This window comes from Streptomyces sp. NPDC002958 (assembly GCF_055563255.1).
Genome location: NZ_JBVHDS010000004.1, coordinates 157389 through 272731, shown reverse-complemented (window position 1 = coordinate 272731; position 115343 = coordinate 157389). Strand labels below are relative to the sequence as shown.

Here is a 115343-nt window from a genome sequence, read left to right as displayed (position 1 = left end):
ATCAAGTCCGGTCATGGCAGAGCTTCTTACCTCACTTCTTGACTCATTTCTTGCCTCGCCTCTTGCCTCACCAGCGGACAGGCAGCCTGCGCACCCCGCGGATCAGCATCCCCGGCAGCCAGTCAGGCTCCCCGGCGTCCTTGTCCAGCACGAGACCGGGGCAACGCTCCAGCAGCGTACGGACCGCGATCCGGCCCTCCATCCGGGCCAGCGGCGCACCCAGGCAGAAGTGCACGCCGTGCCCGAAGGCCAGATGCCCCTGGGTGTCGCGGCGGATGTCGAAGCGGTCCGGTGACGGGTAGCGGCCGGGGTCGCGGTCGGCGCCCGCCAGAGAGATCAGAACCGGCTCGCCCGCCGGAATGACCCTCTGCCCGATCGCGACCGGTTCGCGGGGAAAGCGGAACGTGGCGGTCTCCACCGGTCCGTCGTAGCGCAGCATCTCCTCGACCGCGCCGTCGATCAGGCCGATGTCCGCTCGGAGTGCGGCCAGTTGGTCCGGGTGGTGAAGCAATGCCCGTACCCCGTTGGAGATCAGGTTGACCGTGGTCTCATGGCCGGCGACGAGCAGCAGGAAGGCCATGCCCACGAGTTCGTCGGGCGACAGTCCGTCCCCCTCCTCGTCGCGTGCCCTGACCAGGGCGCTCATCAGATCGTCACCGGGCGAGCGCCGTTTGTCCTCGATGAGCACGGCGAGGTACGCGCCCATGGCGGCCGCCGCCTCGCCCTCCTGCTCCGGCGTGGCTGGGGTGACGACGCCGTTCGACAGTTTGCGGAAGGTGTTCCGGTCCAGGTCCGGCACACCGATCAGTTCGCAGATGACGGTCATCGGCAGCGGGAAGGCCAGCGCGTCCACGAGATCGGCGCGCCCGGCGGGCACCATCACATCGAGGAGTTCATCGGTGATCTGCTGGACACGCGGGCGCAGGGCCTCGACCCGGCGTGCGGTGAACTCCCGGGCGACGAGCTTGCGCAGCCGGGTGTGGTGGGGCGCGTCCAGCACCAGCATGTTGGCGTAGATAGGGTCGGCCCCGTCTGGCCGGTCCAGCAGCCCCTGCCCCTCCTTGCCGAACCGCTGGTCCGCGAGGGCCGCGCGGCCCTCGTCGTACCCGACCACGAGCCAGATCCGCTCGAATTCATCGGTACGGACGGTATGCACGGGACCTGCGGCGCGCAGCTTGTCGTAGTACGGATAAGGATTCGCGGTGAAGTCCTTGACCCCGCGCAGATCGACATCGACATGACCACTGGCATCGGACATGGGATCGCCCCTCCCGGTCTGATCGGCTCGATCTCCTGCGATCGACCGGTTCAGCCTATGTCGCCCGGTCCGCACGGTCGTCGTCGAGCAGGTCCGCGCGGTGCTCCAACAGCGTGATCTGGACACGGTTGTTGAAATCGAATGTGGTCAGAATCCGGGACACTGCGTCCTCACTGTCGCCACGCTCAGATGGAGTGTGGCGGCGATCTCGGCGTTGGAACGGCCGTGTGCCACGGCGATCGCGCCCCCGCGTTCCCGTTCGGCGAGCGCGGCGATCCTCTGTCGTGCCCGGTCGGCGCGGTCCATCCGGTCGCCCCGGCCGCTGCCGGGTCCGGTCCCGGCAGCGCGGGCCATGAGGTGACGGGTCGCCGCGGGCGACAGCACCGGATCACCGACCACCACCCGCCGCACCGAGTCGACGATCCGCGCCCAAGGGGTGTGCTTCAGGACAATTCCGGCGGCTCCGGCGCGGATGGCCCGCAGCACCTGTTCGTCGGCGTGGAACGTGGCGGAGCGGCGGCTGGACTTCCTCGGTCCGTACGCGACCTTCGTCAACATCATGCTGACCGTGACGGGTGTGGCGGCGATGGTGGCGGCCGACCGGCTCAAGGAGTGGCCGGAGTCACCGCCCGGCACCCCCAGCCGCTACCCACGAGGACCAGGACCCCACCCACCATGCCGAGGAGGCCGAGCCGTTCACCGCCCGGCACCTCGACGTTGATGATCTCCGGAGTCTCGGCGACGAGATCCGCCATCCGGTCCCATGGGGAACGGTCAGTCACGCCCGTTCGCGGTGGCACGCGGCCAACCGCATGGCGCCCTCCCGCGTCGGTGAGCCGAACAGCCGCAGCCGGGAGATGCCTCCGTCGGGAAAGATGTCGATCCGGATGTGCGTGGCCCGTACCGGCTCCGGCAGGACGAAGCGGTGGTTCGTGTCGGGTTGCAGTCTGGTCCGGGGCAGCACCTCGGTCCAGCCGCCGCCCTCCCCGTCACGGGCCGAAAGGCTCGCCCAGCCTGCCGAGTTGCCCTTCAGGTACGCGGTGTCGATCTCGATGGCACGGATCTCTGCCTGCTCGACGAGCCGGTAGCGGATCCAGTCGTTGCCCCTGTCGCGTCGGCGGCGGGTCTCCCAGCCGTCGTCCATCTTGCGGGACCTGCCCGGCTGGATGGTCTGGGTGGCCGGGGAGTAGAAGCGGTCGGAGGCGTCCTCGACCGTGCCGCCGTTCTCCAGGGCGACCAGGTCGAAGGTGCCGAGAGCGGCCAGCCAGTCGGGGTCGGGGGCGACCTCGCCGTACACGCGGAGTCGGGCGATCCCGCCGTCGGGGTGCTGGTTGACCCGCAGGTGGGTGAAGCGCCGCTCGGTCGCGACGACGAAGCCGTTGGCCGCGTGTCCGCCAACGGCGGTACGCGGTACCAGCGTTGTCCACTTCACCCCGGGTGCGAGGAGTTCCTCGGGCGAGGGGAAGCCTGGGACGCAGGCCGCCTCGACGGAGACCGCCTGCGGGTAGTTGCCGCGGAAGTGGGCGGTGTCGACGACGATGCCGCGCACGACTCCGGGCGCGCCGAGCCGTACGAGTGCCCAGTCATGGTCCTCGTCCGTGGGGTGCGGCCGGTCAGCGCTCACGCCGCGTCGGCGGCGGGTCTCCCAGCCGTCCATGATCTTGCCCTTGTGGCCGAAGCGCTCGGGGTCGAATTCGGCGGGCTCCGGCTTCAGCAGGTTCTCCCGCTCCGCGAAGAACTCGTCGTTGGCGGCGATCACGCCCGCGCCGAGTCGGCGGTCGGCGAGGTCCACGAGGCCGGTGAAGGGAAAGTCGGCGGTGCGGTAGTCGGCGTACGGATCGCCACCGCCGTACGGGTTCGCGTCACCGGTGAAGCGGGCTGTCGCCGTCATGGTCAGTGGTTCCTTTCGAGGAGGCGGCCGGTGGGTTCGGCGACGGTGCCGTACTCCGCGATCCGTACGCCGCGCAGCCAGGTCGATTTCACGACGCCATGCAGGGTTCTGCCGGCGTAGGCGGTGACCTGGTTGCGGTGGAAGAGTGCGGCGGGGTCGACGGTGAAGGTCTCGTCCGGGGCGAGGACGGCGAAGTCGGCGTCGCGGCCCGCCTCGATGGCCCCCTTGCGGCTGAGCCCGGCCAGCTCGGCGGGGGCAGCCGACATCCAGCGGACGACGTCGTCGAGCGAGTGACCGCGCTTGCGGGCCTCGGTCCAGATGACGGGAAGACCCAGCTGGAGGGAGGAGATGCCGCCCCAGGCCGAAGCGAAGTCCGGCGTCTTGAGGTCGGTGGTGCACGGAGAGTGGTCGGAGACGATGCACTCGATCGTGCCCTCGGCCAGCCCTTCCCACAGCGCGTCCTGGTTGGCGGCCTCCCGGATCGGCGGGCAGCACTTGAACTCCGTCGCACCGTCCGGAACTTCCTCAGCGGTGAGGGTGAGGAAGTGCGGACAGGACTCGACGGTGACCCGTACGCCCTCGCGCTTGGCGGCGGCGATCATCGGCAGCGCGTCACCGGAGGAGAGGTGCAGCACATGAACCCGGGCGTTCAGTCGCCTGGCGTGCGCGATCAGCCCCTCGATCGCGGCGTTCTCGGCGTCACGGGGCCTGGAGGCGAGGAAGTCGGCGTACGCGGGCCCACTGCGCTGTGGCGCGGAGGCCAGTTGGCGCGGATCCTCGGCGTGCACGATCAGCAGTCCGCCGAACCCGGCGATCTCGGCCATGGACCGGGCCAACTGCTCCTGGTCGAGCTCCGGGAACTCGTCGACGCCGGAGGGCGAGAGGAAGCACTTGAAGCCGAACACCCCGGCCTCGTGCAGCAACCGCAACTCCTTCACGTTGGACGGGATCGCGCCGCCCCAGAATCCGGTGTCGATGTGCGCCTTGGGGCCGGCCACCCGCTGCTTGGTGCGCAGATGATCGACGGTGGTGGTCGGCGGAAGGGAGTTGAGCGGCATGTCGAGCAGGGTGGTGATGCCGCCCGCCGCCGCGGCGCGGGTGGCGGTGAAGAAGCCTTCCCACTCGGTGCGGCCGGGGTCGTTCACATGGACATGGGTGTCGACGAGTCCGGGCAGCAGGACGTCGGCACCGAAGTCCTCCGCCCGGGCACCGGCCGGCACCTCGGTGTCGTACGGCAGGACGGCGTCGATTCTCCCGCCGACGACGGCGACCGCCGCGGGGCGCGTCCCGTCCGGGGTGACGACACGCGTCGAACGCAGTACCAGTTCCACGTCCGCACCGGACACCCGCACTCCTCACTTCGGACTTTCGACCACTGATGAATCAACGAACTGTTGAAGGAGTCTTCACTCGGGATTCAGGCCCGTCAAGACCCCACTTTCCTCGCCGGGCGACCGACGGACCACCCGCACCCGCATGCCTATAGACTTCCACGAAGTAAAAGGCATATTCCGGAAAGTGGAACGCAACAAAGGATTAATGCGGAACCGCAGAACTGCTCCACCGGCCGCAGACACCGGGACAAGCAGGCCCTGACCGGCCAGGACGCCGTACCTGGAGCAGTGGGCCGATCGGGAACCGCCGGGTAGGCTGCCAGGTGCCCCGCCGGGCGGGGCACCTGCTCTCCGCCTCGAAAGGACCGTTGACGTGCCGCCGTCCCACGCCAGCACATCCAACTCCAAGCCCGCCGGTTCCAGCGGTGGTGTGCAGTCCCTTGAGCGCGCCTTCGATCTGCTGGAGCGGATGGCGGACGCGGGGGGCGAGGTCGGGCTGAGTGAGCTCTCCGCGAGCAGCGGACTTCCGCTGCCGACCATTCACCGTCTGATGCGCACGCTGGTGCTCTGCGGGTACGTGCGCCAGCAGCCGAACCGGCGCTATGCGCTCGGCCCGCGTCTGATCCGGCTCGGCGAGTCCGCGTCCCGGCTCCTCGGCACCTGGGCCCGCCCGTATCTCGCGCGCCTTGTCGAGGAGACCGGCGAGACCGCGAACATGGCGCTGCTCGACGGTGACGAGGTCGTGTACGTGGCGCAGGTGCCGTCCAAGCACGCGATGCGCATGTTCACCGAGGTGGGCCGCAGGGTGCTCCCCCACTCCACGGGGGTCGGCAAGGCGCTGCTGGCCCACACGCCCCCGGAGGAGGTACGGGCACTGCTCGCCCGTACCGGGATGCCGGCCGCCACCGAGAAGACGATCACCACGCCCGACGGCTTCCTCGACGCACTGGAGCAGGTCCGCAGGGTCGGCTACGCGGTGGACGACAACGAGCAGGAGATCGGGGTGCGCTGCCTTGCGGTCTCTGTGCCCAATTCCCCCACCTCCGCCGCGATTTCGATCTCGGGCCCGGCGGGCCGGGTGACGGAGGCGGCGACGGAGCGGATCGTGCCGATTCTGCAGCAGGCCGCCAAGGAGCTGTCCGACGCGCTCGCCAGCAGCGGTTCCACCGGCTGAGATGTGTGGGAGGGGCGGCCGGGGCCGCCCCTCCCACACATCTCAGAGAGCCTGTCGGGTGACCTCCGATCGGATAGCGGACGCGGTCCGGTGCGTGCGATCCCAAGGCGGGGGAGGAAGTCAACGCGCAGGGGTCCCCCATGCCTTCAAGGCCCTTCAAGGAGTTGGTGACCGACGACAACGCGGGAAGCGTGCGTGCCAGGGCGTGGCCGCCCGGTCGGAGGTCACCCGACAAGGCTCTCAGGCCGGTGCGGGCGCCGTCAGACGTCCGTCGTCCATCGTGACGGTGCGGTTCACCCGGTCCAGATGGGCCCGGTCGTGCGTGACCATCACTGTCGCCGTCGACCGCTCCGTCGTCAGCGTGACCAGCAGGTCGAGCACTGCCGCACCCCGCTCGTGGTCGAGTGCGCTGGTCGGTTCGTCGACGAGCAGAACCGCCGGATCGTTCATCAGGGCTCGCGCGATGTTGATCCGCTGACGCTGTCCGCCCGACAGCTGGTGGGGCCTGCGGTCGGCCTTGTCCGCGAGGCCGACCGCGTCCAGCAGCGCCAGCGCCCGGCCGCGGGCTCCGCGTGCGGCGCCGCCCGACAGATGGGTCATCACCTGGAGCTGTTCGGCCGCAGTGAGGGACGGCAGCAGGTTGGGCTGCTGGAAGACGATGCCGATGCGTTCGCGGCGCAGCGCCGCCTTTTCCGCACGACCGAGGCCCGCGGTGTCCGTACCGGCGACGACGACCCGTCCCCCGTCCGGGGTGACCAGGGTCGCGGCCACCGCCAGAAGGCTGGACTTGCCGGAGCCTGACGGTCCGACCACCGCGGTGAGCGAACCGGCGGGCACATCCAGCGAGACCCGGTCCAGGGCGGTGAGCCGGCCGTCGCCGTCGGGGTAGGTGAGGGTGACATCGGCGAGGGTCAGAGTCATCGGGCACTCCCGAGTGCGGTGAGCGGGTCGACGGCGGTGATCCGCCGGATGGACAGGGCCGCCCCGACGGCACCGAGGGTGATCATGACTGCTGCCGGGACCAGGACGGTCGCCGCGTCGAGGACGAACGGCACGCTCCCGCCGCTGACCAGCAGGCCGATGCCCGAGGCGAGTGCGGTGCCCACCCCCGTACCGATGGCGAGCATCACGACGGCCTGCCCGAGCGCGTCGCGCAGCAGATACGGGGTGGAGGCGCCGAGCGCCTTGAGGACGGCGACATCGCCGCTGCGCTGGATCGTCCAGACGGTGAAGAAGGCGCCGATGACGAGGGCGGAGATGGCGAAGAGGAAGCCGCGCATCAGCTGGAGCGAGCCGTTCTCGGCCTGGTAGGAGCCGATGGCGGTGAGGGAGTCCTCGAGGGAGAGCGTGCTGGTGCCCGCCGCTCTGTCGCCCGCGGAGAGGTCCGCGCCGTCGGTGGTGGTCAGCGCGATCACCGTGGCGTGCTGCGCCCCGCCGGAGCCGTCGGACCCGAAGCGCTGCCAGTCGTCGAGCGAGGTCCACACGACCGGCGTATGACTGTACGAGGCATCTGCCGCGACCGCCGCCACGGTCACCTCGCTGCCGCCGAGCAGCAGCCGGTCTCCGGCCCCGGCCCCCAGGTCGTCGGCGGCCTGTTCGGACAGCACCACCTTCCCGGTGCCGACGCGCGCACCGCCGACGGGAGCCAGGCTGCCGTCCGGCTCGACACCGAAGGCCGAGACTGCGGCTGTCCGCTCCCCCTCGGCGGCTGCGGCGTCAAGGGTACGGATACCGAGCGGCTCCGCGTCACTCACACCGGGCTGCTCGGCCCAGCTCCGCCAGGCACTCTCCTCGACGGTCGAATCGGTGAAGGACACCGACCGGCCGTCGGGCGGGGCGGCGAACGCGAGGTACTCGGCGTTCAGCCCCGTGACGGCCGAGGTGTTCTCCCGGGCCAGACCGGCCGTGAGACCGGACAGCAGGCCCACGAGCAGCGTGATCAGCACCACGACCGTGCCCATGAGCGCGAACCGGCCCTTGGCGAACCGGAGATCTCTCCATGCGACGAACATGCCTCAAGCCTCGGACCACGGGCCTCGGAAAACATCGCTCGGCGGTGGGGCCTGACATCAACCTTTCGATTGACCGGCCGCGGGCGGCGCCCGTCTACGCTGGACGAATCATGGATTCCCGTACCCATCCCCCGGTCGCCGCCGCGCTGCGGCTGTGTCTGCACGCGCTGCTGGTGGGGCTGCTCGCGCTCGCGGCGCTACGGGCCGGCGGTGACGGGACACCGCACGCCACCGCCGTCGTCGTGATCACCTGTCTGATGGCCGCCGTGTACGCGGCGGGCGCGCTCGCCCCCGCCGTACAGCCGCACACCGGCGCGGCCGCGGTGTGGCTGGCGCTGCTGGGCGGCGTCTGGCTGGTGCTGCTCGCCCTGTCGCCCGACGCCCTGTGGGTGGCGTTCCCGCTCTACTTCCTGCAGTTGCATCTGCTGCCGACGCGCTGGGCCCTGCCTGCCGTCGCGGTCACCGCGGCCGCCGCCATCGCGAGCTTCGTGCTGCACGGCCGGGCCATCACGCCCGGCTCCTTCATCGGCCCGCTCCTCGGGGCGGCGGTCGCGGTCGCGACGGTCCTCGGTTACGACGCGCTGTTCCGGGAGAGCGAACGGCGCCGCGAGCTCATCGAGGAGCTGATGTCGACCCGTGCGGAGCTGGCCGAGGCCGAACGTACCGCGGGCACACTCGCCGAACGTGAACGGCTGGCCCGCGAGATCCACGACACCCTGGCGCAAGGCCTGTCCAGCATCCAGCTGCTGCTGCGCGCCGCCGAACGCACCCTCCCCGCCGACGCCCCCGCCACCGCGCACGTCCGCCGGGCCCGCGAGGCCGCTCAGGACAATCTCGCCGAGGCCCGCCGCTTCGTACGCGCCCTGACGCCGCCCGATCTGGCGAGCGGCTCCCTGGCGGCCGCCCTGGAGCGCCTCTCGTCCCGCACCACGGGTTCCGGACTCACGGTGCAGTTCGCGGTCAGCGGCTCCCCGGTGGAGCTGCCCACCCCGTACGAGGTGGCGCTGCTGCGTACCGCCCAGTCGGCGCTGGCCAACACGGTGCAGCACGCCGGGGCGCGGCGGGCGGAGATCACTCTCAGCTTCATGGACACCTCGGTGTCACTGGACGTCGTCGACGACGGCCGCGGTTTCGCCCCGGGGTGCGGGCCGGCCGCCGCGGACACCGACACCGGCGGCTTCGGGCTGCCCGCGATGCGTTCGCGGGCCCGTTCGCTGGGCGGCACGCTCAGTGTCGAGTCGGGGCCCGGCCAGGGCACCGCCGTCGCCCTCACCCTTCCGCTTCCCGTTCCGCTCCCTGACGGCCGGCCAGGACAGGACGCCGCATGACCGCTCCCATCAGGCTGCTGCTCGCCGACGACCACCCGGTGGTACGGGCGGGGCTGCGGGCCGTGCTCGACGCCGAACCCGACTTCTGCGTGGTCGCCGAGGCGGCCACCGCCGAGCGGGCCGTCGCGCTCGCCGCGACCGGCGAGTTCGATGTCGTCCTCATGGACCTTCAGTTCGGTGCGGGCATGCACGGCTCACAGGCCACCGCGGCCATCACGGCACAAGCGGACGGGCCCCGGGTCCTGATCCTCACCACATACGACACGGACGCCGACATCCTGGCCGCGGTCGAGGCGGGCGCCGCCGGCTATCTGCTGAAGGACGCCCCGCCGGAGGAACTGGCGGCGGCGGTACGCACCGCGGCGGCCGGCCGGTCGGCGCTCGCCCCGGCCGTCGCCCACCGGCTCATGGACCGCATGCGAACCCCGGCACAGGCCCTGACCAAGCGCGAGCTGGAAGTGCTGCAGCTGGTCGGCGAGGGCCTGTCGAACCTACAGATCAGCAAGAAGCTCTTTCTGAGCCAGGCGACGGTGAAGTCCCATCTGGTGCACATCTACGCCAAGCTCGGCGTGGACTCCCGCACGGCGGCGGTCGCGGCGGCAACGGCCCGCCGACTGATCCGCCGCTGATTCCCGGCCGCGGTGCGTCAGCGGCGCGGCGGCTCGCCGAAGAGATCGACGGCGACCCGTACATCCCTGAGCGCGGAGGCCAGTGCGCTGACCGAGCCGATCGCCCCCGCGATCAGCAGGAGCGAACGGCGCAGCCGCGGAATCTCGGGGGCGCCGCTGACCGCCATCGTATCCAGCTCGGCCAGCTCGTCCTCGGCGACTCCCCGGTCCGGGAACTCCGCGGGATGCCCCGCCAGCTCGCGTCGGAGTCGGGAGACGGCCGTACGCAGCTCCGCCACCCTCGGATCCACCCCACTGCCGGTCACCCGCGTCTGCCCCACGCTTCGCAACAAAGCACTCCCCCTCACACATCTTTGTGCCAGTGTTTCGACCGGGTCCCGGACCGTGGTCAAGTGTCCAGGAATGCACGCAAGTTAACGCCATGAGAGGTGTCGAGCGCCACTCCACCAACAGAATTCGGGGTGCCCCGTAAGGGTGATGTGCATGCGGCTCCCTGGACGGCACCGCCCGTGCGTACGCGCCTGTGCCCGCTTGCGCAAAGAGGGCATATCTGAGGTATCCAGTGCGCATGACTCGGACAACACAGACCCCGGTGGTCGCCGGGCTGCTGCTCGCCGCGGGCGGCGGACGGCGACTGGGCGGCCGGCCCAAGGCACTGCTCGAACATCGCGGCCGGCCTCTGGTGGAGCACGCGGTACGGGTACTGCGGGAGGGCGGCTGCGACCGCGTCCATGTGGTTCTCGGCGCAGCGGCGGACGAGGTGCGAGCGCGCACCGACCTCGCCGGCTGCACGGTGACCGTCAACCGCGCATGGGCCGAGGGCATGGGCCCGTCACTACGGGCGGGCCTCGGATCGCTCACCGGGACGGGGGTGGACGCGGCACTCGTCCTTCTGGTCGACCAGCCGGGCATCGGCGCCGACGCGGTGGCGCGGGTGCGATCGGCGTACCGCTCCCGGACGAGTCTCGTGGCCGCCTCGTACGACGGGGAACGCGGCCATCCGGTGCTGTTCGGTGCCGACCGGTGGGCGGACGTCGCGTCGGGAGCGGTGGGCGACCAGGGCGCCCGGACGTATCTGCGGGCACACCGCGATGCGATCACGCTCGTCGAGTGTTCCGATGTGGCTCAGGCGTACGACATCGACACGGTGGAGGACCTGAAGCACCTTGAATGAACGGGGCGGCACCCGTCGCCCCGCACCACCCCATATCTGCCGACATCTGTCGGCCCCGGAGAATCTCGGCATCAACAAACCATTGAACTTCCACTATGAGGAAACTACTATCCACTGACTCAGAAGCCCTGTGCACCCTGGACAGCGCCCACGGCCGTATCCCGGAGCCTTGGCACGCCGTGCCGTTTCAGGCGAACCGGAGGCCGTGAGAAGCCGCCCGCACCGCCCGCTGAAGGAGTGACAGCTCATGTCCGCACCAGCGCCGTCCCCGCTGGCCATCGTCGATGCCGAGCCCCTGCCCCGGCAGGACGAGATCCTCAGCCACGCGGCCCTCGCGTTCGTGGCCGAGCTGCACCGGCGGTTCACGCCCCGCCGTGACGAGCTGCTCGCCCGTCGGAGCGAGCGTCGCGCCAAGATCGCCCGCACCTCCACGCTGGACTTCCTGCCCGAGACGGCGGCGATCCGCGCGGACGACTCCTGGAGGGTCGCGCCGGCCCCGGCCGCGCTGAACGACCGCCGGGTGGAGATCACCGGCCCGACCGACCGCAAGATGACCATCAACGCCCTGAACTCGGGCGCCAAGGTCTGGCTCGCCGACTTCGAGGACGCGTCCGCCCCCACATGGGAGAACGTCATCCTCGGCCAGCTCAATCTGATCGACGCCTACACCCGGAACATTGATTTCACGGACCCCGCATCCGGCAAGTCGTACGCCCTGAAGCCCGCCGACGAGCTCGCGACGGTCGTCACCCGTCCCCGCGGCTGGCATCTGAACGAGCGTCACCTCCAGCTCGACGGCGTCCCGGTACCGGGCGCACTGGTCGACTTCGGCCTCTACTTCTTCCACAACGCCCAGCGCCTCATCGACCTCGGCAAGGGCCCGTACTTCTACCTCCCGAAGACGGAGTCGCACCTGGAGGCCCGCCTCTGGAACGACATCTTCGTCTTCGCCCAGGACTACGTCGGCATCCCGCAGGGCACGGTCCGCGCGACCGTCCTGATCGAGACGATCACCGCCGCGTACGAGATGGAGGAAATCCTGTACGAGCTCCGCGACCACGCCTCCGGGCTGAACGCGGGCCGTTGGGACTATCTCTTCTCCATCGTCAAGAACTTCCGTGACGGCGGGGCCAAGTTCGTCCTCCCGGACCGCAACGCGGTGACGATGACAGCCCCGTTCATGCGCGCGTACACCGAACTCCTCGTCCGCACCTGCCACAAGCGCGGCGCGCACGCCATCGGCGGCATGGCGGCCTTCATCCCCTCCCGCCGCGACGCGGAGGTCAACAAGGTCGCCTTCGAGAAGGTCAAGGCCGACAAGGACCGCGAGGCCCACGACGGCTTCGACGGCTCCTGGGTCGCCCACCCGGACCTGGTCCCGATCGCCATGGCCTCCTTCGACGCGGTCCTCGGCGAGAAGCCGAACCAGAAGGACCGCCTGCGCGAGGACGTCACGGTGGCGGCGGGCGACCTGATCGCCATCGACACCCTGGACGCCAAGCCCACGTACGACGGCCTGCGCAACGCCGTCGCGGTCGGTATCCGCTACATCGAGGCCTGGCTGCGCGGCATGGGCGCCGTCGCCATCTTCAACCTCATGGAGGACGCGGCCACCGCCGAGATCTCACGCTCGCAGATCTGGCAGTGGATCAACGCGGACGTGGTCTTCGAGAACGGCGAACACGCCACGGCTGACCTGGCCCGCAAGGTCGCGACCGAGGAGCTCGCGTCGATCCGCGAGGAGATCGGCGAGGAGGCGTTCACCTCCGGCAGGTGGCAGCAGGCCCACGACCTCCTGCTCCAGGTCTCCCTGGACCAGGACTACACGGACTTTCTGACGCTGCCGGCGTACGAGCAGCTGGGCTGACCCCGCTTGCGTACATGGCTGCCCCCGATGCCGACGGCGCCGGGGGCAGCGCCATATCGCGATGAACTCGAAGTCAGAAAGGCCTCAGGAAGGTGTCAGGGTGACAAATCTGACCGGCTCCTCCAGGACGGCCTGTGCACCCTCAAGGTCGGCAAACCTCGTCGCCATAGTCGCCTGCGCGAGGCGAGGCGGAAGCGCCTCACCGAACTTCAGCCCCTTTACGGCCCGCTGGTCGACGTCGGGCAGACAGAGCTGGTCCGACACATCGGCCACAGCCTGCTTCCAGTGCTGCCGGTCCACATCCTCCCGAAGCCGAATCCAGCAGTCGTTCACCCGCTGGGCAGGCGCAGCAACGGTGCCGAGCGTCGCCGCGAGCGTGGCGTTGGCTCGGTGACCGGCCCAGGTCTACCAGCGCACCTGTCCGCCGGAAGCGCCAGTGATAATTGTGCCGCCCGGGTGAACGAAATCCATGAAGTGGTCCCGCGCCTCAGCGAGCGCCGTGACCGCGCGCTTCGAAAGGGCTACATCCGGGTCGGCCCCGAGCAGGACCTCACGCATGGCTCGCATGAGTTCGAACGCAATGGCACCCTCGAAACCGAGACCGCTCCACTTGGCTTTCCCTCCGCTGTCGGTCGGCTCGACGAAGCAGCGTCTACGATGCCAGTCGATGTACGTCACAAGCCAGCTCCGACCGGCGAGGAGCAGCTTGCGCGGCCCTTCGATCTCCTCGGTGAGCAAGTCGGGATCGGTTCTGACCCGGTCGAGCACATCGGCGACGATCTTGCGCAGGAATAGCCGCGGTGCCACGCCGACCTTCCCACCGAGGCCACCCGTCACCCCGCTGGCCAGTTCGCCAATGTACGCGTCATCGACCCGCGCCGCGATCCGCTCGGGGTTCCGGGCCGCTCCCACGTACAAGTCGCGCACGTTCCGCTCCAGTTCCCCGAGCCGGGGCAGATCGAATCCCGCCAACCGCAGTTGCACGGCGCGCGGTGAGTCGAATCGCGGGTCGGTCGTGAAGTCGGTGGCGAGTCTCTGGGCAAGCGGGGGGAGCCGTTGCACGCCCTGCTGTCCGTCGTAGAAGGCGGGCGTCCCCGTAATCACCAGGAAGAGGCCCGGAAAGCGGCCCGTGTCGATTTCGTCGAGCAGTTGCCGCAGGGCGTTGAGGCCCTTCTCACGCACGTCTCCGCGTACGCGCTGGAGGGTCTCGATCTCGTCAAGCACTACCAACAGCCCGGGGTGACCGCAGTCCCGCAGCACGGTCAGGAGCCCTTGGAGGAAGCCCAGTGCACCGAAGTGGTCGAGATCGCCGCGCACGCCGGCTGCACGCCGAGCGAAGGACGCGACCGACTTCTGACCGCCCAGCCACGCGATGAGCGCCTCGGCCGTAGCAGCATCCCCGGCAGCCCGCGCTTCGCGGTATCCGCGAAGGGCTGCGGCGAACGCGGGAGTAGTACGGGCGACCTCGGCAAGGCGCTGCTCCAGGAGTGCGTCGACGGCAGTCCCGAGGGCCTTCTCGTCGTCGTCCTCCACTTCGCCCGCGTCGAGGATTTCCTCCTCCAAGGTGTAGAACCAGGAGTCGATCACAGCCCGTAGGGCACTGGGCTGATGGGTGGCGGTGGTGAGTCGCTCAGTCAGCCGTCGGTAGACGGTTTCCAGCCGGTGCAGCGGTGTCTCAAGCCGTAATCACCGCGGATGGCGTGAAAAGCAGATCCACCCCTCGTGCGACGGTCGCGATGTCGTCATTCAGCGCCCCGCTGAAATGGTCGAGGCTGACTGCGAAGAGATCGAGCCCTCCGTGTTCTTCACCTCCGCGTGGGAGGACGGCATCCACGCCAACTACGTCTGCTTCTGCCCGGCTGGAACCCCATTGGAGGAACTCACGCGGATCGCAGGATCCCGATGGATGGTCGAGGAGTGTGGTCAGGAAGGCCAGGGCGAGCATGGCGAGCGTGATGTGCCGGTGCCATGAGGTCCAGTTGCGGACCTGGTAGTGGTCGAGTCCGACTTGGCTCTTCGCAGCCTGGAAGCACTCCTCGACGCTCCAGCGGACGCGAAGGACCTCCTTCCTGCGCCGCAAACAGGCCCAGGAAGAGCACTGGCTCGGCGACACCGAGGGCATCGACTCGACCGTGGCCTTCCTCCGCGCCAAGCAAGCCGAGGCCGCCCACCTCGCCAAGAGGCCCGTCACCGACCTCGGCATCCACGACCCTGTCCCGCAGATACCTAGTGATCCACCACCGGATGGTGTCCCGCCATGGGCGCAGCCGATCTTGCCGGTGACCTTCACCGTCGCTCGGCTGCGACTACGCGGGGGCGGCTACGCCTGCCAGGTCGCCCACTCCGAGTCTTCAAAACGGGGCGGCAGCCGAAGGGCTGCGGATCACGACGCCCCAGGCTGGGGCTCCTCGCCGTCGTAGGCCGCCAGCGCAGCCTGGCGGCATTCCATCAGGTCGCCAAGGTCCTCGTGGGTCACGTGCTCCTGGGTCAGTACCACCATGGCCCTGGCCTCGACTGAGGCCCATGCGTGCCGGGCGCGTTTGTTGGCGCGGCACCTTGTGTCGCTGCGCAGGAAGCCCGCTCCCGCCGCGAACCCGGCAGAGGCCAGAGCGGCGAGGGCGGCGGGAACGCGCACGTCCGCCGAGGCCAGTCCTGCCGCTCCCCCCGTGCCCGCGAGCAGGGCCGCGGGGAAACCGAGGGCGATGTCCGTCTTGGCCCAGAACTCGGCCCGGCGGTGGGCGAGTTTCCTCTGGTGCGTCGCCTCGTCTCTCAGCCGCTCGATCTCGGCACGCAGGCGGTGCGCGAACTCGTCCGGGCTCAGGCGCGTGGTTCCGTCAGCGGAAATGACCATAAAGGCATTCCAACACACCTGCACCAGAAGGTACTTGGCGAGCCCGGACAGCCTTCGGGCGCGGCGGAGGTGAGCTTCCCACAATGGTGTGCCGCCAAGTCGTGTAGCCGATCTTGCCGGTGCGGTGGCAGGCCATCACTGAACGCGGCATCCGTATCCATCACCGCACCTACGACCACGATCTGCTGGGCCCTTACCGGGGCCAGGACTCCAGCGGCGTCCACTGGGACATCACCTTCATCTGCCCCCGCCCGAAGTCGACTGACACCCGCGCCGCCCACGCCCGGCGGGCGGCACCCCATACGGGACGCTGTTGGTAAATCCGGCTGCGGGTTGTGACGTCGGTCCGTTCCGCCTCGTTGAGGCGGAACGGAGCAGGCATGCAGGCGGCTCGATTCTCAGTGCTGGGACATGGATGGTTCGCCGGTAGGGCGGCGGGGCACGGCGGTCACGTAGCGCGTCCTTTGTGCGTGGGGGCGTTCGAGTCTGCGTGGGGGTGTACGAGATCTCGGGGGTGTTCGAGATCCTGGGGCGTCAGGCGTTGGCGGCGGACGTTTTGGTTGCCCGCATGGCCAGTTGGGCACCCCGCCAGCGTCGGCGCAGCCGGCGATCGTGGCTGACGACGACGAGGGCGCCGTCGTAGTCGGCCAGGGCGGTCTCCAGCTCCTCGACGAGAGCGGGCGACAGGTGGTTGGTGGGTTCGTCGAGCAGCAGGACCTCGGACGGCTCGCTCAGCAATCGCGCCAGCGCGAGCCGCTGCGCCTGCCCGGTGGACAGCCGGCTGACGGTCACCGTGAGCTGGTCGCGGTCGAACAGGCCCAGGGACAGCAGCTGTTCGGCGTGCTCGGCGGGGTCCCCGGCCCGGCCGCGGGCGAAGGAAGCCAGCACCGTCTGGTCCGGTTTCCCGGGCTGCGGCTCCTGGGGGAGGTAGCCGATCCTGCCGCGCCGGGTGACGCTCCCGCCGTGGGGAGCGATGTCCCCGGCCAGGACGCGGAGCAGAGTGCTCTTGCCCGCTCCGTTCGGCCCCGTGATCAGCAGGCGTTCGCCCGCTGCAACAGTGAGGCTCGTACGGTCGAGCCGGTCCGTGACGGCGACATCGGCGGCGTCGAGGACGGTTCCCTCCAGGCGGCGGGTCCGCAGTACCGGGGTGAAGTGCAGCGGCTCCGGCGGAGGCGGTACCGGGTCGGCGAGCAGGCGGCGCAGCCGTTCCTCGGCGTTGCGCACCCGGCCGGCCAGGGACTGCTGGACCCGGCCGCCCGCCCGGTCGTAGGCCATCTTGTTGCCGTCCTTCATCGGACGGCCCGGAGCCACCTGGCGGGCGGTGGTCGCGGCGGCCTCGCGGAGCCGGTCGGTGTCGGTCCGCCACTGGTCGTACGCCTGGGCCCAGCGCCGGCGGGCGGCGGCCTTCTCGGCGAGGTAGCCGGGGTAGCCGCTGCCGTACCGGACGACGCGGTGCCGGTCGGCGTCCACCTCCAGCAGGCTGGTCGCGACACGTTCGAGGAAGACCCGGTCGTGGGAGACCGCCACCGTGGTGCCCCGGCGGGCGCGGAGGTGTTCCTCCAGCCAGGTCAGGGCGCCGTCGTCGAGGTGGTTGGTCGGCTCGTCCAGCAGCAACACCTCCGGCGCGGCGGCCAGCAGGGCCGCCAGCCGCAGCCTGACCCGCTCTCCGCCGGACAGGCTGCCCACGACGCGGTCACGGCCCACCAGTCCCAGGCCGAGGCCGTGCAGGGCACGCTCCACCCGGGCTTCGGCGTCGTAGCCGCCGCGCAGTTCGAAGACCGTCATCAGTTCGCCGTACTCGGCCAGGCCCGACGCGTCGCCGTCGGCCATCGCGGTCTCAAGGTGCCGCATGCGCCGCTCGACGGCGCGCAGGTCGCTCAGGGCGCGGTCGATGATGTGCTGGACGGTGGCCCGCGGGTCCGTCCGCTCATCCTGGGCGAGATAGCCGACGCCACCGGTGGCCTGGACCACGACCTCACCCTCATCGGGCTGTTCGCGCCCGGCGAGCAGGCGCAGCAGGGTGGTCTTGCCGGATCCGTTCTCCCCGATGATCCCGGTGCGCTCGCCGGCGGCGAGCGAGCAGGTCACCGCATCAAGGACGGGCCTGCCGTTGAAGGACTTGCTGACGGCGAGCGTGGTGATCTGTGTGGGCATACGAGGTCTCCAGAGCATTCGGGAACGAGGCGGCCGTGAGGGGCCGTGCGGCAGGGCGAATGCTGTGGAAGAGCATCGATCACTCCACTAGTGCGACGGTTGATGCTTTAAGATGTTGCCATATCTTCGTCCCCCCGAGCAATCGGATTCGCCCATGACGCCTCCCACAGCCCCGGAACCGACACCGGAAACGGAAGCGGGAGCGGACGGCGCCCGGCCACCGTCGGCACCCCGACGCCGGCCCGGGGGCCGCACCGCCCGTATCCGCGCGCAGGTGCTCGACGCAGCCCTCGCGGAGCTGGCCGAACACGGCTACGACGGGCTCACCACGGACGCCGTCGCCGCCCGCGCCGGGGTGCACCGCACCACCGTCTACCGGCGCTGGGGGGACGTCGGCGGTCTGCTCGCCGACGTGCTCGACGCCGCGAGCGACGACGACTGGCAGCCGCCGGACACCGGCTCGCTGGAAGGCGACCTGACAGCGCTGAACGAGGAGATCCAGGCGGGCATGAGCGCACAGCCACCGGTCATGGCGGCCCTGATCGCCGCCTCGTTCCGCTCCGAGAAGGCCGCCGAGGCCCAGCAGCGGCTGTGGGAGGACCGGTACGCCCGCTGCGAGATCGTCGTCAGCCGGGCCGTCCGGCGCGGCGAACTCCCGCCGCGTACCGACGCCCGGCAACTACTCATCGCCGCTACCGCGCCGCTCTACCACCAGCTGGTGCTTCTCCGCACGCCGTCCGACCCGCGACTGCCGGGCCAGGCGGCCAGAACCGCCGCCCTCGCCGCAGCCGCCGGAGCCTTTGCCGAGCCCTCGCCGGAGGCCGACGTCTGAGACCCCGTCCGGGCGTGGCTGCCGCGCGGGGCGAGTGCGGCGGGCTCGCGCAGGTGGGCGGCGGCCGTGCGCCACGCGGTGGTCACCGCGGTCCGGGCCCGTGCCGTCCGGGTGGCGCGGTCGCCGGTCAACTCCAGGGGCGCGCCCACGTGCACATGAAGGTCCGGTCGGCGCAGCGGGGCGGTGACCAGGCCGGCGAGCTGCTTGGCGGTGCTGCCCGAGGTGATCCGGCGGGCTCCGGCCTGGCCCACGGGTACGACGGGGGCGCCGGTGCGTTCGGCGAGCCGGGCCAGGCCGCTGCGGAAGGTGCCGGGTGCCGCTTCCCCGGCGTCCCTGCGGCGGGGCAGGCCCCCTTCGGCGTAGATGAGGACCAGCCGCCCCCGCTCCAGGGCCTCCGCCGCGGCGTCCAGCGCGGCCGCGGCGCGCCGGTCTCCGCGGATGACCGGGATATGCCCTTCGCGGGCCAGCGCACGGCCGAGCAGCGGGACGCGCCACAGCCCCGCGGCCGCCATGATGACCGGCTCGGCGCCGAGGCGGTGCAGGGCGGCGGTCACGATCGCGGGGTCCGCCAAGGACGTATGGTTCGCGGCGATGATACTGCCGGGCGCGAGTTCGGCGCCGGGGTCGGTGGTCACCGTCAGGCGGCCGAACGCGGGCACCAGGACGTCGGCGGTGCGGCTGAGCATGAAGGGTCTCCCGGTCTCGGCGGTGTTGGCCCTCATCGTCGGGACCGGATGGCGGCCGGGGCCTGAGTCGTCGTACTCATATTCGAGCCTTGTCGCTTCAGGCGGTACATCGTCCCCGCCTCTCCACCGGTCGGGTGGCACCGTTCCTGGTGAATGCCCAGAGGATGAGGGCGAGGCCGCTGAATCCGGCGCCGAGTACGCACACCGCGCTCCAGCCCGCCGCGGCGTACAGGGTTGTCGCGGCGCGGCCACGCGAACCGGACCACCGGCTTCGGCCTGGCCCTGCTCACCCTCTCGTGGCTGGCGACGGTAGAGGGCGAGAGTGGCGTGGCCCAAGACCTGGAGGGTCGAGCGCCAGCCGCCGTCGCCAAAGTCGGCCGGGTCCTCGGACACGCGCTGGACGCGGTCCAGCATCAGAACGATCGCCCTTCTTCACGAAGCCGGTCTCGTCCACGATCAGCACCGCGCCGTCGGCGCCGAGGTGTTCGACGGCGTAGGCACGGGCATCATCGCGGACGGCGTCGGCGTCCCAGCGCGCGTAGCGCAGCAGCCGCTGCATCGGCCCCGGCCGAGCCAGGCCGGCCTGTTCGGCCAGCTGCCAGCAGTTCTTCCGCTCCGCCTTCGACAACAGCCCGAGCAGATAGGCACGGACACTCGCCCTCGGCTCAACTCGGCCGAAGCGGCCCGCGATCCGGGCCATGGCTTGGTCGAACATCTCCCGCCAGCGGGCAGGGCCTACGCTATGGCCCGCGGCCACCGCACGATCTTCCTTTGCCCACACACCAACCGATGATCACGCGGTGGCCGTACCCGTTCCCGGCCGGGTACGGCCACAAGATCGCAAAGTCAGACTGGAGTACTAAGCACGACCGGTGCAGAAGAGCCGACGGCGTGCGGGAGAAGTATCGGAACGGAGAGAGCGCCATGTTACGAACGCTGCGGACGGCCACCCCGGCGATCGGCCGGAAGGACGGTACCAGGCCCGCGAACCGGGTCCGGGTCCGCCGGTCCCGGTGACCCCGAAGGTTCTGTCGACCGTGCGGACACGGCGGCCTTGCCCAACGAGCCCTTCAACCGCCGGATCGAGGTCCTGGTCGCGGTCGTCGACAGCCCGGACGAGACGAGTCTCGCGGCACAGCTCCTGGAGGGGCGTGGGTGGTCAGTCCGGCCATGGCTTCCTCGCGACGACACCGCGGACGCCTCGGCGCTCGGCCCCGGCCGTGTGGGGCTGCTGGTCGAAGTACGGCTGCACGGTGCGGGTTTCGGCGCAGTGCAGGCTGCGGTCTCCGAGATCGAGAACCTGGCTCGCCGCCACCAGGCGGGCATGTGGGTGGTGGATGCGTTCCTCATCGAGCACGACCTGGCCCACGACTACCGGTCCGTGTTCCACGCCCGCCGCCGGCTCCTGGAGACGTCCGCCCCCTCGGGTTCCCCAAGCCCTCGAGCCTGGGTCGCAGCCCTGCGCACGTCGCCCGGTGTGATCTCCACCGTCCGCATCCTCAGGCAGACCGGCCGCCCTTCCGTCGAAGCGCTCGAACGGCGTCTGGAGCGCGGAACACTCACCGGGCGCCCGTACGACCCACAGCGCCTCCAACTACGCGTCCCCATGGGCATGGAAGGCCGGGACCCCGACGCACCACCGCCGAGCCCGGTGTCGGCATGGCGCCTGGCGGGCCCCCTGTTGGCGGGCCTGGGCCTGACGGTCGCCTGCGGATTCCCTGCCGCGGCCGCGGATGGCGGGTGGCGTTCGCTGCCAGCTCGGCGGCGATCAGGGTCAAGGTCTCGTTGGGGGTGGAGTCGTAGGGATGGCCCCACTCGTCGAGCCGGTGCGAGACGAGGCGCCGAGCGAGCCGGGCGCCGCGTGGAGTGGAAGTGAACCGCATGGCGAATTCGCGTACGGGTGCCGCCGGTTGCCGGACCGGCACCTCTGGGGTAGTCACTCGGCTCATGACGAGGACGATCTCGCCCACGACATGCCGTTGACCAGCGAAGACGCGCAGACGAGGGCGGGCTGTACGTGTGCGTGTGCGCGCTGTACACGCAACGGAGCGTGACGGGCCGCATGGAGGGCGCGCTTCGGCCACTGCCCTGGGTGAATTGCGACCTCCTCTACCGGCAGCGGCACCCTTCGGCCAGCCCCGGCGGGGCGAGTTCCCGCATGGCCGCCTGCTCGGCCTCCGAGATGCACGGCAGCTGACGTGCGAGTACGTCGAAGTGCTGGTGTCCACGCCATGCGTCGTGGTCACCCACGACGAACAGCCGCCGACGAGCGCGACTCACCGCGACGTTCAGCAGGTTCGGGGCAGAAGCCGCCCAGGCTCGCGGGCCTGCTTTGTCCCCGCCCGCGCCGAGGACCAGCAGCACTACGTCGGCTTCCTTCCCCTGGGTCGTATGCACGGTGCCCACCCTGTCGCGCGGGACGACCCGGCACAGGCTGCGACGGAGTCCGGCCACGACATCCCGGAACGGACTGATGACGAAGAGCTCATGCTCAGGATCCAAGCCCTGGTCGACCAGCCGGTGCACGATGACGTTCGCGCAATCCCCCTCGTCCGGCGACCACTTGCCCTGCGACGCCCGCCCTCCGCTCACCGGCCACCACACGCCGCGCCGGGCCACGGCGTACTCGTCGTCCCGGTGCACCCCGTGCACCATGAGCCCGTCGTAGGCGATCTCGTTGCTGATCGTGAACATCGGGTCGTCGCAACGCCGGTGGACGCGCAGAGGCGACCCCACCCACACCCGGTCGTCCTCCGAGCCCTGGGGCGCGGGCAGCCAGGTGCCGTAGCTGTTCAGCCGGTCCGCGACGCGCTGCGCCGAGGTGCGGGACGGTTCCCACTCCTCAGCCACACCGAAGGTGCGTCGAAGAGCCTGCTGCCCCGTGTGCGGCAGCGTGACCACCGGCTCCAGCTGCAGCGGGTCACCCACGATGACGCCTCTGCGCGCCCGCCACAGCGCACCCACCGGCATCTGCGCGGTCGCCTGGCCGGCCTCGTCGATCAACATCCAGCCCAGCGACCGGGGCCCGAGACCCGTGAACATCCGATCCAGCGAGGCGAAGGTGGTGGAGACGACCGGCAGAGCGAGGAAGAGGCTCTGCCAGGCCGCCAGAACCACTTCCGGCTTCAGAGTCTTGGGAGCGTCGCCGCAGAGGACGTCCATCGCGGCGTCGAGATTCTTGCGCATCCGGTCGGCCGCGCCTTCGATGAACGCACGGTGCAGATCCATCGCTGCGAGAAAGAGCCGGGTGCGGGCCCGGGTGAACTCCGGGTCGGACCAGGGTGAGGAGAGCTCCCTCGCATCCTCCTCTGTTCTCTCGCCGCGCTCTTCTTGGCCCGGAATGCAGGTGCCCCAGCGCTCAAGGGCTGCCCCCAGGGTTGCCAGGAGTTGGGCGTGGCGTCCTTCCGCCGCATCGAGGGCGCGCCCGGCTTCATCCAGGGCCCCTCTGCCGGCCGCTTCGGCCCGGTCGTACGCGGCGGCCGCCTGCGTGTGTTCCTCGTACGCGGCCCGAGCTGTCTGCTCCGCCTCGGCCAGCAGCTGGTCCTCCGCCTGCCAGTCGCGCTGCGCCGCGCCGAGGGTGAAGATGCCCGCGGTCAGGCCGGGACGGTGCCGACGGTGCTCCGCCCTCCGGCCCGCAGGGCCTGCAAGGTCCCTCTGCGCCCTGCCACGAGCCGCACGGGCCTCCGCGGCCGGTTGCCGAAGTGCTTCCAGGTCCTGCTCGGCGCTGAGAACCGCCTCCTGGGCGGTGGTGACGGCCGCATGCGAACCGTTGAAGTCCAGGAGTGCCTCGTACGCTCGCTGTCGCTCGTCCTGCAGGGTCTGCACCGTCTGCCGTGCGTCCCGGAAGCGAGCTACAAACTCCCGCCACGACATCAGGTCGCTGCCGCGCGAAGCAGCCGCCTTCAGGAGGTCCCGCATGCCTTCGCCACGCTCGGCCCGCTCCTCGCGCGGAGGGCCGAACCAGTACTTGTTGCGGAAATCCGAACGGTTCCCCTTGTTGCCGAGCTTCGCGGCGAGGGTTCCCCACGCCGGTACGCCGTCGAGGACAAGTCGTCCCTGTTCCGGGAAGAAGGACGCTTCCTCCCGCCACTCCGCAGCGACGGATTCGAGCGCGGGGATCTCGTTGGAGACGTTCTCGACGGCGCCGTTGTTGGCCGACGCGATCACCATCTCGTAACCCGTCAGCTCTGGTTTGAGCGCCGCGACGGACCGCTGGTAGGTGCCGGTGCTCCAGCGGTGCGCCCGGTCGGTGAACGCGTCTTCGGGCCGCCGCAGCTCGGACAGTCGCTCTGCCCGCATGACCAGGACGGAGGCGATGAGGTCCCGCAACTGTGTGGTCTTTCCCGTACCGGGCGGGCCGTTCACCGCGTACAGGCCATCGGTTTCGGCGAGCTGCTCCACGATCCGGTTGACTGCGAACTGCTGGCTCAGCACCAGCGGATGCTCCGTCTTCGCCGGCCAGCGCCCGAGCGGGAAATGGGACGGCTGAACGCCGTCGAGTACCGCTCCGGGTTCGTGCTTGAGGTCGATGCGCGTACGGCCGCGCAGCGCGGTCGAGGCGGTCAGGTAGTCCCGTAGCGCGGGCCCCGGCTCGTCCTTGCTGAGGCTGCCCGCGACGAGGCCGAGGTCCGCCGCGATGAAGCTGTTGAGGAAGTCCGACCCGCCCGACCGGCCGGCCTTCCGCCGGGACACAGATCGGCACTGCACCCGAATCGTCTCCGGCCGCAGGTCGTCGGTGACACCGAACTGTTCTGCGACCCACCGGGTGACGGCCGAAAGATCCCGTACGGTCAGCGGCTTCTCGCCGAGCCGCGGCGGAGCATCGTCGCCGTCCGCCGTATCAGCTGCGTTGCCCTCGTCCAACGGGCTTTCGTCCAGCGACCCGTCGTCCTCGCGCCTGGCCGAGCGCCTTGCACCGCTGTCGGCCACCGCGTCGACGGCGCCGGAGAGGGCACCGACCGCCAGGTCACCGAGCACCGGTCCGAGTACGGCGTTCAAGGCACCGCCGACCGCGCCGACCGTGATCTCGCACAGCAACCCCGCGAAAGGCCGCTGCCGCCGCCCTGGCACGGTGTCCGCGATCGTCACCTTGCCGTCGCCGACGCCCAGCACAACGCCTTCGCACGCGTCGGCTTCCTCCTCGAATCCGTCGAGCCAGCCCTGGGCCCCCGGGCCGGGCTTACGGCTGCGCCCCACCGCCCAGGCACACGCGGAGAAGGTGATGGAGTCCTGGACCAACAGCCCTTCATCCGTGACCTCGAAGGCCAGCAGGGCACTGTCACCATCCACGCGGCCGTCGTGGTCCTCCTCGCTGCCGCCGAAGACATCAAGCAGGACATCGCGGACGGACGCGACCGGGTACACGCCGCAGTAGACGGTGTGCTGCCTGACCATGTTCCGGCCCGGGTTCCGCCGCCGTACGGGATGCCCCTCTTCCCACGGCAGCGGGCTCTCGGATTCCACGGGATACATGCCTTTCGGCGGCGAGGTCTTCTCCACCTTCTGCGGGCTGAACATCTCCACAGCCCGCCAGTAGCGCACGATGTCCGCCCTGCGCCTTCGCTCACTGCTCGCCGCCATACGGCCCGCCCCCTCGTTCCGGTCCGCCAGGAACGATCACCCTAGCCAGCTCCGTGCGCAGTGCGGAGGGGGTAGTGGCGCATATGCGACCTCAGGCCGGTGTCCGCTGTGCTGCTGGCGGCGAACGGAGTGTCGTGCGACTGTCAGGAATCGAGCGCTGGACCAAGCATTGCTTCGAGTCGTCGGGGCCGCTATCTGCATAGGCAACACGCCCTGGATGGCCTGGATTACGCCTCGTCGAGGGACGAGTTGCGCGATGCGCACTTCACCTTCCTCGCCGGGCGGCTGCGGGGTGCGCACGTCTGGGGGAACTGCTCGGTTCGTCCAGTAAACGATCTCGGTGCGTGCCTACCGTTGACCAGGAGAGACGGGCCGACGGGTCCCTGTTGTACGCGTCCGCGCGCGGGCTGTACGCGGTGCGGGGCATGACCGGCCCCAGTGGGCCTCGTTGGCCGATGCGTAAGTGGGGACGGTTCGGGACAGGCAGGGCGACGCGGGACGGTAACGGGAGGCGTGGGACGTGGACGATCAGCGACAGCAGCCGGAGCATGAGTACGAGGTGGGGTCGGGCATTCTGCATGTGTTCGGCCAGCACTTGAAGCTCTTCCGGGTGCGGGCGGGGCTGGAGCGTGCGGAGTTCGAGGCGATGACGGGGTACTCGGCGTCGAGCATCGCCTCGTTCGAGCAGGGGCGGAGGATCCCGCAGCCGAAGTTCATCGACCAGGCGGATGAACTGCTGGACGCGGGCGGTGTGCTGAAGACCAGCAAGGGGGAGGTTGCTCGGGCCCAGTATCCGGCGTTCTTCCGGGATGCGGCGAGGCTGGAGGCGGAGGCGGTTGAGCTGCATGTGTACGCCAACCACGGCGTGCCCGGGTTGCTGCAAACGGAAGAGTACGCGCGGGCGGTGTTCGAGATGTGGCGACCGATGCTGGAAGAGGAGATCGTGGTGCAACGGGTGGCAGCCCGCCTGGCCAGGCAAAAGATCTATTCCCGTCGCCCCAGGCCGATCATCAGCTTCGTGATCGAGGAGTGCATGCTGCGCCGCCCCCTGGGCGGGGACGGAGTGCTGCGTGGTCAGTTGGAGCAGATTCTCCTGATCGGCCAATACCGCAACGTCGAGATCCAGGTGATGCCGACCCGGCGCGAGGATCACGCGGGAATGGCTGGCGCCTTCACCTTGATCGAGACCAAGGAAGAGCGGAGGATCGCGTACGTTGAGGCGCACAAGGACAGTCGTCTCTACACGGAGCGAAGGTCGGTCCGGGAGTTCGAGGAGCAGTATGGCGTCCTCCGGGCCCAGGCAATCACTCCGCGCGAATCGCTGGCCCTCATCGAGAAATCTCTGGGAGAGACATGAACGCCGAAGCGCTTGTGGGGACGCCTGAGTCCGCGTGGTTCAAGAGCAGCTACAGCAGCGGAGCGGGCGGCGAGTGCGTCGAGGTAGCGACCCGCACGAACACCGTCCACGTCCGCGACTCGAAGGATAAGACGGGGCCCATCCTGTCTGTTGCTGCTGGCGGCTGGGCGGCCTTCGTGAAGTTCGCCGCGCAGAGCTGACCCCGGACGAACGGCGGCGCCCCGCCACCGAACTCCGGTAGCGGGGCGGTCACTTGCACGAGACCGTACGCGAGGGTCAGTCGGCCTTCTTTGCCCGGCCGCGAGTCTTCTTCTCCGGCCGCCACGCCATGAGGTCCTCGGCCGAGAGCCCGTGCTTGGCGCGCTGCTTGTCCAGGTACGCCTGATACTCCTCAGCGGGCGTGCCATCCCACTCTTCGTCGTACTCACCATGCCACTGGTGAACCCAGGGCATCAGCTCCTGGATGCCCGCGATGAGCGGGGTAAGTCGCGAGGTCTCCCAACCAGCCTGCTCCGTACGGTCATTGATCACGTTGATCAAAGCCTGCACTTGGTCCTTGTGATCCCAGCCAGCCCAACCGAGCAACAGAGTCGGGTCCGAGTCGGGCGACGCGTCGGGGTAGGAGATGAACCGCTCCTTGGGCATGTCTACCTTTCCGCGATGCGACCAGTAGGACGCTTTAGAGGCCATCTCATTTGGTTTAGGAAATCCAGGTGGGTGTGTGCTTCATCAGATGGTTGTCGTCGAGAGAGAAGTCGAGGGACTCGTAGAACGGGACGACTTCCGGGCTGGCGACCAACAGCGTGTTGCGCGTCCCTTGCTCCTTGGCCCACTCCACAAGCCTCCTGACCATGTCACGCCCGAGACCGTAGCCCTGGTGAGCGGGATGGACTGCAACGTCGACGATCAAGAGATAGAGAGTCTTGTCGCCGACGAGTCGGGCCATGCCGACCGCTTGCTCATCATGACGAGCAACCACTCCGAGCGTTGTTTCCGCCAGGGCGATTTCGCAGTCGGTGGGTGTCGGCGAGCCCCAACCCACCGACGCGCGCAGGCTCTGGTACTCGTCGACACTCGGCAGGGCTTCATCGATCCGATACATGGCTGGAAGATTAAGGGGCGGCCCGAGCGATCATCCGGCGGTAGCAGATGAGGGTGCAGGCGATGCTGGTGAAGGCGAGGAAGTGCTCGGCCTTGCGTTCGTAGCGGCGGTGGAGTCGGCGGCAGCCGGCGAGCCAGGCCACGGACCGCTCGACTACCCAGCGGTGGCGGCCCAAGTGGGTGGAGGACTCGACGCCCCGTCGGGCCAGGCGATGCGTGATGCCCCGGCTGCGGAGCCATTGCCGCAGGTGCCGGTAGTCGTAGCCCTTGTCGCCGTGCAACTTGCCGGGCTTGCGACGCCGCGGTCCCCTGCGGGAACGGATTGGCGGTATGCCCCGCACGAGCGGCTGAAGACCCTGGCTGTCGTGCATGTTTGCACCCGAGATGCCAATGGACAGCGGCAGACCGGTGCGCTCGGTGATCAAGTGGATCTTCGACCCGTACTTGCCGCGATCTACAGGATTCGGACCTGTCAGGTCCCCCTTTTCATCGCCCGCATGTTCACCGAGTCGATCGCGCACCGCGACCAGTCCAGCTGCCCGCGCGAGCCGAGCTCGTCCAGCACCAGGCGATGCAGCTTGGCCCAGACCCGGGCCTTCGACCACTCGCTGAAGCGCCGGTGGGCCGTCGGCCCCGAAGGCCCGAGGCAATTGCTTCCAGGTACAGCCAGAAGTGGCCACGAAGATGATCGCTGCCAGCACCTCCCTGTTGCCGTAGCGCCGTCGGCCACCACCCTGTGGCCGCGCTGGAGCGGGCGGCGCTACCCGTTCGAACAGCTCCCACAACTCATCTGGCACCAACCGCTCAACGATCCCCACAGCCGCAGACTACCGAACTCCCCAAATGAGATGACGTCTTAAGGAAATCGGCGGACGCGTACTTCGGCGGAGTTGGGATGTCGAGCCGCTTCCCTGTCCTGTCCTCTTCGCACTGGAGCTCCCAGACCTGCACCCAGCGCTCATTGCGCGGAGGGCCCGGCTTCGGGGCCGAAGGCGTTCCTGCTGCCGTCACGGTCCGACCTCCGCGGTATCCATCTCGCTCTATGAACGAACGCACAATCCGGCCCGACCCTACCTCGGACCTGACCGGCCACACCCGCCGGTCGATGGGTGATGACGAGCTCGCCTCGGCGCTGGCGGAGGTCACCGGAGTGCTGCGGGAGGTGGGCATCCGGGGCAACCGCGTCACCGTGCTGGCCTGCGACGCCGATGTACAGAGCGTGTCCCGGGTGACGGCCGCCGAGCAGATCACGCTGAGCGGGGGCGGCGGCACCGACATGCGGGTGGGGATCACCGCCGCCCTGGCGGCCCGGGACCGCCCGGACATCGTCGTCGTCCAGCGCGCTGCGAGGGCCGGCTGAGCCCGGCCAACCGAAGTCGAGGCGTCACGTCACCACCGCACCCAAGGCCACGAACCCGCAGATCAGCACGAACAGGACCGCCAGCAGCGGCCAGACGAACCTCAGGTATCTGTCGTAGCCCACCTTCGCCAGCGCCACCCCGCCGATCGTGACCGCAGTCGTCGGCACCCACAGGTTCATCCAGCCGCTCGCCGCCTGCCAGGCCGTGACGACGATTGCGCGCGAGACGCCCGCGAAGTCGGCGAGCGGGGCGAGGATCGGCATGGCAAGGGTGGCGTGGCCGGAGGTGGACGGGATCAGGAACGCCAGGGGCAGGTTGACAATGAAGACGAAGACCGCGAAGACGGCGGAGGACGTACCCGAGACCACGCCCTCGATGGAGTGCAGCACCGTGTCGGTGATCTGCGAGTTGTTCATGATGACCGTGACCCCGCGAGCCAGCACGATGACCAGTGCGGGCGAGATGAAGTCGGCGGCGCCCTGGACGATCGTCGAGCTGAGCTTCTGCTCGCCGAACCCCGCGACGATGCCGACGACGACGCCCGCCACCAGGAAGAGCGCCGCGAGCTCCGGGAAGGACCAGCCGAGCTCGAAGCCGTACGGGGTGGCTTCGGCTTCCCCCGTGAGGGCGCTGGACCAGGGCACCACCGAGAAGATCATGAAGGCGAAGGTCAGCCCGACCAGGACCAGGACGGTCTTGTGAAGGTTCGTGATCTCCGGGGGCTCACCCACGCCGGTGGCCGTGTGTTCGCGGTCGCCGGGGAGGAAGCCGGAGAGTGAACGGTCCGGGTTCCTTCGGACGCGTTTGGCGTACCGGATGACGTAGGCGATCGTCACCGCCGTCAGCACGATCCACATCAGCGCGCGCAGCACGATGCCGTCGCCGAGCGAGATTTCGGCCGCGGACGAGGCAACACCGGTGGCGAACGGGTTGACGGTGGAGCAGAGGACTCCGATACCCGCGCCGAGGATGATCGTGCCGGTTGCGACCATGCGGTCGTAGCCGAGGGCGAGCATCAGCGGGACGATCAGTCCGTAGAAACCGAGAGTCTCCTCGGCGAAGCCCTCGACCGTACCGAGGAGGGAAAAAACCAGCATCACGCCCGCGATGAGCAGGGCGCCACGGTCGCGCAGCCGGTGGGCGAGGCGTCCGATGCCCAGGTCCAGGGCGCCGGTGGCGAAGACGACCGTGATGAAGGCGCCGATCGCGATGACGAAAAGGAACACGCCTGCGCTGCCGTACAGTTCGCCGACCGTGTCCGGGCCGACCCGCCCGGTCCTGGTGTCCTGCACACCGTAGAGGCCGTTGACCGGGGAGAGGAAGAGGTCACCCAGGCGGTCGACGATGGTCTGGCCGGAGGGGACGCGGTGGTACGTCCCCTGGATCGGTGCGCCGTCCTTGTCGCGGTCGTACGCGCCGGGCGGGATCAGGAAAGCCAGCGCCCAGACGGCGAGCGTGACGACGACCAGGACGGTCAGGGCGCTGGGGAAGGTGAATTTCCGTCTGTCCGGCTGCTTCTGCTCCGGTCGGGCATCGGTGCCGGGCGTGCTCATGCGGTGCTTCCGCCCCGGTACGAAACCGCGTACTCGCGCAGGAACGCGGCTTCGGCGACGACCGCCGAGCGCAGCTCCGAGAACAGCACCCGTTCGTTGGGCGCGTGCAGGTTGCCCATGCTTTCCTGGTCCCCGAAGAGCAGCACCTCGGCTCCGGGCACGGCCCTGGACAGGCCGTTGACCAGCGGGATCGAGCCGCCGCCGGCGACAAGGGCGGCGTCCGTGCCACAGCCCTCGCGCAGGGCGCTGAGCGCGGCGCGATAGGCGGGGGCCCCGGTCGCGGGCTCGGAACCGGGGCCAATGTCGCCCGGGGTGACGGTGAGCAGAATTCCGAACGGGCGCAGTAACTCCAGATGGGTGACGAGCAAACCCTGTACCTCCCGGTGGACGTAGAGCAGCACGGTCGGGGCGTCGGGCGGCGGAGGGACCTCGGCAACGATGATCGGCACGGTGTCGGGAAGGACAAGCCGGTCGATGCGCTCGACCCCCGCCTCGCGCAGCAGCTCCACCGGCAGGTCGCGGGCCGGCCGCACGGGTCCGGCGGGGAAGCCAGGGAAGCCAGGGAAGCCGGGGAACGCGATGGACGCGATGGACGCGATGGACGCGATGGACGCGATGGACGCAAAGGTCGTGAGCCGCTCCGGATCCGCCTTGAGTCCGTCCATCAGCGCGTCGGCCCTGGAGCCCATGCCCATTGCTCAACCCCTGTTCCTCGTGGTGCCCGTACGCGAGGTTTCCGGGATCAATGGACCATACGGTTCGATTCCGCGCACGCCGTCTGTGGGCCCGTCAATCGCCGAGGACGACCGTGCGCTGTGCGGAGAAGTTCCCCCACTCCCCGTCAGGCAGCTTGGCGCGGATCGTCATCGAAGCGGTGCGAGGCCGAGGCGGATCACAGGCTGCCCGGGTCAGCTCAGCATGCGCGCCGCCTCGCGTGCCTGTTCGCGCAGTCGTTCGTCAGCAGGGGCCATCCCGGATTCCAGGCCCGAGGCCGTCACCCGGAGGTCCCGCTCGGCCAGGGCCGTCAGGCGGCGGCGATGGTCCTCGGTGAGAGCGCCGGGGCCGAGGACGACGAGCGCGTCCAGTGCGGTCACCGCGTCGGCGTCCTTCTCGGCGGAGTCCAGGAGCAGACCGGCCAGGCGTGGGGCATCGAGGGATTCGGGTGCGATCGCGTGCAGGGCGAGCACCGCGGCCGGGGTCTGCACCGGCTCCGCCAGCAGGCCCGGCCCACGGCTGGGCATCGACTTCGACGAAGAACGGTACGAGTTCCATGAAGCGGATCATGGCACCCGGCACTGACAATGACCCCGGCCGCGTGTGGAGGCCGAGCGCGGCGCACAGTTGCCGGGCCGGTCCGCCGGCAGCCGCAGACCCTTCAGCTGGTGAAGAACTCCGTGATCTGCTGGGCCACCTGGTCGGGGTGGACCTCATGCACTCGGTGACCGCCCCCGATCGTGATCAGCCGGCAGTCCGGGATCAGCGAGGCCATGTCCTGAAGGCGCCCCTGGGGCATGGTGGACTCCGGGCCGCCGGCGATCATCAGCGTCGGCGCGACGATCTCGCCGAGGCCGGCCGCCCACTCGGGGTCGGGGTCGGACACCTCGGCCCGGATGGGAGCGACCGCGGCCCAGTCGTAGTCCACCGGTCCCTCCGGCTCGGCGACCGGCTCGGGCTCGCTCGGGAACGGCGGCGGGGTCTCCACCAGCACCAGCCGCTCCACCCGGTCCGCGTGCTCCTGGGCGAGCAGATGGGCGACGACGCCGCCCATCGAGTGGCCGACCAGGCCCACCCGGTCGAGCTCGCACTCGTCGAGGAAGCCGAGGACGTCGTCCCGCATCAGCTCGAAGGAGTACTCGTCCGGCCAGTCGCTCTCGCCGTGACCGCGCAGGTCGAGGGCATACACCCGCCACTGTTCGCCGAGCAGGCTTCCGGCCGCCTCCCAGCTCGCGGCGGAGCCGCCGAGGCCGTGCAGCAGGACCACGGGCGACCCGAAGGGGTCGCCCCAGGTCCGATACGCCAGCCGTACATCGCCGACATCCACAACAGACTGATCTTCCATACCCATGACGCTACAGCCGAATGGCCGAAGACCTTTCCCCCGCGGCTCCTCCACGGCCTGGCGGGGTTGAGGGGCAGCGATGCGCACGACGGGCTCGGCCGCCCGTTCACCGAGGCGTGAGACAGCGCTGCGGTGGCAGGTGTACGGCGACCGTTACCGGATCGACGCCCGTTAAACCCGTGATCGACGGGCGCGGGAAGCGTCCGCCCGGCTGACTGCGTGCGCCGGTGCACATGCCATATGACCTGCGCTTTCACTCCTGTGTGAAGGGTGATCGTGACCCGTGACCCGACGGTCGGCAGCTCCGTTGAGGCTGACGAACGGCACACGCCGACGTGGGCCGGAACACCGAGGAGAGATCCGCATGATGAAGAAGATGCTGCTGGCCGCGATGGTCACTGCCGGTCTCGGCCTGGCCGTCAGCCCCGCCGCCCAGGCCGTGCAGAGCCCCGCTGCCATGCAGGCCGCGAAGGCACCGGCCGCGGTCTGCACCGTCAACGACAACGGGGTGAACTTCCGCGGCGGGCCGGGCTCCGAGTTCCCGGTCCTGGGCCAGGTGAACAGCGGCCAGAACCTCAACTACCGTGGCAAGCAGGGCAACTGGATCATGGGCGACCTCTGGGGCGGCCCCACGGGCGTCTGGATCCACACGGCCTACCTCAACTGCTGAGCCAACACACTCCGGCCTCGCGCCTCGGCCCCGTACCGCGCCTTCCGCGCGGTGCGGGGCCTTCCCGCGTTCGACAGAAAATCCCCAACTCCCCTGTGCCGAAAGGGTGTACGGCGCTTGCTCGCCTTCCTGGACGCCCGGGTCCGGGCCATGCGGCAGGAGGAGGCAACACTCCGACACCAGCCGGGTGGACACGGCCCAGCGGATCTTCCTGAAGAAGAGGAATCTGAACCTGGATCCGCCGCTCGACTGGAAGGTGTACGGCGACAGCTACCACATCGGCTGACGCAGACCCGGGTCGCGGCTGTGGCGCGCACGGCAGCACCCGTCGGCAAGTGCGCGCCCCCGCACCGGTTGCCGTGGACCCCGCTCGGGTCCACGGCAACCGGTCGACGGCCGTCCCCCTCGGCCGGCCGGTATCGGGATGCCCCGGAGCGTCAGGCTCCGGCGGCGATCCGCGCGAGGCGGCGGGCCTCGTCGCGGGTGGCACGGGCGATGGCGTCCTCGTCCGCGGTGATCAGGTGGTTGCCCTCGACGACGGGCTTGCCGTTGACGAGCGAGAGGGTGACGGGGGCCGCGGCGCCGAAGACGAGTGCGGTCACGGGGTCGGCGATGGAGGCGTGGGCGAGGGTGTCCAGCTTCCAGAGCACCAGGTCGGCGAGCTTGCCGGGCTCCAGGGAGCCGATCTGGTCGGCGCGGCCGAGTACCTGGGCGCCGCCGTACGTTCCCAGGCGCAGGGCCTGACGGGCATTCAGGGCCTTTTCACGGTGGGCGCCGAGGCGGTTGATGAGAAGGGCGTTGCGCAGTTCGGTGTGGAGTTCGCCGGACTCGTTGGAGGCGGTACCGTCGACGCCGAGGCCGACCGGGACGCCCGCGGCGAGCATGTCGGGCACCCGGGCGATGCCCGCGGCGAGCCGGGCGTTGGACGAGGGACAGTGCGCGACGCCCGTTCCGGTGCGGGCGAAGGCGGCGATGTCGGAGTCGTTCATATGGACGCAGTGCGCCATCCATACGTCGTCGCCGAGCCAGCCGGTCGACTCGAAGTAGTCGGTCGGGCCCATCCCGAACAGCTCGTGGCAGAACTTCTCCTCCTCCACGGTCTCCGAACCGTGCGTGTGCATGCGCATTCCCTTGCGGCGGGCCAACTCGGCCCCCTGTCGCAGAAGTTCGGTGGAGATGGAGAACGGGGAGCAGGGTGCGACGGCGATCTGGGTCATCGCGTCGAAGGAGGAGTCGTGGTGTGCGTCTACGGTCGCCTCGGTACCGGCGAGCGCACCGTCGAGGGTCTCCACGGCGAAGTCCGGCGGCAGCCCGCCGTCCTTCACGCTGCGGTCCATGGAGCCGCGGGCGAGGGTGAACCGTACGCCCATGTCACGGGCGGCCCCGATGATGGCACCGGACAGATCGCCGGCCCCCTGCGGGTAGACGTAGTGGTGGTCCATGGCGGTGGTGACGCCACCGCGGGCCATCATGGCGAGGGAGCCCTGCGCGGCGGCGCGGACCATCGGTTCGTCGATGCGCGCCCAGGTCGGGTACAGGGCGACCAGCCAGTCGAACAGGTTGTGGTCGGTGGCGAGACCGCGGGTGATCCACTGGTAGAAGTGGTGGTGCGTGTTGATCAGGCCGGGGGTGGCCAGATGCCCGGTGCCGTCGATGCGGCGCACGACGTTGTCCAGGTCCTCGGGTGCCCGGCCCGCGCCGATGGATTCGATGCGGTTGCCCGCGACGACGACATGGCCCGAGGCGTACTCGGTGTCGTCGGCGTCGACCGTCGCGATCGAGCAGTTCTCGATGACGATGCGTTCCAGGTGATCAGGGGCGGCCGATGCTGCCATGGTGCGTCCTTCTCTCTCCGGCGATGCGGGCACGGCAGGACCCTAGGAGGATTTGAGTGCCACAGCCGGGCGGCTGTGGGTGCCGAGATTGATGGAAGAACAAATTGAGCAGGACCGCGACAAGCGCGCCGGCGCTGATGTGCGGCGGTCTCGGCGTCAGAGGTTCGTCATGTCGACCGGGATCTGCGGCTCGATGCCGTCCCGCAGCACGGTGGCCTCGATGAGGCCGTACGGGCGGTCCGCCGCGAGGTAGACCTCATTGTCATTCTTGAGCCCGAACGGCTCCAGATCCACCAGGAAATGGTGCTTGTTCGGCAGCGAGAAACGGATCTCGTCCACCTCGCTGCGACTGTTGATGACGCGCGAACCCATCTGGTACATGGTCTGCTGCAGGGAGAGGGAGTACGTCTCGGCGAAGGCCTGGAGCATGTGCTTGCGCGTTTGCTCGTAGGACTTCTCCCAGTTCGGCATCCGCGCGTCGTCGCTGGTCCAGTTGTACCGCCACTTGGCGGACACCTCGGTCGCCAGGATGCGGTCGTACGCCTCCTTGAGCGTCGTGTACTTGTCCTTGACGTAGCCCCAGAACTCGGAGTTGGTGGAGTTCATCACCACGAGGTCCTTGAGCCCCGAGATGATCTGCCACTTCTCGCCGTCGAAGGTGATCTGGGTGGTGCGCGTCTCCTGGCCCTTGCGGACGAAGGAGTGCTTGACCTCGTCGGCGCCGATGAACCGTGAGTTGCCGTCGGAGGTGGCGATGCGCTCCCAGGCGTACTCCTCGATCCGTATCCTGGCCGTCCTGATCGATTCCTGCGACGTCACGAAGTGGCGGGCGAGGTGGATGCCGAACTGTTCGGCCGACTCGATGCCGTGTTCCTTGGCGAACGCGTACACCGTGTTCTTGGTGGTGTCGGTCGGCAGGACATGGGCGTTGGAGCCGGAGTAGTGGACGTCCTCCATGTCGCCGGAGAGAGCGACCGAGACGTTCAGGTCCTTGATGTGGTGGGTGTCGCCGTCCCGCGTGATCCTGACGACGCGGTTCTCTGCTTTGCCGTACTGGTTCTGGCCGAGGATCACAGGGCGGGGCCGGTGGGAATTGACTGTCATGTCTGCTAGCTCCCTCGGTATACGGAGTAGCCGAACGGGTTGAGCAGCAGCGGCACGTGATAGTGCTCGCCCGGTACGACGGCGAAGGTGATCGCCACTTCCGGGAAGAACGCACCGCTGTCCCTTACGCGGGGGGCGTCCTGCTGCGCCTCGGCTTGCTTGTCGAAGAAGTACGCCTCGGTCTCGAATTCGAGGCGTACATGGGTGGTGTCCTCCGGCAGCGCCGGCAGGTCCTTGCAGCGCCCGTCCGCGTCGGTCTCGGAGCCGCCGAGCGTCACCCACGGCGCGGCGCTGCCACTGCGGGCGGCGAGTGTGATGGCGACAGCCGCGGCGGGGCGGCCGATGCTGGTGTCCAGGATGTGCGTGGACACCGATGCGGTGGTGTCGGTGCTCAAGGCCGTCACTCTCCTTCCGTGACGAGACGGGTGAGCCTGATGCGGTTGATCTTGCCCAGTTCGGTGCGTACGATCCCGCGCTCCTGCTCGGGCGAGTTCCCGATCCGGGACTTCACCGCGTCGCGCATCTGCTCACCGGTTGCTCCGGTGGCACAGATCAGGAAGACATGTCCGAACCGCTCCTGGTAGGCCAGGTTCAGTTCGAGCATCTCGGCCTTGAGTTCCTCGGTGACGCCCACCATCCCCCGCTGTTCGCGGGAAGAGGTCGGGTCTCCGGGCTTCGGGCGGCCGATCGGCGGGTGACCGGCCATCGCGTCGGCCAGATCTTCCCCGGTCAGCGCGGCCGTGGCGGCGTCGCCGGCGCGGAGAAGGGCTTCCGCGGTGGCGTACGGGCGTCGGGAGAGAATCGCTCTGCCCCATGGCTCACTGGCGCACACCTCGTGCAACGCGGTGGCGGCCTCGTCGTCCGCCAGGGCGTTGAACCGGGCGAGGCCCGGTGTGGAGCTCGAAGTCACGGGAGCCTCCGTGGCTGTTTTCGCTGTGCGTTTTTGCGCTGCGCGTCGGTCGGGCTGCGGATAGCTAACGCCCTCCACAACACCACGTCAACACTTTGTTGAAATTACGCCTCTGTGAAAGGTCGCCGCCCGTTGATCCGGACGACGTCCCCGCGCGCCCTTCCACGGCCTTCGCTCACCTACGGCTCAACTACTCGCCTTTGGCGGCATTTTCTCCCTGTTGAGGTAGTTGTAGACGGTGAACCGGCTGACTCCCAGCGCGCCCGCCACCGTCTCCACACCATGCCGTACGGAGAAGGCACCGCGCGCCTCCAGGGCCCGCACCACCGACTGCTTGGTCCTGCGGTCGAGCTCGGCGAGGGGCCTGCCGTGCCGGCGCTCCATGGTGGCCAGGATGTGGTCGAGCGATTCCGAGAGCTGGGGCAGCCGGACGGCTATGACGTCGTCGCCCTCCCAGGCCAGCACGACGTCGTCGGCCTGCGCCTGCTCGGGCCCGAGCAGCTCGGCACCCATGGCGTCGACCAGCGGCTTGACCGCGGCGACGAGGGGATGGTCCGCCGGTTCGGTCACTTCGAGCCCTCCCCGATGACGTTGACCTGGAGCGATACCCGGGTGGCACCCGATGCCAGGGCGCTGCGCAGCAGGGAGTCCACCGCACCGAGCACCTCGTCCGCGCCGCCCTCCGCCGTATTGCCGAAGGGGCCGACGTCCACGGCGTCCAGGTCGGCCGTCTGGATGACCTCGCGGGCAACGACCGCGTGGGCGGGCGCCTCGTCGAGATCGAAGGGCTCGGTGGTGAACTCCACTCTCAAGCGCACTGTGCCTCCCTCATGCGTTCGCCGCGTCTGTGTGAAACCCGCGGCTCGGGCCCGACCCTAACGGACCGGCACCGAGGCCGTCCGGTGACAGTTCGCCCTCGACCGACGGACGGACTCGTCAGTCGCCGGACGGACTCGTTCCCCGGTACGGGAGCACACAGACGGCCACCGGGGCGGGGAAGGCGTCACCGGTGCGGGTCAGGCCGCCGCTCTTCGCGTCGCCCGGAAGACCGTCACCGTGCTCGGCCTCCGGTGGCGGCGAAGAGCAGCTTCCCGTCGGGCGAGCAGGCGATCTGCCGGGGGAAGTCGCCGCCTACCGGCACGGTGTCGAGCAGCCGCAGTACGGCCCCGTCGTCCTCGACGGCGTAGCGCGTCAGGTTGTTGTGACCCCGGTTGGCGAGGTGGGCGTACCGGCCGTCGCCGGTGACCAGGAACTGCGCGGAGCAGCTGGTGCCGGTTCCGGTTCCGGTGGGCTGCGGAGCGCCCGGGGACAGGGTGTCGGTGGCCGGGTCGTAGCCGCAGACGACGGCGGTGTTGTCGACCTCGCAGGCCAGGTGGGCGAAGCGGCCACCCGGGTGAAGCGTCACAGGCCGGCCCCGGGGCGCAGGGCCGCGTGGGAGACCTGGCCGAGCATGCCGCGGTTCTCGTCGAGCCGGTACGTGTACACGGAGTCGTTGTCCAGGTCCAGGGCGAGGATGTGGTTGCCGTCGGGGCGGTGGTGATCTGCTGGGTGTGCGGCCCGCTCCGGCCCGGGCCGGGCGGCGGTGCGGGAAGGCACCCGGCCCGACACGGGGGCGGCCGTCAGGAGAGCGCGCGAAGCGGCCGAGGCGCGCTCCGGCCCCGAAGTACGCCAAGTCCCTCCCCAGGGCCTCGCTCTTGGTGGACGATGGGGGTACGGAACGGAGTCGGCCCGTATCGGGCGGCGCCGGCGCGCACCGGTGCGCCGAGGTGGCCCGTCGCCGGGGCGTGCGCCCGCGGCCGGAGGGAGATCAGGGGGATCATGGTGGAGTCGGTGCCGGTACGCTGCCCGGCCTGCCGTCGCAACCACGCGTACAGCCCGCCGGTCTATCCCTGCCCGTGCGGTGCGCCGATCGCCCCGCCGGTCCTGCGCGACGCCCCGGCCCTGCCCATCACGCACCGCACCTGGAACGACGACTGGGTGACGGTGCGCTGCCGCATCTGCGGGCGCCACGACCAGTGGCCGCAGCCGGAGCTGTGCTGCCCGTGCGGGGCAGTGCTGCGGATACCGGTCCGGCCGGTGACGGCTCCCGACAGTGCCCCCGAACCCGCCGACGGACCCCGGACCGCCCGGCCGTCCCACATCCCGCTGCCGCATACGGCGCCGCCGCCCCGCCCTGCGTTCCGCCCCCTGCCCATCCGCACCCCGCGCGACGCGGTCGCGAGCGCCGCCCTGTATCTGAAATGGCTGGGCTACCACGATGTCGTACAACCGCCGGAGCGCTCCCCCGCACGGATCGACCTGCGGGCCACCGGGCTGATCGCCCAGGTCGACGCGGCCCCCCGCCCGACCGCCCTGCGCGACGTCGAATGCCTCTGGCTGAACGCACTGAGCACGTCGGTAACGAGCGCCTTCTTCTCGCTCGCTGGGTACGCGCAGAACGCGGCGGAATGCGCGGACGGTCTCGGTATCCCGCTCTTCGTCATGGACCTCACGGGAACGCCCCAGCCGGTCAACAGTCCTGCGGACAAGCTGATCGGCACCGGCGCCTGAGTCCTGCCCGGGGCGCCATACTTGCCCTATGCGTATCCGTACCGCCCGCCGCTCCGATCTGCCTCTGCTTCAGGACATCGAGCGCGCCGCCGGCGAACCGTTCCGCGCGCTCGGCATGTCCACCATCGCGGACGACGATCCCCCGCCGCTCGACCTGCTGGACGACTACCGCCGGTCCGGCCGCGCCTGGGTGGCCGCGGACCCCGACGACCATCCGGTCGGCTATCTGATCGCCGACCCGGTCGACGGCGCGGCCCACATCGAACAGGTCTCCGTCCATCCGTCCGCCGCACGGCGCGGCCTGGGCAGCACACTCATCGACCACCTCGCCGGATGGGCGGCCGACCGGCAGTTGAGCGCGCTCACGCTGACGACCTTCTCCCACGTCCCGTGGAACGCCCCGTACTACGCCCGCCTCGGCTTCCGTACGCTGGGCGACGCCGAACTCACCGACGGACTGCGGAAGATCAGGATGGAGGAGGCTGAACACGGCCTGGACCGCTGGCCGAGGGTCTGCATGCGACGCGAGATCACGCGCGGCAAGCAGGTTCCGTATCTCACCGGAACCAATCGGCAACAGTGAGTGCGATCGGTCACGTTCGGGCCAGGGGCCACAAATGTTCGGTCGGTTGTCAGTGGCGGGCCTTAAGGTGGGGGACATGGTTTTAACTCCACGGCACACACCACTTACCAACCCGCCGCGCACGACCCGACCGACGCCCCCGTCCGCCGCCGAGGCGAACGAGGCGATACGGGCCTTGGTCGACGCGCGAGCCGGACAGGACTGGTCCTCCGTGGAGTCCGCCGCCTATGAGGTGCTGCTGATCGAATGGGCGGCCGCGACCCGGGGCGTTGCCGGCGACATCATCGAGGCCGCCTGACAACGCCCGGGGCGATCCGGCCCTACTGGCCGTAGCACTCCCGCAGTTCGATCTTCCGGACCTTCCCGAGCAGTAGCGGGCCCGGGGGCGGTTCGTTGAGGTTCCTAGTCGCCGCCTCCGTCGCCGCCGTTCTCATCGCCGGTGATTGGGCTCCGGCGCCGGTTCTTCTGGGCATGACGCAGTAGGTGACTTGCGGTAAGCGTCATGGTCGCCACGACGCGGACCCAGCGGGGCGCGCCGCGCTCCGCCCACACCACACACGCGCATCCGCCGACGACGAGCGCCAAAACGCCAATCAGCACCAGAACAACCATGCTCCCCGCCCCTGCATTCGTTCGTACGGTCCCAGTGATCCTTTCAGGCCGGACGGGAGCGCCTCAACGGGGGCCCGGGCACTGTGACGTTGGCGGATGGCGTGGGAGGATCCTCGGGTTGATCACGATGGATCGTCCGTGGGATCTGTGGCGGGCCGTCGACCAGGACGGCAACGTGCTCGACATCCTCGTCCGGAACCGGTGGGACAAGGCCGCAGCCAAGCGCTTCTTCCGCCGCTGGTCCAGACCGGCCTGGCCGAGGCGCACGGGCCGGCTCGTCCGCTGACGCGCCGAATTCGGTGTACGTCCGGCGTCGCCCCGATGGGACGTCGACGAGCGCCTCGCGCGCACCGAAGGCCTCGAGGGCGCGGTCGAGATTACGTCCGCTGGTGTCGCCGAGCAGCGCCGTAGTACCGGTGCCGTGCACGTAAATTCATTGCAGATCCCCCTCGTCGTACTCGGTGCCGGCGCCCTGGGCCGTACGCTCGCGCAGTTCGATGCGGCGGATCTTGCCGGAAACGGTCTTGGGGAGCTCGGCGAACTCCAGTCGGCGGACCCGCTTGTACGGGGCGAGGACCGCCCGGGAGTGCTCGAACAGGACCTTCGCCGTGTCCGGGCCGGGTTCCCAGCCCTCCGCAAGCACGATGTACGCCTTGGGAACAGCGAGCCGCACCGGATCGGGGGCCGGCACGACGGCGGCCTCGGCGACCGCCTCGTGCTCCAGCAGGGCGCTCTCCAGCTCGAACGGCGAGATCTTGTAGTCGGATGCCTTGAAGACGTCGTCGGCGCGGCCGACATAGGTGATGTATCCGTCCTTGTCGCGGGAGCCGATGTCACCGGTGCGGTAGTAGCCGCCCGCCATCGCCTCGGCGGTCCGGTCCGGGTCGCCGTGGTAGCCGGTCATCAGCCCCACCGGGCGGTCCGACAGATCGAGGGAGATCTCGCCCTCTACCGCGCCGGGCTCACCGGTGACCGGGTCGAGCAGCTCGACCTTGAAACCGGGGCTGGGCCGCCCCATCGAACCGGCCTTCAGCAGCTGGCCCGGGGTGTTGGCGACCTGGACTGCGGTCTCGGTCTGGCCGAAGCCGTCCCGGATGGTGACGCCCCAGGTGCGCCGCACCGTCTCGATGACCTCCGGGTTCAGCGGTTCACCGGCCGCGACGACCTCGCGCGGCGGGGTCTTCAGCTGGGAGAGGTCGGCCTGGATCAGCATCCGCCAGACGGTGGGCGGGGCGCAGAAGCTGGTGACGCCCGAGCGGTCCATCTCGGCCATCAGCCGACCCGCGTCGAAGCGGGTGTAGTTGAAAATGAAGACGGTCGCCTCGGCGCTCCAGGGCGCGAAGAGGTTCGACCAGGCGTGCTTGGCCCAGCCGGGCGACGAGATGTTGAGGTGGACGTCCCCGGGCTTGAGGCCGATCCAGTACATCGTCGACAAGTGGCCCACGGGGTACGAGACATGAGTGTGTTCGACGAGCTTGGGCCTGGCCGTCGTACCGGAGGTGAAGTAGAGCATCAGCGGCTCGTCGGCGTCGGTCTCCCGGTCCGCCTCGAAGGTCTCCGGCTGGCCGTCGGCGCCGGTGTACGAGAGCCATCCGGGCGCGTCCGCGCCGACCACGATCCGGGTGTAGTCGCCGGGCACCTCGTCGAACTTGGCGGTGTCGGCGTCCCGTACCAGGACATGCCGGACCCTCCCTCGCTCCACCCGGTCGCGCAGATCGACCGGGCCGAGGAGCGGGGTGGCGGGAATGACGACGGCGCGCAGCTTCATCGCGGCCAGGGCCGTCTCCCACAGTTCGACCTGATTGCCGAGCATGACGAGGATGCGGTCCCCGGCCCGTATCCCCTGGGCGCGCAGCCAGTTCGCGGCCTGGTTGGAGCGGGCGGCCATCCGGGCGAAGGACACCTCGGTGCGGCCGCCGTCCTCCTCCACGATGTGGAGGGCGGTGCGGTCGTTGTTCTCCGCGATGGTGTCGAACCAGTCGAGCGCCCAGTTGAAATGATCGGCCCGGGGCCAGCGGAAGCCTTCGTAGGCCGCGCGGTAGTCCTCGCGGTGCTGCAGCAGAAAATCCCGGGCGGCCCGGAACGTCTCCGTCGCACTGGCTGCCGACATGTGCCCTCCTCATCGTGGACCGGAGCGGTCACCTAACATCATGTAAACAGTGACCCTGGTCTCACCACCCCCGAACGGGGGTGCAGCAAGCGGGGCTGCCGAGCCCCCGGAGCCGGGCAGAGAGGCGTCAGTGTGCCGGAATCCGTCGAGGCGGTCGAGATGCAAGCGGCGCTGCTGCGGCTGCGCCGGACCAGTGGACTTCCCGTGGCCTTCGGCGGGCTGCTCTCTGATGCCCGCCATGCCCGGATCGCCGAGCTGAACGGGGCGCGGACCGCCGCCCTGCGCGGGCTCGTCATCTCGGCGGGCAGCGGGCTCGGCGGTAAGTCGATCGCGCTGTCCCGGCCGTGCGCGGTATCCGACTACCGCTCCTCGCGCCACATCAGCCACGAGTACGACATGGCGGTCGCCGCGGAGGGCCTGCGCTCGGTGGTCGCGGTGCCCGTCGTCGTGCGACGCAAGGTGCGCGGCGTGCTGTACGGGGCGCTGCGTGAGCCGATCACGCTCGGGGACCGTACGTTCGACGCGGCGGTCGCCGCTGCCCGCGATGTGGAACAGGGCCTGGTCGTACGGGACGAGGTGCAGCAGCTCCTGGCCGTGACCCGGGAGCAGGTCAGGGGCCCGAGGGCGACGCCGGAGGCGTGGGAGGACGTCCGCGAGGCTCATCGGGAACTGCGTGCCCTGGTGCCGAAGGTCGTCGACCCGGTTCTGCGCGACGAGCTGCTCTCGGTGTGCGGCCGGCTCGCCTCCGCGGCCGGGACTCGCGCCCCGAGGCCCTGCGGGGTGCACTTGGCACCGCGCGAGGTCGACGTGCTGGCCTGTGTGGCGGCGGGGGCGACGAACGCGGTGGCGGCGGAGCGGCTCGGGCTGCGGCCGGAGACGGTGAAGGGGTATCTGCGTTCCGCGATGCGCAAGCTGGGGGCGCACACACGCCTGGAGGCGGTGGTGACGGCGCGACGGGCGGGACTGCTGCCGTAGCGCGCCATCGGGCGGGGCTGCTGCCGTAACGCGCCTTGGCGGATGCTCACCGTGCGAAGTCTTCGCCCGCCATGCCGCCGCGCCTCAGGACCCCGGATCGTGGGCCCGCCGCCCACATCATGGGTTCGTGATCAGTGTCCTGTTCGCCGTTCTGACCGCACTCAGCGACGGTGCGGCCTCCGTTCTCCAGCGCCGCGCCGCCCGCGACGTCCCCGACAGCAAGGCGATGCGTCTGTCGCTGATCGGGCATCTGCTGCGCCAGCGGGTGTGGCTCGCCGGGATCGGCCTGGTGATCGTCGCGGCCGTGTGCCAGGCCGTGGCGCTGGCCACCGGACCGATCTCGGTGGTCCAGCCGATCTTTGTGATCGAACTGCCGGTCACGCTGCTGATGGCCGGGTTCGCCATGCGGGTCCGGCTGTCCCGGCCGCTCTGGTACGCGGTCGGGGCCGTGACCCTGGGGCTGGCCCTGGGCATGGCATCCGCGGCTCCGGAAGGCGGCAGCACATCCGTGCAGGGAGCAGCCTGGGTGCCGGCTCTGATCCTGACCGGAGTCTTCGAGGCCGCACTGATCGGCGCCGCCCTGAGCACGCGCGGCAACCCCCGGGGCGCACTGCTCGGCCTCGCCGCCGCATGCGGGTACTCGCTCACGGCTGCGCTCATGAAGGACGCCATGGCCCAGCTCGCAGGGGGCGGCGGAGCGGTGGCACTCTTGATGTCCTGGCAGCTGTACGCCACCGCCGCGGCCGGGGTGGGCTCGCTGTTCCTCCTCCAGAACGCCCTCCAGGCGGGCATGCTGGTCGTCGTCCAGCCGCCGCTGACGCTCGGCGACGCGCTGATCAGCGTCCTGTACGGGGTGACATTGTTCGGCGAAAAGCTCCGCACCGGATGGTGGGTGCTGCCCGAACTGGTCGCGCTCGCCCTGATCACGGTGGGCTGCATCGAGCTGGCCCGCTCCCCGCTGGCGTCCGGAACCACACCCCCGCCCGCGCGCAGGCTCAGGTGAGCCGGTCCGGGCGATTCCCCGCGATCGGGTCGCGCCGCCCGGCCGCACAGGGCTATCCTCCGGTCGAGCCATGTGTGGCATACGGGCAAGGGGCCCGGTTCTTTCTTGGGGGTTGGCGTGGTTTCTGGTCGCGTGGTGCGGTTCGACGGCGCACGGGGATATGGCTTCATCTCACCCGATCACGGCGGTGAGGATGTGTTCCTCCATGTGAACGACATGTTGATCCCCGAGTCCTACGTTCATACGGGTACGGCGGTCGAGTTCGAGATCGAGGACGGCGACCGCGGACTGAAGGCATCGTCCGTCCGGCTCGCCGAGGGTCCCGACGGGAAGCCGCTGACCCCTCCGAGGCAGGCTCAGATCGCCGCTTCCGGGTCGGCGGACGACGACACCCTGTGCGATGTGCTCAGTGCGTCTGAGTACACCAAGGAGGTGACCGATGTCCTGCTGGAGTCGGCACCGTCACTGACGGGGGCTCAGATTCTCCAGATCCGGGGTGGTTTGCTGCAGTTCGCCAAGAACCACGGCTGGACCGAGGGCTGACGGAAGCGGCGCGGAACCGATCCGCCTTCCTGTGGTGCCTGGGGCCCGTCCGGTCATGATCCGCCGGACGGGCCCCGGGCTCGTTCAGGCGCTCGGCTCCCGCACCACCAGCGGGGTGCCGAGAACCTGGTGTCCGCCGCTGGCCAGCATGCGCACCTCTCCCCGGTCGCTGATCTCCGCGCGCACGATTCCGGTCTCGTCCTCGTAGATCGGGTATCCGCCCGCCCCCGACTGCGCCGTACGCCGGACGATCACCGTGTCGTCCTCCACGGCGGACGCCTGAAATACCAACTGGTAGCTCTCCGGGTAATCCATGGCGGTTCTCTCGATAGGGATGGGCAGGACATGCACCGCCTGCCCCTTCCATCGTCCCCCGGACGAGCCCACCGCGCCCGGGCAGCGGTCCACGGCTGCGGGCTCATACCCGGGCCACTTATCCTGAACCCATACGGGCGGTTCGATGGCACTCAGGCGTATATCGAAGAAATGCCCCCTTTCCCCCGAGTCGCGTGTGCGGCATGCACGACCGGGATCCCCGAAATCGGGAAGGGACAGACCATGAAGGATGCCGACATGGGAGACGATGTCTACCAGCCCCAACAGCCGGAGGCCTCCGACCTCGTCGAGCAGCTCGACATCGAGGACACCCTGGACAACCGGGGGCTGACCGACCTCCTCGACGAGGGCTACTCCCCGCCCGAGCGACCGTGGGCGGTGGAGGACCAGGGCACCACGGCCGCCGAGCAGCACAGCGGCGAGCCGCTGGAGGGCCGTCTGGCACGGGAACTGCCCGAGATCACCGATGACACCGGCGACGACGTGGGGGATCTGTCCGACGGTGACGGCGAGCTCTGGGACGCGGAAGTCGGTACGGTACGGGCCGGCCGTCTCACCCGGCAGCTGGACATCAATGAGCCGGACACCATGGCAGCCGAGGACGTCGGGATCGACGGAGCGGCGGCATCGGCCGAGGAAGCGGCCATGCATGTCATCCCGGGCAGCCAGGGGTGAGGAGGCTTTCCCTCCCCTTGCACCAAGGCCATCGAGTTGCACCAGGACCATCGAGCCTTCACTTGCGCATTACTGCAATGCGACACCTCACCGGCGACGCTCCAGCCATGACCTCGGCGCCCGTCGCCGGGTCGGACGCGCTCACTCTCGCCGGCGACGGGCGCATCACGTCGGCCAGCGACTTCCTTGACCGGGTACCCGGCGCCTGAGCCGATGGCGGCACACACCCGTCACCGGGTTTCCACCCGTCCGATAGCGAGGCGGACGTCGCCGCGGACCGACAGGCGGCCGGCGTGCCCGGAATGGCGTGAGGCGGTCAAACCGGTGCCCGCACCCCAAACATACGTACAACTGTTGCGTGTTGCCCGCACATTGCGGTGCCGTGGCGGGCGTCCGGCGCCGCTGTGGACTCGGCGCCGGACCGCTCGTCGTCAGGCCGGCTCGTCGAGGAACTTCCCGCCCTCCAGAAGGGTCTTGAGCGTGGAGAGGATCACGACCCAGCCGCTGCTGACGCCCTCCAGCATCTTGCTGTCCGGGCTGTCGAACCCGTCGTGGGTGATCGTCAGCTTGATGCCCATCTCGGGCTCGTCGGCCGGTTCGATGTCGAAGGTGACCTTCGACCGCTCCCGGACGGCCTTCTCCCACTCCTCGTCCGAGGCGAAGTCGAACATCTGGCGGTGCATGGGCTGCAGGGTGTGCCAGGTGTACGAGAGCCGCTTGCCGGGCTCCGCCTCCAGGACCCGCTGGCCGACCTCCTCGAATTCGCCGTCCGGGTCCATCTTCCAGCGGACCGGCGAGCCGACCTCCCAGGTCGACTCGGGGCCGTAACCGCCCATGTAGATCTTGATGAACTCGGAGTCGATCAGCGCCTGATAGAGCTTCTCGGCAGTGGTCTGGATGTAGATGACGTAGACGAACTCGGGCTTGTCCATGGCCGTTCCTTCCAGGGTCTGCTTGAGATGGGACAGCGCGGTCAGGCGGTGGCGTTCATACCGGCCGATCCAGCGGTCGGCGGCCTCCCGGATGGGCACCGGGTTGAGGTAGTGCAGCTTCTCCCGGCCCTGGCGCACGGCGGTGACCAGCAGCGCCGACTCCAGCACCGCCAGGTGCTTGCTCACCGCCTGTCGGCTCATGCCCAGGCCCTCACCCAGCTCGCGCAGCGTCTGGCCACCGCGCGCGTTGAGCCGGTCGAGCAGCTCCCGGCGGCTCGGGTCGGCGAGTGCCTTGAATATCGTGTCCATCGCCGCCATCACGCTCACCATCACCTGTTCGTGTTCTCGGTCCGAAGTCGCCTCCGGGTGCGGCACCGCGATCCCCCACCACCATAGGCAACCTTTTGGTTGCATGTCGAACGGGGATTCGTCCGGAGATACCCCACCGCACCTCCGCACTCTTCGCCCTCCGCACCTCCAGGCCGCCGGAGCGATTACTGGATTTAACTTCTGATGTCTTGTCACGGCTGGTTCTACGCGCATAGTTTTTGCCCTCACCACTCTTCGGGAGCAGCCCACCGTGCACATATCCAGATCCCGTTCCGTCCTGTTGGCCGGCGCCGTCGCCGTGACGCTCTCGGCCACCGCGCTGCCCGCCGCCTTCGCGGCTCCGTCCTCGACCGCCGTGATCTCCGAGGTGTACGGCGGCGGAGGCAACTCGGGTGCGACACTCACCCGCGACTTCATCGAGCTGGCCAACGCCGGTTCCGTCGCGTACGACCTGTCCGGTTTCAGCGTGCAATACCTGCCCGCCGCTCCTTCCGCCGGCTCGCTGTGGCAGGTCTCCGCACTGACCGGGTCCGTCGCCCCCGGCGACCACCACCTCGTCGCCGAGGCCGCGGGCACCGGCGGCACCGTCGCCCTGCCGACACCGGACGCCACCGGCACGGTCGCGATGGCGGCAGGCGGCGGAACCGTCGCGCTCGTCTCCGGCACGACCCCGCTGACCTGCAAGACGGCGGCCGACTGCGCGGCCGACGCACGGATCGTGGACCTCGTCGGCTACGGCTCGGCCGTCGTACGGGAGGGCAGCGGCCCGGTGACAGGGGCGTCGAACGCCTCCTCGGTGGCGCGCGGTGCCTCCCTCTTCGACACCGACGACAACGCCGCCGACCTCACCGCGGGCACCCCGACGCCGGTCAACTCGGCCGGTGAGACGTCAGGCGGTTCCGGTCCGGGGGACCCCGGAGGCCCGACCGAGCCCGGCACCGTCCGTATCCACGACATCCAGGGCACCACCCGTGTGTCACCGCTGGACGGTACGCCGGTGATTGGTGTCCCCGGCATCGTCACCGGCGTACGGACCACGGGTTCGCGCGGCTTCTGGATACAGGACACCGCACCGGACACGGATGCCCGTACCGGCGAGGGCGTGTTCGTCTACACCGGCTCCACCGCGCCGGATGTCGCCGTGGGCGACTCGGTGCTGGTCAGTGGCAAGGTGGACGAGTACTACCCGTCGTCGACCACCCAGTCGATCACCGAGATCACCACCCCGAAGACGACGGTCCTGTCCTCGGGCAACGCACTGCCGGCCCCGGTCGTGCTCGACGCGGCCTCGGTACCGGGCGCTTACGTCCCCTCGGCGGACGGCGGTTCGACCGACCCGCTGACCCTCGACCCGTCGGCGTACGCCCTCGACCTCTACGAGTCGCTCGAAGGCTCCCGGGTCCGGATCTCCGACACCCGGGTGGCGGGTGCGACGACCAAGTACGACGAGGTCTGGGTGACCGTCAAGCCCGACGAGAACCGGACCCCGCGGGGCGGCACGCTGTACTCCTCGTACAACGACCAGAACACCGGCCGCATGAAGGTGATGTCGCTCGACCCGGCCCGGCCCGTCCCCGTCGCCGACGTGGGCGATGTCCTGTCCGGCGCCACCACCGGTGTCATGGACTACGCGTCGTTCGGCGGCTACAACCTCCAGGCCACCGAGGTCGGCACGCTCACCGACAACCACCTGCGGCGCGAAGTCACCCGGAAGCAGAAGGGCAACGAGCTCGCCGTCGCCACATACAACGTGGAGAACCTGGACGCACTGGACGAGCAGGCCAAGTTCGACACCCTCGCCGAGGGCGTCGCGGTCAACCTCTCCTCCCCGGACATCGTGTCGCTGGAAGAGATCCAGGACGACAACGGCGCGGTGAACGACGGCACGGTCGGCTCCGAGGCGACGCTGCAGCGGTTCACCGACGCGATCGTCGCCGCGGGCGGTCCGCGGTACGCATGGCGGTACGTCTCCCCGGAGAACGGCAAGGACGGCGGCGAACCCGGCGGCAACATCCGTAACGTCTTCCTCTTCAATCCCGAGAGGGTCGACTTCGTGGACCGCGCGGGCGGCGACGCGACCACCGCCGTGACCGCCGTGAAGACGAAGAAGGGCGTGACGCTCTCGGCGTCGCCCGGCCGGATCGCCCCAACCGATGAAGCATGGACCGACAGTCGCAAGCCGCTCGTCGGCGAGTTCCGCTTCCACGGGAAGCCGGTCTTCGTCATCGGCAACCACTTCACGTCCAAGGGCGGCGACCAGCCCCTGCACGGCCGGTACCAGGAGCCGCAGCGCCGCTCGGAGACCAAGCGGGTGAAGCAGGCGGCGGAGGTCAACACCTTCGTCAAATCGCTGCTGGCTGCGGACGCCTCGGCCCGGGTCGTCACGCTCGGCGACTTCAATGACTTCGCGTTCTCCCCGACGATGGACGCGCTGACCAACGGCAAGGCACTCAAGCCACTGATCACCACGATCCCTACGAGCGAGCAGTACAGCTACGTGTACGACGGCAACTCGCAGACGCTGGACCACATCCTGACCAGCCCCGGCGTTCGCCGCTTCGACTACGACGTGGTGCACATCAACGCGGAGTTCGCCGACCAGGCAAGCGACCACGACCCACAGATCGTGCGGGTCGACGTCCATGCCCGGAGCCAGGGCAGTCACTGACCCCCGGACCTGCGGCGCGAATGCCGCGGGCCGCGCGTGGGGCCGGCCGGTCGCCGGGCGGCCCCACCGGCGTCTTGGCTCCGACGGGTCACCGCCGCCCTCTCACGCCCTCGGTACCGAATGCGCGCTCGCCGAACCGGCGGGAAAGGGCGGCCGACTGACGGGGCTTCGCCCGTACACTCCGTGATCATGACGACAGATATACCGATGGATGGGGCCGGGGCCGACGGACCCGCGCTTTTTCCGACGATGTCCACCATGCGCGCCATGCGCCGTCTCAAGCCGGAACCGGTGCCCGCCGAGACGCTGGAGCAGCTCGTGCAGGCCGCTGTCTGGGGACCCAGCGGCGGCAATATGCAGTGTTACGAGTATGTGGTGGTGACCGACCGTGAGGTGATGGCCCGCCTGGCGCCGCTGTGGAAGCGGTGCGTGGACGCCTATCTGGCGACGACCGGGAAGTACGCGCCGAAGGGCATGGACGAAGCGGCGTACGGCCGGATGGTCGCCGCGATCGAGTACCAGCGGGACCACTTCGCCGATACGCCCGCGCTGATCGTGCCCTGTTACCGCTTCCCGGAGCCGCGCCTGGACGAGGAGGGGCTGCTGGCCTCCGCACACGCGCTCGGCCCGGCCGGGACCGAGCACATGATGAACACCCAGACACGGTTCCAGGCACTCGCCGAGGGTTCCTGCGTCTACCCGGGCGTGCAGAACATCCTGCTCGCCGCACGGGCGCTGGGGCTCGCGGCGAACATCACCATCTGGCACCTGATGCTGGAGCAGGAGTGGAAGGCGGCCCTCGGTATCCCCGAGGACATGCACACCTTCGCCGCCATTCCGGTCGGATGGCCGCAGGGCAACTTCGGTCCGGTCCGGCGCCGTCCGGTGGCGGACGTCATCCACCGCGACCACTGGTAGACGGCTCCCCGGCCCGGCCCCGGTGTTCAGCGGCGGCCGGGCCGAACAGCGTGTCGGCGGCCCGGCGTTCGGACGCGATCTTCGGAACCTCCTGGGCCCGGCGGGCCGGTCCGTGACTTCGCTGCCGGCCCGTGACGCCGCTGCCGGCCCGGCGGAGCTCTGACCTGCACGTCAACCGCACAGGGGTGAAAGGGAGTCAGACATACGATCAAGTGATTGTCATGCCCTGAACACGTCGATACCCTGAGCGGGCTTCGGCCCCTCGGCCCACCCCACTCGGGCCCGGGGCCGTACTTCTCTCCCCCACAGAGCAGGAGCAGGTATGCCCAGACGAGCCGCCGCCCACACAAAGGGCCGCGCATCCGTCCTAGCGGCCCTCACCGTCACGGCCCTGGCCGCGACCGGCACCCCGGCATTCGCCGCTCCGGCCGCCGACGATCCCATGAACCAGGCGTTCGCGCGGGCGGCCGCGAAGTTCGACGTACCGCGCGATCTGCTCGCCGCCGTCGGTTACGGCGAGACCCGTCTCGACGGCCACGCCGGGCGTCCCAGCCAGGCGAACGGGTACGGCGTGATGCACCTGGTGAGCAACCCCACGAACCGGACGCTGGAGCGGGCGGCCACCCTCACCGGCAAGCCCCTCGTCGACCTCCGCACCGACACCGGGGCCAACATCCTGGGCGGCGCCGCGGTGCTGCGCAGTTACGCGGACAAGCTCGGCCTGGACGACCAAGAGCGCGACGACATCGACGCCTGGTACCCGGCCGTCGCCCGGTACAGCGGCTCGACGGGCCGCGCCGCCGCTCTCTACGCCGACACCGTGTACACGTTCCTGGCCGACGGGCTCGACGCCACCGTCCCCGGGGGCGAGCAAATCTCGGTGCCGGACCGTCCGGTCTCACCGCGGAAGGGTTCGTTCGCCACCACCGACGTACGCACCGACGTACACACCGACAGCGCCGACTACCCCTCGGCGCTGTGGGTGCCGGCCGACGCGAACAACTTCGCCACGGGCCGGTCGGCGAAGATCGACAAGGTGATCGTCCATGTCACGCAGGGCTCGTACGCGGGCTCGATCAGCTGGTTCCAGGACCCGACGGCGGAGGCGAGCGCCCACTATGTGGTGCGTTCCTCCGACGGTCAGATCACCCAGACGGTGCACGACAGCGACACCGCGTACCACGCGCGGGGTGCGAACGCCTCGGCACTCGGCATCGAGCACGAGGGATTCATCGACGACCCGTCCTGGTTCACAGACACGATGTACCGCTCATCGGCGGCCCTGACCAGCTACTTGTGCGACCGGTACGGGATTCCGAAGGACCGGTCGCACATCATCGGGCACAGCGAGGCGCCGGGCAACGATCACACGGACCCGGGCCCGTACTGGGACTGGACGCGCTACATGCAGCTGGTGGGCGCAGACGCCGACGGCGGCAACAGCGGTGACGAGCTGAGCTTCACCGCGTACGCGACCCAGCGAAGCGGCTCGACGGGCGCCCAGGTCAAGGCGGTTCAGCAGCTCCTGGGCGAGCAGGGCTACCCGGTGGGCGCGGTGGACGGCAACTTCGGCTCGGCCACACAGAGTGCGGTGACGGCGTATCAGAAGGCCCATGGACTGAACGCGGACGGCGTCGTGGGAGCCAGGACCTGGACCGCGCTGCTGTCGGCCGGTACGACGGCGACGCTCAAGCAGGGCGACACGGGCGACGGTGTGAAGCGGCTCCAGCGCTCGCTGACCGCCGCGCTCGGCGTGACGGTCGGCGTCGACGGGACCTTCGGCCCGACAACGGTGACGGCGGTGCGCAGCTACCAGACGAGCCGGGGGCTGACGGCCGACGGCATCGTGGGGCCGGGCACCTGGGCGGCACTGCAGGCAGGGCGCTGACGAACACGTCCGCGGGCGGGCGGTGCGGTGCGGTCCGGTGCGGACAGCGCACCGCACCGCCCTTCGCATGTCAATCGACAGCCACCTGCCTCCGCCCTCCGCGAAGAGCAGCACTCCTCTCTCTCCGTGCCGGAAGGACCCGCGTCACGTTTAGGTAACCTGCCGGAAACCCTTGACGTTTCTCCTGACTCGTTCTTAACCTCACTGCGTAGTTCGTACTTTTTTGCAGTTCACGTGCTGCGGCGCTTTCCGCAGTGTTTTGACAGGCACAGACATAGACCACCTGTCGGTGGTTTCGTCGTGCCTGTTTTTTTGTGCTCCCCGTGCCGCCGATGGGTCTTCCTCGAAGGCGGATTCATGGCACAACGTCCGAGCGTCAAAGGCGTCGCCGACGTCGTTGCGCTCATCGATGGGCTGGGAAAGATCACCGGCCGGGCGCAAGTCATCTGGTTTCTCGTGTTCGGCGGGCTGTTTCTCGACGCCTATTCGAATGCCGCGCTGAGCGCCGGACTGGGACCGATGACGTCCCAGATGGAGCTGACCAGCACCCAGGTCTCGATCCTCACGGCCACCGCTCCGGCCCTGGCGATCATCTTCAACCCATTCGGCGGCTGGCTCGCCACCCGGATCGGCCGCGTTCCCCCGCTGCTCATCGCGAAGGTGTTCGCCATCGCGGGCGCGCTGCTCGCCGCCTTCGCCGGTGACTTCACCATCGTCTGGCTCGGCCGGGTCCTGGTGGGGGTCGCGTACGGCATCGACTTCGCGGTCGCCATGGCTCTGCTCGCCGAGTACACGCCCGCGAAGCTGGGCGGTCGGCTGAACCTGTGGCAGGCCGTCTGGTACGTCGCCACCACCAGCAACCTCGCGCTCGCCCTGTTCTTCTTCAACCTGGACGTAGGCGCGGACATCTGGCGCTGGTCGGTCGGATCGGCCGCGGTCGTCGCCGTCGTGCTGCTCCTGGGCCAGTGGCTGATGCTCCGGGAGAGTCCTACCTGGCTGGCCAGCAAGGGCCGTCTGGACGAGGCGGTCGTCAACCTGGACAAGATCTACGCGATCAAGGCCGTCACCGGCACTCCCGATGAGGCGACCCGTGCCGCCACCGAGGCTCCCGCCATCGGATTCCGCCAGGCCGGAATGCTCTTCAAGGGCGACTACCTGCCGCGCACGATCCTCTCCTCGGTGATCTCGCTCGGGCAGTCGATGCAGTACTTCGCGGTCGGCTGGTACCTCCCGCTGATCAGCCTGACGATCTTCGGCGAGAGCTTCGAGAAGGCCACGATCGGCTCGATGGTCTTCAACGCCTTCGGTATCGCGGGTGGGCTCCTGTCCGCTTACTTCGGTCGGCGGCTCGGTCTGCGGCTCAGCTCCGCCGCCGGTTTCGCCGGGGTCTTCGTCGCGCTGCTCGCGATGGGGCTGACCTTCGGGAAGGTCCCCACGGCCGTGGCGTTCCTGCTGCCGGTCCTGTTCATCCTCTGCCACTCCGCGGGCCCCGGAGCCAACGGCAAGTCCATCGCCGCGCTCTCGTACAGCAGTGACGTCCGCGCACTCGGCACCGGTGTCACCGGGATGGTCGGCAGCTTCGGCAGTGTCGCCGGGCTGTATGTCTTCCCACAGATCAAGGACTCGCTCGGACTCGCCGACACGTTCCTGGTGCTCTCCGTCGTGCCGCTGCTCGGCCTGATCACCTGTCTGGCGATCAAGTGGGACCCGACCAAGGCCGCCTCACCCGACGAGGTCGCCGGGCAGGACCGTACCGCCGTCGGCGCCGGGGCCGGGGCCGGGGCCACGGCATCCGTGAAGTCCATGACCGCGCGCTGACCGGCCATCGGACCTGCCGCGTCACACGATGGTCCCCTCCCCTCCGTATCGCTCCGCACAGCTCGCGATGCTCGCAATGAAAGGGCTGCAATGACGCAGACGTTCCCCGGCGCCGCCCCACGGCGCGGTGTGCTGTCCATCGACGAGGGCACCACGGGCACCAGGGCCGGAGTCGTCCTCGACTCGGGCGCCGTCCATGAGGTGTTCTACCGGTCGATCAAGGTCAGTCATCCGGACGACCTCTCGGTCGAGCAGGACCCGATGGAGATCTGGACCGCCACCGTCGAGGTGGCGCGGCTGGCCGTCGGCCGGGCCCGTGAGGAGGGCATCGGGATCACCGCGGTCGCGCTCTCCACCCAGCGGGCCACCGCCATGCTGTGGGACCGGGTCACCGGGCGGCCGTTGCTGCCCGCGGTGGTGTGGCAGGACCGGCGTTACGCGACCGAACTCACCGCGTACGAAGCGGAGTGGGACGCCGCCCTGCTGGCCCGACAGGGCCGGCCGGTCGGCGCCCGAGCCCCGTTCCTCTGGGCCGCCCGGCAGATCGCCGCACACCCTGAGGTGGCCGCCGCGCACCGCGAGGGCCGGCTGCTCTTCGGCACCGTCGACACCTGGCTGATCTGGCGCCTCACCGGCGGCGCCGTGCACGCCACCACGCCGACCAACGCAGCTTCCACCGGTGGCTATCTGCTGGAGCGGCATGCCTGGGACGAGGAGTGGATCAGCCACCTCGGCTTCCCCCTCGACCTGCTGCCGGAACTCCGCTCCGACGACGCCGGATTCGGTACGACCGACCCGGCCGCCCTCGGGATCGCCGTTCCGCTGGCCGCCTCCATGGGCGACCAGCACGCAGCACTCATCGCGCTCGGCGGCCTCGCCGCCGGGCAGGGCATGTGCGTGTACGGGACCGGCGCCTTCGTCGACGCGGCGACCGGCACCACGCCCGCCCTGCCCCGGCCGGACATCTCCGGGGTGCTCGCCCAGCCCGGCCGACGGCAGGGCGACATCAGCCACTACAGCCTGGAGGCCTACACCTCCACGGCGGGTTCGGCGCTGCGCTGGCTCTGTGACGACCTGGGCCTGTTCGCATCGCCGAAGGAGCTCGGTGAGGAGGCGGGCCGGGTCCCCACCCGGCCGGGCCGCACCCCGCGTTTCGTCCCGGCACTCGCCGGGGTCCGTACGCCGGTCTGGCATCCGGAGGCCACCGCATCCCTCACCGGGCTCACCCTCGCCACCACCCGCGCCGATCTCGCACGCGCCGTGCTGGACGGGATCGCGCACTCGGTGTGCGATCTGATCGACGGGGTCGCCACCACCATGGGCACGCCGTTCACCCGGCTCCGGGTCGGCGGCGGCGTCTCGGGCAGCGACCCGCTCATGCAGATCCAGGCCGACCTGACCGGCCTGCCGCTGGAACGGGTCTCCGACTCCGCGACCGCCAGCCTGCGCGGCACCGCCTATCTGGCCGGTGTCGCCCAGGGCCTGTGGTCCTCGCTCGAAGAGGTCGTCGAGGCGCAGCCGCACGGCCGGATCTTCGAGCCCGCGATCACGACGGCCGAGCGCACCGAGCAGCGGGCCGCCTGGCGCGACGTGCTGATCGCCCACCTCGACGACCCCGCACTGCTCCCCCTGAAGGACCCCGCACCCAAACCTCACACCCCCCATTGACGGCCCCTCACCGTCGCACTGGCGCCCCGTACCCGACCACGCGGCCGCCGCACCGAACCACCAGGAGTTGATGTTGTGATCACCATGCCCGCCCGGAAACCGCGGCGCAGCGCCGCGGCGACCCGCCGAACGCCACTGCTGCTCGACCGGGCAGCCCTCAAGCGCCGGCTGGCCAACGAAACGTACGACGTGCTCGTCATCGGCGGCGGCATCACCGGGGCGTACGCCGTGCTCGACGCGGCCTCGCGCGGGCTGCGCGCGGCACTGATCGAGAAGGACGACTTCGCCTCCGGTACGTCGTCGAAGTCGTCGAAGATGGTGCACGGCGGCCTGCGCTACATCGAACAGGGCAACGTCAACCTGGTCCGCCACTCGCTCCTGGAGCGCCACCGCTTCCGCAAGAACGCCCCGCATCTGGTGCACCGGCTGCCGTTCCTCTTCCCGATCCTGGAGAAGGAGGGCATCTTCGACGCCCGCCTCGCCAAGGGCTTCGAGGGTCTGCTGTGGACGTACGACCTGGTCGGCGGCTGGCGGATCGGCAAGCTCCACCAGCGGCTGACCGTCCCCGAGGTCCTCGCGCAGGCGCCGACGCTGCGCGCGGAGAACCTCAAGGGCGGGCTGATGTACTTCGACGCCCGTACGGATGACGCCCGGCTCGTCCTGACCATCGTGCGCACCGCCGCCGCGCTCGGTGCGACGGTCCTCAACGGTGCCAGGGCCGAGGGTCTGCTGATGCAGATGGGCAGGGTGGCCGGTGCCCAAGTCTCGGCGGACGGCGACACCATCGACATCCGCGCACGGGCCGTCGTCAACGCCACCGGTGTGTGGACCGACGAACTCGACGCGAAGGCGGACGACGGTCACAAGCCGCAGGTACGACCCGCCAAGGGCGTCCACATCGTGGTGCCATGGGACAAGGTGCGGATCAACTGCACGGTCACCGTGCCGATCCCCGGCCGGGCCCGCCGCGCGACCTGCACCCGCTGGGGCAACAGCGTCGTGCTCGGCACCACGGACGAGGACTACCAGGGCTCCCCCGACGATGTGCACTGCACCCGTGAGGAGATGGACTTCCTGCTGGAGGGCGCCAACACCGCCTTCGAGGGGAAGCTCACCCCGGACGATGTGGTCGGTTCCATCGGAGGCCTGCGTCCGCTGGTCGGCGGCAAGGAGGGCGCGACGCTCGACATGCGCCGCGACCACCACATCACCGTCGGCCGCACCGGCATGGTGACGGTGACCGGCGGCAAGCTCACCACCAGCCGGCACATGGGCGAACTCGTCATCGACAAGGTGATGACGGTCCTCGGCCGCAAGGGCAGGAGCCGCACCACCGATCTCCCGCTGCTCGGCGGCGCCGGTTACGACGCCGAGGCCGTCGCGGCGTCCGGTGGTATCGCCGCGCACCTCGGCGAACGCTTCGGCACCGAGGCCCGGTTCGTCGGCGACCTGATCCAGGACAACCCCGCGCTGGCCGAGCCGATCGTCGCGGGACTCCCGTACACCAAGGCGGAGGTCGTGTACGCGGCCCGCGCCGAACTGGCCCGCTCGGTCGACGACGTGCTCTCGCGCCGGATGCGCGCCCGGCTGTTCGCCCGGGACGCCTCCGTCGACGCCGCCGAGGCCGTCGGCGCGATCCTCGGCCAGGAACTGAACCTCTCCCAGGCCGAGATCGACCGCTCGGTCGCCGAGTACCTCTCAGCCGTCCGTCACGAAAAGTCCATACTCCTCGAAGGGGCAGCAGCATGATCAGCCGTCAGACCATCACCCACCCGTTCAACCGGGGCAACTACACGATCGGCGCCCCCAGCTTCGCCAAGTGGGCGCAGAACACCCCGATCGGGGACGGTGAGGCAGCCCTCCAGACCGACCCGGTCGAGGTCCCCGAGACCGTGATCGAGACGCTGCGCGAGGCCGCGCACGCGGTGCACACCTCCCGCGACGAGGTCGTCACCCGGACCCGCGACTGGTGGGCCGGCTCGATGATCGGCGAGACCGAGGGCCGGCCGGCGACGCCGAACGCCGTGATCGTCGAGGCGGCCGACGCCGACCAGGTCGCGGCCGTGCTGCGGATCTGCCACGAGGCCGGCATCCCGGTCACCCCGTCCGCGGGCCGCTCCAACGTCACGGGCGCGGCGCTCCCCGTCTTCGGCGGTGTCGTCCTGGACGTCTGCGGGCTGAACCGGATCACCGGTTTCGACGCAGAGTCGAACATCGTGGACGTCCAGGCCGGTATGTTCGGCGACCTCTTCGAGAAGCAGCTCCAGGAGGAGTACGGCGTCACCACCGGCCACTGGCCGTCCGCCTTCGCCGTCTCCACGGTCGGCGGCTGGATCGCCTGCCGCGGCGCCGGTCAGCTCTCCACCCGTTACGGCAAGATCGAGGACATGGTCGTGGGCGTGGACGTCGTGCACGCCGACGGTACGCGTGCCACGTACGGCGACTACGCCCGCGCGGCGGTCGGCCCGGACCTGCGCCAGTTGTTCATCGGTTCCGAGGGCACCCTCGGGGTCATCGTCTCGGCGCGGCTGCGGGTCCACCCCCTGCCGGAGTACGCGAACGCCGTCGCGTTCGGCTTCAAGACCTTCGCGGAGGGCCTGGACGCCTGCCGCAGGATCATGCAGCGCGGTGCGACCCCGGCCGTCCTGCGCCTGTACGACACCCTGGAATCGGGCACCCACTTCGGCCACCCGGAGACCAACCTCCTGCTCATCGCCGACGAGGGCGACCCGGTCATTGTCGACGCCTCGATCAAGGTGGCGAAGGAGGTCTGCGAGGCATACGGCCCCGAACTGGACAGCAGGGCGGTCTTCGAGCGCTGGCTGGACGAGCGCATGCTGGTCGGCAAGTCCGCCGACGGCTTCAAGCCGGGACCGGGCTTCGTCGCCGACACCCTGGAGATGGCCGCGTCCTGGACCGACCTCCCGGTCATCTACGACGAGGTGGTCGCCGCGATCCAGTCGGTGGACGGCACCCTCGCCGCCTCGGCCCACCAGTCCCACGCGTACACCGACGGTGCCTGCGTCTACTTCTCGTTGCGCGGTGATGTGGCGCCCGAGTCGCGGCGCGACTGGTACCGCTCGGTGTGGGACGCGGCCAACGCCGTACTCATCAAGCACGCCGCGGCGCTCAGCCACCACCACGGCTGCGGTCTGCTGCGCGGCCCCTACCTGGAGGAATCCCTCGGGGCGGGCTTCGCGACGTTCGTCGCGGTGAAGAAGGCCCTGGACCCGGCCGGCATTCTCAACCCTGGCAAACTGGGCCTTCCCAGCCGATTCGGTACGTCTCCGCTGAACTGACCTCAGCAGCCACGAACCCTCCTTCCCCAGGCAGGTCCTTGCCATGACCCCTTCCCCATCCCGGTCCGGCGCCGCACTCGACCCCCGGCTCGTCTCGGCCTTCGCCGAGGTGCCGGTCGTCGCGTCGGTCGTCGGCACGCAGCCGCTGCGGCAGTTCCTGACCGCACCGGCGAAGGTGTGCATCGTCGCGTCGCTCGCGGTGGGGCAGCTGCCGCAGGTCGTGCCGGCGCTGGGCCGGGCGGGGAAGACCGTGTTCGTGAACGTGGACAGCAGCCCCGGTCTGGCTCAGGACCGGGGCGCGCTGGAGTTCATCAAGAACATGGGCGCACACGGCGTGGTCAGCACCCGGCTCTCCCTCATAGAGAAGGGCCGTCCGCTCGGCCTGCTGACGATGATGAAGGTGTTCGTCACCGACCGGTCCAATCTTCGCCGCTCCACGGACGCGATTTCGCGCGGGGCACCGGATCTGGTCGAGATCATGCCCGCCCCGATCGTCGCCCGGATGAGCGCGCAGGCACAGCGCGCGATGTCCCCGTCGGTTGCCGCCGGTTTCGTGGAGACCCCCGCGGACGTGGCGCTCGCGCTGGCCCTCGGGTCGGCCGCGGCCGCCACGTCCGACCCCCGCCTCTGGCACCTGCGCCGGGACCAGTTGCCGCCGGTCCCGCCCGCCGCCCTGAAGAGGTCCGCCGCACCCCAGGAGTAATCCCCATGACATACGTAGTCGTTGCCCGCTACCGCACCAGGGCCGGCGAGGAGAACACCGTCCTCTCCCTGCTCAACACGATGGCCGCCGCCTCCCGCAAGGAGCCCGCCAACCTCGCCTACCGGGTCCACCAGGGCATCGAGGACCCGCAAGCGATCGTGCTGTACGAGGAGTACGCCTCCGAGGCCGACTTCACCGCGCACTGCGCCACCCCGCACTTCCAGGAGATCGTGCTCGGCAAGGTCGTCCCGCTGTTGGAGAGCCGCGACGTGCTGCGCTGCGCTCCGCGTGCACAGGTGCAGTCGTGAAAACGCGTGCGGTGGTGCTGCGCGGGATATCGACGGCCCGCCCCTACTCCGAGACCCGCCCGGTCGAGGTGGAGGAACTGGAGCTGGGCGCCCCGCGCGAGGGCGAGGTGCTGGTCCGTATCGCGGCCGCCTCGCTCTGCCACTCGGACCTCTCGGTGGTCAACGGCGACCGGGTCCGCCCGCTGCCGATGGCGCTCGGCCACGAGGCGGTGGGCGTCGTCCAGGAGACCGGACCGGGCGTCCGCCGTGTCTCCCCCGGTGACCACGTGGCCCTGGTCTTCGTGCCCAGCTGCGGTTTCTGCGGCGACTGCGCGGCGGGCCGCCCGGCCCTGTGCGCGCAGGCAGCGGCGGCGAACGGCTCGGGCGCGCTGCTGCACGGCCCGTCGCTGCTGACCGACGCCTCCGGCAACCCGGTCCACCACCAGTTGGGTGTCTCCGCATTCTCCGAACACGCGGTGTTGGCCCAGGAGTCGGTGGTGCCGATCCCCAAGGACATCCCGTTCACCGTCGCGTCGATGTTCGGCTGCGCGGTCCTGACGGGCGCCGGTGCCGTCATCAACACGGCGGCCCTGCGCCCCGGCCAGTCGACGGTGGTCTACGGCCTGGGCGGGGTGGGCCTCTCCGCGGTGCTGGGCGCACGAGCTGCGGGAGCGTACCCGATCATCGCGGTCGACCCGGTCCAGGAGAAGCGCGACCTGGCCCTGCGGCTGGGTGCGACGCATGCCTACGCTCCCGACGAAGCGATCGAGGCGATCCACGAACTCACCTCCGGCGGAGTTGAGTTGGCCGTTGAGGCGGTGGGCAGCCCCAGGGTCATGGCCGAGTGCCTGACGGCCGTGGCCCGGGGCGGCAAGGTCGTATCGGTGGGCCTCCCCGCCCCCGACCGGGTGCTGGAGGTCCCGGCCCTGGCATTCGCGGGCGAGGGCAAGTCCCTGCTGGGCTCGTACATGGGCGACGCGGTCCCGCGCCGTGACATTCCCAGGTTCCTGGACCTGTGGCGGGCGGGCCTGATGCCGGTGGAGCAGATGCACACGGGCACGCTTCCGCTGGCCGACATCAACGCGGCGATGGAGGAACTGGCTTCGGGCCGGGCGATCCGCCAGGTCATCGACACGTCGGGAATGCTGAGCGCCTGACACGACCCGCCGCGGGATTGCCGTGGCCGATACGGCCCAACACGCTGCCGGGCCCGGCCGACGGCGCCCCTTCCGGTTGTGGGAGGGGCGCCGTCGGCGTGGGCCCGAGGCCTGGGCCTGGGCACATGTGACATGTCATGCGGGCCGTTTGTCCGTGCCGGAAGGCGTGCGTCGTGCTGCCATCGTGCGACGGCTGATGCGCCACCCCTTTTCTCCGCGCACGATCAGGTCCTGGTACGTCACGCTTCCGCACGTGCCGTCCGCCTTGACGCCGATCCCCTTGGACCGGGCGCTCACCTGATTGTCACTCACCTCGGTGAGGATGATGTTGGTGACGTGATGGCCCACAGGGCCGTGCTCCGCCATCGCCCGTGCCGCGTCCCGGATGGCCGCGTGCCCGTGCATCGACCCGTGCCCCAGGGCCGAGGCGTCATAGACGACATCGGGCGTGAACAGCTCCTCCAGTCGGTCGAGTTCACCCTCATCAAGCAGGTGCCCGTGCAGGCCGATCAATTCCGTGATGGCCATGCGGTCCTCGGCGCCGAGTGTCATCGCCAGCCCTTCCGTCAGCTCGTCAGTTCTCACGACAGTGCGGCCCGTTATACGGGGAGAGTTCTCCGTATGGCCCGGTGGAGCGGCGGTAACGCCGCCGCGACGGGTGGAGTTCATTCCGTTGGAGCAGCCGTGGGTCGCTCGTGGCGCGGGAGTACGACCCCGTTGCCGAACGTCCGGGTCACGGTCAGGCGGAGGGCCGTCCGGGCGTCCTATGCCGGGAAGAGGGGCTTGCCCCGCCCGATGAGAACCGGATGGACGTGGACGCGATACTCGTCGATCAGGTCGTGCCGCACGAAGGACGCAGCGAGTCGCTCACTTCTCATCGCAGTCCGTTCTCGCCGGAGCCGTCGCGCCATCGAGTGTGTAGCGCCAGAACAGTCGACGCCTGAGCCGCACGCCCGGCAACACCTGACGCGCCTCGCGAACGATGTCGGAGAAGGTCATCTCCGCCGGCCGGGTCCTGGCGGTCATCGAGTCGGGGCGGAGCGCCTTGCGCCCCTTGTTCTTGATCAAGGCCATGGCGGCATTCAGCGGAATGGAGGCGAGACTCAGCAGGTGATCCCCGAGGGTCGCCTCTCGGGAGAGGCCGACCACCACCAGGGTTCCGCCGGGCGCCAGATGCTCGCGGAAGTGGGTGAGAGCGTCGGTGAACGGCAGATGGTGGACGGTGGCGACGCAGGTGATGATGTCGTACGGGCCGGACGGCATCCCGGTCGGCGCGTCCGCGACGGTGAAGGTCACCGGAGCGACCGGGACCGTCAGTTCGCGGGCCCGAGCCACGATGTCGGGGTCGGAGTCGATTCCGTGCACCGCCTTCGCCCGTGTCGCCAGTAGCCGGGCCAGTTCTCCGCTGCCGGAGCCGACGTCCAGGGCGCTGTCGCAGTTGCTGGGGAACTGCCGCAGAATCCACCGGTGGTAGTGGGCGTTGTGGTCCCAGGGGTGGGCGGCGTGGAAGCGTTCGAGGGCGTGGAAGACTCGGTGCAGCAGCTTCGTCATGCCTCATTCCATCAGAACGGCGAGGAGGGCAGGACGGGGCGATGCGCGTCCGTCTCCGACAGCCCCTCGCACTTCCAGCGGGCGGTCGCCTGCTGCGTGTCGAGCCGGCCGACGAGCTGAGTACGCTCGTCCGCTCCGTAGTCGGGGCGCGTGCGGGAGGGGTGCAGGGAGGGCGACATGGGCGTCGAAGTTACCCGAGCCGATGTCACACCTCACAACACTTCTCGGCGGATGCGGCGCTGGACTCCTCCTCCACCCGGGCCTGTCGCCCTGATACCTTGGCCGGCATGTTCCTCTCCCGTGTGTAGGACCCCGTACTGACCGCACCCCCCGTTTCCACCGGGTGCGGCACTTCGGTGTCCCCACATGCCCGCAGCGCCGCATACCGCGCTGCCCTCACGAGGAACGTCCTCATGCCCTCGCCTTCACCCGCGCCCTCGCGCGCCCCTTCGTATGCCACCGTCCTGCGTACCCGCCATGCCTCCCGCACCTTCGGTGCCGCTCTGCTGGGGCGGCTCTCGTACGGGATGGTCTCCCTCTCCCTGATGATGGCGGTGAAGGATGCCACCGGCTCGTACTCCGTCGCGGGCGCCGTCATGGCCCTGTTCGGGGCGACCAGCGTCTTCCTCTCCCCCGCCCGTGCCTCGCTGATCGACCGGTACGGGCCGCGCCGGGCCCTGCCGCCGATGGCCGGCGGCTACGCCGCACTGCTCGCCGCCCTGGCGTACGCCACCTGGCGGCCGGGCGTCTCCTCGCTCCTGCTGGGAGTGCTCGCCGTGACGGCCGGCGCCTGCACACCACCGCTGGGGCCGGTGATGCGGACCCTGTGGAGCGGCCTCGTCGCCGACCGGGAGCTGTTGCGGCGCGCCTACAGCCTGGACGGTGTCGCCGAGGAACTCCTCTTCGTCGCGGGGCCTTTGCTGGTGGGGGTGGTGGTGAAGTTCGCCTCGCCCGCGGCCGGTGTCGCGGTCAGCGCCGCGCTGGTGTTCGTGGGCACGGTGGCACTGGTGTCCTCACCGGCGGTACGCGGTACGGGCGCGGCCCCGTCGGACGACACGGCAGCCGGACCGGATGACACACCGGTCCAGCAGCGGCTGCTCGGCATCGTCGGGCTGCGGCACGCGGTGTTCGTGACAGCGGCCGTGGGGCTGTGCCTGGGGGCCCTGGATCTGCTGGTGGTGGCGTTCACCGAGCAGCGTCACCAGGGCGCGGCGGTGGCATGGGTGCTGGCCGCCCTCTCGGCCGGAAGCGCGGTCGGGGGGCTCGCCTACGGTGCCGTCTCCTGGCGGGCGTCGAACCGGGTGCGGCTGCCGCTGCTGGCCGCGGGCCTGGGTGTGGCGGTGGTCGTGGCCGGGCTGTCGCCCAACGTCTACGTGCTGGTCGCGGTGGTCGCGGCAGCCGGACTGTTCGTCGCCCCGGCCTTGACCACCGCGTATCTCATCGCGGACGAGTCCGTGGGCGCGGGCAACCGCACACAGGCGGGTGCGTGGGTCAACACCGGGATCAACGCCGGGTCCTCGGCGGGCACCGCTGCGGTGGGGCTACTGGTGGACCGCCTGCCGCCCACCGTCTGCTTCGCGGTCGCCGCGGTCCCTGCGCTGCTGTGTGCGGCCGCGGTGGCACGCGGCGCGATCAGTCGCTCCTGACCGTGATCGAACCGTTGGCGGTGACCAGATCGATCTTGTGATCGCCCGCCGGTCCATCCGACTCGATCCGCCCGGCGCGCGTGGTCCCCGGAGTTCGGTGACGATCCGTCAACTTCCTCATGTGGAGCCTCATCAGTTGCCGAAAAAGGTGGCCGCACGCCCCGACCAGGGGTGTGCGGCCACCTCAAGGGCGAACCTCAGAAGGTCACTTCAGGCCGAAAGCCCGGATGATCTCCTGGTCGATGCCGAGACCGTCCTCGCCCTCGGCGTGCGCCTTGATCGAGACAAAGCCACCGGCCTTCTCGGGCGTCTTGAACCGGGCGGTCCAGCTGCCTTCGGAGGTCTTGCGCAGCTCCACGGCGTTCCAGCTCTTGCCGTCGTCGTAGCTGACCGACAGCGCCGCCTTCTTCGCCTTCACCGCACCGTCCAGCCACTCCTGCGTACCGGAGCCGATACCGATCTCGGTCCACCGGCCGGCCTCGACGTCACCGGCGAGGTCGGTGTCGACCTTGTAGTCCAGCTGGAGCATCGGGATGTCGGTCCGGTACGGGCCGTTCTCGTCCGTGGCGCCCGAGACGAAGTTCCACTCGGTGTGCGTGCGGATGGAGGTCTTCCACACATCGGCATCCCGGGCCGAGTCGAGCACCACGCGGTACGGCAGTCTCTCGGGTGAGAGGTTCCCGGCGGCTCCGGACTGGCCCGTGCCCTTCTTGATCAGGGTGTCGCCCTGGTAGAAGGCGTTGGTGGTGGTGGCGGTGAGCTCCTCCCTCGGCATGTTGCCCGAGTGGCCCGCGCCCGAGTCCGTCCACGGGGTGAGGTTGAACTGGATTTGGTTGCTGGGGGTACGGAACGGACCCCAGTAGGCGATGCCCAGACGCGGGCGGGTGATCGGTCCGAACCACTCGGCGGGGTAGGTGCGGCCTGCCGTGTAGTCCATTTCGGCACTGCGCATCGCCTGCGCGAATCCGTTCTGCGCTGCGTTGAAGATCGAGTGCTCCTCGTACCAGTACGACGCGCCGGGAAGCGGGTTGACCCACTCCGTACGGGCACTGGGGAACATCTCGTACTGTTCGAAGCCGAGGGCGGGCCCGTATTCCGGGACGTCCCAGCGGTTGCCGCCGCCGAGCGTGTCCTTGTGGCCGTAGAAGGTGTTCTCCACCTTGGCCAGTTGACCGGTCGAGGGGGCGAACTCCAGCGAGCGGTCCGGAATGACGCCGTCGTGACGGTCGACCAGGTCGTACAGGTAGCTCGAGAACCGTTGCTGATCGATTGTCAGCTTGACGCCCCGTTGGACGGACTTGATCAGGTTCTCGCCCGCCAGGCGCTGGACCGAGGCGACAGGAATGGTGCCCTTGGTTCCTTTGGGGCCGTAACTCTCCATCAGGACGCCGTCACCGTCGTTGACGACGAACAGCGCCTCGGCGCCTGCGGCCACCGCATTGGCGAGCCGGTCGGCGGGAGCGACCGCGTCGCTGCGGCGGATCACGACGGCCTTGCCCTTGGCGTCCAGGCCCTTGTAGTCGGCCGCGGCGCCGTTGCCCGCGAAGACACCGGCCAGCTGCTTCTCGCCGTCTTCGGTGACGGTCGCACCGACCTGCGTAGTAACCGGCACGTCACGTCCCTCGGCCGTGACGTCCATGTGCTTCTCGCCCTGCCGCCAGCGGGTCAGGAAGGAGAAGCTGCCCTGGGTGACCTTCTTGGTGGGGCTCGCCCACAGCTGGTCGTACATCACAGGGATCTGGTACGCGTCGCGCTGGACGGTGCCGTCCGGTGCGGTACGTGCCATGTCGAATCGCAGCTGCTGGTTCTCGGTCTCCTTCGGCGTCCGCACGCTGATCTTGCGGGCCTTGGACGCGTCGAGGGTGACCGTGGTCGACTTGTCGAGGATGGTCTCAGGGGCCGCGAGGAAGGCCAGGGCCTTCGAGTCGGCGCGGTCACCGGCGACTTCGGTGGTCGCCCAGGCGGTGTAGTTGCCCGGCGGCATCCGCAGCGTGGTCTCGCCCGACACCTGGACAACACCCAGGTTCGGGTCGCCGAGCGCGCCGAGGACGACCCGGCCGTTCATCGGCTTGCCGTCGCGGTCACGGAGCCTGAGCGTCAGGTCGTACAGCTCCTGCTCCTTGTTCAGGGCGAAGCCGGTGTGCGCGACGACGGTGCCCGCCTCGTCCTTGGCGACGACCTGACCGGAGAACTGGGTGTCGTTCGCGACCGTCGACGGGTCCAGCGAGAGCACGGCCTCGGCAGTGGAACCGGCCGGGACCGTCAGCTGCTTCGTCGACAGGGTGTAGGCGTCGGCGTCCGTGTCCGTGGCCAGGTCGAGGGTGACGTCCTTCGTACCGGTGTTGCGGTACGTGATGGTCCGCTGGGCGACCGGGTCGGACGCGGAGTGCGGCCAGTTGTAGGAGGCGACCTCGACGGAGCCGGTGGCCTCGATCGTGCTGTCGACCGCCGCCTTCACATCGAGCCGACCGGTGCCCTGCTCGTACGGGGTGTACGCGTCGAGCTTCTTCGACGTGCTCATCAGCGCGTCCTTGATCCGCTGGCCGGACCAGTCGGGGTGACGCTGCTTCAGGATGGCTGCGGCGCCCGCGACATGCGGGGTCGCCATCGATGTGCCGGACTTCGTCGAGTACATCCCGCTGACGCCCGGGACCGACTGCGAGGCGGCCGCGTTGATGTCCACACCCGGTGCGGACAGGTCGGGCTTGAGGCCGAAGGACCTGACGAGCGGGCCCATCGAGGAGAAGCCCGCGCGGTTGTCCCGCTTGTCGACGGCGGCGATGGTGAGCGCCTTCTCCGCCGAGCCGGGTGCGCCGATGGTGCCCGCGTCGTACGTGTTGCCCGCGGCGATCACGAACAGCGGGCCGCCGTCGGCGGAAAGGGCGTCGACGGCCTGGGACATCGGGTCGGAGCCGTCGTCCGGGATGCTGGAGCCGAGGCTCATGGAGACGATGTCGGCGCCTTCGGCCTTCGCCCACTCCATGGCTTCGATGATGCCGGAGTCCGCGCCGGAACCGCCGTCGCCGAGCACCTTGCCGATGATCAGGTCGGAGCCGGGGGCGACGCCCTTGTTGACGCCCTCCGACGCGGCGCCGGAGCCCGCGATCGTGGAAGCGACATGCGTGCCGTGGCCGTTCCTGTCCACGACCTCCTCGCCCGGCACGAAGCTCTTCGTTTCGAGAATGCGGTCCTTGACGTCCGGGTGGGTCGCGTCGATGCCGGTGTCCAGGACGGCGACCTTGGAGCCCTTGCCGTCGTAGCCCTCGGCCCACGCCTGCGGGGCGTTGACCTGCGGCACGGAGTCCTTGAGCGCGGCCTCCACCCGGCCGTCGAGCCAGAGCTTGGCGATGCCGTTGTCCAGCGAACGGGCCGTGGAGGTGCGGGCGATGTCGTTCCAGAAGGCCCGGGTGGTGTCCTTGTCGGCCTTCAGCGCGGCGCCGTGGATGCTCTCCAGGGTGCGGGTCTTCTTCGCGCCGCGAGGGGCGGCGGGCAGCGAACGGCCCTTGCCCGTCGAATAGGTGGCGATCAGCGGGATGCCGCCGGACTTCTTGTCGTCGTACCCCATCTCGGCGAGAGCCGAGACGTTGAACAGCCGACGGTCCAGCTTGCCCGCTGCGATGAGGGAGCCGGCCTCGTCGGGCAGGACGTACAGATCGTCACCGGCCTGCTGGACATGCACGCCGCCGACCGCACCGTCGGGGCGGTCCACGGTGACGGTGTCCTGCTTGCCGGCACCGTCCGAGTAGTGCACGACATCGCCCGTGACCAGGGTGATGTCGTACTCCTTGACGGGGGCGGCGGCCCGGGGGGCGGCGGGCCCGGACTGTCCTGCGGCGGCGGAGGCGGAGCCCGCTGCGGGAAGCAGTGCACCACTCATCAAGGCGACCGAAGTCGCTATGAGCAGAGCCCTGCGTCCCGCGCGTGCGGATCTCGTCCGGCCGGAAGCGGAGGAGGGTGTCAATGTCATGCAGATGTTCTAAAGGCAAAACCACGGATACGGTTGCGTTCAAACCTGGCGTGAAACCGCCGTGGCGGAAATCCGCCTGCGGACCCGCATGGTTCGTGGGACGGTTCAGGCCACGGATGTGATCATCCCAGTCGGCGGCCGACCGGTCTCATGGTGGATCGGGGTGTAGGCGCCCTTGAGCGGTACGCCGCTGCCGCCGCGCCGGTCGGCGACGATTTCGGCGGCGATCGACAGCGCGGTCTCCTCGGGGGTACGGGCGCCGAGGTCGAGGCCGATCGGCGAGTGCAGCCTGGACAGTTCCGGCTCCGTCATACCGACTTCGCGCAGCCGGTCGTTGCGCTCCAGATGGGTGCGGCGCGATCCCATCGCTCCGACGTACGCCACCGGCAGCCTCAACGCCACCTCCAGCAGCGGGACATCGAACTTGGCGTCGTGGGTGAGAACGCACAGGACGGTGCGCGTGTCGACATCGGTCGTCGCGAGATAGCGGTGCGGCCAGTCGACGACCAGTTCGTCGGCTTCGGGAAAACGGGCCTTCGTGGCGAAGACGGGGCGGGCGTCGCACAATGTGACGTGGTATCCGAGGAATTTTCCCACCCGGACCAGCGCCGAAGCGAAGTCGACGGCCCCGAAGACGATCATCCGGGGCGGTGGAACGCTCGATTCGACGAGCAGGGTGAGCGGTTGCCCGCACCGCGATCCCTCGGCGCCGATGGTGACGGAGCCGGTGCGGTCCGCGTCCAGCATGGCGCGGGCATCGGCCGCGGCGGTACGGTCCAGCTCCGGGTGTCCGCCGAGCCCGCCCTCGTACGAGCCGTCGGGGTGGACGAGCAGAGGGCGGCCGAGGAGTTCCGCGGACCCGTCGGTGATCCTGGCGACCGCCGCCGCCTCTCCCCGTGCGGCGGCGGCGAGCGCTGCGGCGAACACCGCCCGTGCGGGGTCGTCCGCACAGACCGGTGTCACCAGGATGTCGATGACGCCGCCGCAGGTCAGTCCGCTCGCGAAGGCGTCCTCGTCGCTGTAGCCGAACCGTTCGCACACGGTGGTGCCGTCGTCCAACGCCTGCCCGCACAGTTCGTAGACCGCACCCTCCACACACCCGCCGGAGACCGAGCCGATCGCCGTGCCGTCGCGGTCGACGGCGAGGGCGGCTCCCGGCTGCCGGGGCGCGCTGCCGCCGACCGCCACGACGGTGGCGACGGCGAAGTCGCGTCCCTGCTCGACCCACCGGTTGAGCTCCTCGGCGATGTCCAGCATGGCGTTTCTCCTTATACGGGGGCGTGGAGGGGCGGAGAGGCCGCACGCACCGCCCGGAGTGTTCAGGAGGAGCCGTGGCTCAGGTGCCGGTGAGGTGCTCGGGGCGTACCGGTGTCCTGTTGAGCTCCAGGCCCGTCGCGTTCCGGATCGCCGCGAGGACAGCCGGGGTGGACGACAGGGTGGGGGCCTCACCGACGCCGCGGAGCCCGTACGGGGCGTGGTCGTCGGCGAGTTCGAGCACATCGACCGGCATGGTCGGGGTGTCGAGGATGGTGGGGATCAGATAGTCGGTGAAGGACGGGTTGCGCACCTTCGCGGTCTTCGGGTCGACGAGGATCTCCTCCATGACGGCGATGCCCAGGCCCTGGGTGGTGCCGCCCTGGATCTGTCCTTCGACGGAGAGCGGGTTGAGCGCTTTGCCGACGTCCTGGGCGCAGGCCAGTTCGACGACCTTGACCAGGCCGAGTTCGGTGTCGACCTCGACGACCGCGCGGTGGGCGGCGAAGGAGTACTGGACATGGCCGTTGCCCTGCCCGGTACGGAGGTCGAATGCCTCGGTGGGCCGGTGGCGCCACTCCAGCTCGATGTCGACCGCCTCGTCCTCCAGTACGTCGGCCAGATCGGCCAGCACCTCGCCGCCGTCGGTGACGATCTTGCCGCCCTCCAGGAGCAGTTCGGCGGTGGCCCAGGCGGGGTGGTACGTGCCGAACTTGCGGCGGCCCATCTCCAGGACCTTTTCGCGGACGGCCTCGCAGGAGTGCTTCACCGCGCCGCCGGTGACATATGTCTGCCGGGAGGCGGAGGTGGAGCCGGCCGAGCCGACCTGGGTGTCGGCCGGGTGGATGGTGACCTGGGCCACACCGAGTTCGGTACGGGCGATCTGGGCGTGGACGGTGACGCCGCCCTGCCCGACCTCGGCCATCGCGGTGTGCACGGTCGCGACAGGTTCGCCACCGACGACCTCCATGCGCACCCGGGCCGTGGAGTAGTCGTCGAAGCCCTCGGAGAAGCCGACGTTCTTGAGGCCGACCGCGTAGCCGATGCCGCGTACGACGCCTTCGCCGTGGGTGGTGTTGGACAGTCCGCCGGGCAGGGCCCGTACATCGGCCTGCTCGCCGGCCACCTCCCACTGGCGCTCGGGCGGCAGCGGCCTGGCCTTGACCCGGCGCAGCAGCTCGGCGACCGGGGCGGGCGAGTCGACGACCTGCCCGGTCGGCAGGAGGGTGCCCTGCTCCATGGCGTTGAGCTGTCTGAACTCGACCGGGTCCATGGAGAGTTCGGCGGCGAGCTTGTCCATCTGGGCCTCGTAGGCGAAGCATGCCTGGACCGCGCCGAAGCCGCGCATGGCGCCGCACGGCGGGTTGTTGGTGTAGAGCGCGATGGCCTCGATGTCGACGTCGTCGATGACGTAGGGGCCGACGCTGAGCGAGGAGGCGTTGCCGACGACGGCCGGAGAGGCGGATGCATAGGCTCCGCCGTCCAGTACGATGCGGCATTTCATATGGGTCAGCTTGCCGTCACGGGTGGCGCCGTGCTCGTACCAGAGCTTGGCGGGGTGACGGTGCACATGCCCGAAGAAGGACTCGAACCGGTTGTAGACGATCTTGACCGGCTTGCCGGTGCGCAGGGCGAGCAGGCAGGCGTGGATCTGCATCGACAGGTCCTCGCGGCCGCCGAAGGCGCCGCCGACTCCGGAGAGCGTCATGCGGACCTTGTCCTCGGGCAGGCCGAGGACGGGAGCGATCTGGCGCAGGTCGGAGTGGAGCCACTGGGTGGCGATGTACAGGTCGACGCCGCCGTCCTCGGCCGGCACGGCCAGACCGGACTCGGGGCCGAGGAAGGCCTGGTCCTGCATGCCGAAGACGTACTCGCCGCTCACGATGACGTCGGCGCGGGCCGCCGCCGCGTCCGCGTCGCCGCGGACGATGGGCTGGCGGTGGACGATGTTGGGATGCGGTACGTGCCCCGCGTGGTGGTCGTTGCGGCCTTCGTGGATGAGGGGTGCGTCGGGAGCGGTCGCGGAGGCCTCGTCGGTGACGACGGGCAGCTCGCGGTAGTCGATCTTGATCTTCGCCGCGGCGCGGCGGGCCGTCTCCGGGTGGTCGGCGGCGACGAGCGCCACCGGTTCGCCGTGGTGGCGGACCTTGCCGTGAGCGAGGACAGGAGTGTCCTGGATCTCCAGCCCGTAGTTCTTCACCGAGGTCGGCAGGTCGTCGTAGGTGAGTACGGCGTAGACGCCGGACGTGGCGAGCGCCTCCGAGGTGTCGATGGAGACGATCTCGGCGTGCGCGAGCGTAGAGCGCAGTGTGTGGCCCCAGAGCATGTCCTCGTGCCACATGTCGGAGGAGTAGGCGAACTCGCCGGTGACCTTCAGGATGCCGTCGGGACGCAGCGTGGACTCGCCGATGCCGCCCTTGGTGTGGGTGCCCTGGTTGATGCTGGTGGGGTTGCCGGTAACGCCCATCGTCAGACCGTTTCTTCCGCGCGGGCGGCCGCGAGACGGACCGCGTCGAGGATCTTCTCGTAGCCGGTGCAGCGGCAGAGGTTGCCGGAGAGCGCCTCGCGGATGTCCGCGTCGGACGGTTCCGGGTTCCGTTCGAGCAACTCGTCGGCGGCGACCAGCAGGCCGGGGGTGCAGAAGCCGCATTGGACGGCTCCGGCGTCGATGAAAGCCTGCTGGATCGGGGAGAGTCCACCGGTGTCCCGGGTCTCCTCGCCGGCCGGCGAAGCCTCCCACTGCCGGGCCTTGTCGAGCGCGGTGCCACAGGCACCGGAGGCACAGCCTCCCCCACTGCGCTCCGCGTGCGGGAGGTGCCCCCTGCCGGGGTGCGCCTGGGAACGGTGGGCGGCGAAGTCGGCGAGGCCCTCTACGGTGACGACCTCACGGCCCTCCGCCTGGCCTGCGGCGACCAGACAGGAGCAGACCGGGACACCGTCCAGACGGACCGTGCAAGACCCGCATTCGCCCTGCTCGCAGGCGTTCTTCGAGCCGGGCAGGCCCATCCGCTCACGCAGCACGTAGAGGAGGGACTCGCCCTCCCAGACGTCGTCAACCTCGTGCCTGCGGCCGTTGACCGTGAAATTGACGCGCATGATCAGGCAGCTCCTTCGGTGCTGCGGCCGTTGCCGCGGTACGACTCCCAGGTCCAGCCGAGGGTGCGGCGGGCCATGATCCCGACTGCGTGCCTGCGATAGCTCGCGGTGCCGCGCACATCGTCGATCGGATTGCAGGCACCGGCGGCGAGCATGGCGAACTGCTTGGCGATGGACGGGGTGATGATCGTGCGGCTGTCCCAGAAGCCGCCCTCCTCGAGCGCGGCGTTCAGGAATTCCTCGGCCTCCTTCGCCCGTACGGGTGTGGGGGCGGCCGAGCCGATGCCGGTGCGGACCGTCCGGGTCTGCGGGTGCAGGGCCAGACCGAAGGCGCAGACCGCGATGACCATCGCGTTGCGGGTTCCGACCTTGGAGAACTGCTGCGGCCCGTCGGCCTTCTTGATGTGCACGGCCCGGATCAGCTCGTCCGGGGCGAGTGCGTTGCGCTTGACGCCGGTGTAGAAGGCGTCGATCGGGATCATCCTGGTCCCGCGTACGGATTCGGCCTCGACCTCGGCGCCCGCGGCGAGCAGCGCCGGGTGGGCGTCCCCGGCGGGCGACGCGGTGCCGAGATTGCCGCCGACGCTGCCGCGGTTGCGGATCTGCGGCGAGGCGACGGTGTGCGAGGCGAGCGCCAGTCCGGGCAGCTCGGCGCGCAGATGCTCCATGATGTGGCTGTAAGGGACACAGGCGCCGAGCCGTACGTTCTCCTGGCCCACCTCCCATTCGGACAGCTCTCCGATGCGGTTCAGGTCCAGGAGGTACTCGGGCCGCCGATGGTCGAAGTTGATCTCGACCATCACATCGGTGCCACCCGCGATGGGCACAGCCGTCGGGTGCTCGGCCTTGGCGGCGAGCGCCTCCTCCCAGCTGGCGGGGCGAAGGAAGTCCATGAGTGGCTCTCTTCTTCTCAAACGGGTCGTTCGCTGGGGACGGCCGGCCCTCGACTGGTCGTGCCTATGTTGTCAACGCGGTGTGGGGCCAAGTACACAAGCCGTGCTCCACCTGGTGCAGTCACCGAAACCACGAAGGAGTTGGCTGGCCGATCTCCTCGTCTTGTAGATTCGAACGAATGACGGGGGTCAGTGACCTCACCGCTATACCCAGTTTTCACCCGAACCAACGAAAGAGATCGGCGGCGACGAGATGCGGCTGCGCGCACTGCTGGAGACCGACGCGCTGGGACTGCGGCTGCTCGGCGGCGAGGAAGAGCTGGACCGGTCCGTCCGCGGCGTGATGACCACCGACCTGCGGGATCCCAGTCGCTATCTGTCGGGCGGCGAGCTGGTCCTGACGGGCCTGGCATGGCGCCGGGACGCGACGGACTCGGAGCCGTTCGTACGGATCCTGGCGGGTGCCGGGGTCGCCGGGCTCGCGGCGGGCGAGGCGGAGCTCGGCGACATCCCCGGCGATCTGGTGGAGGCGTGTGCGCGGCACCGGCTGCCGCTCTTCGCCGTCCATGAGACGGTCGCGTTCGCAACGATCACCGAGCATGTGGTGCGCCAGGTGTCCGGGGAGCGCGCGGGCGATCTGGCCGCGGTCGTGGACCGGCACCGCAGGCTCATGACCTCGGGCCCGGCGGGCGGCGGACCCGAGGTGGTCCTCGATCTGCTCGGCTCCGACCTCGACCTGCGTGCCTGGGTACTCTCCCCCACCGGTCGGCAGATCGCCGGCGCCGTTGATTCACCGCTGCCCGGACCGGTCGGCGCGGCGCTCGCAGGCCATCATCTCGCCGCCACCCGCACCGGCCGCCTGGCCCCGCACCGGGCCACGGTCGACGACACCACGTATTCGCTCTTCCCGATCCGGAACACCGGCCGGGGCGCCGTCCCGGCCTCCCGCGATGTGCGCGAGTCGGTGCTCTCCGACTGGCTGCTCGCGGTCGAGACGGACGCGAGCGACTGGCCGCCCGCCCGCCTGGATCTGCTTCAGGGCGTCACCCAGCTGATCGCGGTCGAACGGGACCGGCGCGACGCCGCCCGTACGGTACGCCGCAGGCTCGCCCAGGAGGTGTTGGAGCTGATCCAGACGGGCGCCCCGCCCGCCGAGATCGCCGCCAGACTGCGGGTCGCCGCCCCGGTGCTGCTCCCGGGTCTCGGGACCGCGCCGCACTGGCAGGTCGTGGTGGCGCGGGTCGAGTGGGGCGGCGCGGAGGGATCGGCCACCACGGGCGGCCCCGCGGGCACCCCCGGCTCCTCCGTCGCGGGCGGCCCGGTCGCCCAGGCGCTGCTGGAGGAGATCCTGGTCGACCCCGTGGTCACCGGCCCCGACTCCGCGGACCGGATAGCGGTCGCCCACACGGGCGACGAGGCCGTCGCCCTCGTACCGCTGCCCGCCGTCACCGTGTCCGCACCGGCCCAGGGCGCTGATGCGGACGTCCCGCACGCCGAGGAGGCCCCCGCGCTCCACGCCGATGTGCTGCTGGCCGCCGTCCGCGAACCGCTTTCCGCGGGTCTCGCCGACGACGGCCGGCTGACACTGGGTGTCAGCGCGGTCGTGTATTCGCCCGAGGGTCTGCGCGGCGCCCTGGAGGAGGCCCGGCACGCCCGCCGGGTGGCGGCGGCCCGGCCGGGACGGGTCTGCGCGGCCGGGCACCACGAGCTGGCCTCGCACGTGCTGCTGCTGCCGTTCGTTCCCGACGACGTGCGCCGCGCGTTCACCGCACGGTTGCTCGACCCGCTGCGCGACTACGACCGGCGCCACCGCGCGGAGCTGATCCCGACGCTGGAGGCGTTCCTGGACTGCGACGGTTCCTGGACCCGCTGCGCGGCCCGGCTCCATCTGCACGTCAACACCTTGCGCTACCGGGTCGGGCGAATCGAGCAGTTGACGGGGCGTGACCTTTCGCGCCTGGAGGACAAGCTCGATTTCTTCCTCGCCCTGCGTATGAGCTGACTTCCGGGCCCCTGCCACGGCTTCCGGCCGGTCCGGTCGTTTGTGAATTCTTTCACCTGACATTGACCCGACCCCTTGGCCCGGCGTGCCATTCCGTGCTGAGATGCGGCCAGACTCAACAGCTCGATGGCGCGCTCGGGGAGGGCAATGTGGCGCATACCGCCATGTCTGGTTCCGGAACGACAGCAGATGACGATCCGCCGCTCCAGACAGCGGTATGGCGGCTGCGGTCACGCGCCTGCTGGACGGACGCCGCCGCGCTGCTCGAACACGACGCCGCCAACGACCCGGCGGCGGCACTCCAACGGACCGCCCTGCTGATCGAACGATGCCTGTACACCGGACAGGGCTGGACCGACGCCGAGGACGCCCTGCGCACCGCCGAGGCGCTGGCCCACGACGACACCGAACGCGGCGCGGCCGCCTGTGAGCGTGGCCATCTGGCGTACGCGTCGACGCTCCTGGGCGTACGGGACCGGGCCGACGAGGCCAGCGTCGCCCTGAGCCGGGCCGCCGCGCTGCTCGCCCCGTCCGCGCCCAGCCGCCCGCTGCTGGACTTCCGTCGGGGCCTGATCGCGCAGAACATCGCCGACTCGCCGCAGGCCGCGCGTGCCGCGTACCGCAGGGCCCACGCAGGTGCCACCGCCCAGGGTGACGCACTGCTGCTTTCCTCGACCTGGCGCCAACTCGCCCTGCTCTCCCTGCACGAGGGTGAACTGGCGGAGGCACGGCACGGCTTCGCGGAGTCCCTGCGGATAAGGGAGGAGCTGGGCTATCTGATCGGTACGGCTCCGGCCCTCATCGCCCTCGCGGACTCCGAGCCGGAGCCCGAGACGGCGACCCGGCTGCGCGCGGAGGCAGGTCGGCTCTTCCGGCTGCTCGGGGGCGTACCGACGTGGCTGGCGCCGCATCTGGACCCCCCGCCTCCGGAGACGGCGGCGAACTGAGTCCCGGAGGGCCGGTGCGGCGTCAGCCGTCGGCGCCTGCTCCGACGTCAGCACTCTCGCCGCCGGCTCTCGATGTCAGATCTCGACGTCAGTTCCAACGCCGGTGAAGTGCTCCCGTACGAGCGACTGCACGACGGCCAGGTCCTGGGCGATCAGCGCGTCGAGCAGGGCGGTGTGCTCGGCGGCGTCGGCGAGCAGGTCGGCGCGGCAGGTGGCGGGGCTGTTCCCCAAAGGCCACTGGGAGCGGCGGTGCAGGTCGTCGGCGACCATCACCAACTGCTCGTTGCCGCAGAGCGCGAGGACCGCGCGGTGAAAGGCCCGGTCGGACTCGGCGTAACTCGCCCGGTCACCCACGGAGGCGGCCGCCACGGTGGCATCCGCCAGCGGCCGCAGGGCGCACCAGCGGGCAGGCGGGACGGTGCGGGCCAGCCGCAGCATGACGGGGACCTCGACCAAGGCCCGCACCTCGGCCAGCTCGGCCAGTTCGCGCGGGCCACGCTCGGACACCCTGAAGCCGCGGTTCGGTACGACCTCGACAGCGCCCTCGATGGCCAGCTGCTGCATCGCCTCGCGCACCGGGGTCGCGGAGACCCCGAAGCGGGCGCCGAGCACCGGTGCGGAGTACACCTGCCCCGGGACCAGCTGACCGTCGACCAGGGCGGCGCGCAAGGCGTCCAGGATCTGGCCGCGTACGGAGTGCCGCTGCACCACCGCGCGTGGGGCGGGCGGCTCACTGTGGGTGTGCTCGCCGCGCGCCTGCTGACCGCGTACTTGTTCGCCACGCGCCTGCTCGCCGCACGCTTGTTCGGGCACCCGGGAGGATGTCGGGGTCGTCGCGGGCGCGGCGGACGCGTACGACGGCCGCGCCTGCTCGCGCGCTCTGCCCTGCTCCACTCGGACCTCCTCGGCCTGCCGTGGGCGCGGCTCGCGTGCGCCATGCCCCCTGTGCACGATATGCGGAGCAGGCCGCAGGTCAAACATCGATCCTTTCGGCTAAGGTAAGGCTTACCTGCCAACGATCGCGATTCGGTGGTCCCTGCATGACCCTCCCCACTCTGCTTCCCGGCACCACCGCGTCCGCCGTGACGGGCGCGTACACACGTCTGGCCGAGGTGTTCCCTGGACTGCGCGCCGAGGTACTGCCGGACGGCGAGGCCGCGCCCTGCGGTGCCGGCTGGGTGGGTGCGGACGAGCTCGCGGCGGGTGGTGCCGCGCTCGACGCCTTCCTCGCCTGGGACCACGCACAGATACTGCGGGACTACGGGCAGGAGCCCCGCCCCGACGTGGTCGCCGGCTTCGGGCTGCACCGGTACGCCTGGCCGGCCTGTCTGCTGGTGACGGTGCCGTGGTTCCTGCACCGGCGGGTGCCCCGGATCCCCGTCGGGGATGTGGCGTTCCAGCGGGCGCTGGGCCATCTGGCCGTCCGCGTGCGGGAATTCACCTGCCTTCCGGACGATCCGGCGGCCGGACTGCCGGGCGCCCGGGTGGTCCCCGACGAGGCGGCATTGCGGGCCGAGGTGCTCGCGGCCGTGGCCGACCACATCGGCCCGGTGCTGGACGGCTTCGGACCGCGGATGCGGCGCGGCAGGCGGGCGTTGTGGGGCATGGCGACGGACGAGATCGCCGAGGGCCTCTGGTACATCGCCCATCTGCTCGGCGAGGAGCGGCGGGCGATAGCCGAACTGGAGGCGCTTTTGCCGGGCACCACGAAGCCGTACGTCGGCTCGGCGGGCTTCCGTGAACTGACCGGGCCGAACGGGGAATCGCTGCCCACCCGCGACCGGGCCAGCTGCTGCCTCTTCTACACGCTGCGTCCCGAGGACACCTGTGTCACGTGTCCGCGGACCTGTGACGCCGACCGTGTCCGGAAACTGACGCCCACTCACTGATCAACACCGCCGCGCGGGTAGTACTATTCGAACGCACATCACTGGCCGTGTACGGATACTCGATCAGATCCCGGCTATCCGTATGCCCTGCCAACCCAATGGCGTTCTCTTGCCCCGAAACCCCCTGAGTGTGATGGGGTTTCGGCAATCATGGCGCCCGAAATGCCCTACGCGATGCAAGGGACCGCGCATGAGACTGACCGACATATCGCTGAATTGGCTGCTTCCGGGCGCCGTGCTGCTCGTGGGAGTCCTGGCGGCGGTGGCGGTGGTCGCACGCGGCAAGCGCGCGGCTGACAATTCCGCTGCCGACGACAGCTGGGAACGCAGCGAGGAGCGTCGCAGACGCAAGGAAGCGCTGTACGCGACCGCCTCGTACGTGTTGCTGTTCTGCTGTGCGGCGGTCGCCGCCGCACTCTCCTTCCATGGGCTCGTCGGCTTCGGCAAGCAGAACCTCGGCCTCTCCGGGGGCTGGGAGTATCTCGTTCCGTTCGGCCTCGACGGTGCCGCGATGTTCTGTTCCGTGCTCGCGGTGCGCGAGGCCAGCCACGGTGACGCGGCGCTCGGATCACGGCTGCTCGTATGGACGTTCGCCGGTGCGGCCGCCTGGTTCAACTGGGTGCACGCGCCGCGCGGAATCGACCACGCGGGCGCCCCGCACTTCTTCGCGGGGATGTCGCTCTCGGCAGCCGTGCTCTTCGACCGAGCGCTGAAGCAGACCCGCCGGGCCGCGCTGCGCGAGCAGGGGCTGGTACCCCGCCCGCTGCCGCAGATCCGGATCGTACGGTGGCTGCGCGCCCCCCGGGAGACATTCGGCGCCTGGTCGCTGATGCTGCTGGAGGGCGTACGCACCCTGGATGAGGCGGTCGACGAGGTACGTGAGGACCGGCGGGAGAAGGAGCAGAACCGTCTCCGCAGGAAGGACCAGGAGAAGCTGGACCGGGCCCACATCAAGGCACTGAACCGGCAGAACCGGGCCTGGCGCCGGGTCGGCCGGGGTGGCACCCAGGTGGACGTCCAGGCCATCGCCCCGGCGACGGGCTCCGCGCAGCCCGTCGTGGAACCCGCCATATCCGAGCCGGGACAACTGCCCTTGCGCACCCGGCCATCCCTGCAAGCCGTGACGGGTCCGAGCTCCAACGCCTCGGACCGGAACTCGAATGATCCGATCACCGTCGACCTCACCGCCGAGGACGACACCCAGGCACTACCCCGGCTCGATTCGCTGGAGCGGAAACTGAAGGATCTGGAGCAGCAGTTCGGCTGATCCGCCGCGAAAGGCCCTGACAGCCCGGTCCCCTCCGGGCTGTCAGGGCCTTTCGCCGTCCAGCTCGAACCAGACGACCTTGCCGAGCGCGCGTGCGCTGACTCCCCAGGCGTCCGCGAGACTCTGCACCAGCACCAGCCCCCGGCCGTGCGTACCGTCGTCGGCGTTCGGTACGTACGACGGGGGCAGTTCGGATACGAAGTCCCGTACCTCCACCCGCAATTTGGCGGGCGCCACGCTCACCGTGACGACCGCGCCGTGCCTGGTGTGGATCAGCGCATTGGTCACCAGTTCGCTGAGCAGAAGCTCCGCCACCTCGGCCGGCTCCGCCCGCCATCGGTATCGCAGGAACTCCCTCAACGCACGCCGCACTTCACTCACGGCCGCCAGATCGGTGTGGACCAGTCTGCGATGCAGCCGGACCGGCTGCTGCCCATGTGCCCCCGGCTCGTGCGCCGCCCCGTCCGCCATGGAATCGGCATCTCCCTGACGCGCCATCGTTTCCCCCGCCCGCACAGTGAATCGCCCCCTTCTCGACTGCTCATCGAACGTCTTCACGGGGATGCATGCCCCGCAGACGGGCCGTCACGCTTGTCGACTCATCAATAAGTGAACAGCGAATGGGTGGCATGGTCCGGGTCGGCGGAAACATCGATGTCACCCTTGCTCCCCGTTGGTCAACTTCCGGAAAATTCACATCGGTTGGCGTTGACGGGACCATGTCTACGCGCGTCATCATGGTGACTATGCGAATCCCCCCACGGATCACCACGCTCGGTGGCGCAGCCGCCCTCCTATCCGTCCTCTTCGTCGGCGGCCCGGTCACCACGACGGCCACGGCCGCCACCACCTCGGTCGGCAGCATCTGTTACTCGGCACTGCCCGCCCAGGCGCACGACACGCTCGACCTGATCGAAGCGGGCGGCCCGTTCCCCTACTCGCAGGACGGCACCGTCTTCCAGAACCGTGAAGGCGTCCTGCCCAGCCGGAGCACCGGCTACTACCACGAGTACACCGTCATCACTCCCGGCTCCTCGACCCGCGGCGCACGTCGGATCGTCACAAATGAAGAGGTGCGGGAGGACTACTACACCAGCGACCACTACGCCACGTTCGATCTGATCGACCAGGGCTGCTGAAGCCCGACCCTCCGAGCCGATCCGCGCCGTAGCCCCCCACCTGCGGCGCGGATCACGGACTGGTGGCAGTTGCCGCACTTGTACCCTCCCCCCATGACCGTGACCTATGTGATCGACGGCTCCCGGGTCACCGGCCTGGAGCAGTTCTGGAAAGTGATCGGCGAGGCCGTGAACGGCCCCGGCGGATACTTCGGCCGCAACTTCGACGCCCTCGCGGACTGTCTCGCCGGCGGGATGGGCACTCCGGACGACGGCGCCTTCGTCTTCGAATGGCGGGACCACGCTCTCTCCGCGCAGGCCCTGGGCCATGAGGAGACGGCTCGCTATCTGCGGCAGAGCCTGAGCCGGGTGCACCCCAGCAACAGACCCGCGGTCCAGCAGCGGCTCGACGACGCCCGGGCCGGGCGGGGACCGACGCTGTTCGACCTGCTCGTGGAGACCCTGACGAACGAAACGACCCCCGGCACGCTACGGCTGCTGTGAGCCGCCGACGTAGCGTACAGCCGGCCGGCCGACGGAGCGGGACCACCGCTCTGCCGGCCGGCCGTTGTCGTGTGACCGAAGGCACTCAGTATGGCGCTCAGTACTTGGTGGAGACGGTCACGCCGTCGAAGTCTTCGACTCCGTGAAGGCTGATGTAGTTGTATCCGGCTGCGGGGTGGTCGATGGTCAGCGTGTGCTCGTTGCCGGAACCGACGGCCCGATCGGTGTAACTGCCGGTGGTCGCCCAGCCATTCGCGTTGTAGTAGAGGTCGGCATCGCCGGTGCCGCCCGAAGCGGTGATCTTCAGCTGCGCGGTGTCCGCCGGAACGTATATGTACAGGTAGGTGTAGTTGTCCCGGGTGTGGGTCAGCCCGCTGCGCTTGCAGTCCTGGCCCAGCTCCCTGGTGTCGCTCCCGGTGCACTCGGGCGCGGGCTCCGTGGGCGTTTCGCCGCCGCAGCTGCCGGCCGCGCAGGCGGTCAGCCAGGTGTTCCAGTCGGCTTCGTAACGGTCGCCGATGGTCGATGTGAGCAGGGTGCGGGCACCTTCCCAGTCACCCTTGCGGTAGAGGCCGAGGAGCGTGTCGATGTCCGCGCGGTGGGACTCCAGCATGTAACGGACGGCCAGATAACCCCAGTTGTAGATTCGGGTCTGGTCGGCGTTCTCGTAGGTGGTGTCGAACAGGGCCCGCAGGGTGTAGGTGTGGTTTGCGGCCTGGGCGGCGGCGTCGTCGTAGTTGACCTTGCGATACGAGTAGGAGACGTACTCCGCAAAGCCCTCGACCCACCAGACGGTCGGCGTGGTCAGTCCGTCCTCGAAGTCGCCATGCATGTTGAAGCGGCCGTCGAGGTAGTGCGTGTATTCGTGGTTCAGATTCCAGATCTGGAACTCGGGGCGGACCCACTCGGCCTCGTACGCGATGAACCGGGGCTGGTTCCCGGCCGCGGTGGGATCACCTTCCAGGTACATGCCGCCGTTGTTCGTGTTGATGCCGTAGATCGCGCCGGCGTAGGTCTGGTAGTCCCTGCTGGAGTCGAAGACCACGACCTCGATGGTGGTGTTGCGGTCGCCGTCGACCGGACCGTTGTCTCGGGCGACGTCGTGGAAGTAGGCATCCTGGTTGCGCAGACTGGTGCAGCTCGCGTCGAGGTCCTCAGTGGACATCTGCTGCGCCAGGACGCGGATGCTGTCGCTGCACGTGTGCCTGACAGGGAGGACCGCACTCTTCAGACGCTGGGCGAGGTCGCAGGTGCCGTAGTACGAGCAGTTCGCCTTGTCGTAGGCCTCGACCATCTGCGCCACGCCGACCCAGAGCGGGGCGGTGGGGCCGGTGATGGAGCTCTTGCCGAGCAGTCCGGCGGCCAACGGGCTTGCCTTGGGGCGCAGGGAGTCTTCCTTGAGGAAGCGGCCGAGCTCAAGTCCCGCGTTGGAAGCGAGGAACGACTGCTTGGTGCCCAGCAGGTCGAGATGGCGCGACGCGAAGTCGCTGAGGGCGTCCAGCGGGCTGGGGTCGGCCTCCACCGCGGCGATGAACTCCGGCACCTGGTGACCGCGGAAGAACACCGTGTACACGCTGTTCACGGCATTCACCATGTACCAGGAGCTGTTGTACGAGGAGTCGTAGTCGGCCAGCAGTCGCTTGACGACAGACAGGTAGCGGGCGTTCTCTACGGCGCTGTCAATCAATATGACAGCCTCGGACAGGGTCTCCCCGTTGGCGTCAGTGACGTCGAAGGCGTGCGAGGAGGCGAAGAACGCGTCGAGCGCGCCCTGGATGGCCGTACGCAGCTGCGGCCCGTAGCTGCCCACGGTGTCGGGGTCGTAGAACTGCACGTAGTAGCCGGCTCGGAGATAGAGAACCAGCTGGGGCATGCCGGTACTGCTGTCGCCGGGATAGGCGGCCGACCCGTCGCGCATGGCGTTGGCGATGGTGACCATCTGCTCTTCACGGAAGGCCAGATAGCCGTCGTTGCCCTTGACCCGGAACAGTGTGTTCACACAGGCGGTCGTCGATGACTTGACCTGCTCCACCAGGGCGGTTCCGGTACGGCTGGTGAAGTCGCTGACATTGCACGCGGCCGAGGCCCCGACGGCGGCCTTGGCCCGCGCTCGGGCCTTGGCCTTCATCGAGGGTGCCAAATGGCTCGGGAGGGCTGTGCTCGGGTCGTCGTAGTCCCGCCTGAGTGCGTCCTTGGATGCGGACAACGGCGGCCGGTCGGCGGCCTTCAAGGCTTTACGACTGACGTGGTCAGCGTCGTCGGAGGGTGCGGTCAGCGCCTCGGCGGCGGGCCCGCCCGGCTCTGCGGGACCGCTTCCCGGCCGCGCCGATTCGGCGTCGGCGGTCGGGGTGTGACCGGTCGCCGCGGTTGCTGTCGATGCGGTGGGGTGTCGCTCGACGGCCTGGCTGGGTGCGGAGAGCAGGCCCGTTCCCAGGCATGCCGCCAGCACCACAGTGGACAGTCCGGTGAATCTCTGTCGAACCGTTCGGTTCTTCACGTGCCGCCTCCCAGCGGAGTGTTGCCGCGCAACAGTGCACGGCTGTGGGGGAATACGCGAAGGGTGGGCCGGCGCACGTCGTGACATGAACACGACCTATCCGTCCGCGCGCTGTACAATGGCACATGTCACATGTCCTTCGGAAGTCTTTTCGCAACATTCATCTCGGCGACAACTCCGCGCCGTGACACCGGATTTCAGCGGCACCCCGCGTACACACCGGCCGCAGGCTTCGGATTACTGACCGCCAAGCCGTTGTGCCACGACAGAGCGCAGACAGACCCCTGAGGAGCAATGCCCGTGCCCCATTCCCTCTCCGCGCCCCGCACCGGCAGCCATGACCTGCCGGTGTCGCCCGCACTGGACGCCTTCATGAGCGCGGCGTGGACGGATACCCCGCTGCCTGCGGACATCCGCGTCCCCTCATACGACGTAACCCCGGCCCGCCGTGCCCGGTTCGCCGCCCGCTTCCCGGGCGAGCGCCTCGTCGTCCCGGCGGGCGCGCTCGCAGTCCGCTCCAACGACACGGACCATCGCTTCCGTCCGCACACCGGCTACGCCTGGCTCACCGGCCTCACCGGCGAGGACCAGGCCGGACACGTCCTCGTCCTGGAACCCGACGGCGACGAGCGGCACGAGGCGGTGCTGTATCTGCGGCCCCGGTCACCTCGCACGGGCCACGAGTTCTACCGCGACCGCAGATACGGGGAGTTCTGGGTCGGGCGCAGACCCGATCTGGAGGAAGCCGCCCGGATGACCGGCATCCGCTGTGCACACCTGGACGCATGGGAGAAGCTGCTGACCGGGCCACAGCCACCGGTACGGGTACTGGGAGGGGTGGACCCTTCCGTTGACGAACTCCTGCGTCCCTGCCGCTCGCTCCAGCGCCGACGGTCGGTGCCGACGGGACCGGAAGCGGTGCTCAGTGAGCTTCGACTGGTCAAGGACCCGTGGGAGATCAGCCAGTTGCAGCAAGCCGTCGATGCGACGGTGACAGGATTCGAGGATGTGGTACGGAGCCTTCCGCAGGCGCTGCGGCACCCGCGCGGTGAACGCTGGATAGAGGGCGTCTTCGATCTGCGGGCCCGGCTGGAAGGCAATGGTCCGGGGTACTCCACGATAGCCGCAGCCGGGGCGCACGCCTGTGTCCTGCACTGGATCCGCAATGACGGCCCCCTGGAACGCGACCAGTTGCTGCTGTTGGACGCCGGGGTGGAGACCGATTCGCTCTACACGGCCGACATCACCCGTACCCTGCCGCTGTCCGGCCGCTTCTCCCCCGTACAGCGCAGCGTCTACGAGCTGGTGCTCGCCGCACAGGAAGCGGGCATCGCGGCCCTGCGCCCCGGGGCACGGTTCCGTGACTTCCACCTGGCGGCCATGCGGGTCATCGCCGAAGGGCTGTGCGAATGGGGCGTGTTGCGAATGTCCGCCGATGAGGCGCTCGACGCCGACAACGGTTTCTACCGCCGGTACACGCTCTGCAGCAGCGGTCACATGCTTGGCATGGACCTTCACGACTGTGCCCAGGCACGCGCCGACCGTTATCTGGACGGGCGCCTGGAAGTCGGCCAGGTACTGACCGTGGAACCGGGGCTCTATCTCCAGCCCGACGACGAGACGCTGCCCCGGTCGCTGCGCGGAATCGGAGTGCGGATCGAGGACGACCTCGTGATCACGGCCGACGGCGCCCGCCTCATGTCGTCCGCGCTGCCGCGCACCGCCGACGGAATCGAGGAGTGGATGGCCGCCCTGCTGGACAGTTGAGCCGACCGGCCCACTTCGGCGGCCGCCCCCCGCGCGGGGGGCGGGGGGGCGGCCGGTGAAGAACGGGGGGCGGAGTGCCGCTTGGGGCTCCGGGACGAAACCGGTGGGTCAGGCCTCTGCGACCGGCAGCGACGCGCTTCTGCCCCGGGTGCCTCCGGCGCCCGCGTCGTCGCCGTCCCCCTCGGCCCATATCGATCTGACATGTGACATATGGGCCAGCATGCAGGCCTCGGCGCGCTGGGCGTCACCGGCGATCACGAGGTCGAGCAGTTGGACATGCTCCTCGGCCGAGACGGTCAACTGACCCGTTGCGTCGAGCCGGTTCAGTCCGAAGAGGCGTGATCGCTTGCGCAGGTTGCCGACTTCCTCCACCAACCTGCGGTTGCCCGCCAGACCGAGCAGTTCGAGATGGAAACGGCGGTCGGCCTCCAGATAACCGATGATGTCGTGCTCGGCTGCAGCGGCGACGATCGCCAGGGCGAGCGGCCGAAGCGCCTTCAGCTCCCTGACCTTGCCCATCCGGGCGATGCGGCCGACAGTGGGTACCTCGATCATGGCGCGGAGTTCGGTGAAGTCGTCGAGGTCCTGTTCGGTCAACTCGGTTATCCGGAAGCCCTTGTTGCGGACCGCTTCGACCAGGCCCTCACGCGCCAGGTCGAGCATGGCCTCGCGGACCGGGGTGGCGGACACCCCGAATTCGGCAGCGAGCGCGGGGGCGGAGTAGATCATGCCCGGACGGAGCTCCCCGGCGATCAGGGCCGCCCTGAGGGCGTTCGCCACCTGGTCGCGCAAGTGCTCCTGCGCCGAGATGACATTGAGCGTCGACAGGCGGGCCATGTTTGTTCCTCCAACGCCGTACGGGCCCTCAGAATACAATGTCACGTTTCCACTCGGGCCCGTCGTCGTTCCCTGACCTGTGGGCAGCTCGGTCAGGGCGCCGACTTCCGGTGCACCGCCGCGGCGACCGCGAGGTCTTCCCAGCCCATTCCGACGCTTTTGAAGAACCGGGGGCGCTCGAAGGCAGTCGGCTTCTCACCGAGGATCCGACCGGTCACCAGGTCGGCGAGGTTGCCGGCGATGTCCTCGGCTCCGAAGGCCCCTTCCGCCACCGGAATCAACAGATCGCCCGCCTCCGACAGGGCTGCCGTCCTCGATTCGACGATCACGGTGGAACGTGACACCAGAGCCGTGTCGACCTCCCGGGCGTCCGGGGTGTGCGAGCCGACCGCGACGACTGTCGCCCCGTCCGGCACGAGCGTGCCGTCGAACAGCGGAGTGGCGGACGTGGTGCAGCAGAGCACCAGATCGGCGGTGGCAACCTCCTCGGCCCCGTTGGCCCCACCCGCACGGGCGTCCACGCCGCATTGACGCGCGTGCTCGACCAGCGCGGCGGCCCGGTGCGGGGTACGGCCGATCACGGTGACCCGTTCGACGTGCCGTTCCGCGAGCACCGCGGCAAGGTGTCCGTACGCCTGGGGGCCGGTTCCGAACAGCACCAGATGGCGCAGGAGGGGCGGGGTGAGGTGGCGGATCGCGAGTGCGGAAACTGCCGGTGTGCGCAGTGTGGTGAGCGCGGCCCCGTCGAGCAGGGCGAGCGGCAGCAGGGTGGGGCCGTCGAGCAGCAGATAGCTTCCGGTGATCCGTGGCAGGCCGCGTGCCGGGTTGTCGGGGGCGACTCCGGCGATCTTCACTCCGGTCACCTGCTGGGTGGTGGCGGGCATGATCAGCAGTTCTCCGCCGGGCACTGTGACATGGTGCCGGGCCGGGGAGGTCTCCGGATCGAGTCCCCCGCTCAGCGCCGCCTCCAGAGCGTGCAGGGCTCCGGTCGGTCCCAGGGCCTCGATGTCGTCGGCGCCGAGCAGGGGCAGGTTCACAGCAGGAATCCTTCGGGGAAGGGGTCGGACGGGTTCAGGAAGAATTGTGCGGTACCGGTGATCCAGGCACGGCCGGTGACGGTTGGGACGACGGCGGGCAGCCCGCCCACGGTGGTCTTCTCGACGAGACGCCCGGTGAACGACGTTCCGATGAAGGACTCGTTCACGAAGTCGGTGTCCAGGGGAAGTTCACCGCGTGCGTGCAGTTGGGCCATGCGTGCCGAGGTGCCGGTTCCGCAGGGCGACCGGTCGAACCAGCCGGGGTGGATGGCCATCGCATGTCGGGAGTGGCGGGCATCGGAACCGGGTGCGATGAACTGCACGTGCTTGAGGCCGTGGATGTCGGGCTCTTCTGGGTGAACGGGCCGGTCAGCGGCGTTGACCGCGTCCATCAGAGCGAGTCCGGCCGCCAGGATGTCGTTCTTGCGCGCCCGGTCGAAGGGCAGCCCGAGGTCGGACAGCCGCACCATCGCGTAGAAGTTTCCGCCGTAGGCGAGGTCGTAGCGGACCGGTCCGTAGCCGGGTACGTCCATCGTCCGGTCGAGTGCGACGCTGAACGCGGGAACGTTGGTCAGGGTGACAGCGGTGGCCGCGCCGTCCTCCACCCGGACGTCGACGCTGACGAGTCCGGCCGGCGTGTCCAGCCGTACGGTGGTGACGGGTTCGGTGACCTCGACCATGCCGGTCTCCACCAGAACGGTCGCGACCCCGATGGTGCCGTGCCCGCACATCGGCAGATAGCCGGAAACCTCTATGAAGAGGACGCCGAAGTCCGCGTCGGGCCGGGTGGGTGGCTGAAGGATCGCGCCGCTCATGGAAGCATGGCCGCGCGGTTCGTACATGAGCAGGGTCCGCACGGCGTCCCGGTGTTTCTGGAAGTACGTGCGCCGTTCGGCCATCGTGGCACCGGGAATGGCGCCGATGCCGCCGGTGATGACACGGGTGGGCATGCCCTCGGTGTGTGAGTCGACCGCATGGAAGATGTGACGTGTCTGCAAGGCTCCCCCTGGTTCGTCACGACGAACACGAAGAACGGAAAGGACGGAAGGAACGGGCTGGGTTGGGCACTGACCGGACGTGCGACGGCGGCACGGCGCTCAGCCGAGGCCCGCTGCCAGTACCTTCTCCGTCACGGCACGTACGGCGGCCTCGTCGTCGGCGGGCAGGGGAAGACGTGGCGGACGGGTACGGCCGCCATGGCGTCCGACAACGTCCATGGATGTCTTGATGGCCTGGACGAACTCCGGCTTCGAGTCCCACCGCAGCAGCGGATGCAGCTCCCGGTACAGAGGCAGGGCGCTTGCCATGTCACCCGTCACAGCGGCCCGGTACAGCTCGACACAGCAGGACGGCAACATGTTCGGGCAACCGGCGATCCAGCCGACGGCGCCGGCGAGTGCCAGTTCCAGGAGGACGTCGTCGGCGCCCACGAGCAGGTCGAGGCCGGGTGCCTGTTCGGCGATCTCGTAGGCCCTTCGGACATCGCCGCTGAACTCCTTGACCGCCACGATGCTGCCATCCTGGTGGAGAGCGGCGAGCAGGCTCGGTGCCAGATCCACCTTGGTGTCGTACGGGTTGTTGTACGCGACGACCGGAACCCCGACTTCGGCCACATCGGCGTAGTGGGCCCGGACCGCCGCGTCCTCGCAGCGGTAGCCGTTGGGCGGCAGGAGCAGTACGGAACCGGCGCCCGCCTCTGCCGCTTGTTCCGCCCAGCGCCGTGACTCCGCGCTGCCGTAGGCGGAAACGCCCGGCATGACGCGGCTGCCGTCGCCTGCCGCCTCGACCGCGACCCGGACCACCTGCTCGCGTTCGCTGTCGGTCAGGGTCTGGTACTCCCCCAGTGACCCGTTGGGCACGACACCGTCGCAACCCGCTGCGATGAGCTGCTGGACGTGCTCGGCATAGGCGTCGTAGTCGATCGTGCAGTCATCGCGCAGGGTCAGCGGTGTGGCGACCATGACACCGTGCCAGGGCTGGTTGCGCGGGTGGGCGTTCGTCTGCATCGTGGCTCCTTGAGAGGTGTGACATTCGAGGTGTGACATTCACGGTGTGGGGGGAAGCGTGGGCAGCGGCTGACGGCGCGCAGTACCGAGGCGCGGCCGAGGCGTGTCGGGGAGTGTCGGGGGATTGGCTGCGGGTCTATCCGGGGTCGGCCAGGTCGGAGAGCGTGGACAGCCTTACCGGGCAGGCCAGCGGGCGCCGGTCGGGGCCGCTCGGCTCTTCACCGGCGCTGCGTCCGCCGCCGTGCGCGTCGGCCAGTTCGCGGACCGCGAATCCGCAGGTCCGGCCCTGGCACCACCCCATTCCGGCCCGGGTGAGCAGTTTGACGGTCCTGGTGTCACCGGCTCCGAGCTCCTCGCACGCGGTACGGATCCGGCCCGCGGTGACTTCTTCGCAACGACAGACCTCCGTGTCGCCGGTCAGCCATTCGCTCCACCCCGCTCCCGGCCGGTGCACGGCACCCATCAAGGCGGAAAAGGCCCGCAGACGGCGTCGGGAACGACGCAGAGCGGCTGCTCTGCGCGCCGCTGCCCGATCCACCCCGCCCCGCATCTCGCCGATGACCGACAGTGCAGCCAATTCGCCTTCATATAGGGCGAGTTCAACGCCACCGATACCGCCGGTCTCTCCCGCTGCCCAGACGCCCGGCACGGTGGTCCGCAGCTGCTCGTCGAGGGTGACGGCATGCGTACCGTCCACGCACAAGCGCGTACCGCAGCCCGCCGCCATGGCGAGTTCCAGCTGAGGAACGAGCCCGTGTCCGACGGCGAGGGCATCGCAGGCGATCTTGCGGCCGGTCCCCGGCACGGGACACCACCGGCGGTCCACCCGGCTGACGGTCACCGCCTCCACCCGGCCGTCGCCGTGCACGTCGGTGACTGCCCGGTGCGTCAGCACTCGGACTCCGGCGCCGGTCAGTGCCGCCCCGTACCGGACCCCTTCCGCCATCTTGCCGGGGTTGGCGGCCAGTACCCGGGGAGCGCGCGCGTACGCCCCGTAACCGGACGCTTCGATCAGTGCGGGAACGCTCGCGCCTGCACGCGTCAGCGAGAGGGCGACGGCCTGCAGAAGCGGGCCGCTCCCCGCGACCACGATCCGGCGGCCGGGCAGCACCAGGCCGGACTTGAGCATGGCCTGGGCTCCGGCCGCGCTCACCACGCCCGGAAGTGTCCAGCCGGGGAAGGGAAGTTGCCGCTCATGGGCACCCGTCGCCAGCAACAGCCGACGGGCCCGGACAGCGGAACGGTGATCCTCTTCGGCTCCGGTGACGGCGTGCAGGATCCAGTCGCCTTCACCGGCTCGTTCGACAGTCCACACCTGGTGGTTGGAAAGGTGACGGATCACGCCGGAGTCGCGGTGCGCGGCAAGTCGTGCGGAGAGTTCGGCGAAGACGGGCCAGCCGTGGTGAAGGGCGCCGGGCCGGGTCGCACCGAGCCCACCGGGCGGGCTCCGGTAGTACTGCCCACCGGGCGTGACGGCCGAGTCCAGCAGAACCACGTCGAGCCCGTGATCGGCCGCGGTGACGGCGGCGGCCAAGCCGGCCGGTCCCGCGCCCACCACGGTGAGTTCGGCGCAGTCCACGTCCCGCGGGCGGCGTTCATCTGTCGAGTGCGGCATGCCCGTCGCCCTCCTGTGTGGTGATGGCGTCTCCGGGGCGTGCGGGAAGCAGGCATGCGCGCAGGTTCGGCCGGCCGTTGACCGTGGCCAGGCAGTCGTAGCAGGCGCCGATGCCGCAGAAGGCTCCCCGCGGTCGGCCGTGGACCCGAGTGGTGCGCCAGGTCAGGATGCCCGCCGACCAGAGAGCGGCGGCGATGCTCTGGCCCGGCAGTGCGCGGATCGGGCGCCCGTCGAAGGTCAGCTGGAATTCCGGTTCGGGTCGCGCCGCAACGAGCTCGGCCGGGGTACGTGCACGGGTACGTCTCACTGGGTCCTCTCCTGGGGCACACGAGTCCCCTCCGCAGTCATGTGACATTGCACGCGGTGTCGAACCGGTCCGGGGCGAACGGTCCGAGATCGAGTGCCGGCTGCCGCCCGGCGATCGCGTCGGCGATCAGCAGTCCGGTCACGGGGGCCAGCCCGATCCCGGCTCCTTCATGGCCGCAGGCGTGGAAGAGGCCTGGCACCCGGGGGTCCGGGCCGATCGCCGGCAGATGATCGGGCAGGTAGGGACGGAACCCGTGGTAGGCGCGCATCACCCGCACATCCGCCAGTACGGGGAAGAGAGCGGCGGCCTGGGAGGCCAGTCGGGCGATCACCGGAACCGACAACGTCCGGTCGAAGCCGACCCGTTCGCGGCTTGCTCCGATCAGCACCGGCCCCGACGGGGTTCCCTCCACCACGGGCGACGTCTGCAGCGCCGCGGACCCGCTCGACACATCTGCCACGTACTCCGCGGCATAGACCTTGTGCCGGATCAGCCGCGGCAACGGCTCGGTGACGAGCACGAACCCCCTGCGCGGCAGGACCGGCAGGTCCACGCCGGCCAGTGCGGCCAGGTCACCACCCCAGGTGCCCGCCGCGTTGACGACCACCGGGGCACGCAGTTCACTCCGCGCGGTACGCACCCCGCGTACCGCACCATCCCGGTCCCTGAGTATCCCGACGACCTCCTCCCCCGGACAGAGAAGAGCCCCGGCGCGGTTGGCTGTGCGTAACAACTCGGCAGCGGCCAGGGCTGGTTGGACTTGAGCGTCCTGCGGGTAGTGGCAGCCTCCGGCGAGGTGCGGTGCGAGGTGGGGCTCGAGGTCGCGGAGCCGGTCGGATGTGACGTGGCATGCCTCGACTCCGGCTCCCCGCTGGGCGGCGGCCGTCGTGGACAGGGTGGTCAGGGATTCCTCGGACGCCGCCACGACCAGGCCGCCCTTGGTCTCGTACTCGATGTCCGAAGAAAGTTCTTCCGACAGTCGGCGCCACAAGGAGGCGGAGAGCAGAGCCAGTTCGAGTTCGGGTCCTGGCACTTTGTCGGAGACCAGGAGGTTGCCCTCCCCGGCTCCGGTGGTGCCTCCGGCGACCGGCCCTCGGTCGACGACGGCTACGGACAGTCCGGACCGGGAGGCGTAGTAGGCGCAGGCGGCACCGACCACTCCGGCCCCGACGATTACGACATCCAGGGGCTGTCTCATGAACACGACAGTAATATGTCACATTGTTTTGAAGCCGCCAAGGGTGTGTGCAGGGCCAGTTGATCAACCATCACCCCGTCGCGCCGCCCGCAGGGGTTCCGGTTGTGCTGTCGGGGAAGTGGAACCATGGACGCCCTCAAGGCGCCGACCCCGAGGAGCCGTGATGCACGACGACCGCACCCTGGTGGAGGACCGCCTCGAAAGGGCCCTTCACCAGTTCATCCGCCCCGCCCAGTACCCGGCCCGGACCCCGCTCACCCTCTCCGTCCGGCACATCCCCGGCGAACCCGTACCGGTGGATCAGGCACTGGAGGGAACGTACGAACCGTTCAGCACGGGCACGGAGTGGGGGAAACCGTGGTCCACCAGCTGGTTCCGACTGGATGGCACGGTGCCCGAGGACTGGGCGGGGCGGCGGGTCGAGGTGATCGTCGACCCGGGCTTCTCCGGTCAAGGGCCCGGCTTCCAGGCCGAGGGGATGCTGTACGACGCAACGGGCGTCCCGCTCAAGGGCATCCATCCGCGCAATCGGCATCTGACGGTCGCGTCCCCGGCGGCGGGCGGTGAGCCGGTCTCGCTGCTCCTGGAGGCGGCGGCCAACCCGGCGGTGCTGGAGCACGGCTTCGCGCCGACGCGGCTCGGGGACGTACTGACGGCGGGCGACCGGCCCCTGTACCGGTTCGCCTCGGCGGACCTGGCCGTGCTGGACGAGGAGGTCTGGCATCTCGTTCTGGACATCGAGGTGCTTTCCGAGCTGATGCGGGAACTGCCCGTCGACCGTTCTCGGCGGCACGAGATCCTGCGAGCGCTGGAGCGCATGCTCGACGCGCTGGATCTGCACGATGTGGTGGGCACGGCGCGAGCCGGCCGGGACGAGCTGGCCGACGCGCTGTCCCGCCCGGCGTCCGCGAGCGCACACCGGATCTCGGCCGCCGGGCATGCGCACATCGACTCGGCCTGGCTGTGGCCGCTGCGCGAGACGGTGCGCAAGGCCTCGCGCACCTTCGCCAATGTCACCGCGCTGGCCCAGGACTATCCGGAGCTCGTCTTCGCCGCGTCGCAGGCCCAGCAGTACGCCTGGATGAAGGAGCGTCAGCCGCACATCTGGGAGCGGATCAAGCAGGCCGTCGCGGACGGCCAGTGGGCGCCGGTGGGGTCGATGTGGGTGGAGTCCGATGCCAATATGCCGGGCGGTGAGGCGCTTGCCCGGCAGATCGTGCACGGCAAGCGGTTCTTCGAGCAGGAGCTGGGGGTGGAGACGGAGGAGATCTGGCTGCCGGACTCCTTCGGATACACGGCCGCCTTCCCGCAGCTGGCTCGACTGGCGGGGGTGAAATGGTTCCTGACACAGAAACTGTCCTGGAACCAGAGCAATAAAATGCCACATCACACCTTCTGGTGGGAGGGCATCGACGGGACCAGGGTCTTCACCCACTTCCCACCCGTGGACACCTACAACGCGCAATTCCACGGCCGCGAACTCTCCTATGCAGAAAGGAACTTCACGGAAAAGGGGCTGGCGACCCGCTCCCTCGTCCCGTTCGGCTGGGGCGACGGCGGGGGCGGTCCGACCCGCGAGATGCTGGAGAAGGCACGCAGGCTCAGGGATCTGGAGGGTTCGCCGCGGGTCGAGATCGAGAGGCCGTCGGCGTTCTTCGCGGCGGCCGAGGAGGAGTACGGGCCACAGGCACCCGTGTGGTCGGGCGAGCTCTACCTGGAGCTGCACCGGGCCACGTACACCACCCAGGCCAAGACCAAGCAGGGCAACCGCCGCAGCGAACACCTGCTCCGCGAGGCCGAGTTGTGGGCGACGACAGCGGCACTGCGGACTCCCGGCCACCCCTATCCGTACGAGACGCTGGACCGGCTGTGGAAAACAGTGCTGCTGCATCAGTTCCATGACATCCTGCCGGGCTCGTCGATCGCCTGGGTGCACCGGGAGGCCCGCGAGACCTACGAACGAGTACGGCAGGAGCTGGCCGACCTGGTGGCGGACGCGGTGGCGGCGCTGGGTAATGCCGCAGGTTTGGTGACGCTCAACTCCTCCCCGTATCACCGCAGTCAGGTGGTCGAACTGGACGCGGAGGCGAGCGCAGTGCTGCCCTCCGGCGCGCAAGTGCAGCCACTGGGCGGCGGGCGTACGGCGGTGCTGGCCGAGACACCCGGGCTGGGTGCCGGTCTGCTGGACGGCTCGGCGGTTCCGGAGCACGCGGTCACGGTGGCCGGGTCCGCGGGCGAGCCGGCGCCCCGTTCCGCGGGCGTGCCGACGACCGGTTCGGGGGGCGAGGGCTTCGTGCTCGACAACGGACTGCTGCGGGTCGTGGTGGACGGCGACGGGCTGATCGCCGCAGTCCGCGATCTCGGCGCGGGGCGAGAGGTCCTCGCCCCCGGTCACCGGGCCAACCTCCTCCAGCTGCATCCGGATCACCCCAATCACTGGGACGCCTGGGACATCGACCGGCACTACCGCCGCACCCGTACCGATCTCACCGACGCCGACTCCGTCGAACTGATCGAAGAGGGGCCATTGCGGGCCGCTGTCCGTGTGAAGCGGTCGTTCGGAGCATCGCGCATCGTGCAGGAGATCCGTCTGACCGCGGGCAGTCGGCGGATCGACATCGACACCGAGGTGGACTGGCAGGAGTCGGAGAAGGTCCTCAAGGCGTCGTTCCCACTCGACGTGCACGCCGAACGGTCCACGGCCGAGATCCAGTTCGGGCACGTCCACCGCCCCACGCACGACAACACCAGCTGGGACGCGGCCCAATTCGAGATCTGCGCCCATCGCTGGCTTCGGGTCGCCGAGCCGGGATACGGCATCACATTGCTCAACGACTCCACGTACGGGCACGAGGTGACGCGGACCCCGCACGGTGCGGGCCTCGGCACGACTGTACGGCTGACGCTGCTGCGCGCCCCGCACAGCCCGGACCCGGAGACCGACCTCGGTACACACCGGTTCAGGTACGCGCTGGCGCCGGGCGGCGAGGTCACGGACGCGGTACGGGAGGGGCTGGCGCTCAACCTGCCGTTGCGGGCGGCCTTGGCACCGGCCCTGCCGTCTCTGATCAGCACCGGACATCCGGCGGTCACGGTGGAGGCGGTGAAGCTCGCCGAGGACCGCAGCGGCGATGTGATCGTGCGGCTGTACGAGTCGGCGGGCGGGCGCGCCGAGACGACGCTGCGGGCCGGATTCCCCGTCGTACGGGCCCGGATCACCGACCTGCTGGAACGGCCGCTGCATGAGGCGGACACCGATGAGCACGGCCTCGTTCTGTCACTGCGGCCGTTCCAGATCCTGACGGTGCGGCTGACCCCGGCCTGAGGCACCGTCCGGCGCCGGAGGGAAGTCCCGGAGAGAAGTCCCGGCGAGGCCCCCTGGGGTCCCGGCCAGGGCCGGCGCAAGGTCCCGCCCCACCCCGCCGTTCGGCTCCGTTCAGGGGCGGGGCACGTTCCGCAGGTTGGAGCGGGCCATCTGGACCATCCGGCCGACTCCCCCGTCCAGCACGATCTTGCTGGCGGAGAGCGCGAAGCCGGTCACCATTTCCGCGCTGATCTTCGGCGGGATGGAGAGTGCATTGGGGTCGGTGACGACATCGACGAGCGCCGGGCCCTTGTGCTTGAAGGCATCCTTGAGGGCACTTTCGAGCTGCTTGGGCTTCTCCACCCGTACGCCGTACGCCCCTGCGGCCCGGGCGATCGCCGCGAAGTCCGGGTTCTTGTTCGTCGTACCGAACGACGGCAGGCCGGCGACCAGCATCTCCAACTCGACCATACTGAGCGAGGAGTTGTTGAACAGTACAACCTTCACCGGCAGGTCGTACTGCACCAGGGTGAGGAAGTCCCCCATCAGCATGGTGAATCCGCCGTCGCCGGACATCGACACCACCTGCCGGTTCCGGTCGATGAACTGGGCGCCGATGGCCTGCGGCAGCGCGTTGGCCATCGAGCCGTGGCTGAACGAACCGATGACGCGGCGTTTGCCGTTGGGAGAGAGATAGCGGGCGGCCCAGACATTGCACATCCCGGTGTCGACGGTGAACACGGCGTCGTCGTCGGCCAGATCGTCCAGCACCGAGGCCACGTACTCCGGGTGGATCGGGATGTGCTTCTCGACCTTCCGGGTGTACGCCTTGACCACGCCCTCAAGTGCGTCGGCGTGCTTCTTCAGCATCCGGTCGAGGAACTTTCGGTCGGCCTTGGCCTTGACCCGCGGGGTCAGACAGCGCAGCGTCTCACGGACATCGCCCCAGACCGCCAGATCCAGCTTGGAGCGTCGGCCGAGGTGCTCCGGGCGCACATCTACCTGGACGATCTTCACGTCGTTGGGGAGGAAGGCATTGTACGGGAAGTCGGTGCCGAGCAGGATGAGGAGATCGCACTCGTTGGTTGCCTCGTAGGCGGCACCGTATCCGAGCAGTCCACTCATGCCGACGTCGTACGGGTTGTCGTACTGGATCCATTCCTTGCCGCGCAGTGCGTGCCCGACCGGGGCCTTCACCCGTTCGGCGAACTCCATCACCTCGGCGTGGGCGCCCGCCGTGCCGCTGCCGCAGAACAAGGTCACGCGTTTCGCCTCGTCGACCATCCGGCAGAGCTTCTCGATCTCCCCGTCACCGGGCCGTACCGTCGGCCGCGAGGTGACCAGGGCGTGCTCGATCGACTTCTCCGGGGCCTGCTGCGATGCAATGTCACCCGGCATCGATACGACGCTGACCCCGCCTTGGCCGATCGCGTGCTGAATGGCCGTCTGGAGCAGCCGCGGCATCTGCTGCGGGTTGGAGATCATCTCGTTGTAGTGACTGCACTCCTGGAAGAGCAGCTCCGGATGGGTTTCCTGGAAGTAGCCGAGACCGATCTCGCTCGAAGGAATGTGCGAGGCGAGGGCGAGAACGGGCGCCATGGAGCGGTGGGCGTCGTAGAGGCCGTTGATGAGGTGCAGATTGCCGGGGCCGCAGGATCCGGCGCAGGCCGCCAGCGAGCCGGTGATCTGTGCCTCGGCTCCGGCGGCGAACGCGGCGGTCTCCTCGTGCCTGACCTGGATCCAGTCGATGGCCGAGTTGCGGCGAATGGCGTCGACGACCGGGTTGAGGCTGTCGCCGACGACGCCGTACATACGCTTGACGCCCGCCCGGGCGAGGATGTCGACGAACTGCTCCGACACGTTCTGCTTGGCCATGGGTACGTACCCTTTCCGCGCTTCGGCTTCCGGACTCCGCATCCATCAACCCATGACGCGCGCGGTTACGCCTCCCGGACGCCGGCACTCGTACGGTCGTCGGAGTACTGCTTCACCCTGAGCTGGGTATCCGCAGGGGCGTGGCGATGTCCAGATCCAGGTGAGGTGGTCTCCGTCGGGGCCGCCCCCGGGAGAGGGGGAGCCGAAGCGCACGGTGAGCAGCGCATCGCGGCGGGGCTCGCCACGGAACCGTGCGGAGTCCCCGCGCGCGGAGGCGGCGCGCAGGGTGTACGTGCCGTATCCGGCGCCGTCGAGCACGGTGTCGGCGACGAGGCCGTCCAGCTCTTGGGGGACGGGGGGCGGGCGGCGCGGTGGGCTCGGCGTCGCAGGTGGGCGGCCGGTCACCCACATGGCCGATAACGGGGCGGAGTGGAGGGGGTGCGGGTACAGCGGGTGCGGGTACGGCGGGTACGCGTTCAGGCTCGGGTGCAGGTGCCGGTCCCTCACCGTCCGGCCGCCTGGGCAGAGGCGGCGCCGGCGCGGACGCCCCATCGGCGAAGGACGGCTCGGGCGCAAGCTCGGGCCCCGACGGCAAGTCCGGCCCCGACGGCAGGTCGGCGTCGGCCGGAGGACCGGCCGGAACCGGCGGTGCGGCGAAGGTGCGCGGCTGCGACGTAGGCCGGGGACGCACCCGGGCCGCGTGCGGACGCAACTGGCGGCCCCCACGGAGCACGCACCTGCACCGACTCAAACACCGCGGGCACGGACGGCGGAGGCCCGGCCGCAGCCTGCGCCACCAGTCGTCCTCGTGGGCGGCGGACCTCTCCCCCGGCCGGCTCATGCCCTTGTTGTCCACCGCACGGGCCTTACGAAAACGGGTCATCCGGAAGAAGCGGCCATGGAAAAGGTCCGCCGGGCGGCCCCACCCCCCACGGGAAGGACGCCCGGCGGACCGGTCAGGGCGTGATCAACGCACGGCGTACGCGTCGGTCACGGTCTGGATGACGGAGTTGCCGTTGGCGTCCGTCAGTTCGGTCTTCAGGGTGACCGGCTTGCCGGCCGCGCCCGCGTGGTTCACGGTCGCGGTCCAGTGGCCGCCCTCCTCCGCGGTGGTGGCCTGGGTCCAGGTCTCGCCACCGTCGTACGAGTAGGAGACCTTGGCTGCGACCAGCTTGCCGGGGGTGTAGCCCGCGTGGCCGGTGACGCTCAGGCCGATCGTCTGACCGTCCTTCGCCGCGAGGGTCTTGAGCCCGTCGCTGTCCAGGTCGTAGCCCGGGAAGAGCAGCGGAATCCCCTGCGAGTACACGTTCTCGTCCCGCTCCGAGCGGAACTTCCAGGTGGTATCGATCTGGGTGGACCGCTTCCACACGGCGGCCGGCAATCCGTACTTTCCGGTCCTCAGGGTGAGTTCGTACGCGGCGTCCTCGGCCGGGACGGTGAACACCCCGGACGGGTAGGTGGACTTGCCCAGCACCTTGCCGCCGCTGGTCAGTTGCATATTACCTTCGTCTCCGAAGGAACCCTGGATACCGGCGTGTTCGCTATCGCTCCAGAAGCCCGGGGCAACTCCGATCAGGTTGTCCTGCCGCTCGGCGGCGAGCTGGAGCTTGCCCTCGGCGTCGCGCGGGGCGGCCGGTGCCGGGATGCCCCGGTACCAGTCCTCCGTGCGCTTCATGCCCTTCGTGTAGGTACGGGCCTGGTCTACCATGAACTCGCCCCAGGGGAAGCTGGACGAGAGGAAGTGCCTCCATGCGGTGTCGTCCGCCGAGTAGTACTCGGTGCGCTTGCCGGGAACGGCGACGACGTCGAAGCCGTTGGAGATGATCCTGCCGTCCGGCCGGGTGATGTTCATCAGGTCGATGTAGTCGGCCGCGACACCCATCGCCTCGTACGTGGCGTTGGTCTTGCCGAGCTTGCTGTCCCTGACCTTGTAGGTCCGGTCCGAGGTGACGGGGCCGGTCTCGGGGAAGGCGAGGTTGTAGACGAACGGGCTGACGGCGGTGGCCTTCCAGCTCAGCTTGACCGGGCCGGTGGCCAGGGCGGCCTTGAGGGCGTCGGCCTCGCTCGCCTCGACGCCGAGTGCGGGCAGAGGCGGCGTCGTACCGAATTTGGCGACAGGCTGCCAGGGACCGGCGGACGGCCGGTACGCGATGACCGCCTTTGCGCCCGCGGCCTTGGCGTTCGCCGCATGGGTGCCGATAAAGCCGTCGTCGGCGACCTTGACCAGGGCGATCTTGCCCGAGACACCGGCGGACGCCAGCTCGTCGGGGGTGCCGGTGCCCGCGTCGACGAGTGCGGCCTCGCCCGTACCGTCGAGGTTGACGGCACCGGTGTTGGCCGTCGTCGGGTGCAGTTCGGTGCCACCGACGACCGACAGCTTCTCGATCTGGGGTGCGTACGCACGCCAGAAGCTGTCGAACTCGAAGTCGCCGTCACTCGCCCTGCCCTGCACGTCGACCAGGTAGTTCTTGATGAGACCGCTGACGGTGAGGGAGCCCGAGTGCAGCCATGTGTCATCCCAGCTGCGGCCGAAAGCGAGCGTCGTGGAGCGGTTCTCGGACGCCCGGTCCTCCGTCTTCACCTGGATCCGGTGAGCCTTGCGGGCGTCCAGGACCAGGGTGGTGTCCTCGGTGACGTTCAACTGCGGCCGCGCGAGGTAGCCCACGGACTCGATCATCCGCCCCGTGGCGTCCTTCGGGTCCGTCGTCGTGATGAAGCTGGAGACGAAGTACGCACCGGGGCGCACCTGGTAGACCTGCTCGGTGGCGCCGGCGTTGAAGCGGCGCTCGCCGTCGGCGGTGTCGGTACCGATGAGGTCCACCGAGGAGGATCCCTTGGCGGGCTTGCCGGCGCGGTCGACAAGCTTGACGCGCAGGGTGACGGTCTCCGGTCCGACGTACAGCGAGAACGGGGTGGAGACCTTGACGCCGTCGGGCCCGGTGGCCAGGACACGCCCGGTGACATCGCCGTACTGGGCGGCCTTCAGCTGCGCGGTCGGGTCGATCTGCAGCGGGACCTTGACGGTCGCGCCCGCCGGGACGGTGACCGTGCTCGCGTCGAGCTTGGCGACGGAGGAGCGGACCGCCGAACCGTCGTTACCGGTGACGCCCTGCACCTTCAGCAACAGCTTCACCGGCTTGGTGCCGGAGTTGGTGTACGGGACATCGACCGTCGTGCGGTCGGACTTGTCCTGCGGCCAGTTGAACGCACCGCCCTGGACGGCGGGGGCGCCGACGACGGTGGTGTCGATGGCGGCCTTCACATCGAGGCGGCCACCGCCGGTCTCGCGCACATCGCCGGGGATGTCGCTCTTCGCGGAGGACACGAGAGCCGCCTTGATCTGCTGGGCGGTCCAGTCCGGGTGACGCTGCTTCACGATGGCTGCGGCGCCCGCGACATGCGGGGTGGCCATCGATGTGCCGGACATCGTCTGGTAGGCGTACACCCCGCGGCCACCGGCCGCCGCGGCCGAGATGTCGACGCCGGGGGCGGTGATCTCGGGCTTGAGGGTGTGCGAACCGATGACCGGTCCGCGGCTGGAGAACTGGGCCGTGGCATCCTCGCGGTCGACGGCGCCGACGGTCAGCGCGCTCGGAGCGCAGCCCGGCGAGGAGACGGTGTTCGATGCCGGGCCCAAGTTGCCGGCCGCGATGACGAACAAGGTGTCCTTGCTCTGGGAGAGTTCCTCGGCGGCGAGGCTCATCGGGTCGGTGCAGTCGCCCGGCGTCGCGCCGCCGAGGCTCATGGAGACGACATCGGCCTTCTGGTCGACGGCCCACTGCATACCGGCGATGACCCAGGACTCTGCACCGGAGCCCGAGTCGTCGAGGACCTTGCCGGCGAGCAGGTCGGTGCCGGGGGCGACGCCCTTCTTCTTTCCGTCGCTGGCCGCACCGGAGCCGCCCACGGTGGAGATGGTGTGGGTGCCGTGGCCCTGCCGGTCGTCAGTGGTGGCGGAGTCGGTGAAGTTCTTCGAGGCGGAGACCCGGCCCTTGAGGTCGGGGTGTTCGGCATCGACACCGGTGTCGAGCACGGCGACCTTGGTGCCCTTGCCGTCGTATCCGGCGGCCCAGGCGAGGTCGGCACCGACCTGCTTGGTCGACTGGTCGAGAGTGGCCTGAACCTTACGGTCGAGCCACAGCTTCTTCAGACCGGAGGCCGAGCGGGAACGGGTGTTGGTGACGTCCGACCAGAAGTCGGCAGCCTTCGCCTTGTCGGCCTTGAGCACGACGCCGTCGATGGCGTCGAGCGCGAGTCCGCGCTCGGCTCCACGCGGGGTGACGGACACGGAGCGGGCCACGTCCTGGCCGTAAACGGCAATCAGCGGCAGCGACTTGGTGCTCGCGTCGTCGTAACCCTGACGAATGAGCCCAGTGACGTTGAAAAGTTCCTCGTCGACCGTGCCGGCTGCCAGCGCAGCGGCGGCGGTGTCGGGGTAGACGTAGAGGTCCTTGCCGGACTGACGGGTCTGGATGAGCGGCACGGTGCCGTCCTCGCGCGGCAGCGCGGTGGCCAAAGCGGTCCCCGAACTGTCCGTGCTCACCGAGACCTTGTCGCCGGTGACCAGCGTGACGGTGACCGGTTTGCCCGCCTTGACCTCGGCGGCCTCACTGCCGACCAGTGGCCTCTTCGCGGTCGTATCGTCCTGCGGCGCTGCCGTGGACGGTGCGATCGCGGTGACGGCCAGGACGGCGGCGGTGGCCGCTCCCAGTGCCGTACGCGATATCGGACGCATCGCTCTCCCCAGATAGAACCGGAACGCCTCTGCACAAACCGCTGCATTCCGGATGTTGTTGGTACTGCGGTGGCGCCACATTGTCAGAGCAGCAGCAGATATAGGGATGATGTACATGGCGGGTTTACGCCGCGGCCGCTTTCCGCCACGACCGGGCGCCCGAAGACAGCGACATCATGCGGAATCAGTGCGTCCAGGAGGAGTCCGGGATGTTGAGAGCCATAGGCCTCGACGAGATACGCCGTTCCGTGCCGGCCGTTGGGTGGCGGCGCCACCGGGGGTGGCACTGGGGGCGCTGCCCCAGCAGCGCCATGAGCTGGAGCGGGCGGAGCTGACGGCGGCGCTGCTCGCCGAGGAGTACCGGGCGGAGGCCACCGCAGCGGCCGTGCACGATCTGGTCGAGGTGGTCACGGGCGCGAGCGCGGTGGCGCACCGCTTCCACCAGTTGCACCTGGGGGCGACGAACGAAGTGTGCGCCCTGGTCACCGGGAAGCCGATCGCAGTAACCGGAACGGAGAACGACTCCGAGGAGCAGGCCGTCACGCGCGGGGTGTCTTACCGGGTGGTGATCGAGCGCGAGGTGCTCGCGCTGCCGTCCGGGATCACGGAGCTGTCGGCCGCGCTGAGCCGTGACCAGCCGTGCCGGGTCGTCGACCGGGTGCCCACCAAGCTGGTCGTCGCCGACACGGCCCTGGCGATGGTGCCGCTGACCGGACGAGGCGCCGAGCCCGCGGCGCTGGTGGTTCACGCCTCGGGGCTGCTTGAGGCGCTGATGGGGCTCTTCGAGGCGGTGTAGCGCGATGCCATGCCGCTCAGGCTCGGCGGGAACGGCCGGCTGGAGGAGGAGTCCACCGGGCCCGATGCGACGGACCTGGACATTCTGTCGCTGCTGCTGGCCGGGCTCACGGACGCGAGCGTGGCGAAACAGCTGGAGCTGGGACTGCGGACCGTACAGCGGCGGGGCTCGCCCCGGAACCGCACGGAGTCCCCGCGCACGGAGGCGGCTCGCAGGGTGTACGTGCTGCCGGACCGGGCGCAGTCGTGCACGGTGTCGGCGACGAGACCGTCCAGTTCCTGGGGGCGGTGGCGGGCAGCGCGGTGGCCATGAAAAAGGTCCGCCGGGCGGCCCCACCCCCCACGGGAAGGACGCCCGGCGGACCGGTCAGGGCGTGATCAGCGCACGGCGTACGCGTCGGTCACGGTCTGGATGACGGAGTTGCCGTTGGCGTCCGTCAGTTCGGTCTTCAGGGTGACCGGCTTGCCGGCCGCGCCCGCGTGGTTCACGGTCGCGGTCCAGTGGCCGCCCTCCTCCGCGGTGGTGGCCTGGGTCCAGGTCTCGCCGCCGTCGTACGAGTAGGAGACCTTGGCGGCGACCAGCTTGCCGGGCGTGTAGCCCGCGTGGCCGGTGACGCTCAGGCCGATCGTCTGACCGTCCTTCGCCGCAAGGGTCTTGAGCCCGTCGCTGTCCAGGTCGTAGCCCGGGAAGAGCAGCGGAATCCCCTGCGAGTACACGTTCTCGTCCCGCTCGGAGCGGAACTTCCAGGTGGTCGCGATGGCGGTGGACCGCTTCCACACCTTGGCGGGCTCGCTGATCTTGCGGGTTTCCAGGGTGAGTTCGTACGCGGCGTCCTCGGCCGGGACGGTGAACACCCCGTACGGGTCGACTTTCTGGCCCAGCACCTTGCCGCCGCTGGTCAGCCGCAGCTTGCCGAGGTCACCGAAGCCGCCCTGGAACCCGGCGTGCTCGGTGTCGCTCCAGAAGCCCGGGGCGACGCCGATCAGGTTGTCCTGCCGCTCGGCGGCGAGCTGGACCTTGCCCGCGGCGTCACGCGGGGCGCCCGGGACCGGGATGCCCCGGTACCAGTTCTCCGTGCGCTCGGCGCCGGCCGTGTACGTACGGGTCTGATCGACCATGGACTCGCCCCAGGGGAAGCTGGAGGAGAGGTAATGCGCCCAGACGGTGTCGCCCGCCGAGTAGTACTCGGTGCGCTTGCTGGGCGCGGGGACCGTTTCGAACATGCCGGTGTAGCGCGCGCCGTACGGCCGCTGGCCGAGCAGCAGGTCGGGGTAGTTGGCTGCGACGCCCATCGCCTCGTACGTGGCGTTGGACTTGGCGAGCTTGCTGTCCCTGACCTTGTAGGTCCGGTCCGAGGTGACGGGGCCGGTCTCGGGGAAGACGAGGTTGTAGACGAACGGGCTGACGGCGGTGGCCTTCCAGCTCAGCTTGACCGGGCCGGTGGCCAGGGCGGCCTTGAGGGCGTCGGCCTCGCTCGCCTCGACGCCGAGCGCGGGCAGAGGCGGCGTCGTGCCGTAGGTGACGGAAGGCTTCCAGGGGCCGGCGGACGGCCGGTATGTGATGATCGCCTTTGCGCCCGCGGCCTTGGCGTTCACCACCTGGGTGCTGATGAAGCCGCTGTCGGCGACCTTGACCAGGGCGATCTTGCCCGAGACGTCGGCGGCCTTCAGCTCGTCGGGGGTGCCGGTGCCCGCGTCGACGAGTGCGGCTTCGCCCGTTCCGTCGAGGTTCGCGGAGCCGCTGCCGACCACTGTCGGGTGCAGTTCGGCGCCGCCGACGATCGACAGCTTCTCGACCCGGGGGGCGTACGCGCGCCACAAGCTGGCGAACTCGTAGTCGCCGTCGCTGACCTTGCCCTGCACATCGGCGAAGTAGTTCTTGACGACATCGCTGCCAACGACGGAGCCGGAGTGCACCCAGACATCGTCCCAGCTGCGGCCGAAGGAGAGCGTCGTGGAGCGGTTCTCGGACGCCCGGTCCTCCGTCTTCACCTGGATCCGGTGGGCCTTGCGGGCGTCCAGGACCAGGGTGGTGTCCTCGGTGACGTTCAACTGCGGCCGCGCGAGGTAGCCGATGGACTCGATCATCCGCCTCGTGGCGTCCTTCGGGTCCATCGTCGTGATGAAGCTGGAGACGAAGTACGCGCCGGGACGCACCTGGTAGACCTGGTCGGCGGCACCGTTGTTGAAGCGGCGATCACCGCTGTCCGTGTCAGTGCCCACGACGTCCACCGAGGAGCCGCCCTCGGCGGGCTTGCCCGAACGGTCGATCAGCTTGACCCGCAGGGTGACCGTCTCGGCGCCGACGTACAGCGAGAACGGGGTGGAGACCTTGACGCCGTCGGGCCCGGTGGCCAGGACACGCCCGGTGACATCGCCGTACTGGGCGGCCTTCAGCTGCGCGGTCGGGTCGATCTGCAGCGGAACCTTGACGGTGGCTCCGGCCGGGACGGTTACCGTGCTCGCGTCGAGCTTGGCGACGGAGGAGCGGACCGCCGAGCCGTCGTTGCCGGTGACGCCCTGGACCTTCAGCGACAGCTTCACCGGCTTGGTGCCGGAGTTGGTGTACGGGACGTCGACCGTCGTGCGGTCGGACTTGTCCTGCGGCCAGTTGAACGCACCGCCCTGGACGGCGGGGGCGCCGACGACGGTGGTGTCGATGGCGGCCTTCACATCAAGGCGGCCACCACCGGTCTCGCGCACATCACCGGGGATGTCGCTCTTCGCGGAGGACACGAGAGCCGCCTTGATCTGCTGGGCGGTCCAGTCCGGGTGACGCTGCTTCACGATGGCTGCGGCACCCGCGACATGCGGGGTGGCCATCGACGTGCCGGACATCGTCTGGTAGGCGTACACCCCGCGGCCACCGGCCGCCGCGGCCGAGATGTCGACGCCGGGGGCGGTGATCTCGGGCTTGAGGGTGTGCGAACCGGTCACGGGTCCGCGGCTGGAGAACTGGGCCGTGGCATCCTCGCGGTCGACGGCGCCGACGGTCAGCGCGCTCGGAGCGCAGCCCGGCGAGGAGACGGTGTTCGATGCCGGGCCCAAGTTGCCGGCCGCGATGACGAACAAGGTGTCCTTGCTCTGGGAGAGTTCCTCGGCGGCGAGGCTCATCGGGTCGGTGCAGTCGCCCGGCGTCGCGCCGCCGAGGCTCATGGAGACGACATCGGCCTTCTGGTCGACGGCCCACTGCATACCGGCGATGACCCAGGACTCTGCACCGGAGCCCGAGTCGTCGAGAACCTTGCCGGCGAGCAGGTCGGTGCCGGGGGCGACGCCCTTCTTCTTTCCGTCGCTGGCCGCACCGGAGCCGCCCACGGTGGAGATGGTGTGGGTGCCGTGGCCCTGCCGGTCGTCAGTGGTGGGGGAGCCGGTGAAGTTCTTCGAGGCGGAGACCCGGCCCTTGAGGTCGGGGTGTTCGGCATCGACACCGGTGTCGAGCACGGCGACCTTGGTGCCCTTGCCGTCGTATCCGGCGGCCCAGGCGAGGTCGGCACCGACCTGCTTGGTCGACTGGTCGAGAGTGGCCTGAACCTTACGGTCGAGCCACAGCTTCTTCAGACCGGAGGCCGAGCGGGAACGGGTGTTGGTGACGTCCGACCAGAAGTCGGCAGCCTTCGCCTTGTCGGCCTTGAGCACGACGCCGTCGATGGCGTCGAGCGCGAGTCCGCGCTCGGCTCCACGCGGGGTGACGGACACGGAGCGGGCCACGTCCTTGCCGTAGACGGCGATCAGCGGCAGCGACTTGGTGCTCGCGTCGTCGTAACCCTGACGAATGAGCCCAGTGACGTTGAAAAGTTCCTCGTCGACCGTGTCCGCGGCAAGGGCGTCAGTGGCGGTCTCGGGGTAGACGTAAAGGTCCTTGCCCGACTGACGGGTCTGGATGAGCGGCACGGTGCCGTCCTCGCGCGGCAGCGCGGTGGCCGAAGCGGCCCCCGAACTGTCCGTGCTCACCACAACCTTGTCCCCGGTGACCAGCGTGACGGTGACCGGCTTGCCGTCCTTCGCGGCAGCGGCAGCGACGGCTGCCGCACTGCCGGTGAGCGGCCTCGTTGCGGCGGGTGCGTCCTGTGGCACGGCCACGGATGGCGCTACCACGGTGGCGGCCAGGACAGCGGCTGTCGCCGCTCCCAGCGCCGTACGCGATATGGGATGCATCGTACTCTCCAGATAATTCCGGAAGAAGGCCACACAAAGGCTGTGTTTCCGGAAGTTGTTGGTACTGCGGTGACGCCACATTGGCAGAAGTAAAGGCGACACAGGGATGATGTACACGGCGGGTTTACGCCGTGGCCGCTTTCCGCCACGGCCCGTCGGCCGAAGAGTGCGCAACGATGCGGAAATGACGTGTCCGGGAGGAGTCCAGGGGTGCTGGGAGCCATAGGTCTCGATGAGATACAGGAGGAGGCGTACCGTGCGCTGGTGGCGGTGGGAGCTGCGGAGTTCTCCGATCTCGCGCACCGGCTGGGACTGCCCGAGTCGGACACCGAACGGGCGTTGCGGCGGCTGGAGCAGCATGGTCTGGCCGCCCAGTCGTCGGCCCGTACGGGCCGTTGGGTGGCGGCGCCACCGGGGGTGGCCCTGGGTGCGTTGCTCACCCAGCAGCGCCATGAGCTGGAGCAGGCGGAGCTGACGGCGGCGCTGCTCGCCGAGGAGTACCGGGCCGATGCGGCCGAGCCCGCCGTGCACGATCTGGTCGAGGTGGTCACGGGCGCGAGCGCGGTGGCGCACCGCTTCCACCAGTTGCAGCTGGGGGCGACGAGCGAAGTGTGCGCCCTGGTCACCGGGAAGCCGATCGCAGTAACCGGAACGGAGAACGAGTCCGAGGAGCAGGCGGCGACCCGCGGAGTGTCCTACCGGGTCGTGATCGAGCGGGAGGTGCTCGCCCTGCCGTCCGGAATCCTTGAGCTGTCGGCGGCCCTGAGCCGGGACGAGCAGTGCCGGGTCGTCGACCGGGTGCCCACCAAGCTGGTCGTCGCCGATGCCTCGCTGGCGATGGTCCCCCTGACCGCCCGGGGCGCCGAGCCCGCGGCGCTGGTCGTCCACGCCTCCGGGCTGCTGGAGTCGCTCATGGGGCTCTTCGAGGCGGTGTGGCGCGACGCCATGCCCCTGCGGCTCGGCGAGAACGGCTGGGCGCACGAGGACTCCATGGGCCCCGATCCGACCGATCTGGAGATCCTTTCGCTGCTGCTGGCCGGGCTCACGGACGCAAGCGTGGCGAAACAGCTGGAGCTGGGGCTGCGGACTGTACAGCGGCGGGTGAAGGGTCTGATGGAGCTGAGCGGGGTGTCGACCCGGCTGCAGCTGGGCTGGCATGCGTACGAGCGGGGCTGGGTGTCCCGGACACCACGGGCCTGAACGAGGCCCAGCCGGATACCCCGACCCGGTGTTCCCGCCGCGCCTATACGGCTTTGAGCCGTATCGGCGGTCCCCGCCCCGAGTCGCACTGACGGGCGGGACCGGCCGGACTCCGGCAGGCTGGTGAGATGGGCGTGTGGCAGCTCGTCGCTGTCGGCCTGGTCATGCTTCTCGGCCTGGTCGGCGTGCTGGTGCCAGGGGTGCCGGGGCAGGCGATTGTCTGGGCCGCCGTGCTGTGGTGGGCGTTGACCGACATGACTCCGGCCGCCTGGGGCGTACTCATAGGTGCCACCGCACTGCTCCTGCTGAACCAGGCGCTGAAGCCGTTGCTGCCGCCGCGCCGCCCTCGCGAGTCGGGGGCACCGCGCAAGACCCTGATGCTGGGCGGGATCGGCGCGATCGTGGGCTTTTTCGTGGTGCCGGTGGTGGGTGCGATCGCCGGCTACGTGGGGACGATCTACGGGGCGGAGCGGCTGCGGCTCGGCAGCCGCGGGGCGGGGTGGGCATCGGTCCGCTCGGTGATGCGGGCGACCGGCTATTCCGTGCTCGTCGAGCTCTTCGCGTGTCTGCTGGTGACGGGGGCCTGGCTGGTCGCGGTGATCTGGGGCTGACCTTCCCCCACAGCATCGGGCCCTTCCCGCACAGCACCGGGTCCTTCCCGCTTACCCCGGAACGAAGCCTCGTCCCCCTCTCGAAGAAGTGTTCTCGCCACCGGCACCGCGATCGGCGGCGCACTCGTGGTGGGCGGCGCCCGCCGTCCATGTTTTCCGTACGCAGGGCGCGTTCCTGCTCGGTGCGGTACGCGAAGAGGGGCGGGGCCCGCTGGGTGCGAATGACCGGCGAGGGCGGGCGCACCCGGTGTCGTACGCCACGGCATCGAGGGCCCCGTCGAGATCCGCGACCGGAACGGACCCGAAGAAGACCCACAGCTGCGGCCTCGACGAAGAGGCCTGGATTCCTAGAGGCTCAGGTGCCGTACGGCGTACGAACGCCAGGGCCGCCACCGCTCCGCCTCGGGCCTCCCGTCCGGATCCACATCGGGGTCGCCGAACGCGCGCATCCTGATGAGCGCCGCGGCTGCCGGACCGATCCCCGGCAGTCTCAGCAGTGCCTGCTCGGCCTCGTCGCGGTCCGCCCCGGCGTCGAGCCGTACGTCCCCGTCGGCGAGCGCGGTCGCCAGTGCCCGCAGCGCCGGGTCGCCCACCGCACCGGCCAGCACCCCCGGCTCGGGAAACACATGCGTGAGCCCGCCGCTGGGGACGTCGAGGACCTTCCCGTACGTCTCGACGAGCCGTTCCGCCCCTGCCCCGCCCACCAGCGTCCGTACGGCGAACTCCTCCGGGTCCGCGGCACCTGGCGAGCGCAGCCCGGGGCGAGCGGCGACGCTCGGTGCGAGTCGCGGGTCGGCGCCGAGCCGCTCGTCGACGGCGTACGGATCGGCGTCCAGATCGAAGAGCCGCCGCAGCCGCTGCACGGCCGTCGTCAGGTCACGCAGGTCAGTGAGGTGGATCCGGGCGTCCAGCCAGGACCCGGCGGACCGCTCGTCGACGGCCACGATGCCCGTGCCGTACGGCAGCCGCAGGGTGCGCCGGTAGGTACGGGCGCCGGGCTCCCCGCCGACCTCCTCGATCCGGGCGACCGTCTCGCCGGCCAGGAGATCGAAGACCTCGCGGACCGCGTACGGCCCCCGGTGGGCGAGCCGCAGCGGGATCCCGGTGGTGCGCGCCTCCCCTACGGCCGCTCCCAGCCCCGTCCCGGCCTCGGCGCGCAGTGCGCTCGGTGTACGGGCGTAGATCTGCCGGATCGTTTCGTTGAACTGGCGCACGCTGGCGAATCCGGACGCGAAGGCGATCTCGGTCACGGGCAGCCCGGTCGTCTGGAGCAGTACCCGCGCGGTGTGGGCCCGCTGGGCGCGGGCGAGCGCGACGGGTCCGGCGCCCAGCTCCGCGTTGAGCTGCCGCTGCACCTGGCGCGAGCTGTAGCCGAGCCGGTGGGCGAGCCCGGGCACGCCCTCCCGGTCGACCACACCGTCGCCGATCATCCGCATGGCTCGGCCGACGACATCGGCCCGGACGTTCCAGTCGGCCGAGCCGGGCACGGCGTCCGGGCGACAGCGTCGGCACGCCCGGAAGCCGTTGCCCTGGGCGGCGGCCGCGGTCGGGAAGAAGCGGACATTCTTCCGCTTGGGGGTGACGGCGGGGCAGCTCGGCCGGCAGTAGATGCCGGTCGTCTCGACAGCGAAGAAGAACTCCCCGTCGAAACGGGCGTCGCGGCTGCTCACCGCCTCGTACCTGGTCTGTTCGTCCATCACAACCTCCAGTGTGCGCACCTCCCGGTGCCGCACCGGCGGATTTCGGACGCCGACCAGGGCTGCGGCCTACCGCACCCGGCCCCGCTTCGCGTCCATGGCCGCCCGGCCCTCGGCCCCCTTGCGCTTCCATTCACGCAGCCTTTCGGACCGCACCCGCGCATCGGTCTTGGCGACGATGCGCTGGTTCTCGCGGAGCAGTTTACGGAAGCTGCCGAGACGCCGCTCGGGCAGCGAACCGTCCTCGATCGAGGCGAGTACCGCGCAGCCCGGCTCCGACTCATGGGCACAGTCGTGGAAGCGGCACCGCTCGGCCAGCTCCTCGATCTCGGAGAAGACCTGGCCGACGCCCGTCTCGGCGTCCCAGAGGCCGACCCCGCGGAGTCCGGGGGTGTCGATCAGTACGCCCCCGGAGGGCAGCACCAGCAGATTGCGAGTGGTGGTGGTGTGCCGGCCCTTGCCGTCGACATCACGGGCGGCCTGCACCTCCATCGCGTCGTGGCCGAGCAGGGTGTTGGCGAGGGTCGACTTGCCCGCGCCGGACGCCCCGAGCAGCACACTGGTACCGCCCGAGACAATGGCGGCGAACACGTCGAGCCCCTCCCCGGTGGCGGAGCTGACGGGCAGCACCTGTACACCGGGCGCGATGGCCTCGATGTCCTGGACGAGGTACGACAGCGTGGTGGTGTCCGGCACCAGATCGGCCTTGGTCAGCACCACGATCGGCTGGGCGGCACCGTCCGCGGCCAACGCTCCTTCCCGCAGCAGCGCGTCACCGGCGGCGCTGGACATGGCGAGCGCGAGGAAGCGCTCCACCCGCCCCAGATCGAGCTCCACGGCGAGCGAGACACAGATGGCGATGTGGTCGACGTTGGTGGCCAGCACCTGCCCCTCGGAGCGCTTCGACGACGTCGAGCGGACGAATGCCGTACGCCGCGGCAGCAGCGTCCGTACGAACTGCGGGTCGCCGTCGGGGTCGACGGCGACCCAGTCGCCCGTGCAGACGATCCGCATCGGATCACGCGGGACGACGAAGGCGGTGTCGGCCCTGAGTGTGCCGTGCGGGGTGACGACATCGCACTGCCCGCGGTCCACCCGCACCACCCGTCCGGGCAGCAGGTCCTGGTCGGCGTACGGAGCGAATTCGGCGGCCCAGGCGTCGTCCCAGCCGTACGGAGACAGCGAGTGCGACGCGGACGAGCCCTGAAGAGAAGAAGCGGAGGACGGAAAAGACGAGAAAGACAAGGGAAACCCTTCAAGGGGTGGCCCCGGCAACGCGCATGCAGGCGCGAAGAGTTGCGAAAAGGTCAGCCGGCGACCACGGGGGTGGGAACGATGCTCTTCTGGTTGTGGGCAACGCCCACCGCGGCGACAGTCATCAATGTCCTCACCTCCTGGTTCAAGCACGGGGCCGACACCGGCGGTTCTTGTCCGCCGTCCGGAACGCTGCACACGATAGCCCGCGGTCATCAGGTGGCGTCAACACATTTGATCCACGGGCTCCGGCGGGCCCAGCCACAACCGAGGAACGGGGCGAGGTGCACGGGATGTTCGCCACCCGCCCGTGGTTCCGGGGCACGCCGGGTTGGCCGGTCAGCGAGGAGCTGCTGCGGTCCTTCACAGTCGACGGACAGGTCACCATGACCTCCGCGCACTGCGTCCTTCCGGTACGCAGCCTGGGTTGAACCGCCCCCTACGCCGATGCCCACCGCCCCCGTGAGCGGTGGGCATCCTCATGCGTGGAGCCCTGGGGCTGTGCCCCGGTCACTGCTCGGCGGCGCCGTACACCAGAGTGCGGGCGGTCGGAGCGTCGCGTTGCGGAACGTACTGGTCAATCCGCTACGGAAGCGTCGATCGCTTCCGCATTACCACTCAAATGGTTTCGGTCTGGCGTAAGTTCGATGCCCGGCCCTCACCCGTCGACGGCCTCGTCGGAGATCCGGGCGGCGGGAACGCGTCTTCCCGCGCAGGGACGCTCGGGTTGCGCGGACAGTGCCGGTTCCGGGCCGCCTCGGGCTGCCTGCCATTCGGCGAGCAGCCGGTCGTAGATGGGCGTGACGTCCTGTGCGTGCCGCGGCTGGTAGGGGCTTTGACTGTCGTACTGGTCCATGAGCGACCCCTACCCGGTGCGACGGGTGACACCTGCCGTCACTACGGCAACCGGCCCAGTCCGCCCGCTCCTTCGTGGGGTCGACGGCGCCCCTGACGTACGACGTGGGGCCGGCACATCCGGGCCGCCGAAGGCCGGCCTTCTTCAACTGTGACTTCTACCGCTTTCGCCTTGGGTAACGATGCGGTGCGACAGAACGACCGGACGGGGCCGCTTCCCCTCGGCAACCACTCGATCGATTACCGGAAAAGGGGAAGGCCCCGGAACGCATCGGATGCGTTCCGGGGCCTTCCGGTCATGAGCGTTCGGTGCGGCCGACCAGAGCTCAGTAGTTGGTGCAGGGGTTGCCGACGGTGGGGTTGAGCACGCCGACCACGCTCACGGTGTTGCCACAGGCGTTGATCGGAATGTGGATCGGAGCCTGGATGGTATTGCCGGACACGACACCCGGGGAGTAGGAAGCGCCGCCGTCGGCAGTGGTGTCGGCGAAGGCGGGCGCGGCGGCACCCATCGCCATCAGGGTTCCGGCGGCGATGGCGGCAACCTTGGTGTACTTCACTTTTGTCCCTTTCATTGACGGAGTCCGGAGCGGCCACGTCTTTCGTGCCGCACGAGCGCGGTCCTGATCGCTCGTAACTCCGCCGCTGCCATTCGTAACGACTTAAAACAGCAAACGAAACTCTTCAGGAAGAAGATTCTCGGGAAACCGCCCGAATGGCGCAGTATCGATCACTCGATGCCATCGGCGAGATCATCGAAAAATCCGATGTGTCAGTACCTGGAAAGGCGGCAACAGACCGGGGCCGCTCGGAGGAGGGATGCCGGCGACCCGGGCCTGCCATTGCGGCTCGGATGCCCCGCGCCGGAGCCCTGTGCCCAACTCGTGACCGAGCGTTTCGTTCTCTCCATTCACCCGAATGCCGAGTGCACACGGACAACAGTGCGAACGGGCATGGATGGGGGGCCGCAGAAGTTTTCACCTCCCAGCAATTCATTCAAGCGTCAACAACCCACTCCGCGTATCCAGTTGCGGAACTCGATGCGGAACTCGATGCGGAAAATGGCATCAGTGTGAACGCACATACGTAATCCGTTCGAGTGGTCGCAAGATTTCCATGAATTTCAAGTTTCCTGGACAACTCCTCCTCGTTATGGGTGTCACCAAGCGTGTGGCTTGGGGGTTCGCCCGGCAGAGCTTGGACTCATCACATGAAGAGCACTTCGTCGTGGTGTCTCCGCTCCACCGAAACCGCCACTTGCCGATTCACGCGTGAAGACCTCCGGGGCGCCGTCCCCGGCAGAAGCTGCACGGCCGGATGAATGAGCCGCGAGCGTTGCGCTCGCGTGAAGTGTCCTAAGAAAGGGCAGTCAATGCGAAAAGCCTTGAGTAAGAGCGTGCTGGTGATGGCGGCTGCGTCAGGAATCCTGACCGCGGCCGGCGGGTACGCGTTCGCGGACGCCTCCGCCGATGGCGCTGCCACCGGTTCGCCAGGCGTCGGCTCGGGCAACGCCGTGCAGGTACCGGTGCACATTCCGGTCAACGTATGCGGCAACACCGTCAATGTGATCGGTCTGCTGAACCCCACGTTCGGCAACGAGTGCGGGAACGAGGAGGGCCAGGGCAGCGGCAACGGCGGTCAGGGGGCGAGCGCCGAGGGCGCCGCGACCTCCTCTCCCGGTGTGCTGTC

The 115343-nt window shown here is 69.6% G+C and carries 95 protein-coding genes and 14 pseudogenes (1 of these 109 only partly in view); 44 read left to right on the top strand and 65 right to left on the bottom strand.

Annotation, left to right across the window (positions count from 1 at the left end; genetic code table 11):
• From ACZ3IC_RS10085 to allB, 6 genes and pseudogenes are all read right to left on the bottom strand, one after another.
• Window positions 1-15 carry the start of a PaaI family thioesterase gene (locus ACZ3IC_RS10085; RefSeq protein WP_467414489.1) on the bottom strand. 405 nt of this gene lie to the left of the window's left edge, so 15 of the gene's 420 nt are visible here — the first part of the coding sequence; the start codon lies at window positions 13-15; its stop codon lies beyond the left edge, outside the window.
• 52 nt (window positions 16-67) lie between these two features.
• A complete protein-coding gene (locus ACZ3IC_RS10080; protein ID WP_467414487.1) occupies window positions 68-1258 on the bottom strand; it encodes a cytochrome P450 family protein in 1191 nt (396 codons plus the stop codon).
• Between the two features lie 55 nt (window positions 1259-1313).
• A pseudogene (locus tag ACZ3IC_RS10075) lies at window positions 1314-1765 on the bottom strand (response regulator transcription factor); the annotation flags it as partial.
• A gap of 98 nt (window positions 1766-1863) precedes the next feature.
• Window positions 1864-2040: a hypothetical protein gene (locus ACZ3IC_RS10070; RefSeq protein WP_467414484.1), complete on the bottom strand. Its 177-nt coding sequence runs from the start codon at window positions 2038-2040 to the stop codon at window positions 1864-1866.
• The gene (alc, locus tag ACZ3IC_RS10065; RefSeq protein ID WP_467414482.1) at window positions 2037-3149 is read right to left on the bottom strand and encodes an allantoicase; all 1113 of its coding nucleotides are present in this window, start codon (window positions 3147-3149) and stop codon (window positions 2037-2039) included. Before alc ends, ACZ3IC_RS10070 begins: the two co-directional genes overlap by 4 nt.
• 2 nt (window positions 3150-3151) lie before the next feature.
• Window positions 3152-4495, bottom strand: a complete 1344-nt coding sequence (gene allB, locus ACZ3IC_RS10060; RefSeq protein WP_467414480.1) for an allantoinase AllB — start codon at window positions 4493-4495, stop codon at window positions 3152-3154.
• 361 nt (window positions 4496-4856) lie between these two features.
• Here allB and ACZ3IC_RS10055 point away from each other — a divergent pair, with 361 nt between their 5' ends.
• A complete protein-coding gene (locus ACZ3IC_RS10055) occupies window positions 4857-5657 on the top strand; it encodes an IclR family transcriptional regulator (RefSeq protein ID WP_467414477.1) in 801 nt (266 codons plus the stop codon).
• Window positions 5658-5897: 240 nt separating this feature from the next.
• Here ACZ3IC_RS10055 and ACZ3IC_RS10050 read toward each other — a convergent pair whose 3' ends face one another.
• Window positions 5898-6578 carry an ABC transporter ATP-binding protein gene (locus ACZ3IC_RS10050; RefSeq protein ID WP_467414474.1) on the bottom strand — a complete coding sequence of 227 codons (681 nt, stop codon included), beginning with the start codon at window positions 6576-6578 and terminating at the stop codon, window positions 5898-5900.
• Complete coding sequence (locus tag ACZ3IC_RS10045) at window positions 6575-7669, bottom strand: ABC transporter permease (protein WP_467414472.1); 1095 nt, start codon at window positions 7667-7669, stop codon at window positions 6575-6577. Before ACZ3IC_RS10045 ends, ACZ3IC_RS10050 begins: the two co-directional genes overlap by 4 nt.
• A 110-nt stretch (window positions 7670-7779) precedes the next feature.
• On the opposite strand from ACZ3IC_RS10045, the gene ACZ3IC_RS10040 reads away from it, so the two are divergent.
• Window positions 7780-8997 (top strand): sensor histidine kinase, encoded by a 1218-nt coding sequence (locus ACZ3IC_RS10040; RefSeq protein WP_467414471.1) that lies wholly within the window; start codon window positions 7780-7782, stop codon window positions 8995-8997.
• Complete coding sequence (locus ACZ3IC_RS10035; RefSeq protein WP_467414470.1) at window positions 8994-9626, top strand: response regulator; 633 nt, start codon at window positions 8994-8996, stop codon at window positions 9624-9626. The genes ACZ3IC_RS10040 and ACZ3IC_RS10035 overlap by 4 nt, the downstream gene beginning before the upstream one ends.
• Window positions 9627-9643: 17 nt before the next feature.
• On the opposite strand, the gene ACZ3IC_RS10030 is transcribed toward ACZ3IC_RS10035, so the two are convergent.
• Window positions 9644-9946 (bottom strand): DUF5955 family protein, encoded by a 303-nt coding sequence (locus tag ACZ3IC_RS10030; protein ID WP_467414467.1) that lies wholly within the window; start codon window positions 9944-9946, stop codon window positions 9644-9646.
• A gap of 248 nt (window positions 9947-10194) precedes the next feature.
• Here ACZ3IC_RS10030 and ACZ3IC_RS10025 point away from each other — a divergent pair, with 248 nt between their 5' ends.
• Both ACZ3IC_RS10025 and aceB read left to right on the top strand, forming a co-directional pair.
• Window positions 10195-10800, top strand: coding sequence for a nucleotidyltransferase family protein (locus ACZ3IC_RS10025; RefSeq protein ID WP_467414466.1), 606 nt, complete (start codon window positions 10195-10197; stop codon window positions 10798-10800).
• A gap of 247 nt (window positions 10801-11047) precedes the next feature.
• Window positions 11048-12667: a malate synthase A gene (aceB, locus tag ACZ3IC_RS10020; RefSeq protein WP_467414465.1), complete on the top strand. Its 1620-nt coding sequence runs from the start codon at window positions 11048-11050 to the stop codon at window positions 12665-12667.
• Window positions 12668-12751: 84 nt separating this feature from the next.
• On the opposite strand, the gene ACZ3IC_RS10015 is transcribed toward aceB, so the two are convergent.
• From ACZ3IC_RS10015 to ACZ3IC_RS10000, 4 genes and pseudogenes are all read right to left on the bottom strand, one after another.
• Window positions 12752-12967 carry a hypothetical protein gene (locus ACZ3IC_RS10015; protein ID WP_467414463.1) on the bottom strand — a complete coding sequence of 72 codons (216 nt, stop codon included), beginning with the start codon at window positions 12965-12967 and terminating at the stop codon, window positions 12752-12754.
• 453 nt (window positions 12968-13420) lie between these two features.
• Window positions 13421-14501 (bottom strand): annotated as a pseudogene (gene brxD / locus ACZ3IC_RS10010) (BREX system ATP-binding protein BrxD); the annotation flags it as partial.
• Window positions 14502-14582: 81 nt separating this feature from the next.
• Window positions 14583-14717, bottom strand: a pseudogene (locus ACZ3IC_RS10005) (IS701 family transposase); the annotation flags it as partial.
• A 333-nt stretch (window positions 14718-15050) separates the two neighbouring features.
• Window positions 15051-15518: a hypothetical protein gene (locus tag ACZ3IC_RS10000; protein WP_467414461.1), complete on the bottom strand. Its 468-nt coding sequence runs from the start codon at window positions 15516-15518 to the stop codon at window positions 15051-15053.
• A gap of 119 nt (window positions 15519-15637) precedes the next feature.
• On the opposite strand from ACZ3IC_RS10000, the gene ACZ3IC_RS09995 reads away from it, so the two are divergent.
• The gene (locus tag ACZ3IC_RS09995; protein WP_467414460.1) at window positions 15638-15838 is read left to right on the top strand and encodes a hypothetical protein; all 201 of its coding nucleotides are present in this window, start codon (window positions 15638-15640) and stop codon (window positions 15836-15838) included.
• A gap of 214 nt (window positions 15839-16052) precedes the next feature.
• Here ACZ3IC_RS09995 and abc-f read toward each other — a convergent pair whose 3' ends face one another.
• Entirely contained in the window at window positions 16053-17672 is a 1620-nt protein-coding gene (gene abc-f, locus ACZ3IC_RS09990) for a ribosomal protection-like ABC-F family protein (protein ID WP_467414457.1), read from the bottom strand.
• Window positions 17673-17826: 154 nt separating this feature from the next.
• Here abc-f and ACZ3IC_RS09985 point away from each other — a divergent pair, with 154 nt between their 5' ends.
• On the top strand, window positions 17827-18504 hold the full coding sequence (locus tag ACZ3IC_RS09985) for a TetR/AcrR family transcriptional regulator (RefSeq protein WP_467414455.1): 678 nt from the start codon (window positions 17827-17829) through the stop codon (window positions 18502-18504).
• A 29-nt stretch (window positions 18505-18533) separates the two neighbouring features.
• Here ACZ3IC_RS09985 and ACZ3IC_RS09980 read toward each other — a convergent pair.
• The 5 genes and pseudogenes from ACZ3IC_RS09980 to ACZ3IC_RS09960 all read right to left on the bottom strand — a co-directional run.
• A pseudogene (locus ACZ3IC_RS09980) lies at window positions 18534-19190 on the bottom strand (lysophospholipid acyltransferase family protein); the annotation flags it as partial.
• A gap of 415 nt (window positions 19191-19605) precedes the next feature.
• Window positions 19606-19890: pseudogene (locus ACZ3IC_RS09975) on the bottom strand (transposase); the annotation flags it as partial.
• A gap of 459 nt (window positions 19891-20349) precedes the next feature.
• Window positions 20350-20580: a hypothetical protein gene (locus ACZ3IC_RS09970; protein ID WP_467414454.1), complete on the bottom strand. Its 231-nt coding sequence runs from the start codon at window positions 20578-20580 to the stop codon at window positions 20350-20352.
• Window positions 20581-20923: 343 nt separating this feature from the next.
• Window positions 20924-21073, bottom strand: a pseudogene (locus ACZ3IC_RS09965) (ATP-binding protein); the annotation flags it as partial.
• 226 nt (window positions 21074-21299) lie between these two features.
• Complete coding sequence (locus ACZ3IC_RS09960; protein WP_467414451.1) at window positions 21300-24770, bottom strand: DEAD/DEAH box helicase; 3471 nt, start codon at window positions 24768-24770, stop codon at window positions 21300-21302.
• A gap of 520 nt (window positions 24771-25290) precedes the next feature.
• Here ACZ3IC_RS09960 and ACZ3IC_RS09955 point away from each other — a divergent pair.
• Complete coding sequence (locus ACZ3IC_RS09955) at window positions 25291-26127, top strand: helix-turn-helix domain-containing protein (RefSeq protein ID WP_467414449.1); 837 nt, start codon at window positions 25291-25293, stop codon at window positions 26125-26127.
• Window positions 26124-26327, top strand: coding sequence for a DUF397 domain-containing protein (locus ACZ3IC_RS09950; RefSeq protein ID WP_467414447.1), 204 nt, complete (start codon window positions 26124-26126; stop codon window positions 26325-26327). The genes ACZ3IC_RS09955 and ACZ3IC_RS09950 overlap by 4 nt, the downstream gene beginning before the upstream one ends.
• 76 nt (window positions 26328-26403) lie before the next feature.
• Here the strand turns inward: ACZ3IC_RS09950 and ACZ3IC_RS09945 are convergent, their stop codons facing one another.
• The 3 genes and pseudogenes from ACZ3IC_RS09945 to ACZ3IC_RS09935 form a co-directional block, all read right to left on the bottom strand.
• A complete protein-coding gene (locus tag ACZ3IC_RS09945; RefSeq protein WP_467414444.1) occupies window positions 26404-26817 on the bottom strand; it encodes a DUF7008 domain-containing protein in 414 nt (137 codons plus the stop codon).
• Between the two features lie 10 nt (window positions 26818-26827).
• Window positions 26828-27229: a GNAT family N-acetyltransferase gene (locus ACZ3IC_RS09940; RefSeq protein WP_467414443.1), complete on the bottom strand. Its 402-nt coding sequence runs from the start codon at window positions 27227-27229 to the stop codon at window positions 26828-26830.
• A gap of 10 nt (window positions 27230-27239) precedes the next feature.
• Window positions 27240-28040: pseudogene (locus ACZ3IC_RS09935) on the bottom strand (IS5 family transposase).
• A 230-nt stretch (window positions 28041-28270) separates the two neighbouring features.
• Here ACZ3IC_RS09935 and ACZ3IC_RS09930 point away from each other — a divergent pair.
• The gene (locus ACZ3IC_RS09930) at window positions 28271-28588 is read left to right on the top strand and encodes a VWA-like domain-containing protein (protein WP_467414442.1); all 318 of its coding nucleotides are present in this window, start codon (window positions 28271-28273) and stop codon (window positions 28586-28588) included.
• Between the two features lie 24 nt (window positions 28589-28612).
• On the opposite strand, the gene ACZ3IC_RS09925 is transcribed toward ACZ3IC_RS09930, so the two are convergent.
• From ACZ3IC_RS09925 to ACZ3IC_RS09905, 5 genes and pseudogenes are all read right to left on the bottom strand, one after another.
• On the bottom strand, window positions 28613-30142 hold the full coding sequence (locus ACZ3IC_RS09925; protein ID WP_467414439.1) for a YfcC family protein: 1530 nt from the start codon (window positions 30140-30142) through the stop codon (window positions 28613-28615).
• A complete protein-coding gene (locus tag ACZ3IC_RS09920) occupies window positions 30139-30831 on the bottom strand; it encodes a hypothetical protein (RefSeq protein ID WP_467414438.1) in 693 nt (230 codons plus the stop codon). Before ACZ3IC_RS09920 ends, ACZ3IC_RS09925 begins: the two co-directional genes overlap by 4 nt.
• A 100-nt stretch (window positions 30832-30931) precedes the next feature.
• Window positions 30932-31039 (bottom strand): annotated as a pseudogene (locus tag ACZ3IC_RS09915) (fibronectin type III domain-containing protein); the annotation flags it as partial.
• An 11-nt stretch (window positions 31040-31050) separates the two neighbouring features.
• Window positions 31051-31383, bottom strand: coding sequence for a hypothetical protein (locus ACZ3IC_RS09910; protein ID WP_467414437.1), 333 nt, complete (start codon window positions 31381-31383; stop codon window positions 31051-31053).
• Window positions 31384-31517: 134 nt separating this feature from the next.
• Window positions 31518-32201, bottom strand: a complete 684-nt coding sequence (locus ACZ3IC_RS09905) for an alpha/beta fold hydrolase (RefSeq protein ID WP_467414435.1) — start codon at window positions 32199-32201, stop codon at window positions 31518-31520.
• A gap of 364 nt (window positions 32202-32565) precedes the next feature.
• On the opposite strand from ACZ3IC_RS09905, the gene ACZ3IC_RS09900 reads away from it, so the two are divergent.
• On the top strand, window positions 32566-32871 hold the full coding sequence (locus tag ACZ3IC_RS09900) for an SH3 domain-containing protein (protein ID WP_467414433.1): 306 nt from the start codon (window positions 32566-32568) through the stop codon (window positions 32869-32871).
• 114 nt (window positions 32872-32985) lie between these two features.
• A pseudogene (locus tag ACZ3IC_RS09895) lies at window positions 32986-33157 on the top strand (chitosanase); the annotation flags it as partial.
• 151 nt (window positions 33158-33308) lie between these two features.
• Here the strand turns inward: ACZ3IC_RS09895 and ACZ3IC_RS09890 are convergent.
• The 7 genes and pseudogenes from ACZ3IC_RS09890 to ACZ3IC_RS09860 all read right to left on the bottom strand — a co-directional run.
• A complete protein-coding gene (locus tag ACZ3IC_RS09890) occupies window positions 33309-34706 on the bottom strand; it encodes an 8-oxoguanine deaminase (RefSeq protein WP_467414432.1) in 1398 nt (465 codons plus the stop codon).
• Between the two features lie 156 nt (window positions 34707-34862).
• Window positions 34863-35810, bottom strand: a complete 948-nt coding sequence (gene pucL / locus ACZ3IC_RS09885) for a factor-independent urate hydroxylase (protein WP_467414429.1) — start codon at window positions 35808-35810, stop codon at window positions 34863-34865.
• 5 nt (window positions 35811-35815) lie between these two features.
• A complete protein-coding gene (gene uraH, locus ACZ3IC_RS09880) occupies window positions 35816-36205 on the bottom strand; it encodes a hydroxyisourate hydrolase (RefSeq protein WP_467414427.1) in 390 nt (129 codons plus the stop codon).
• A gap of 5 nt (window positions 36206-36210) precedes the next feature.
• On the bottom strand, window positions 36211-36720 hold the full coding sequence (gene uraD, locus ACZ3IC_RS09875; RefSeq protein WP_467414424.1) for a 2-oxo-4-hydroxy-4-carboxy-5-ureidoimidazoline decarboxylase: 510 nt from the start codon (window positions 36718-36720) through the stop codon (window positions 36211-36213).
• Window positions 36721-36906: 186 nt separating this feature from the next.
• Window positions 36907-37290 carry a helix-turn-helix domain-containing protein gene (locus ACZ3IC_RS09870; protein ID WP_467414423.1) on the bottom strand — a complete coding sequence of 128 codons (384 nt, stop codon included), beginning with the start codon at window positions 37288-37290 and terminating at the stop codon, window positions 36907-36909.
• On the bottom strand, window positions 37287-37538 hold the full coding sequence (locus ACZ3IC_RS09865; protein ID WP_467414422.1) for a YkoF family thiamine-binding protein: 252 nt from the start codon (window positions 37536-37538) through the stop codon (window positions 37287-37289). Before ACZ3IC_RS09865 ends, ACZ3IC_RS09870 begins: the two co-directional genes overlap by 4 nt.
• Before the next feature lie 118 nt (window positions 37539-37656).
• Window positions 37657-38306, bottom strand: a pseudogene (locus ACZ3IC_RS09860) (beta-propeller fold lactonase family protein); the annotation flags it as partial.
• 235 nt (window positions 38307-38541) lie between these two features.
• Here ACZ3IC_RS09860 and ACZ3IC_RS09855 point away from each other — a divergent pair.
• The 3 genes from ACZ3IC_RS09855 (at window position 38542) to ACZ3IC_RS09845 (ending at window position 40151) form a co-directional block, all read left to right on the top strand.
• Complete coding sequence (locus ACZ3IC_RS09855; protein WP_467414734.1) at window positions 38542-39270, top strand: hypothetical protein; 729 nt, start codon at window positions 38542-38544, stop codon at window positions 39268-39270.
• Window positions 39271-39298: 28 nt separating this feature from the next.
• Window positions 39299-39853 (top strand): GNAT family N-acetyltransferase, encoded by a 555-nt coding sequence (locus tag ACZ3IC_RS09850; protein ID WP_467414419.1) that lies wholly within the window; start codon window positions 39299-39301, stop codon window positions 39851-39853.
• Between the two features lie 76 nt (window positions 39854-39929).
• Window positions 39930-40151, top strand: a complete 222-nt coding sequence (locus tag ACZ3IC_RS09845) for a hypothetical protein (protein ID WP_467414418.1) — start codon at window positions 39930-39932, stop codon at window positions 40149-40151.
• Window positions 40152-40255: 104 nt separating this feature from the next.
• On the opposite strand, the gene ACZ3IC_RS09840 is transcribed toward ACZ3IC_RS09845, so the two are convergent.
• Window positions 40256-40465: a hypothetical protein gene (locus ACZ3IC_RS09840; protein ID WP_467414416.1), complete on the bottom strand. Its 210-nt coding sequence runs from the start codon at window positions 40463-40465 to the stop codon at window positions 40256-40258.
• A gap of 145 nt (window positions 40466-40610) precedes the next feature.
• Here ACZ3IC_RS09840 and ACZ3IC_RS09835 point away from each other — a divergent pair.
• Window positions 40611-40703 (top strand): annotated as a pseudogene (locus ACZ3IC_RS09835) (DDE-type integrase/transposase/recombinase); the annotation flags it as partial.
• A 24-nt stretch (window positions 40704-40727) separates the two neighbouring features.
• Here the strand turns inward: ACZ3IC_RS09835 and ACZ3IC_RS09830 are convergent.
• Together ACZ3IC_RS09830 and ACZ3IC_RS09825 are read right to left on the bottom strand one after the other, a co-directional pair.
• A pseudogene (locus ACZ3IC_RS09830) lies at window positions 40728-40898 on the bottom strand (AMP-binding protein); the annotation flags it as partial.
• Complete coding sequence (locus ACZ3IC_RS09825) at window positions 40899-42575, bottom strand: AMP-binding protein (RefSeq protein ID WP_467414413.1); 1677 nt, start codon at window positions 42573-42575, stop codon at window positions 40899-40901.
• Between the two features lie 132 nt (window positions 42576-42707).
• Here ACZ3IC_RS09825 and ACZ3IC_RS09820 point away from each other — a divergent pair, with 132 nt between their 5' ends.
• The 3 genes from ACZ3IC_RS09820 to ACZ3IC_RS09810 all read left to right on the top strand — a co-directional run bounded on the left by ACZ3IC_RS09820 (window position 42708) and on the right by ACZ3IC_RS09810 (window position 45096).
• Window positions 42708-43550, top strand: a complete 843-nt coding sequence (locus ACZ3IC_RS09820) for a helix-turn-helix transcriptional regulator (protein WP_467414410.1) — start codon at window positions 42708-42710, stop codon at window positions 43548-43550.
• A 127-nt stretch (window positions 43551-43677) separates the two neighbouring features.
• The gene (locus tag ACZ3IC_RS09815) at window positions 43678-44553 is read left to right on the top strand and encodes a DMT family transporter (protein ID WP_467414408.1); all 876 of its coding nucleotides are present in this window, start codon (window positions 43678-43680) and stop codon (window positions 44551-44553) included.
• A gap of 117 nt (window positions 44554-44670) precedes the next feature.
• The gene (locus tag ACZ3IC_RS09810; RefSeq protein ID WP_467414406.1) at window positions 44671-45096 is read left to right on the top strand and encodes a cold-shock protein; all 426 of its coding nucleotides are present in this window, start codon (window positions 44671-44673) and stop codon (window positions 45094-45096) included.
• A gap of 84 nt (window positions 45097-45180) precedes the next feature.
• Here ACZ3IC_RS09810 and ACZ3IC_RS09805 read toward each other — a convergent pair whose 3' ends face one another.
• Window positions 45181-45411 carry a DUF6296 family protein gene (locus ACZ3IC_RS09805; protein WP_093895936.1) on the bottom strand — a complete coding sequence of 77 codons (231 nt, stop codon included), beginning with the start codon at window positions 45409-45411 and terminating at the stop codon, window positions 45181-45183.
• A 243-nt stretch (window positions 45412-45654) separates the two neighbouring features.
• Here ACZ3IC_RS09805 and ACZ3IC_RS09800 point away from each other — a divergent pair, with 243 nt between their 5' ends.
• On the top strand, window positions 45655-46107 hold the full coding sequence (locus ACZ3IC_RS09800; protein WP_467414401.1) for a DUF5709 domain-containing protein: 453 nt from the start codon (window positions 45655-45657) through the stop codon (window positions 46105-46107).
• A gap of 431 nt (window positions 46108-46538) precedes the next feature.
• Here the strand turns inward: ACZ3IC_RS09800 and ACZ3IC_RS09795 are convergent, their stop codons facing one another.
• Entirely contained in the window at window positions 46539-47348 is an 810-nt protein-coding gene (locus ACZ3IC_RS09795; protein ID WP_467414399.1) for an ArsR/SmtB family transcription factor, read from the bottom strand.
• 271 nt (window positions 47349-47619) lie between these two features.
• Between ACZ3IC_RS09795 and ACZ3IC_RS09790 the strand changes: the two genes are divergently transcribed.
• The 10 genes from ACZ3IC_RS09790 to ACZ3IC_RS09745 all read left to right on the top strand — a co-directional run bounded on the left by ACZ3IC_RS09790 (window position 47620) and on the right by ACZ3IC_RS09745 (window position 61775).
• Entirely contained in the window at window positions 47620-50037 is a 2418-nt protein-coding gene (locus ACZ3IC_RS09790) for an endonuclease/exonuclease/phosphatase family protein (protein WP_467414396.1), read from the top strand.
• A gap of 189 nt (window positions 50038-50226) precedes the next feature.
• Window positions 50227-50955, top strand: a complete 729-nt coding sequence (locus tag ACZ3IC_RS09785; protein WP_467414395.1) for a nitroreductase family protein — start codon at window positions 50227-50229, stop codon at window positions 50953-50955.
• Window positions 50956-51277: 322 nt separating this feature from the next.
• Entirely contained in the window at window positions 51278-52843 is a 1566-nt protein-coding gene (locus ACZ3IC_RS09780) for a peptidoglycan-binding protein (RefSeq protein ID WP_467414392.1), read from the top strand.
• A 357-nt stretch (window positions 52844-53200) separates the two neighbouring features.
• Window positions 53201-54661, top strand: a complete 1461-nt coding sequence (locus ACZ3IC_RS09775) for an MFS transporter (RefSeq protein WP_467414390.1) — start codon at window positions 53201-53203, stop codon at window positions 54659-54661.
• A 90-nt stretch (window positions 54662-54751) separates the two neighbouring features.
• The gene (locus tag ACZ3IC_RS09770) at window positions 54752-56329 is read left to right on the top strand and encodes an FGGY family carbohydrate kinase (protein WP_467414388.1); all 1578 of its coding nucleotides are present in this window, start codon (window positions 54752-54754) and stop codon (window positions 56327-56329) included.
• A 75-nt stretch (window positions 56330-56404) separates the two neighbouring features.
• A complete protein-coding gene (locus ACZ3IC_RS09765) occupies window positions 56405-58078 on the top strand; it encodes a glycerol-3-phosphate dehydrogenase/oxidase (RefSeq protein WP_467414386.1) in 1674 nt (557 codons plus the stop codon).
• Window positions 58075-59628 carry an FAD-binding oxidoreductase gene (locus ACZ3IC_RS09760; RefSeq protein ID WP_467414384.1) on the top strand — a complete coding sequence of 518 codons (1554 nt, stop codon included), beginning with the start codon at window positions 58075-58077 and terminating at the stop codon, window positions 59626-59628. The genes ACZ3IC_RS09765 and ACZ3IC_RS09760 overlap by 4 nt, the downstream gene beginning before the upstream one ends.
• Before the next feature lie 43 nt (window positions 59629-59671).
• Entirely contained in the window at window positions 59672-60331 is a 660-nt protein-coding gene (locus tag ACZ3IC_RS09755) for a glycerol-3-phosphate responsive antiterminator (protein ID WP_467414382.1), read from the top strand.
• A 5-nt stretch (window positions 60332-60336) separates the two neighbouring features.
• Complete coding sequence (locus ACZ3IC_RS09750; RefSeq protein WP_467414380.1) at window positions 60337-60639, top strand: putative quinol monooxygenase; 303 nt, start codon at window positions 60337-60339, stop codon at window positions 60637-60639.
• Entirely contained in the window at window positions 60636-61775 is a 1140-nt protein-coding gene (locus tag ACZ3IC_RS09745) for a zinc-binding dehydrogenase (RefSeq protein WP_467414379.1), read from the top strand. Before ACZ3IC_RS09750 ends, ACZ3IC_RS09745 begins: the two co-directional genes overlap by 4 nt.
• A 135-nt stretch (window positions 61776-61910) precedes the next feature.
• Here ACZ3IC_RS09745 and ACZ3IC_RS09740 read toward each other — a convergent pair whose 3' ends face one another.
• The 4 genes and pseudogenes from ACZ3IC_RS09740 to ACZ3IC_RS09725 form a co-directional block, all read right to left on the bottom strand.
• Window positions 61911-62360 carry a nuclear transport factor 2 family protein gene (locus ACZ3IC_RS09740; RefSeq protein ID WP_467414377.1) on the bottom strand — a complete coding sequence of 150 codons (450 nt, stop codon included), beginning with the start codon at window positions 62358-62360 and terminating at the stop codon, window positions 61911-61913.
• Window positions 62361-62440: 80 nt separating this feature from the next.
• Window positions 62441-62638, bottom strand: a pseudogene (locus ACZ3IC_RS09735) (dihydrofolate reductase family protein); the annotation flags it as partial.
• Between the two features lie 4 nt (window positions 62639-62642).
• Window positions 62643-63326 carry a class I SAM-dependent methyltransferase gene (locus ACZ3IC_RS09730; RefSeq protein ID WP_467414376.1) on the bottom strand — a complete coding sequence of 228 codons (684 nt, stop codon included), beginning with the start codon at window positions 63324-63326 and terminating at the stop codon, window positions 62643-62645.
• Window positions 63327-63337: 11 nt separating this feature from the next.
• On the bottom strand, window positions 63338-63505 hold the full coding sequence (locus tag ACZ3IC_RS09725; RefSeq protein WP_467414761.1) for a hypothetical protein: 168 nt from the start codon (window positions 63503-63505) through the stop codon (window positions 63338-63340).
• A gap of 234 nt (window positions 63506-63739) precedes the next feature.
• On the opposite strand from ACZ3IC_RS09725, the gene ACZ3IC_RS09720 reads away from it, so the two are divergent.
• A complete protein-coding gene (locus ACZ3IC_RS09720; RefSeq protein WP_467414375.1) occupies window positions 63740-64972 on the top strand; it encodes an MFS transporter in 1233 nt (410 codons plus the stop codon).
• 205 nt (window positions 64973-65177) lie between these two features.
• On the opposite strand, the gene ACZ3IC_RS09715 is transcribed toward ACZ3IC_RS09720, so the two are convergent.
• The 5 genes from ACZ3IC_RS09715 to ACZ3IC_RS09695 all read right to left on the bottom strand — a co-directional run bounded on the left by ACZ3IC_RS09715 (window position 65178) and on the right by ACZ3IC_RS09695 (window position 74182).
• Window positions 65178-68849 carry a S8 family serine peptidase gene (locus ACZ3IC_RS09715; RefSeq protein ID WP_467414374.1) on the bottom strand — a complete coding sequence of 1224 codons (3672 nt, stop codon included), beginning with the start codon at window positions 68847-68849 and terminating at the stop codon, window positions 65178-65180.
• Between the two features lie 195 nt (window positions 68850-69044).
• Window positions 69045-70196 (bottom strand): XdhC family protein, encoded by a 1152-nt coding sequence (locus ACZ3IC_RS09710; protein WP_467414372.1) that lies wholly within the window; start codon window positions 70194-70196, stop codon window positions 69045-69047.
• A gap of 79 nt (window positions 70197-70275) precedes the next feature.
• Window positions 70276-72660, bottom strand: coding sequence for a xanthine dehydrogenase subunit D (gene pucD / locus ACZ3IC_RS09705; protein WP_467414370.1), 2385 nt, complete (start codon window positions 72658-72660; stop codon window positions 70276-70278).
• Window positions 72661-72662: 2 nt separating this feature from the next.
• Window positions 72663-73289 (bottom strand): (2Fe-2S)-binding protein, encoded by a 627-nt coding sequence (locus ACZ3IC_RS09700; protein ID WP_467414368.1) that lies wholly within the window; start codon window positions 73287-73289, stop codon window positions 72663-72665.
• A 2-nt stretch (window positions 73290-73291) separates the two neighbouring features.
• Window positions 73292-74182 carry an FAD binding domain-containing protein gene (locus ACZ3IC_RS09695; protein ID WP_467414366.1) on the bottom strand — a complete coding sequence of 297 codons (891 nt, stop codon included), beginning with the start codon at window positions 74180-74182 and terminating at the stop codon, window positions 73292-73294.
• Window positions 74183-74435: 253 nt separating this feature from the next.
• On the opposite strand from ACZ3IC_RS09695, the gene ACZ3IC_RS09690 reads away from it, so the two are divergent.
• Window positions 74436-76184, top strand: coding sequence for a PucR family transcriptional regulator (locus ACZ3IC_RS09690; protein ID WP_467414364.1), 1749 nt, complete (start codon window positions 74436-74438; stop codon window positions 76182-76184).
• A 164-nt stretch (window positions 76185-76348) separates the two neighbouring features.
• Window positions 76349-77131, top strand: a complete 783-nt coding sequence (locus ACZ3IC_RS09685) for a hypothetical protein (protein ID WP_467414362.1) — start codon at window positions 76349-76351, stop codon at window positions 77129-77131.
• A gap of 75 nt (window positions 77132-77206) precedes the next feature.
• Here the strand turns inward: ACZ3IC_RS09685 and ACZ3IC_RS09680 are convergent, their stop codons facing one another.
• Window positions 77207-78025, bottom strand: coding sequence for a GntR family transcriptional regulator (locus ACZ3IC_RS09680; RefSeq protein ID WP_467414360.1), 819 nt, complete (start codon window positions 78023-78025; stop codon window positions 77207-77209).
• A gap of 146 nt (window positions 78026-78171) precedes the next feature.
• On the opposite strand from ACZ3IC_RS09680, the gene ACZ3IC_RS09675 reads away from it, so the two are divergent.
• Both ACZ3IC_RS09675 and ACZ3IC_RS09670 read left to right on the top strand, forming a co-directional pair.
• Window positions 78172-79020: a (2Fe-2S)-binding protein gene (locus ACZ3IC_RS09675; protein WP_467414359.1), complete on the top strand. Its 849-nt coding sequence runs from the start codon at window positions 78172-78174 to the stop codon at window positions 79018-79020.
• Between the two features lie 190 nt (window positions 79021-79210).
• Entirely contained in the window at window positions 79211-80287 is a 1077-nt protein-coding gene (locus tag ACZ3IC_RS09670; RefSeq protein WP_467414356.1) for a DUF2637 domain-containing protein, read from the top strand.
• Window positions 80288-80329: 42 nt separating this feature from the next.
• Here ACZ3IC_RS09670 and ACZ3IC_RS09665 read toward each other — a convergent pair whose 3' ends face one another.
• A complete protein-coding gene (locus ACZ3IC_RS09665) occupies window positions 80330-80692 on the bottom strand; it encodes an ATP-binding protein (RefSeq protein ID WP_467414731.1) in 363 nt (120 codons plus the stop codon).
• A 341-nt stretch (window positions 80693-81033) separates the two neighbouring features.
• Between ACZ3IC_RS09665 and ACZ3IC_RS09660 the strand changes: the two genes are divergently transcribed.
• A complete protein-coding gene (locus tag ACZ3IC_RS09660) occupies window positions 81034-81426 on the top strand; it encodes a ribonuclease domain-containing protein (RefSeq protein WP_467414353.1) in 393 nt (130 codons plus the stop codon).
• 93 nt (window positions 81427-81519) lie between these two features.
• The gene (locus ACZ3IC_RS09655; RefSeq protein ID WP_467414352.1) at window positions 81520-81909 is read left to right on the top strand and encodes a barstar family protein; all 390 of its coding nucleotides are present in this window, start codon (window positions 81520-81522) and stop codon (window positions 81907-81909) included.
• 97 nt (window positions 81910-82006) lie between these two features.
• Here the strand turns inward: ACZ3IC_RS09655 and ACZ3IC_RS09650 are convergent, their stop codons facing one another.
• Entirely contained in the window at window positions 82007-84403 is a 2397-nt protein-coding gene (locus ACZ3IC_RS09650; RefSeq protein ID WP_467414350.1) for a M9 family metallopeptidase, read from the bottom strand.
• Between the two features lie 300 nt (window positions 84404-84703).
• On the opposite strand from ACZ3IC_RS09650, the gene ACZ3IC_RS09645 reads away from it, so the two are divergent.
• A complete protein-coding gene (locus ACZ3IC_RS09645) occupies window positions 84704-86170 on the top strand; it encodes an aminopeptidase P family protein (RefSeq protein WP_467414349.1) in 1467 nt (488 codons plus the stop codon).
• Between the two features lie 108 nt (window positions 86171-86278).
• Here the strand turns inward: ACZ3IC_RS09645 and ACZ3IC_RS09640 are convergent, their stop codons facing one another.
• From ACZ3IC_RS09640 to ACZ3IC_RS09610, 7 genes are all read right to left on the bottom strand, one after another.
• Complete coding sequence (locus tag ACZ3IC_RS09640) at window positions 86279-87007, bottom strand: GntR family transcriptional regulator (protein ID WP_467414346.1); 729 nt, start codon at window positions 87005-87007, stop codon at window positions 86279-86281.
• A 92-nt stretch (window positions 87008-87099) separates the two neighbouring features.
• A complete protein-coding gene (locus ACZ3IC_RS09635) occupies window positions 87100-88044 on the bottom strand; it encodes an ornithine cyclodeaminase family protein (protein ID WP_467414343.1) in 945 nt (314 codons plus the stop codon).
• On the bottom strand, window positions 88041-89042 hold the full coding sequence (locus ACZ3IC_RS09630) for a proline racemase family protein (RefSeq protein WP_467414342.1): 1002 nt from the start codon (window positions 89040-89042) through the stop codon (window positions 88041-88043). Before ACZ3IC_RS09630 ends, ACZ3IC_RS09635 begins: the two co-directional genes overlap by 4 nt.
• A gap of 99 nt (window positions 89043-89141) precedes the next feature.
• Window positions 89142-90050: a dihydrodipicolinate synthase family protein gene (locus tag ACZ3IC_RS09625; protein ID WP_467414339.1), complete on the bottom strand. Its 909-nt coding sequence runs from the start codon at window positions 90048-90050 to the stop codon at window positions 89142-89144.
• A 136-nt stretch (window positions 90051-90186) separates the two neighbouring features.
• On the bottom strand, window positions 90187-91665 hold the full coding sequence (locus ACZ3IC_RS09620) for an FAD/NAD(P)-dependent oxidoreductase (RefSeq protein ID WP_467414338.1): 1479 nt from the start codon (window positions 91663-91665) through the stop codon (window positions 90187-90189).
• On the bottom strand, window positions 91646-91972 hold the full coding sequence (locus ACZ3IC_RS09615) for a (2Fe-2S)-binding protein (RefSeq protein ID WP_467414336.1): 327 nt from the start codon (window positions 91970-91972) through the stop codon (window positions 91646-91648). Before ACZ3IC_RS09615 ends, ACZ3IC_RS09620 begins: the two co-directional genes overlap by 20 nt.
• Before the next feature lie 37 nt (window positions 91973-92009).
• Window positions 92010-93176, bottom strand: coding sequence for an NAD(P)/FAD-dependent oxidoreductase (locus ACZ3IC_RS09610; RefSeq protein ID WP_467414335.1), 1167 nt, complete (start codon window positions 93174-93176; stop codon window positions 92010-92012).
• Window positions 93177-93333: 157 nt separating this feature from the next.
• On the opposite strand from ACZ3IC_RS09610, the gene ACZ3IC_RS09605 reads away from it, so the two are divergent.
• Entirely contained in the window at window positions 93334-96495 is a 3162-nt protein-coding gene (locus ACZ3IC_RS09605; RefSeq protein ID WP_467414332.1) for an alpha-mannosidase, read from the top strand.
• A 111-nt stretch (window positions 96496-96606) separates the two neighbouring features.
• On the opposite strand, the gene ACZ3IC_RS09600 is transcribed toward ACZ3IC_RS09605, so the two are convergent.
• Window positions 96607-98349 carry a pyruvate dehydrogenase gene (locus ACZ3IC_RS09600; RefSeq protein ID WP_467414330.1) on the bottom strand — a complete coding sequence of 581 codons (1743 nt, stop codon included), beginning with the start codon at window positions 98347-98349 and terminating at the stop codon, window positions 96607-96609.
• 967 nt (window positions 98350-99316) lie between these two features.
• The gene (locus tag ACZ3IC_RS09595; RefSeq protein WP_467414328.1) at window positions 99317-103084 is read right to left on the bottom strand and encodes a S8 family peptidase; all 3768 of its coding nucleotides are present in this window, start codon (window positions 103082-103084) and stop codon (window positions 99317-99319) included.
• A gap of 52 nt (window positions 103085-103136) precedes the next feature.
• Here ACZ3IC_RS09595 and ACZ3IC_RS09590 point away from each other — a divergent pair.
• Window positions 103137-104045: pseudogene (locus tag ACZ3IC_RS09590) on the top strand (hypothetical protein); the annotation flags it as partial.
• A 212-nt stretch (window positions 104046-104257) separates the two neighbouring features.
• Here ACZ3IC_RS09590 and ACZ3IC_RS09585 read toward each other — a convergent pair.
• Window positions 104258-108037, bottom strand: coding sequence for a S8 family peptidase (locus tag ACZ3IC_RS09585; protein WP_467414327.1), 3780 nt, complete (start codon window positions 108035-108037; stop codon window positions 104258-104260).
• A 210-nt stretch (window positions 108038-108247) separates the two neighbouring features.
• Between ACZ3IC_RS09585 and ACZ3IC_RS09580 the strand changes: the two genes are divergently transcribed.
• Complete coding sequence (locus tag ACZ3IC_RS09580; RefSeq protein WP_467414325.1) at window positions 108248-109237, top strand: helix-turn-helix domain-containing protein; 990 nt, start codon at window positions 108248-108250, stop codon at window positions 109235-109237.
• A 128-nt stretch (window positions 109238-109365) separates the two neighbouring features.
• A complete protein-coding gene (locus tag ACZ3IC_RS09575; RefSeq protein WP_467414322.1) occupies window positions 109366-109848 on the top strand; it encodes a DUF456 domain-containing protein in 483 nt (160 codons plus the stop codon).
• 347 nt (window positions 109849-110195) lie between these two features.
• Here the strand turns inward: ACZ3IC_RS09575 and ACZ3IC_RS09570 are convergent, their stop codons facing one another.
• Both ACZ3IC_RS09570 and rsgA read right to left on the bottom strand, forming a co-directional pair.
• Window positions 110196-111545 carry a DNA-3-methyladenine glycosylase 2 family protein gene (locus ACZ3IC_RS09570; RefSeq protein WP_467414320.1) on the bottom strand — a complete coding sequence of 450 codons (1350 nt, stop codon included), beginning with the start codon at window positions 111543-111545 and terminating at the stop codon, window positions 110196-110198.
• Between the two features lie 69 nt (window positions 111546-111614).
• Window positions 111615-112790 (bottom strand): ribosome small subunit-dependent GTPase A, encoded by a 1176-nt coding sequence (gene rsgA, locus ACZ3IC_RS09565; RefSeq protein WP_467414318.1) that lies wholly within the window; start codon window positions 112788-112790, stop codon window positions 111615-111617.
• Between the two features lie 35 nt (window positions 112791-112825).
• Here rsgA and ACZ3IC_RS09560 point away from each other — a divergent pair, with 35 nt between their 5' ends.
• Window positions 112826-113230: a DUF5949 family protein gene (locus ACZ3IC_RS09560; protein WP_467414730.1), complete on the top strand. Its 405-nt coding sequence runs from the start codon at window positions 112826-112828 to the stop codon at window positions 113228-113230.
• Window positions 113231-113457: 227 nt separating this feature from the next.
• On the opposite strand, the gene ACZ3IC_RS09555 is transcribed toward ACZ3IC_RS09560, so the two are convergent.
• Complete coding sequence (locus ACZ3IC_RS09555; protein WP_467414316.1) at window positions 113458-113655, bottom strand: hypothetical protein; 198 nt, start codon at window positions 113653-113655, stop codon at window positions 113458-113460.
• 325 nt (window positions 113656-113980) lie between these two features.
• Window positions 113981-114214 (bottom strand): chaplin, encoded by a 234-nt coding sequence (locus tag ACZ3IC_RS09550; protein ID WP_467414313.1) that lies wholly within the window; start codon window positions 114212-114214, stop codon window positions 113981-113983.
• Window positions 114215-115026: 812 nt separating this feature from the next.
• On the opposite strand from ACZ3IC_RS09550, the gene ACZ3IC_RS09545 reads away from it, so the two are divergent.
• A partial coding sequence (locus ACZ3IC_RS09545) for a chaplin (RefSeq protein ID WP_467414311.1) occupies window positions 115027-115343 on the top strand: 317 nt, incomplete at its 3' end.

Coding starts and splice junctions, on each gene's coding strand:
- ACZ3IC_RS10080 (WP_467414487.1), bottom strand. CDS start 1,258: ATGTCCGATGCCAGTGGTCATGTCGATGTCGATCTGCGCGGGGTCAAG.
- alc (WP_467414482.1), bottom strand. CDS start 3,149: ATGACGGCGACAGCCCGCTTCACCGGTGACGCGAACCCGTACGGCGGT.
- ACZ3IC_RS10050 (WP_467414474.1), bottom strand. CDS start 6,578: ATGACTCTGACCCTCGCCGATGTCACCCTCACCTACCCCGACGGCGAC.
- ACZ3IC_RS10045 (WP_467414472.1), bottom strand. CDS start 7,669: ATGTTCGTCGCATGGAGAGATCTCCGGTTCGCCAAGGGCCGGTTCGCG.
- ACZ3IC_RS10040 (WP_467414471.1), top strand. CDS start 7,780: ATGGATTCCCGTACCCATCCCCCGGTCGCCGCCGCGCTGCGGCTGTGT.
- ACZ3IC_RS10035 (WP_467414470.1), top strand. CDS start 8,994: ATGACCGCTCCCATCAGGCTGCTGCTCGCCGACGACCACCCGGTGGTA.
- ACZ3IC_RS10025 (WP_467414466.1), top strand. CDS start 10,195: ATGACTCGGACAACACAGACCCCGGTGGTCGCCGGGCTGCTGCTCGCC.
- aceB (WP_467414465.1), top strand. CDS start 11,048: ATGTCCGCACCAGCGCCGTCCCCGCTGGCCATCGTCGATGCCGAGCCC.
- ACZ3IC_RS10000 (WP_467414461.1), bottom strand. CDS start 15,518: ATGGTCATTTCCGCTGACGGAACCACGCGCCTGAGCCCGGACGAGTTC.
- abc-f (WP_467414457.1), bottom strand. CDS start 17,672: ATGCCCACACAGATCACCACGCTCGCCGTCAGCAAGTCCTTCAACGGC.
- ACZ3IC_RS09985 (WP_467414455.1), top strand. CDS start 17,827: ATGACGCCTCCCACAGCCCCGGAACCGACACCGGAAACGGAAGCGGGA.
- ACZ3IC_RS09960 (WP_467414451.1), bottom strand. CDS start 24,770: ATGGCGGCGAGCAGTGAGCGAAGGCGCAGGGCGGACATCGTGCGCTAC.
- ACZ3IC_RS09950 (WP_467414447.1), top strand. CDS start 26,124: ATGAACGCCGAAGCGCTTGTGGGGACGCCTGAGTCCGCGTGGTTCAAG.
- ACZ3IC_RS09945 (WP_467414444.1), bottom strand. CDS start 26,817: ATGGCCTCTAAAGCGTCCTACTGGTCGCATCGCGGAAAGGTAGACATG.
- ACZ3IC_RS09940 (WP_467414443.1), bottom strand. CDS start 27,229: ATGTATCGGATCGATGAAGCCCTGCCGAGTGTCGACGAGTACCAGAGC.
- ACZ3IC_RS09930 (WP_467414442.1), top strand. CDS start 28,271: ATGAACGAACGCACAATCCGGCCCGACCCTACCTCGGACCTGACCGGC.
- ACZ3IC_RS09925 (WP_467414439.1), bottom strand. CDS start 30,142: ATGAGCACGCCCGGCACCGATGCCCGACCGGAGCAGAAGCAGCCGGAC.
- ACZ3IC_RS09920 (WP_467414438.1), bottom strand. CDS start 30,831: ATGGGCTCCAGGGCCGACGCGCTGATGGACGGACTCAAGGCGGATCCG.
- ACZ3IC_RS09910 (WP_467414437.1), bottom strand. CDS start 31,383: ATGCCCAGCCGTGGGCCGGGCCTGCTGGCGGAGCCGGTGCAGACCCCG.
- ACZ3IC_RS09905 (WP_467414435.1), bottom strand. CDS start 32,201: ATGGAAGATCAGTCTGTTGTGGATGTCGGCGATGTACGGCTGGCGTAT.
- ACZ3IC_RS09900 (WP_467414433.1), top strand. CDS start 32,566: ATGATGAAGAAGATGCTGCTGGCCGCGATGGTCACTGCCGGTCTCGGC.
- ACZ3IC_RS09890 (WP_467414432.1), bottom strand. CDS start 34,706: ATGGCAGCATCGGCCGCCCCTGATCACCTGGAACGCATCGTCATCGAG.
- pucL (WP_467414429.1), bottom strand. CDS start 35,810: ATGACAGTCAATTCCCACCGGCCCCGCCCTGTGATCCTCGGCCAGAAC.
- ACZ3IC_RS09850 (WP_467414419.1), top strand. CDS start 39,299: ATGCGTATCCGTACCGCCCGCCGCTCCGATCTGCCTCTGCTTCAGGAC.
- ACZ3IC_RS09845 (WP_467414418.1), top strand. CDS start 39,930: ATGGTTTTAACTCCACGGCACACACCACTTACCAACCCGCCGCGCACG.
- ACZ3IC_RS09840 (WP_467414416.1), bottom strand. CDS start 40,465: ATGGTTGTTCTGGTGCTGATTGGCGTTTTGGCGCTCGTCGTCGGCGGA.
- ACZ3IC_RS09825 (WP_467414413.1), bottom strand. CDS start 42,575: ATGTCGGCAGCCAGTGCGACGGAGACGTTCCGGGCCGCCCGGGATTTT.
- ACZ3IC_RS09805 (WP_093895936.1), bottom strand. CDS start 45,411: ATGGATTACCCGGAGAGCTACCAGTTGGTATTTCAGGCGTCCGCCGTG.
- ACZ3IC_RS09800 (WP_467414401.1), top strand. CDS start 45,655: ATGAAGGATGCCGACATGGGAGACGATGTCTACCAGCCCCAACAGCCG.
- ACZ3IC_RS09795 (WP_467414399.1), bottom strand. CDS start 47,348: ATGGACACGATATTCAAGGCACTCGCCGACCCGAGCCGCCGGGAGCTG.
- ACZ3IC_RS09785 (WP_467414395.1), top strand. CDS start 50,227: ATGACGACAGATATACCGATGGATGGGGCCGGGGCCGACGGACCCGCG.
- ACZ3IC_RS09780 (WP_467414392.1), top strand. CDS start 51,278: ATGCCCAGACGAGCCGCCGCCCACACAAAGGGCCGCGCATCCGTCCTA.
- ACZ3IC_RS09775 (WP_467414390.1), top strand. CDS start 53,201: ATGGCACAACGTCCGAGCGTCAAAGGCGTCGCCGACGTCGTTGCGCTC.
- ACZ3IC_RS09770 (WP_467414388.1), top strand. CDS start 54,752: ATGACGCAGACGTTCCCCGGCGCCGCCCCACGGCGCGGTGTGCTGTCC.
- ACZ3IC_RS09760 (WP_467414384.1), top strand. CDS start 58,075: ATGATCAGCCGTCAGACCATCACCCACCCGTTCAACCGGGGCAACTAC.
- ACZ3IC_RS09755 (WP_467414382.1), top strand. CDS start 59,672: ATGACCCCTTCCCCATCCCGGTCCGGCGCCGCACTCGACCCCCGGCTC.
- ACZ3IC_RS09750 (WP_467414380.1), top strand. CDS start 60,337: ATGACATACGTAGTCGTTGCCCGCTACCGCACCAGGGCCGGCGAGGAG.
- ACZ3IC_RS09730 (WP_467414376.1), bottom strand. CDS start 63,326: ATGACGAAGCTGCTGCACCGAGTCTTCCACGCCCTCGAACGCTTCCAC.
- ACZ3IC_RS09725 (WP_467414761.1), bottom strand. CDS start 63,505: ATGTCGCCCTCCCTGCACCCCTCCCGCACGCGCCCCGACTACGGAGCG.
- ACZ3IC_RS09720 (WP_467414375.1), top strand. CDS start 63,740: ATGCCCTCGCCTTCACCCGCGCCCTCGCGCGCCCCTTCGTATGCCACC.
- ACZ3IC_RS09715 (WP_467414374.1), bottom strand. CDS start 68,849: ATGAGTGGTGCACTGCTTCCCGCAGCGGGCTCCGCCTCCGCCGCCGCA.
- ACZ3IC_RS09710 (WP_467414372.1), bottom strand. CDS start 70,196: ATGCTGGACATCGCCGAGGAGCTCAACCGGTGGGTCGAGCAGGGACGC.
- pucD (WP_467414370.1), bottom strand. CDS start 72,660: ATGGGCGTTACCGGCAACCCCACCAGCATCAACCAGGGCACCCACACC.
- ACZ3IC_RS09700 (WP_467414368.1), bottom strand. CDS start 73,289: ATGCGCGTCAATTTCACGGTCAACGGCCGCAGGCACGAGGTTGACGAC.
- ACZ3IC_RS09695 (WP_467414366.1), bottom strand. CDS start 74,182: ATGGACTTCCTTCGCCCCGCCAGCTGGGAGGAGGCGCTCGCCGCCAAG.
- ACZ3IC_RS09690 (WP_467414364.1), top strand. CDS start 74,436: ATGCGGCTGCGCGCACTGCTGGAGACCGACGCGCTGGGACTGCGGCTG.
- ACZ3IC_RS09685 (WP_467414362.1), top strand. CDS start 76,349: ATGTCTGGTTCCGGAACGACAGCAGATGACGATCCGCCGCTCCAGACA.
- ACZ3IC_RS09675 (WP_467414359.1), top strand. CDS start 78,172: ATGACCCTCCCCACTCTGCTTCCCGGCACCACCGCGTCCGCCGTGACG.
- ACZ3IC_RS09670 (WP_467414356.1), top strand. CDS start 79,211: ATGAGACTGACCGACATATCGCTGAATTGGCTGCTTCCGGGCGCCGTG.
- ACZ3IC_RS09660 (WP_467414353.1), top strand. CDS start 81,034: ATGCGAATCCCCCCACGGATCACCACGCTCGGTGGCGCAGCCGCCCTC.
- ACZ3IC_RS09655 (WP_467414352.1), top strand. CDS start 81,520: ATGACCGTGACCTATGTGATCGACGGCTCCCGGGTCACCGGCCTGGAG.
- ACZ3IC_RS09640 (WP_467414346.1), bottom strand. CDS start 87,007: ATGGCCCGCCTGTCGACGCTCAATGTCATCTCGGCGCAGGAGCACTTG.
- ACZ3IC_RS09625 (WP_467414339.1), bottom strand. CDS start 90,050: ATGCAGACGAACGCCCACCCGCGCAACCAGCCCTGGCACGGTGTCATG.
- ACZ3IC_RS09620 (WP_467414338.1), bottom strand. CDS start 91,665: ATGCCGCACTCGACAGATGAACGCCGCCCGCGGGACGTGGACTGCGCC.
- ACZ3IC_RS09605 (WP_467414332.1), top strand. CDS start 93,334: ATGCACGACGACCGCACCCTGGTGGAGGACCGCCTCGAAAGGGCCCTT.
- ACZ3IC_RS09600 (WP_467414330.1), bottom strand. CDS start 98,349: ATGGCCAAGCAGAACGTGTCGGAGCAGTTCGTCGACATCCTCGCCCGG.
- ACZ3IC_RS09595 (WP_467414328.1), bottom strand. CDS start 103,084: ATGCGTCCGATATCGCGTACGGCACTGGGAGCGGCCACCGCCGCCGTC.
- ACZ3IC_RS09585 (WP_467414327.1), bottom strand. CDS start 108,037: ATGCATCCCATATCGCGTACGGCGCTGGGAGCGGCGACAGCCGCTGTC.
- ACZ3IC_RS09575 (WP_467414322.1), top strand. CDS start 109,366: ATGGGCGTGTGGCAGCTCGTCGCTGTCGGCCTGGTCATGCTTCTCGGC.
- ACZ3IC_RS09570 (WP_467414320.1), bottom strand. CDS start 111,545: ATGGACGAACAGACCAGGTACGAGGCGGTGAGCAGCCGCGACGCCCGT.
- ACZ3IC_RS09560 (WP_467414730.1), top strand. CDS start 112,826: ATGCAGGCGCGAAGAGTTGCGAAAAGGTCAGCCGGCGACCACGGGGGT.
- ACZ3IC_RS09555 (WP_467414316.1), bottom strand. CDS start 113,655: ATGGACCAGTACGACAGTCAAAGCCCCTACCAGCCGCGGCACGCACAG.